Source organism: Pseudomonas sp. NPDC087804 (assembly GCF_044742965.1).
Taxonomy (GTDB): domain Bacteria; phylum Pseudomonadota; class Gammaproteobacteria; order Pseudomonadales; family Pseudomonadaceae; genus Aquipseudomonas; species Aquipseudomonas rustica.
In genome coordinates this window covers 1-81,658 of the sequence record NZ_JBIUVN010000022.1, presented here as the reverse complement: position 1 = coordinate 81,658, position 81,658 = coordinate 1, and the positions used below count along the sequence as shown (strand labels likewise).

The window sequence follows — 81,658 nt, the reverse complement described above, 5'->3', positions numbered from 1 at the left end:
AGACCGGTTACATTGTAACCGGTCTTGCCCAGAACGCAGACAAAACCACCGGTCATGTACTCACAGCAGTGATCGCCAGTGCCTTCCACAACCGTATGGGCACCGGAGTTACGCACGGCGAAACGCTCGCCTGCGGTGCCGGCGGCGAACAGCTTGCCGCCCGTCGCGCCGTACAGGCAGGTGTTGCCGATGATGGCGCTGTCCTGAGTCTTATAAACGCTGCCCTTCGGCGGCACGATGGTCAGTTTGCCACCGGTCATGCCTTTGCCGACGTAGTCGTTGGCATCGCCTTCGAGGTACATGTTCAGACCGCCGGCGTTCCACACACCGAAGCTCTGACCGGCAGTGCCTTTGAAGCGGAAGGTGATCGGCGCTTTCGCCATGCCCTGGTTGCCGTGCTTGCGGGCGATTTCGCCGGAGATCCGCGCGCCGATCGAACGGTCGCAGTTGCAGATATCCAGTTCGAACTCGGCGCCGCTCATGTCGTTGATCGCCGACGAGGCCATCTCGACCATTTTCTCGGCCAGCAAGCCTTTGTCGAACGGCGGGTTGCGCTCAACGCCGCAGAACTGAGGTTTGTCTGCCGGGATGTGATCGCTGCCCAACAGCGGCGTCAGATCGAGGTGGTTTTGCTTGGCGGTCTGGCCTTCGAGGATTTCCAGCAGATCGGTACGACCGATCAGCTCTTCGAGGGAGCGCACGCCGAGCTTGGCCAGCCACTCACGGGTTTCTTCGGCGACGTAGGTGAAGAAATTCACCACCATGTCGACGGTGCCGATGTAGTGATCCTTGCGTAGCTTCTCGTTCTGAGTCGCAACGCCGGTGGCGCAGTTGTTCAGGTGGCAGATACGCAGGTATTTGCAGCCCAGCGCGATCATTGGCGCAGTACCGAAGCCGAAGCTTTCAGCGCCGAGGATTGCAGCCTTGATCACGTCGAGGCCGGTTTTCAGGCCACCGTCGGTCTGCACCCGGACTTTGCCGCGCAGGTCGTTGCCGCGCAGAGTCTGGTGGGTTTCGGCGAGGCCGAGTTCCCACGGTGCGCCGGCGTATTTGATCGAGGTCAGCGGCGAAGCACCGGTGCCGCCGTCGTAGCCGGAGATGGTGATCAAGTCCGCATAGGCCTTGGCCACACCGGCGGCGATGGTGCCGACGCCTGCTTCCGCTACCAATTTGACCGAAACCAGTGCCTTCGGGTTGACCTGTTTAAGGTCGAAAATCAGCTGCGACAAGTCTTCGATCGAGTAGATGTCGTGGTGCGGCGGCGGCGAAATCAGGGTTACGCCCGGCACTGCATAACGCAGCTTGGCGATCAGACCGTTGACCTTGCCGCCCGGCAGTTGCCCGCCCTCGCCCGGCTTGGCGCCTTGCGCGACCTTGATCTGCAGTACTTCAGCGTTGACCAGGTATTCGGGGGTCACCCCGAAGCGGCCAGTCGCAACCTGCTTGATTTTCGAGCTCTTGATGGTGCCGTAACGCGCCGGATCTTCACCACCTTCGCCGGAGTTGGAACGCGCACCGAGGCGGTTCATGGCTTCGGCCAAGGCTTCGTGAGCTTCCGGCGACAAGGCGCCCAGCGAGATACCGGCGGAGTCGAAGCGCTTGAGCACCGATTCCAGCGGTTCGATTTCACTGATGTCCAGCGGCTTGTCGAGAGTCTTGACCTTGAACAGGTCGCGAATCATCGACACCGGACGGTTGTCCACCAGCGAGGTGTATTCCTTGAACTTGGCGTAGTCGCCCTGCTGCACAGCGGCTTGCAGAGTGTTGACCACGTCCGGGTTGTAGGCGTGATATTCGCCACCGTGGACGAACTTCAGCAGACCGCCCTGCTGGATCGGCTTGCGCGGACTCCAGGCTTCAGTAGCGAGTGCTTTCTGCTCGGCTTCGATGTCGACGAAACGCGCACCCTTAATGCGGCTCGGCACGCCACGGAAGCTCAGGTCGCAAACTTCTTCGGACAGGCCGATCGCTTCGAACAATTGTGCTCCGCGGTAGGAGGCGATGGTCGAGATACCCATCTTCGAGAGGATCTTCAGCAGACCTTTGGTGATGCCTTTGCGGTAGTTCTTGAACACCTCATAGAGGTCGCCCAGCACTTCACCGGTACGGATCAGGTCGCCCAGCACTTCGTACGCGAGGAACGGATAGACCGCCGAGGCGCCGAAACCGATCAGCACCGCAAAGTGATGCGGGTCACGGGCGGTCGCGGTTTCAACGAGGATGTTCGAATCGCAACGCAGGCCTTTTTCGGTCAGGCGGTGGTGCACGGCACCGGTCGCCAGCGAAGCGTGGATCGGCAGCTTGCCCGGGGCGATATGGCGGTCGCTCAGGACGATCTGGGTACGACCGGCGCGCACGGCTTCTTCAGCCTGATCGGCAACGTTGCGGATCGCCGCTTCGAGGCCAACGCTTTCGTCGTAGTTGAGGTCGATGATCGCCCGTTCGAAACCCGGACGGTCGAGGTTCATCAACGAGCGCCACTTGGCCGGCGAGATCACTGGCGAGCTGAGGATCACGCGCGAGGCGTGTTCCGGCGACTCCTGGAAAATGTTGCGCTCGGCACCGAGGCAGATTTCCAGCGACATCACGATCGCTTCACGCAGCGGGTCGATCGGCGGGTTGGTGACCTGCGCGAACTGCTGACGGAAATAGTCGTACGGCGTGCGCACGCGCTGCGACAGCACGGCCATCGGCGTGTCGTCGCCCATCGAGCCCACGGCTTCGTAGCCTTGCTCGCCGAGCGGACGCAGGACCTGATCGCGCTCTTCGAACGTGACCTGATACATCTTCATGTATTGCTTGAGCTGATCGACGTCGTAAAACGCCGAACCGTGATCGTTGTCTTCCATGGTCGCCTGGATGCGCAGAGCGTTCTTGCGCAGCCATTGCTTGTACGGATGACGGGACTTCAGACGGTTATCGATCGCGTCGGTGTCGAGGATCTGCCCGGTTTCGGTGTCCACGGCGAAGATCTGGCCAGGGCCGACACGACCTTTGGCAATCACGTCTTCCGGCTTGTAGTCCCACACGCCGATTTCCGACGCGAGGGTGATGAAACCGTTGGTAGTGGTGACCCAACGCGCCGGGCGCAGACCGTTACGGTCGAGCAGGCACACCGCGTAACGACCGTCGGTCATTACCACGCCGGCCGGGCCGTCCCACGGCTCCATGTGCATCGAGTTGTACTCGTAGAACGCACGCAGATCCGGATCCATGGTTTCAACGTTCTGCCACGCCGGCGGAATAATCATTCGCACGCCACGGAACAGGTCGATGCCACCGGTGACCATCAGTTCGAGCATGTTGTCCATGCTGGAAGAGTCGGAACCGACACGGTTAACCAGCGGGCCGAGTTCTTCCAGATCCATCAGATCGTTGGTGAACTTGGTGCGACGGGCCTGCGCCCAGTTGCGGTTACCGGTGATGGTGTTGATCTCGCCGTTGTGGGCGAGGAAGCGGAATGGCTGAGCCAGCGGCCATTTCGGCAGGGTGTTGGTGGAGAAGCGCTGGTGGAACACGCAGATCGCGGTTTGCAGGCGCTCGTCACTCAGGTCTGGATAAAACGCGGCCAGATCGGCCGGCATCATCAGGCCTTTATAGATGATGGTTTTGTGCGAAAAGCTGCAGATGTAGTGGTCGGAGTCGACGGCGTTGGACACCGACGAACGACGACGCGCACTGAACAGCTTCACGGCCATGTCCTGATCGCTCAGGCCTTCGCCGCCGATGTACACCTGCTCAATTTGCGGCAGGCGCTCAAGGGCCAGGCGGCCGAGGACGCTAGTGTCGATGGGCACTTTGCGCCAGCCGATCAACTGCAGGCCTTCAGCGAGGATCTCGCGGTTCATGTTTTCGCGAGCGGCTTCGGCCTTGGCCGGATCCTGGTTGAAGAAGACCATGCCCACCGCATATTGCTTGGGCAGCTCGACGCTGAAGGTTTCTTGGGCAATGGCTCGCAGGAACGCGTCAGGCTTCTGAATCAGCAGACCGCAACCGTCACCGGTCTTGCCGTCGGCATTAATCCCACCGCGGTGGGTCATGCAGGTCTGGGCCTCAATGGCCGTTTGCAAAAGGGTATGACTGGGCTCGCCCTGCATATGGGCTATCAGGCCGAAACCGCAGTTATCCTTGAATTCATCTGGTTGGTACAGACCTGCTTTCATAGACACTTTCTCACCAGGCTGCCTCTTGTCGAGGCAAATTTCTTTTCAATTCAACCACTTGCGATCCGCGCCGAACGTACGTCGGCTTGGCGGGGGCAAAAGGGTGGTCATTGTACACAGCGACACAGAGGCTCACAAATTTGACGACGAAATGTCGCAAATTCATGTCGCATTTGTGAAAGGTTTAAAGCGATCTGCTGTGCTAGTCAAAACTTTTTTAATTCTGACTGCAACGACTCAAAGACTACTATGACGCAGACACCACAAGGCACGCGACCTGGAAGGAAGCGCGCACTTGCAGAAATTTTGAGGTGCTTGGAGAGGCGGCCTGGGTAAGGCCGCCGAATCTTCAGCGAGTTGTTGCCAGTTCTTGTTGGACGCTGGCGACAGTGCGAGGCCAAGGTTTACCAGCCTGAACCTTCGCTGGCAAGGCCTTGATGGCAGAAACGGCCGCATCACGATTGGCGAAGTTGCCATAAGTGATCACGTAAAGCGGCTTGCCATTGAGGACTTTCTTGAAATAACGGTACTCGCCGCCCTGCTCCTTGACGAAGTTTTGCGCGGCAGTTTCCGAGCTGGTGCCGAGGATCTGCACCACGTAGTTACCGGTCGGCTGACCGGCGTACCAGCTGCCACCGGCGGCTTTGGCCACGGTAACCGGCTTCTCGGCAGGCTTGGCAGCAGCGGCTGGCTTGGCCGGCGCTGGAGCCGGTTTCGCTGCAGGCGCTGCCGGAGCAGGCTTGGCGGTAGCAATTTGGGTTGGCGCTGGCGTCGGCTTCGCGGCCGGGGCTGGAGCCGGTGTTGGCGCAGGGCCAGCCGGAACGCCTGCCGGAGGTGCGGAAGTGGTGACGGTCGGCGGTGTGGCGCTGGAGCCTTCGACCGGCACGCCGTCGTCGCCTTCGGTGATGCCACCGGCCGCTTCAGCCAACGGGCCACGCATGACCGGTTGCGAGTTGCCGACCAGCGGCAGCGGCATCGGTTGGGTGTTGCCGGCGAATTCTACGGATGGATTAGCCCCGTTCGCCCCGCCCTGACCCAAAGGCAACTGCGCCTGTTCATTGGCAGGAGCGCCGGTAGTTGGTGTCTTGTTGCGACCCGGCATCAGCCAGGCGGCGGCGACCGCAACCACAACGACGGCAGAAATCGCCAATACGTGTTTCTTCGGCATGTTGAACCCCATACTTGGACGCTTGACCGCAGAGCGGCTGGCAATCATGACTTCGATCAGTGCATCGCGAGCGACCTGGTTGATGTTGCCCGGCCAACCCTCGGCGCTTTCGTGAATATCAGAGATCTGATCCGCGGTGAAAAGTTCGACACCACGGCCTGCACCTTCGAGCCGTTGGTCGAGATACTCGCGGGTCTCTTCTTCGGTGTACGGCTGCAGTTCGATGACGTGGAAACGCTCTTCCTCAAGGTGCAAAGCCTCGAGTTGCGCGATCAGCGACGACTCACCAAACAGGAATACGTGCGGGCGACCTTCCGGTGCGCCGGCACCCAGCGCCATCAGCGCTTCGACGGCGGATTCGTCGAGCTGCTCGGCGTCATCCACCAGCAGATAGACTTCCTGACCGGTCAGCGCGAGTTGCACCACCTGATCCAGAATCGCGCCCACTTCGGCCTGAGCGACGTTCAGCGCCTGGGCAACCTGACGCAGCACACCGGCCGCATCACCGGCGCCACGGGCGGAAACCACCACGCTCTGCACCGATTGTTTGTTGGTGCTGGCGACCAGTGCCTGACGCAGCAAGGTCTTGCCGCTGCCTTGCGGGCCAGTGACGACCAGCAGCAGCTGGCTGTAACGCGCCAGATGATGCAACTGACCCAGCACCGGTTTGCGCTGGGCCGGGAAGAATTTAAAACCCGGCACTCGTGGCGCGAAGGGGTCGTGGCTTAACTGGAAATGGCCGAGGAACGCCTCGTCGGCATGCAAACTAGTCATTGGAATCTTTTCAACCTTTAAGCTGAGCCAGGGCGCGGTAATCCGCTCCCAGCGTGGCCTGTAGAACCTCTTTCGGATAATCGGCGGTCACTACCGCTTCGCCCATCCGGCGCAGCAGCACCAGGCGCAGACGACCGTCGATCACTTTTTTGTCGATTGCCATGTGTTCAAGAAAATCGGCTTCAGTCATTTCTGTCGGCGGCACCACCGGCAGACCGGCGCGCTGGAACAGACGAATGCCGCGATCACGTTCCGCTTCGCTGATCCAGCCCAGACGCGCGGACATTTCCAGCGCCATCACCGTGCCAGCCGCGACGGCCTCACCATGCAACCAGACACCATAGCCCATGTGGGTCTCGATGGCGTGACCGAAGGTGTGGCCGAGATTGAGGGTGGCGCGCACGCCGGTTTCTTTCTCGTCGGCGCCGACCACCGCAGCCTTGGCCGCACAGGAGCGCTCGATGGCGTAAGTCAGGGCTTTTTGATCCAGCGCACGCAGGGCGTCGACGTTGTCTTCGAGCCAGCCGAGGAACGGCTCGTCGCAGATCAGACCGTACTTGATGACCTCTGCCAGACCGGCGGACAGTTCACGCTCGGGCAGGGTTTTCAGCGAGGCGGTATCGATCAGCACCACGTTCGGCTGATAGAACGCGCCGACCATGTTCTTGCCCAGCGGATGGTTGATACCGGTTTTGCCGCCCACCGACGAATCGACCTGGGACAGCAACGTCGTCGGGATCTGAATGAAGTCGACGCCGCGCTGATAGCAGGCGGCGGCGAAACCGGCCATGTCGCCGATCACACCGCCGCCGAGGGCGATCACGGTGGTGCGGCGGTCATGACGCGCGGTCAGCAGACCGTCGAAGATCAGTTGCAGGGTTTCCCAGTTCTTGAAGGCTTCGCCGTCCGGCAGCACCACGGAGATCACCGAGAACTGCGCGAGGCTGCGGGTCAGACGTTCGAGATAGAGCGGCGCAACGGTCTCGTTGGAGATGATTGCCACCTGCCGCCCATGGATATGCGGCGCCAGCAACTCGGGCTGATCCAACAAACCTTCGCCAATATGAATCGGGTAGCTGCGCTCGCCTAGATCGACCTTGAGTGTCTGCATGTGTCCCCACAGTGAAGATGGAAGCAGGCATCCTGCCCTGAATTATTGGTTATCTGCGGCCTATAGCGGGTATGACGCCGCTCGCCCGCCAGCCGCCACAACCGCGACGGGTTGTGACAGGACGCCGAGGATAGCGCATTTCGAGCGATGCTTTAACGGGGAGGAAGCTGCGCCAGACGCTCGAGAATGTCGAGCACTACCATGCGCGGCGGCCGTTCGTCGGTTTCCACCACCAGATCGGCGATTTCCCGATACAGCGGATCACGGATCGCCAGCAAATCGCGCAGGGTTTTCTCGGGATTGGCGGTGCGCAGCAACGGCCGATTGCGATCGCGCGAGGTGCGGCCGACCTGCTGTTCAACGGAGGCGTGCAAATAGACCACGCGCCCGCCCTCATGCAGAGCCTTGCGATTGGCATCACGCATCACCGCGCCGCCGCCGGTCGCCAGCACCACACCATCGAACTCGCACAGCTCGGCGATCATCGCCTGCTCACGGTCACGAAAGCCGGGCTCGCCTTCCTTATCGAAGATCCACGGGATATTGGCGCCCGTGCGCAGTTCAATTTCCTTGTCGGAATCTTTGAACGGCAGGCGCAGCTCTTTGGCCAGCAACCGGCCGATGGTGCTTTTACCAGCGCCCATCGGTCCTACAAGAATCAAATTTCGCACAGAATCAACGACTCACAGCAATCGCCTGGTTATTCATGATACGCGGAGTGAGAAATACCAGCAGCTCGGATTTTTTCTCCGAAACCACATCACGCCGGAAAAGGCGGCCAAGATACGGCACATCGCCAAGAAATGGCACCTTATCTACGACCTTGCTTTGAGTATTTGAGAAAACACCACCAATCACGATGGTTTCGCCGTCATTGACCAGCACCTTGGCGTTGACCTCGTTTTTCTTGATCGGCGGCACATCCTGCACTTTGTTCAGGTAGTCCGGCTCATCCTTGGTGACCTTGACCTCCATGATGATGCGGTTATCCGGGGTGATCTGCGGCGTCACTTCCAGCGACAAAGACGCCTCTTTGAACGACACCGAAGTCGCGCCGCTGGAGCTGGCTTCCTGATACGGAATCTCGGTGCCCTTGAGGATCTTCGCGGTTTCCTTGTCGGAAGTAACAACCTTTGGTTGCGAAACGATTTCACCGTTGCCGGTCTTTTCCATCGCCGTCAGTTCGAGATCGAGCAAGACGTTGTCAGTAATAAAGGCGATGCCAATCCCAGAGGTGTTGCCGACCGTGCCCATATCGACGAACGGCGAGTTGGTGCTGGTGCTGCCCGGCGTGCCGATGGTGGTCGATGAACCGTTAACCCCGGAGGCGTTCCAGTTGCCCTTGTTCTGGATTGAACCGCCCCAGCGCACGCCGAGGCTTTTGTCGTAATCGACGTTGGCCTCAACGATTCGGGCTTCGATCATCACCTGACGCACCGGAATATCCAGTTGCGCCACGATCCGTCGCAGCTCGTCGAGGCGATCCTGGGTCTGGTAGGCAATGATGTTGTTGGTGCGCTCATCGACGGTGATCGAACCGCGCTCATCGATTTTCGCCTCGGCGCTGGTCACCGACTGGAACAGCTTGGCGATGTCTGCTGCCTTGGCGTAATTCACTTGCAGCAACTCACGACGCAGCGGCGCCAGTTCGGCGATCTGCTTCTGCGACTCCAGTTCCTGGCGTTCCCGGGCGGCGATTTCATCGGCGGGCGCGACCAGCAGAACGTTGCCGATTTTGCGTTTATCCAGCCCTTTGGTTTTCAGCACCAGATCCAGCGCCTGATCCCAAGGCACGTTTTGCAGGCGCAAGGTAATGCCGCCCTGCACCGTGTCACTGGCGACCAGATTGAGGTTGGTGAAATCGGCAATCAGTTGCAGCACCGAGCGCACGTCGATGTCCTGGAAATTCAGCGAGAGCTTTTCACCGACGTACGCCTGGCGATCAGCATTGCGATTTTGCAGGTCGTCGACGGTCATCGGCCGGACGCTGACGGTCAGTTTGTTGTCGGTCTGGAAAGTTGAATAGTCGTAAGTGCCGCCGGGCTCGACGGTGATGATCGCGCGATCGCCGCTGACGCTGGAATTGACGAACTGCACCGGGGTGGCGAAATCCTTGACGTCGAGGCGTACGCGCAGCTTTTCCGGCAGTTGCGTGCGGGCGAAGCTGAGGATGATTTTGCCGTCATGCTCCTGAATATCCGGGGCGATGGTCGGGTCGGACAGATCGATGACCACATTGCCTTCGCCCGCCGTACCACGTTGAAAGTCGACGCCGCGAATGGCTTTGGTTTTTGCGACATAAGGTTTTATCGGTACAGCAACAGGCGTAATGCGCGGCGCGGCAACGGGACGCGGTGCTGCGGCCGGGACACCTTGCCCCACCACCACGAACAAATTATTGCCCTCGACCCGCGTGTCATACGGCGCCAGTTGCGTCAGGCTGACGATCAGTCGCGTGCGATCCTTGGCCTCAACCACCGTCGCCGTGCGCGCATTACCGCTGCCTAGATCGAGATTCTTGCTGGCCAACTGGCTGGCAACCCCGGGCAAGTCCAGAGCAATCCGCGCCGGCGACTCAGTGGTATAGCCCTTGGGCTGTGGGGGCGGGCCGTCGAACGACAGCTTCAGCTCGACGCGATCACCCGGCAAGGCCGCCACGTCCAGCGTCTTCAGATTGGCCGCAATAACCATCGGTGACAACAACGCTATCCATAGCGAAAAACCGAGGGTGGAGAAAATCCTGTTCATTGTTCGACTTCCACTATGAGTGCTCTTTCAAAGGAATGGTGCGCGGACGTTCCAGCCAGGCCCCTTCGCCATCGGGAACGATCTCGACCACATCGACCTGGGTCGCGCTGATCGAGACGATGCGTCCGTCATTGCGCCCCAGGTAGTCGCCGACCTTCATCCGGTGCACGCCGCCGGCTCCGCGCAACAGCGCGAAAGAGCCGCCGGCATTGGAGATGGTGCCGACCATTTCAAACTGCTCGATGTTGAAACCTTCGAGGTATTGCTTGACCCGATTGGGGTCGGGTTTGACGTTGCGCGAACCCTGTTTTTGCCCGGCCAGATCGATGCGCACCTGACGCGAGAACGGGCTGCGCAGGTTGGCGGCGCTGTAAGTGAATGTGGGGTAAGACCGGAATGTCGGGGTTGGTTCAATTTTGCCCGGCGGGCGCAGCCGCACTTCATTCATGTAGGCATCAAGGTCGCTGAAGTCATTGCCGCCACCACAACCATTGAGCGCGAGCAGTGCCATCGACAGGGCCAAATAGCGTGGCGGGCTCATTTTTGCAGCCCCTTGTCGTTATAGCGGTACGTCTTGGCGAGGATGTTCATGCGCAGCTTTGTCCCGCCTTCGGGATTGGCTGGCGCCAGTTCGAAATCATGCAGGGTGACGATGCGCGGCAACCCGGCGACGCCGCTGACGAAAGTCGCGAGATCGTGATAGGCGCCAGTTACGGTGATCTGGATCGGCAGTTCGATGTAGAACTGCTGGGTGACCTCCGGCAGCAATTTGATCTCTTCAAATTCCAGACCACTGCCCAGGCCGGTGCGGGTGATGTCTTCAAGCAGGCCCGGCACTTCGGTGTCGCTGGGCAACTGCCGCAACAGCACGCCGAAGGAGTTTTCCATCTCCTTCATCTGTTGGGTGTACAGCTCGAGATTGGCCGAGACATGCGCCTTGCTGGCGAACTGCTCCTTGAGCGTGGCTTCTTCTTCGCGCTTGAGTTCGAGTTGGTCTTGCATGTCGCTGATGAAAAAGTTGTAGCCCAGCGCGAGCACCAGAATCATCAGCAATGCGCCGGCCATGGCTTTTACCGCTGCCGGCCATGAACCAATGTTGCTGGTGTCGAGATCGTTGAAGTCGATGTTGCGCAGGCTCTCCAGCCATTCGGACGGCTTCATGGCTCGTCCTCCGCCGTCTTCGGCTGCGTCTGACGAACGGTCAACTGGAAAACGTTGGCCTGTTCCACCTGATCGGCGGAGGTGGCTTTGACTTCATTGAGGCTCGGCGCATCGAACCAGTCGGAGGCGTCAAGATTGCGCATCAACTCGGAGACACGGTTGTTCGACTCCGCCGCGCCACTGATCGACAGGGTTTTGCCGAGCATTTTCACTTGGGTGAAATACACGCCGTCGGGCAGCGTCCGCGCCAGTTGATCAAAGATCCGCCCGCTGACCTGCCGGTTGCCCTGCAAGTCCTGGATGATGCGCATGCGTTCGACCAGTTGCTGGCGATGGGCCTTGAGTTCACTGATCTGTTTGATCCGTTCGTCGACCACGGCAATTTGTTTGCCGATGTAATCGTTGCGCGCCACTTGTCGATCGATCGCCGCGCTGATCACCTGATCGGCGATGAACACCGCGCCCACCGAACCGACGATGACGCCGGTCAGCGCCAGCAGGAAGCGTTTGCGCCGCTCTTCACGGCGCTCCTCGCGCCACGGTAAAAGGTTGATCCGCGCCATCAGTCGAAACTCCTGAGCGCGAGCCCGCAGGCAATCATCAGGGCCGGCGCATCACTGGCCAGGGCGCCAGCGTTGACCTTGCTGCTCAGGGACATATCGGAAAACGGATTGGCCACTTGCGTCGGCGTATTCAAGCGCTGTTCGATCAGGCGATCGAGCCCCGGCACCGACGCCGTGCCGCCGGCCAGCAGAATGTGATCGACGGCGTTGTACTGCCCGGAGGCGAAGAAGAACTGCAGCGAGCGCGAGACCTGCTGCACCAGCGCTTCGCGAAACGGTTGCAGGACTTCGCTGACATAGTCGTCGGGCAAGCCGCCCTGCTTTTTCGCCAGCCCCGCCTGTTCGACGGTCAGGCCGTAACGGCGCTGGATTTCCTCAGTCAGCTGACGCCCGCCGAACAGTTGCTCGCGGGTATAAATGATTTTGCCGTTGTGCAAAACGCTGAGGGTGGTCATGGTCGCGCCGATGTCGACCACTGCCACGGTGAGGCGCTCTTGCGAGGCGGCGAGTTGCGTGGATAGCAGGCCAAACGAGCGCTCCAGCGCATAGGCTTCGACGTCCACCACCCGCGCGGTGAGCCCGGCGAGGGCCAGCGCCGCTTCGCGGACTTCGACGTTTTCCTTGCGACAGGCGGCCAGCAACACGTTGACCCGTTCTGGATTGCGCGGCGAAACGCCCTGGACTTCGAAATCGATGGCGACTTCATCCAAGGGATAGGGAATGTATTGGTCGGCTTCGATTTTGAGCTGGTTTTCCAGTTCGTCGTCGGAAAGTCCGGCGTCCATTTCGATGACTTTAGTGATCACCGCTGATCCGGCCACCGCCACCGCCACGCTCTTGAGCCCGGTGCGCGCCTTGACCAAGACCCGGCTGAGGGCTTGGCCCACGCCTTCGAGTTCGGCGATGTTTTTTTCGACCACGGCATTCGCCGGCAATGGCTCTACCGCGTACGCCTCGACCCGGTAGCGATCGCCCTGACGGCTCAGCTCCAGCAGTTTTACCGAGGTGGAGCTGATGTCGATCCCCAGTAACGTATTGGTCTTTTTATTGAAGAGTCCTAGCACTACCAATTCCCTATGACTTTCCGTGAGTTACGGACTCTGTAATACGCATTGCGTTCCCTGACCCCACCTTGACAGACGCGCCAATGACGCCTCCGGCGGAAAAGTGCTTATAATGCCCAGCGATTTTTTCCGCTTTTTACTGCCTGCGCGGGCGTTCTGTGTGTAGCCGGAACCCCGTCGCCAAATTCATTCTTTGCCCTGGATGTCCAAACGCCTTGATTCGTCTGCTGAAATTTTTCGGTTGGTCCATCGTCGCCGTTTTCTGCGGACTGCTTTTAGGTCTCAGCGGCGCCTATCTTTACCTTAGTCCGGGTTTGCCTTCTGTGGAGGCCCTGAGAAGCATTCAGTTGCAGATTCCATTGCGGGTCTACAGCAGCGATAACAAGTTGATCGCAGAATTTGGCGAAATGCGCCGGACTCCGATCCGTTTCGCCGACATTCCGCCCAATTTCATTAATGCGTTACTAAGTGCTGAAGACGACAACTTCGCCAATCACTACGGCGTCGATCCGAGCAGCCTGATGCGCGCCGCGACGCAATTGGTCAAAAGCGGCCACATTCAGTCCGGCGGCAGCACCATCACCATGCAGGTGGCGAAGAACTTCTTCCTGACCAGCGAACGCAGCTTCTCGCGCAAAACCACTGAAATCCTCCTGGCCCTGCAGATCGAGCGACAGCTGACCAAGGACGAAATCCTTGAGCTGTACGTGAACAAGATCTATCTGGGTAACCGCGCCTACGGCATCGAGGCGGCGGCGCAGGTGTATTACGGCAAGTCGATCCGCGACATCAGCCTGGCGCAGATGGCGATGATCGCCGGCCTGCCGAAAGCCCCGTCGCGCTTCAATCCGCTGGCCAACCCGACGCGCAGTAAAGAACGCCGCGACTGGATCCTCGGGCGCATGTACAAGCTCGGCAAGATCACCGAAGCGGATTACACCGCTGCGATCAACGAACCGCTGAACGCCAGTTATCACGTGCCGACCCCGGAAGTGAACGCACCGTACATCGCCGAAATGGCCCGTGCCGAAATGGTCGGCCGTTATGGCAGCGACGCCTATACCGAAGGTTTCCGCGTCACTACCACGGTACCGAGCAATCTGCAGGAAATGGCCAACACTGCGCTGCACGAAGGTTTGATGACCTACGACCAGCGTCACGGCTACCGTGGCCCCGAGTCGCGCCTGCCGGGCAAGACCCGCGAAGCCTGGGCCAGCGAGCTGACCAAACAACGCACCATCAGCAGCCTCGAACCGGCGATCGTCACGCAAGTCGACAAGAACGGCCTGCAAGTGCTGACCCGCACCGGTGAAGAACACGTGGCCTGGGACACCATGAAATGGGCGCGCCCGTTCCTCAATACCAACAGCATGGGCCCGAATCCGCGTCAGCCGTCGGATGTTGCGCAGGTTGGCGATCTGGTTCGTGTGCAGCGTCAGAAAGACAATTCGCTGAAATTCAGCCAGATCCCGCAGGCGCAAGGCGCGCTGGTCTCGCTGGACCCGCAGAACGGCGCAATCCGTTCGCTGGTCGGTGGTTTCGCTTTCGAGCAGAGCAACTACAACCGCGCCATGCAGGCCAAGCGTCAGCCGGGTTCGAGCTTCAAGCCATTCGTTTATAGCGCCGCGCTGGACAGCGGCTACACCGCCGCGACGCTGGTCAACGACGCGCCGATCGTGTTTGTCGACGAGTACCTGGACAAGGTCTGGCGTCCGAAGAACGACACCAATACCTTCCTCGGCCCGATCCGCTTGCGTGAAGGTTTGTACAAATCGCGCAACCTGGTGTCGATCCGTTTGCTGCAAGCGATGGGCGTGAGCAAGACCATCGACTACATCAGCCGCTTCGGCTTCAACAAACAGGATCTGCCGCCGAACCTTTCGCTGGCACTGGGTACCGCAACGCTGACGCCAATGGAGATCGCGACCGGCTGGAGCACGTTCGCCAACGGTGGCTACAAGATCACGCCATATGTGATCGACAAGATCGAAAGCCGTAACGGCGACACGCTGTTCGTCGCCAACCCGCCGACCGTGCCGCAGGGCGCTGCGGCAACGGACGGCATTGCCGCGCCGCACACTGACGCGATCACGGTCAACGCTACGCCGGGTGAAGCACCGGGCACTGCGGCGGCACCGCAAACGCCTGCCGTCGCCGAGCGCATCGTTGATGGCCGCACCACTTACATCCTCAACAGCATGTTGCAGGACGTGATCAAGCTCGGCACCGGTCGTCGCGCACTGGCCATGGGCCGCAGCGACATCGCCGGCAAAACCGGTACCACCAACGAATCGAAGGATGCCTGGTTCTCCGGTTACAACGCCGATTACGTGACCACGGTCTGGACCGGTTTCGACCAACCGGAAAGCCTTGGTCGTCGCGAGTTCGGTGGCACGGTGGCGCTGCCAATCTGGATGAATTACATGTCGGCGGCGCTGAAGGACAAGCCACCGCACGTGCAGCCTGAGCCGGAAGGTTTGTTGAGCCTGCGTGTGGATCCGGTGAGTGGCCGTGCGGCGACGCCGAGCACGCCGGGGGCGTACTTCGAGCTGTTCAAGGCTGAGGATACCCCGCCATCGGTGAATGAGCTGGGTAACGGCGCTGTACCAGGCAGCCCGCTGCCGGCGGATGAACAGGCGCCGATCGACTTGTTCTGATCCAGCGGCATTGAAAAGCCCCGCCTTCGGTTGAAGTGCGGGGCTTTTTATTGCCTGAAGATCAAGAGCCCCTCACCCTAGCCCTCTCCCAGAGGGAGAGGGGACTGATTGGGGAATGCTGGTGAGTGATGCCCACCTGAACGTGCTGTGTTGAATCCATAGGCGCTAACTCACTTTCAGGTCGGTGTATCTCGTGAGTCTTCCACGGTCAGTCCCCTCTCCCTCCGGGAGAGGGCTAGGGTGAGGGAGCCCTTGATCTCCAGACAATAAAAAGCCCCGACTCTCACGAGCCAGGGCTTTTGGTTGAAGCGTTACAACGGCTTAGCCGTTGAACACGTCATCCACGCTTTTCAGCGGGTAGTTCTTCGGATACGGCAGGGTCGCCACACCAGTCTCGATAGCAGCCTTGGCCACAGCGTCGGAGATCAGGGTGATCAGGCGCTTGTCCATTGGCTTCGGAATGATGTACTCACGACCGAATTCCAGCGGAGCACCGCCGTAGGCATCGCACACGTCCTGTGGAACAGGCAGTTTGGCCAGTTCACGCAGGGCGTTGGCGGCAGCCACTTTCATTTCTTCGTTGATGCGCTTGGCGCGAACGTCCAGGGCACCACGGAAGATGAACGGGAAGCCCAGTACGTTGTTGACCTGGTTCGGGTAGTCCGAACGGCCGGTGGCCATGATCACGTCGTTACGGGTGGCGTGTGCCAGTTCCGGGGAGATTTCCGGATCCGGGTTCGAGCACGCGAACACGATCGGGTTGGCCGCCATCGACAGCAGGCCTTCAGGGCTCAGCAGGTTCGGGCCGGACAGACCGACGAACACGTCAGCGCCTTGCAGAGCGTCAGCCAGGCTGCGCTTCTCGGTGGCGTGAGCGAATACCGCTTTGTACTGGTTCAGGTCGTCACGGCCGGAGTGGATCACGCCGGTACGGTCAACCATGAAGATGTTTTCGATGCGAGCGCCCATGCTCACCAGCAACTTCATGCAGGAGATGGCGGCAGCGCCGGCGCCCAGGCAAACGATCTTGGCATCAGCCAGGGTTTTGCCTGCGATTTCCAGGGCGTTGATCATGCCGGCAGCGGTCACGATCGCGGTACCGTGCTGGTCATCGTGGAATACCGGAATGTCGCACTGCTCGATCAGAGCACGTTCGATCTCAAAGCACTCTGGTGCCTTGATGTCTTCCAGGTTGATGCCACCGAAAGTGATGGAGATGCGTTTTACGGTGTCGATGAAGGCTTGCGGGCTTTCGGAGTCGACTTCGATGTCGAAAACGTCGATGCCGGCGAAGCGCTTGAACAGTACGCCTTTACCTTCCATCACTGGCTTGGACGCCAATGGGCCGAGGTTACCCAGGCCGAGAATCGCGGTGCCATCGGAAATGACTGCAACCAGGTTGCCCTTGCCGGTGTATTTGTAGGCCAGTTCAGGATCGCGAGCGATCTCACGCACTGGTTCAGCTACGCCGGGGCTGTAGGCGAGCGACAAGTCGCGAGCGGTAGCAGTGGCCTTGGTGAGCTCGACACTCAGCTTCCCTGGACGAGGATTGGCATGATATTCGAGAGCGGCAGTTTTCAGATGAGTCATTTTGGCATTCCGCTTTTTACTGTTGGACAGACTGGTCAGCGAGGATACGCGCCTCGCAAAGTCCCCACAAGACTGAGCGGTCACCCCTGTCAAGCGCCCTGCCCTAAGACTTTGGGCCAAGAGCCACGGCGCACAAGGGCTGGACTGTTCACAATCGACAGAAAAAATGTCTACAATTTTATTTCAGCGAGCGCTTTGCAACATTGCAGGATCTGTCAGCGGAAGTAGCCAACGTGGCTGATCTTGTTTCAAGCCGCCGCGCCGTGATCGATCGACAATCCAGCCGCGCACCTCGATCTGCCTGCCCTTCAACGCCTGCAATCGGGCATTGTCGAATTGTCCGACCAGATTGGGTGCAACGCGCAATACAAGCGCACCCTGCAACTCGATCCAGGTTCCGCCACGATTGCGCTGAACCTTGCTCACACGGCCACTGACCACGGCGAAACCGGAACGCTGGATCTGCGCCGCTTTCAGCACCGGCGACTGCCGCCAGAGACCCCGGCCAGCCTGTCGCGCAGTGCGCTCGGCGGCTTGCTGACACGTAACCAAATCGATATTCGGCGCGACCGCGACCTGAAAGCCGAGGCCATCGGCGAGCATCTGCGCTTCAAGATTGGCGCCGCTGGCGCTGTAGAGGTGCGCGAGCGTGCGGCCGTAGTGATCTTTCGTCTGCTTGCCGAGGCGCAAACCGAGCTGTCCATTGCTGTCGGCCACTAATGATTCCAGACGTTTGCGCGCCGCCACCGCGAACGGCTCGTCACTGCGGCCCTGCTTGCCCAGCTCAGATGTGTTGAGGCCGATCATCCGCACACTGCGCCCGTCGCTCAGGCGCACGGTGTCGCCATCGACCACGCGTTGCACCGTGACGCGGCTCAGCCCTACGGGCGTGGGGCAGAACGCCTGCGCGGCGGACAGCCAAATCGCAGACACAAAAAAGGCGCCCACAAGGGACGCCTTTTTCAGCAATGAGGAAAAGCCCATCGGGCCTTTCAACTTTACTCTGCAGCAGCAGGCTTCTTGCCGAAAGCACCGAAACGGTCTGCGAAGCGCTGAACGCGGCCGCCAGTGTCCAGAGTCTTTTGCTTACCGGTGTAGAACGGGTGGCATTCGTTGCAAACGTCGATCGCCAGAGGCTTGGCCAGGTTCGAACGAGTTTCGAACTTGTTGCCACAGCTGCAGGTAACTGCGGTGACTTCGTATGTTGGATGAATATCAGCTTTCATGATGTCTTCCTCAGGCTGCGTGCCGCCATCCAACACTATTGTTGAATACCGCACGTAATTAGGCCGCGGATTCTACCAGACCTTTTAAATCACGCAAGCTGTCACCGAGACCGACCGTCTGCTAGGCTCCCGACCCTGTGGGAGCGAGCCTGCTCGCGAAGACGATCCATCAGCCAGCATTTTTGTCGCCTGACACTCCGCCCTCGCGAGCAGGCTCGCTCCCACAGGTTATGCAGCCAGTCCTTTAATCGTCTGTTGATAGAGATCCCCCCGCGTGCCCGACGCCATTCTGCGCCTCGCTTTGCCTTCGCCCCTGCGCCGCCTGTTCGATTATCGAGCGCCGGCCGGCGTGCTGCGCGAGCAATTGCAGCCGGGCATGCGTTTGCGCGTGCCGTTCGGTCGACGCGAAATGATCGGCATTCTGGTCGAAGTCACCGACACCAGCGAAGTGCCGGTGGAGAAACTCAAACCGGCGCTGGCCCTGCTCGACACGACGCCGCCACTGCCGCCAGCGCTGTTCAAGCTATGCCTGTGGACGTCGCAGTATTATCAGCACAGCCTCGGCGACACCTTGAGCTGGGCGCTGCCGGTGCTGTTGCGTCAGGGCGAACTGGCCGAGGCGCGTCAGGAACGTTTCTGGTCAGCCGCCCCCGGTGCCAGCCTTGATGATCCGCGTATCGCCCGCGCGCCTCGTCAGCGTGAAGCGCTCGCCACATTGGCCCAGCACCCGCACGGCGTCGCCCATCAGTTGCTGAGCAAACTGATGCTGAGCAAAGACAGCCTCGACCTGCTGCTGGCCAAAGGTCTGGTGCAAGTCGAGATCCGCCGTCACGCACCGGGCTTGCGCCATGAACATTGGCTGGCGCAACCGGAGCTGCCGCTGAACAGCGAGCAACGCGCCGCGTACGAAGCGATTCGCGCCGGTTTCGACAGTTATCACGCCTTCCTGCTGGCCGGCGTCACCGGCAGCGGCAAGACCGAAGTCTATTTGCAGTTGATCCGCGAAACCCTCGAAGCCGGCAAGCAGGCACTGGTGCTGATCCCGGAGATCAACCTCGGCCCGCAGACCCTCGCGCGTTTCGAGCAACGTTTCAACGCGCGCATCGCCCTGTTGCACTCGGCGGTCAATGATCGCGAGCGCCTCGAAGCCTGGCTCGCCGCCCGTGATGGCGAGGCCGACATTATTATCGGCACCCGTTCGGCGCTGTTCACGCCGATGAAAAATCCCGGCCTGATCATCATCGACGAGGAGCACGACGGTTCTTATAAACAGCAGGAAGGTTTGCGCTACCACGCCCGCGATCTGGCGCTGGTGCGTGCGCGGCAGGAAAACATCCCGATCGTGCTCGGCTCCGCCACGCCTTCGCTGGAAAGTCTGCACAACGCCTACACCGGACGTTACGGCCTCCTACGCCTGAATGAGCGTGCCGGTGGCGCCAAGCAGCCACGTTTCCTACGCCTGGATGTAAAAAGCCGTCCACTCGACAGCGGGATTTCCGGGCCGATGCAACAAGCCATCGGCCAGACCCTCGCCAACGGCCAGCAGGTGCTGGTGTTCCTCAACCGTCGCGGGTTTGCCCCAACATTGCTGTGCCACGATTGCGGCTGGATGTCCGAGTGTTCGCGTTGCGATGCGCGGATGACCGTGCATCAGCGTTATGGCGAGTTGCGCTGCCACCATTGCGGCTACGTCGAGCGCACGCCGCGCCAGTGCCCCAAGTGCAACAAGGTCGACTTGCGTCCGGTGGGCGCCGGCACCGAGCGCGCCGAGGAACGGCTGGCGATTCTGTTTCCCGACTATCCGGTGCTGCGCGTCGACCGCGACAGCACCTCGCGCAAGGACGCGATGAATCAGCTGTTCGCGACGATTCAGAAGGGCCAGCCTTGCATTCTGGTCGGCACACAGATGCTCGCCAAGGGTCACCACTTTCCACGGGTGACGCTGGTGTCGATTCTGGATGCCGACGGCGGGCTGTTCTCCGGCGACTTCCGCGCCAGCGAGCGCATGGCGCAGTTGATTGTGCAGGTGGCCGGGCGCGCGGGCCGGGCAGAGGAGCCGGGCAAGGTGATTATTCAAACGCATCTGGCCGACCATCCTTTATTGGTGCAACTCACCGAGCAGGGTTACTTCGCCTTTGCCGAACAGGCTTTGAGCGAACGGCGTGCGGCCGGGCTGCCGCCGTTTGCGCATTTGGCACTGTTGCGCGCTGAGGCGCACAAGCCGGGGCAGGCGGAAGGGTTTCTCGATGAGGCGTGCAGCGAGGCGGAGCGCTTGCTGGCGGAGCAGAATCTGAGCGGGATTGAACTGCTCGGGCCGGTGCCGGCGCCGATGGAGCGACGGGCCGGGCGTTATCGTGCGCAGCTGTTGTTGCAGGCGAACGCGCGGGCGCCGCTGCATCGGTTGCTGACCAGTTGGCTGTTGGCGCTGGAGCAGATGCCGAGCGGGCGGGCGGTGCGTTGGTCCTTGGATGTCGATCCTGTCGATTTGTATTGAAGATCTAAAGATCGCAGCCTTCGGCAGCTCCTACAGGAAAACCCAGATCCCCGTGTAGGAGCTGCCGCAGGCTGCGATCTTTTGCTTTTAATGTCACCACATATCCACATCCTGCCTGCTAAGGTTGGCAAGCCCGTCTTCGCAACGGATAATGCCCAGTTTTTCCACCCGCGCATCGATGCGCCGCCGCGCTTGCGGTCGAAAGAGAAGACCATGAAAGACACCATTCGCCAGCTGATCCAACAAGCCCTCACCCAACTCGTCAACGAAGGTGTGTTGCCTGAAGGCCTGTCGCCGGCGATTCAGGTGGAGAACGCCCGTGACAAGACCCACGGCGATTTCGCCAGCAACATCGCGATGATGCTGGCCAAGCCTGCGGGCATGAAGCCGCGCGATCTGGCGGAAAAAATCATCGCCGCGCTGCCGGCTGACGAGAACGTCACCAAAGCCGAAATCGCTGGCCCGGGCTTCATCAACTTCTTCCAGAACACCCAGGCTTTGGCCTCGCGCCTCGACGCCGCGCTGGCCGATGCCCACGTTGGCGTGCGCAAGGCCGGCCCGGCGCAGCGCACCGTGGTCGACCTGTCGGCACCGAATCTGGCCAAAGAGATGCACGTCGGCCACTTGCGTTCGACCATCATTGGCGACGGCGTGGCCCGCGTCCTCGAATTCCTCGGCGATGAAGTGATCCGTCAGAACCACGTCGGCGACTGGGGCACCCAGTTCGGCATGCTGATGGCGTATCTGCAGGAAAACCCGATCACCAGCGACGAGCTGTCGGATCTGGAAAACTTCTACCGCGCCGCCAAACAACGTTTCGATGAATCCGAAGAATTCGCCGACCGCGCCCGTGGCCTGGTGGTCAAGCTGCAGGCCGGCGATGCTGATTGCCTGGCGCTGTGGACGAAGTTCAAGGACATCTCGCTGTCGCACTGCCAGAAGATCTACGAACTGCTCAACGTCAAACTGACCATGGCCGACGTGATGGGCGAAAGCGCCTACAACGACGACCTGATCAACGTGGTCAACGACTTGAAAGCCGCTGGCATGCTGGTCGAGAGCAACGGCGCCCAGTGCGTGTTCCTCGACGAATTCAAAAATGCCGATGGCGACCCGCTGCCGGTGATCATCGTCAAGGCTGACGGCGGTTACCTGTACGCCACCACTGACCTGGCGGCCGTGCGCTATCGCAGCGGCAAACTGAAAGCCGATCGCGCGCTGTACTTCGTCGATCAGCGTCAGGCCCTGCACTTCCAGCAAGTGTTCGCCGTGGCGCGCAAGGCCGGTTTTGTGACCCATCCGATGGAGATGGAACACATGGGCTTCGGCACCATGAACGGCGCCGATGGCCGTCCGTTCAAGACCCGTGACGGCGGCACCGTGAAGCTGATCGACCTCCTGACCGAAGCGCAGGAACGTGCCTACAACCTGGTTAAAGAGAAGAACCCGACACTGGCCGAAGACGAACTGCGCAACATCGCCAAAGTCGTCGGCATCGGCGCGGTGAAATACGCCGACTTGTCGAAGCACCGCACCAGCGACTACAGCTTCAACTTCGACCTGATGCTGAACTTCGAAGGCAACACCGCGCCATACCTGCTTTACGCTTACACCCGCGTCGCCGGTGTGTTCCGCAAGCTAGGCAAGGACTTCAGCGAAGTCGACGGCCAGATCGTTCTCGAAGCCGAGCACGAACTCGAGCTGGCGGCGAAACTGGCGCAGTTCGGCGAAGTGCTGAACAACGTGTCCGACAAAGGCACGCCGCACATTCTCTGCACTTATCTGTATGACGTTGCCGGTCTGTTCTCCAGCTTCTACGAGAACTGCCCGATCCTCGCCGCCGAAACGCCGGCCCAGATGCAGAGCCGTCTGCGTCTGGCCGCGCTGACCGGTCGCACCCTCAAGCAAGGCCTGGAGCTGTTGGGTCTGGAAACTCTGGAGCGTATGTAAGTTGGCTGCCAAGAAAAAACCTGCACCCAAGCGTGGCGCCAGCCGTTACCAAGCTCCTGCGAAGCAACCGATTCCGGGTTGGCTGTGGATGGCCATCGGCCTGACGGTCGGCGCGTTCATCGTGTTTCTGATGAAGCTGGAGCCGGGCAAGGGCAGCGACACGGTCAAGCGTGAGAAAGTCGAGCAAGCGCAACAGCAGAAAGCGTCGAAGATCGCCGAGGCCAACAAGACCCCGCCGAGCCCGACCCAGCCTGTGAAACCGAAGTACGACTTCTACACCCTGCTGCCGGAATCGGAAGTGATCGTGCCGCCCGACGCCGTGCCGGAGAAAACCCTGCCGACGCCACAAGTGCCGACCACTCCGGTGACCCCGGCGGAAGCGGCGAAAATCGACACTGCGCGTGCTCAGGCGGCGCTGGCCGGGATCACCCCGCCACCGGCACCACCGGTGAAAGCGGCGCCCGTGACCAAGTTCTTCCTCCAGGCCGGTTCGTTCCGCAAAGAGGCGGACGCGGACAAAGTGCGTGCGCAGATCATCCTGCTCGGCCAGGCGGTCGCGGTTGAATCGGGCACGGTGAAAGATGAAACCTGGTACCGCGTGCTAGTCGGCCCGTTCAGCAACCGCGAACAACTGACCACAGCGCAGAAACAACTGGCGGGCAGCGGTTTTAGCAATCTGTTGTTACAACAACGCCAGAGCCGCTGACCCTCCGTAGAAAACCGCTCCCACAGGCGAGGCAAACCTCCTGTAGGAGCTGCCGCAGGCTGCGATCTTTTGATTTTGCTTTCAGATCAGGATCAAAAGATCGCAGTCTTCGGCAGCTCCTACAGTTGGTCACCGCTCGTCCCTTCTCCGGCACTAAGGTTGAAATCCTCTCCAGCACCCCCATATGAATGGGCATAAGGCACTTTCGCCCCGCTGTGTGGAGACTCTTCCCTTGACCACCATCGTTTCAGTCCGCCGTCACGGCAAAGTCGTCATGGGCGGCGACGGCCAGGTTTCTCTCGGCAATACCGTGATGAAAGGCAACGCGAAAAAAGTTCGTCGCCTGTACCACGGCCAGGTCATCGCCGGTTTTGCCGGTGCCACCGCCGACGCCTTTACCCTCTTCGAACGTTTCGAAGGCCAGCTTGAAAAACATCAGGGCCACCTGGTGCGCGCCGCGGTCGAACTCGCCAAAGAATGGCGCACCGACCGCTCCCTGAGCCGCCTCGAAGCGATGCTCGCGGTTGCCAACAAAGACGCTTCCCTGATCATCACCGGCAACGGTGACGTGGTCGAACCCGAAGACGGCCTGATCGCCATGGGTTCCGGCGGCGGCTACGCGCAGGCTGCGGCCAGCGCCCTGCTGAAAAAGACCGACCTGTCGGCTCGCGAAATCGTCGAAACCGCCCTCGGTATCGCCGGCGACATCTGTGTATTCACCAACCACACTCAGACCATTGAGGAGCAGGATCTCGCTGAATAAGCCTGACGCGGCCCTGTGCCACGGCTTGTTTTTGCTTGAGGACCGTCAACTACTATGTCCATGACTCCCCGCGAAATCGTCCACGAACTCAACCGCCACATCATCGGCCAGGACGATGCCAAGCGCGCCGTCGCGATTGCCCTGCGCAACCGCTGGCGCCGCATGCAGCTGCCTGAAGAGCTGCGCGTTGAAGTGACCCCGAAGAACATCCTGATGATCGGCCCGACCGGTGTCGGTAAAACCGAGATCGCCCGTCGTCTGGCGAAACTCGCCAACGCGCCGTTCATCAAAGTCGAAGCGACCAAGTTCACCGAAGTCGGCTACGTCGGCCGTGACGTCGAATCGATCATCCGTGATCTGGCCGACGCGGCGCTCAAGTTGCTCCGCGAGCAGGAAATGACCCGCGTTCGCCACCGCGCCGAAGACGCTGCCGAGGATCGTATCCTCGACGCGCTGCTGCCGCCGGCACGCATGGGCTTCAGCAATGAAGAAGCGCCAAGTTCCGATTCCAACACCCGTCAGCTGTTCCGCAAGCGCCTGCGCGAAGGTCAGCTGGATGACAAGGAGATCGAAATCGAAGTCGCCGAAGTGGCCGGCGTCGATATCTCCGCGCCACCGGGCATGGAAGAAATGACCAACCAGTTGCAGTCGTTGTTCGCCAACATGGGCAAGGGCAAGAAGAAGTCGCGCAAGCTCAAGGTCAAAGAAGCGCTGAAGCTGGTGCGTGACGAAGAAGCCGGGCGTCTGGTCAACGAGGAAGAGCTGAAAGCCAAAGCGCTGGAAGCGGTTGAACAACACGGCATCGTGTTCATCGACGAAATCGACAAAGTCGCCAAGCGTGGCAATGTCGGCGGCGCCGATGTCTCCCGTGAAGGCGTACAGCGCGACTTGCTGCCGCTGATCGAAGGCTGCACCGTCAACACCAAACTGGGCATGGTCAAAACCGACCACATCCTGTTCATCGCGTCCGGTGCGTTCCACCTGAGCAAGCCGAGCGATCTGGTGCCTGAGCTGCAAGGTCGTCTGCCGATCCGCGTTGAACTGAAAGCGCTGAGCCCGTCGGACTTCGAACGCATCCTCAGCGAACCTCACGCTTCGCTCACCGAGCAATACTGCGCGCTGCTGAAAACCGAAGGCCTGAACATCCAGTTCCAGCCGGAAGGCATCAAGCGCATCGCCGAGATCGCCTGGCAGGTCAACGAGAAAACCGAGAACATCGGTGCCCGTCGCCTGCACACCCTGCTTGAGCGTCTGCTCGAAGAGGTGTCGTTCAGCGCCGGCGATATGGCCAGCACCCACGATGAGAAGCCGATTCTGATCGACGCCGAATACGTCAACAGCCACCTCGGCGAATTGGCGGAGAACGAAGACCTGTCCCGTTATATCCTGTAGGTCACCTTCCCTGTAGGAGCTGCCGCAGGCTGCGATCTTTTGATTTTGATTTTTAACAGACAAGATCAAAAGATCGCAGCCTTCGGCAGCTCCTACAGGGTGCTCCCCTAGTCGGATGACCTGCAATGACTACTATCCCTACCGACATCAAACTGCACAAAGCCTCGAAAACCCTGACGCTCAAATACGCGTCCGGCGAGGAATACACCCTGCCCGCCGAATTTCTGCGCGTGCATTCTCCCTCCGCCGAGGTTCAAGGCCACGGCAATCCGATTTTGCAATTCGGCAAGATTCACGTCGGTCTGAGCAAAGTAGAACCGGCCGGTCAGTACGCACTGAAACTGACCTTCGACGACGGTCACGACAGTGGTCTGTTCACCTGGGAATACCTCTACGAGCTGGGGCGACGATTTGACGCACTCTGGGCCGATTATCTCGCCGAGCTCAAAGCTGCCGGAAAAACCCGCGATCCCGACGAGTCGATCGTCAAGCTGATGCTCTAGTCCGAGCCTCGCGCTCTTTAGAGGGCATTTTCTAACTTCATCTGTTTGAATGCTCCGCTGTGAGGCCGAGGATCGGCCCGCTTGCGAAAAAAATTAAACTCGGGTAACCAATGGAGCTGGCAAGTTCCCTGCAGTGCACTACGACTGTAAAACAGCTATGCAGAATTAACGGTCACCCGAGCAGTAGTACCTGGCATTGGCTGTGGAACTGCACAGCAGAAAACCGGGTACTCGTCTCAGGACAATGGAGCGTCGTAGATGAGTAACAAGAATAACGATGACTTGAAGTACCAAGCCTCGGAAAACACCTTGGGGCTTAATCCTGTCGTTGGGCTACGTGGAAAGGATCTGCTCGCCTCTGCTCGTATGGTGCTGAAACAGGCCATCAAACAACCGATCCATAGCGTCAAGCACGTCACCCATTTCGGCCTTGAGCTGAAGAACGTGTTGTTCGGCAAATCCGAACTGCAACCGGCCGGCGATGACCGTCGCTTCGCCGATCCTGCGTGGAGCCAGAACCCGCTCTACAAACGTTATCTGCAAACCTACCTGGCGTGGCGCAAGGAACTCCACTCCTGGATTGATGACAGCAACCTCTCACCCAAAGACATCGCGCGCGGCCACTTCGTCATCAACCTGATGACCGAAGCCATGGCCCCGACCAACTCGGCGGCCAACCCCGCAGCGGTCAAACGTTTCTTCGAAACCGGTGGCAAGAGCCTGCTCGACGGCCTCTCGCATCTGGCCAAGGATCTGGTACACAACGGCGGCATGCCGAGCCAGGTCAACATGGGCGCATTCGAGGTCGGCAAGAGCCTCGGCGTCACCGAAGGCGCGGTGGTGTTTCGCAACGACGTACTGGAGCTGATCCAGTACAAGCCGATCACCGAGCAAGTCCACGAGCGTCCATTGCTGGTGGTGCCGCCACAGATCAACAAGTTCTACGTTTTCGACCTCAGCCCGGACAAGAGTCTGGCGCGGTTCTGCCTGCGCAATAACGTGCAGACGTTTATCGTCAGCTGGCGCAACCCGACCAAGGCGCAGCGCGAGTGGGGCCTGTCGACGTACATCGATGCACTGAAAGAAGCGGTCGACGTGGTCACCGCGATCACCGGCAGCAAAGACATCAACATGCTCGGCGCCTGCTCCGGCGGGATCACCTGCACCGCCCTGCTCGGCCACTACGCGGCGATCGGCGAGAAGAAGGTCAACTCCCTTACGCTACTGGTGAGCGTGCTCGACACGACGCTGGACAGCGACGTCGCCCTGTTTGTCGACGAGCAGACCCTGGAGACCGCCAAGCGTCATTCGTATCAGGCCGGCGTGCTCGAAGGTAAAGACATGGCCAAGGTCTTTGCGTGGATGCGCCCGAACGATCTGATCTGGAACTACTGGGTCAACAACTACCTGCTCGGCAACGAGCCGCCGGTGTTCGACATCCTGTTCTGGAACAACGACACCACCCGGTTGCCGGCGGCGTTCCACGGCGACCTGATCGAGATGTTCAAAAACAACCCACTGATCCGCCCGAATGCACTGGAAGTGTGCGGTACGCCGATCGACCTCAAGCAGGTCACCGCCGATATCTTCTCGCTGGCCGGCACCAACGACCACATCACACCGTGGAAGTCTTGCTACAAGTCGGCGCAGTTGTTCGGTGGCAAGGTGGAGTTCGTGTTGTCGAGCAGCGGGCATATCCAGAGCATTCTGAACCCGCCGGGTAACCCGAAATCGCGCTACATGACCGGCGAAGAAATGGCCGCGAATGCCGATGACTGGCAAGAGAACTCGACCAAGCACACCGATTCCTGGTGGCTGCACTGGCAGGCCTGGCAGGCCGAGCGCTCGGGCAACCTGAAAAAGGCCCCGCTGAAACTGGGCAACAAGGCACATCCGGCGGGCGAAGCTTCGCCGGGCACATACGTACACGAGCGGTAACTGACACCACCCCTCCCCTGTAGGAGCTGCCGAAGGCTGCGATCTTTTGTTTTTTGATTTTTAAAAAACAAAGATCAAAAGATCGCAGCCTTCGGCAGCTCCTACATGGGGGGTGGTGAATTTAAATCCACAGGGCCTGACGCATGCCGCAACCGTTCATATTCCGTACCGTCGATCTGGATGGCCAGACCCTCCGCACGGCGGTACGCCCCGGCAAGCCTCACTTGACGCCCTTGCTGATTTTCAACGGCATCGGCGCCAACCTGGAGCTGGTGTTTCCGTTTGTCGCGGCGCTGGATCCGGATCTGGAAGTGATCGCCTTCGACGTCCCCGGTGTCGGCGGCTCCTCGACGCCTAATCGGCCGTACCGTTTTCCCGGTCTGGCCAAGCTGACAGCGCGGATGCTCGATTACCTCGACTACGGGCAGGTCAACGTCATCGGCGTGTCGTGGGGCGGTGCGCTCGCGCAGCAATTCGCCTACGACTACCCCGAGCGCTGCAAGAAACTGGTGCTGGCGGCGACAGCTGCCGGTGCGGTGATGGTGCCGGGCAAACCGAAAGTGTTGTGGATGATGGCCAGCCCACGGCGCTACATTCAGCCCTCGCACGTGATTCGCATCGCACCGCTGATCTATGGCGGCTCGTTCCGTCGCGACCCGACCCTGGCCGCCAGCCACGCAGCGAAAGTGCGTTCGGCGGGCAAGCTCGGTTATTACTGGCAACTGTTCGCCGGCCTCGGCTGGACGAGCATTCACTGGTTGCACAAGATCCATCAGCCGACGCTGGTGCTGGCCGGCGACGACGATCCGCTGATCCCGCTGATCAACATGCGCATGCTCGCCTGGCGCATTCCCAACGCGCAGTTGCACATCATCGATGACGGCCATCTGTTCCTGATCACCCGCGCTGAAGCCGTGGCGCCGATCATCATGAAATTCCTCCAGGAGGAGCGTCAGCGCGCCGTGATGCACCCGCACCCGACACCGCTCGGCGGCTAAGGTCAGCGGCAGGCTTTATGCAGGGCTTTACCCGCAATTCGTGGCAGGACGCCACGCAAGCAGCAACCCGTAACAGCGTCTATGGTGTTCTGGTTCGGTGAGTGTGTTTTTGGCCTGAAGACGAAGGAGTGTTGAGTCATGCGCGACAAACCAGCGACGGGCGTGGTGCCCAGTCCCGCCGTGTTCATTAACGCACAGAGTGCGATCACCGGATTGCGCGGTCGCGACTTGCTCTCGACCCTGCGCAGCGTGGCCGCCCACGGTTTGCGTAACCCGGTGCACAGCGCGAAACACGCCTTGAAGCTCGGCGGCCAGTTGGGCCGCGTCCTGCTCGGTGAAACCCTGCACCCGACCAATCCGAACGACAGCCGTTTCGCTGACCCGGCGTGGAGCCTCAACCCGTTTTACCGCCGTAGCCTGCAGGCGTATCTGGCCTGGCAGAAACAGGTCAAAAGCTGGATCGACGAAAGCGACATGAACCCGGAAGACCGCGCCCGCGCGCACTTCGCCTTCACCCTGCTCAACGACGCCGTGGCGCCATCGAACACCTTGCTCAATCCGCTGGCGGTCAAAGAGCTGTTCAACTCCGGCGGCCACAGTCTGGTGCGCGGTCTCAGTCATTTGTTCGATGACTTATTGCACAACGACGGCTTGCCACGGCAAGTGACCAAGCAAGCTTTTGAAGTCGGCAAAACCGTCGCGACCACTACCGGCTCGGTGGTGTTTCGCAACGAGATGCTTGAGCTGATCCAGTACAAACCGATGAGCGAAAAGCAGTACGCCAAGCCGCTATTGGTGGTGCCGCCGCAGATTAACAAGTACTACATTTTCGACCTCAGCCCGCAGAACAGTTTCGTCCAGTACGCGCTGAAAAACGGTTTGCAGACGTTCATGATCAGTTGGCGCAACCCTGATGTGCGCCACCGCGAGTGGGGCCTGTCGACCTACGTCGAAGCCGTGGAAGAAGCGATGAACATCTGCCGGGCGATCACCGGCGCCCGCGAGGTCAACCTGATGGGCGCTTGCGCTGGCGGGCTGACCATCGCCGCCCTGCAAGGACATTTGCAGGCCAAGCGGCAGCTGCGCCGGGTCTCCAGCGCAACCTATCTGGTCAGCCTGCTCGACAGTGAAATCGAAACCTCGGCCACGCTGTTTGCCGATGAACAAACCCTCGAAGCGGCCAAGCGTCGCTCGTATCAGAAAGGCGTGCTAGACGGTCGCGACATGGCCAAAGTCTTCGCGTGGATGCGGCCCAACGATTTGATCTGGAGCTACTTCGTCAACAACTACCTGTTGGGCAAAGAGCCGCCGGCCTTCGACATTCTCTACTGGAACAACGACAACACGCGCCTGCCCGCCGCGTTTCACGGTGACTTGCTGGACTTCTTCAAACACAACCCGTTGACCCACCCGGGTGGACTTGAGGTGTGCGGCACGCCGATCGACCTGCAGAAAGTCACCGTCGACAGCTTCAGCGTCGCCGGCATGAACGACCACATCACGCCGTGGGATGCGGTGTATCGCTCGACCTTGCTGCTCGGTGGTGAGCGACGCTTTGTGCTGTCCAACAGCGGCCATGTGCAGAGCATTCTCAACCCGCCGAGCAACCCGAAAGCCGCGTACGTCGAGAACGCCAAGATGAGCAGCGACCCGCGCGCCTGGTACTACGACGCCAAACACGTCGACGGCAGCTGGTGGCCGCAATGGCTGGAGTGGATACAGCAACGCTCCGGCGCGCAGCACGAAACCTCGTTCACCCTCGGCAACCCGAACTATCCACCGATGGAGGCAGCGCCCGGTACCTACGTGCGCGTGCGCTGACGCTTAACCGAACTTTTCTAAGAAGACTGGATGAAAACCCGCGACCGGATTCTCGAATGTGCTTTGCAACTGTTCAACGAAAAGGGCGAGCCGAACGTCTCCACCATGGAAGTTGCCAACGAAATGGGCATCAGCCCGGGCAACCTCTACTACCACTTCCACGGCAAGGAACCGCTGATTCTCGGGCTGTTCGAACGCTTCCAGAATGAACTGGCGCCGCTGCTTGATCCGCCGTCGGATGTGGAACTGGCACCGGAGGATTACTGGCTGTTTTTGCATTTGATTGTGGAGCGGTTGGCGCAGTATCGGTTCCTGTTTCAGGATTTGTCGAACCTGGCCGGCCGGTTGCCGAAACTGGCCAAGGGGATTCGTCATCTGCTCAACGCGCTGAAGCGTACGCTGGCGTCGTTGCTCGCGCGGTTGAAGGCGGCGGAGCAGTTAGTCAGCGATACCCAGGCGTTGGGGCAGTTGGTGGAGCAGATCACCATGACGTTGCTGTTTTCGCTCGATTATCAGCGGATTCTGGATCGTGAGGGTGAGGTGCGGTTGGTCGTGTATCAGATCATGATGTTGGTGGCACCGCACCTGCTGCCGCCGGTGAAGGTCGCCACCGAACGCATGGCCCTGCAATACCTTGAAGACCACGAGTAACCCGGAATCAAAAGATCGCAGCCTTCGGCAGCTCCTACAGGGGAATGTGTACCTCTGTAGGAGCTGCCGAAGGCTGCGATCTTTTGATCTTCAAACAAAAAACGCCCGACCTTCACAGGCCGGGCGTTTTGTTTTGCCCTGAAAAATCAGGACTGACTGGTTGGCGTCGACGGGGTCGATGCAGCAGTCGGGGTTGCCACTGGAGTCGGTGCGGCGGCGGAGTTCGACGCGCTTACCGGAGCTGCCGGGGTGGCAGGTTTGGCTGCAGCAGGTGCTGCTGGCTTCGGCGCTGCGGCTTTCGGCGCGGCCGGTTTTTTCACTGCGGTTTTTTTCGCTGCTGCCGGTTTGGCCGCAGGCTTGGCAGCCGGTTTAGCGGCAGCGGTTTTCGCTGCTGGCTTGGCGGCCGGTTTGGCTGCTGCTTTTGTCGCAGGTTTAGCGGCTGGTTTCGCAGCGGCCTTAGCGGCAACCGGTTTGGCAGCTGCTTTAGCGGCAGGCTTGGCGGCGGCAGTTTTTGCAGCCGGTTTAGCGGCGGCCTTAGCTTTCGCTGCCGGCTTGGCCGCTGCTTTTGCTGCAGGTTTAGCCGCGGCTTTTACCAGTGGCTTGGCCGCGGTTTTAGCAGCAGGTTTGGCCGCTGCCGTTTTAGCAGCAGGTTTTGCCGCAGCCGTTTTTGCCGCCACAGGCTGAGCTTTCAGACCGGTGAGTTTTTCGATCTGCTTGGTCAGTGTGTCGACCTTGCTGTTGAGCGCTTTGACTTCATTGCGGCTCGGTACGCCCAGGCGCGAAATCGCGCTGTTCAGGCGCTTGTCGAAAGCCCCTTCCAGCTCGTCCCACTTGCCCAGTGCGCGATCTTTCACGCCGCTGATGCGCGACTTGGCCGACGAAGCGGAATCCTTGGCGGCATCGACTTTTTTGCCGACTGCAGACTTGGTGAGCTTCTCGGCTTTCTCGCCGTCTTTGACCAATGTATCGAAGAGCTTGCTGCCGTCAGTGTCGATCTTCGAGTACACGCCTAAACCAGCCAGCCAGATTTTGCGGGAGTAGTCTTCGACTTTCCCGATCCACGAGCTGCCTTCTTTATCGGTGTTCTTTTTACCAGCCATCCCGTTCTCCTTAAGATTTACGCGCGACGCGTTCGAGCAATGCCGTCAGCTCATCGAGCTTAGCAGAGAGTGTCTCAACGTCATGTTTAGACGGAATGCCGATACGATTCAAGGCGCTTGCTACACGGGAGTCGAACGCCTTCTCGACCTTGTCGAGCTGAACTTCGACGCGACCTTTGAAAGAACTCACTTCACCCTTGGCTTCATCGATCTCGGCGTTGGCCGCTTCGAGCTTTTCGGTGACGGCTTTTTTGCCTTTCTTTTCAACAGTTTGACCAGCTTTGATCAACTCTTGAAAGTAGTCGCTGCCCTCTTGGCCGACCTTGGCGTAGGCACCCAGGCCTGCCAGCCAGATCTTGCGGGCATAGGATTTAACGTCGCTCAGAGCGGTTGTCGAAGCGTCGATTTTTTTCTTCAAAATTACTTTGGCCATGGTGCACCTCACGCGCAGAAGGTTTGAGGAACTGCCCGCGAAAGTGTCGGGCTCAGGCACAAAGTAGGTAGAAAAATTAGAAACGGCACCCTAACAACTGACATAAATCGGTGTTGCCTGAACGAAAAGATCGCAGCCTTCGGCAGCTCCTACAGGGGTACACATTCCCCTGTAGGAGCTGCCGAAGGCTGCGATCTTTTGATTTTCAGACCAGGGCTTTGTCGAGGGCTTTTTCGATTTCGGCTTTGATCATGCCGCTCATGGCCGACATCATCAGGCCCAGCTCAACGTCGACCTTGATCGAATCGTCCGCCACATGCACCGCGCCTTTCACGCCTGAGCGTTTGAGGTTCAGGGTGTCGCCCGACCATTGCGGCTCCAGGCCATATTGATCGGAGAGTTTTTGCGCCAGCTTGTCGGCCTTCTCGCGGGCGGCTTCCTTACCCAGGTTGTGGGCACGCTCAACAGTGATTTTGGCCATTGATTGACTCCTGCTTTTTGAATGGGGCGAAAAAGATGTGTCGGTAAATCTTGACCGCCGCTGCGGCAAATCGTCCCGAAGGTTGCCCATCTTACCTTTAGCCATTCCAAGACAAAGCATGGCTTGGGGATTAGAATGTCGCGCATTCTCTTTTGGTGACAGCGATATGACTGATCAGCGCAAAGGCAGCGATGCCGAACCCACCACTCACTTCGGCTTCAAAAACGTTCCGGAAAGCCAGAAAGCGGAAAAAGTCGCTGAGGTTTTCCACTCGGTAGCCGCCAAGTACGACCTGATGAACGACCTTCTGTCGGGCGGCATGCACCGTTTGTGGAAGCGTTTCGCGATCGAACTGTCGGGCGTGCGCAGCGGTAACCGCGTGCTGGACATCGCCGGCGGTACTGGCGACCTGACCAAAAAATTCTCGCATCTGGTCGGCCCGACCGGTCAGGTCGTTTTGGCTGACATCAACGAATCCATGCTCAAGGTCGGTCGTGACCGCTTGCTGGATCTGGGTGTCGCCGGCAACGTCGAATTCGTTCAGGCGGACGCGGAAAAGCTGCCGTTCCCGGACAACCATTTCGACTGCGTGACCATCGCCTTCGGCCTGCGCAACGTGACGCACAAAGAAGACGCGCTGCGTTCGATGCTGCGTGTGCTCAAGCCCGGCGGTCGTTTGCTGGTGCTGGAATTCTCCAAGCCGACCAACGCGCTGATGTCGAAAGCCTACGATGCCTACTCGTTCGCCTTCATGCCGCTGATGGGCAAGCTGATCACCAACGACTCGGAAAGCTATCGTTACCTGGCCGAATCGATCCGCATGCACCCGAATCAGGAAACGTTGAAGTCGATGATGGTCGACGCCGGTTTCGACCGCGTGACCTATCACAACATGACTGCAGGCATCGTCGCCCTGCACCGTGGCATCAAGCCCTGATGTTACTCACCGGGCTGCTCGCCAGCGTTGAACTCGGCCTCAACCGGGTGCTGCGTCTCGACAGCACGGCGCTGCCGCGGCTGGCGCATTTGACCGGTAAAGTGATTGCCGTCGACTGCCGCACCCCGGCGCTGCAACTGTTCATTTTGCCGAGCGACGAAGGCCTGATGCTGGCCTCGCACTGGGAAACCGGTGTCGACTGCACCCTGCGTGCGCCGGCTTCGAGCCTGATCAAACTGGCCGTGAGCAAAGACAAAACCGCGGTGCTGCACGCCCCGGAAGTCGAGCTCGATGGCGACAGCGGCGTGCTGCTGGAGCTGGCCGGCGTGCTGCAAGACCTTGAGCTGGACTGGGAGTACGAACTCTCGCGCTGGCTCGGCCCGGTCGCCACGCAACTGATTGGCGGTCACTTGCGCAGCCGCGCGCGCTGGTATCAACAAGGATTTGCCAGCCTCAACCAGAACCTCGCCGAATACCTCGCTGAAGAATCGCGCACCCTCGTCGGGCAGCGTGAAGCCGAAGCGCGGTTCAGTGAACTGGACCGGATCAAACTTGATCTGGAACGTCTCGAGGCGCGTTTCGAGCGCCTTTCCCGATCCCTCGACCCAAGCGATAACGCATGAAGCTGCTTGCCGTCCGCCGTCTGTTGCGCATCCAGCGCGTCGTGATCCGCTACCGTCTCGATGACCTGCTGTTCGATCTGCCGCTGCCCTGGTTACTCCTGGCGCTGCGCTATGTGCTGCCGTGGCGCTGGTTCCCGCGCAAGCCGCTGGATCTGAGCCGGGGCGCGCGTTTACGTCTGGCGTTGCAGGATCTCGGGCCGATTTTCATCAAGTTCGGGCAGATTCTCTCGACCCGCCGCGACCTGCTGCCGGAAGACATCGCCGATGAACTGATGCGCTTGCAGGATCGCGTGCCGCCGTTCGATTCGCAGCTGTCGATCAAGTTGATCGAAGAACAGCTCGGCAAGAAGATCAGCGACGTGTTCAGCCGTTTCGACGTCGAACCGCTGGCCTCGGCCTCGGTGGCGCAGGTGCATGCCGCGCAGTTGAAAACCGGCGAAGAAGTGGTGGTTAAAGTGATCCGCCCGGGCCTGAGACCGATCATTGCGCAGGATCTGGCGTGGCTGTTCATCCTCGCCCGCGCCGCTGAAAAGCTCTCGGCCGACGCGCGTCTGCTGCACCCGGTCGACGTGGTGCAGGACTACGAAAAAACCATTTATGACGAACTCGATCTGCTGCGCGAGGCGGCCAACGCCAGCCAGTTGAAGCGCAACTTCGAAGGTTCGCCGCTGTTGTATGTGCCGCAAGTCTATTGGGACTGGTGCCGGCCGAAAGTGCTGGTGATGGAGCGTATCTACGGCATTCAGGTGACCGATCTGGCGACCCTCGCCGATCAGCGCACCGACATGAAAATGCTCGCCGAACGCGGCGTGGAGATCTTCTTCACCCAAGTATTCCGCGACAGTTTCTTCCACGCCGACATGCACCCGGGCAACATTTTTGTCAGCACCGTCAATCCGTGGAGCCCGCAGTACATCGCGATCGACTGCGGCATCGTCGGCAGCCTGACCCCGGAAGACCAGGATTATCTGGCGCGCAACCTGTTCGCCTTCTTCAAGCGTGACTACCGGCGTGTGGCGCAATTGCACATCGATTCGGGCTGGGTGCCGGCGGAGACCAAACTCAACGAATTCGAAGCGGCAATCCGTACCGTGTGCGAACCGATCTTCGAAAAACCGTTAAAAGATATTTCATTTGGCCAGGTGCTGATGCGCCTGTTCCAGACCGCGCGGCGCTTCAACATGGAAGTGCAGCCGCAGCTCGTTCTATTGCAAAAGACCCTGCTGAACATCGAAGGTCTCGGCCGTCAGCTGTATCCGGATCTGGATCTGTGGAACACCGCGCAGCCGTTCCTGGAGCGTTGGATGCGCGAGCGCGTCAGCCCGAAAGCCTTGCTCGGCAACGTGCAGAGCCAGTTTGAACAGTTGCCGCATCTGGCGAATATGGCCCGCGATCTGCTCGAACGCATGTCCCAGCCGCACGCCTACGACCCGCCGCCGCCGTGGCATAAACGCAAGGACGACTGGTTCCTGCGCCTGCTCGGTTGCGCACATCTGGCCGGCGGGGTGATTCTCGCCATCGGTGGCCCGCTAAACGAATTGGGGCATTGGCCGGCGGGAATCATGGTGGCAGTCGGCTTGTATCTGGTCGTTCGCCGATAGCACGAATCAGCTGCAAGTTATAAGCTGCGAGCTGCAAGCTTGAAGCTACAAGCACACCGCAACTGCTTTTACTTGCAGCGTGAAGCTCGCAACTCGAAGCTGCTTCTGTCAGGAATTGAAGATGAACAACTGGCTGGACGAGATCAAATGGGACGCTGATGGCCTGGTGCCGGCGATTGCCCAGGATCACAAGACCGGACGTGTATTGATGATGGCCTGGATGAACCGCGAAGCGCTCGAACTGACCGCTGCGGAAAACCGTGCCATCTACTGGTCACGCTCCCGTGGCAAGCTGTGGCGCAAGGGCGAAGAGTCCGGTCATGTGCAGACCCTGCATGAAATGCGTCTGGACTGTGACGCCGACGTGATCATCCTGATGGTTGAACAGATCGGCGACATCGCTTGCCATACCGGCCGTCAAAGCTGCTTTTATCGCGTCTTCGAAAACGGCGACTGGAAAACCGTCGATCCGGTTCTCAAAGACCCGCACGCCATCTATTCCGCAGGACACAAACATGAGTGACACCCTGACCCGCCTGGCCGAAGTGCTCGAAGAGCGCAAAGGCGCAGCTGCCGACAGCTCATATGTAGCTAGTCTGTATCACAAGGGTTTGAACAAAATTCTGGAGAAAGTCGGCGAAGAGTCGGTCGAAACCATTATTGCCGCCAAAGACGCCGCCATCAGCGGCGACTGCAGCGATGTGATCTACGAGACCGCCGACCTGTGGTTCCACAGCATGGTCATGCTCGCCCAACTGGGGCAGCATCCGCAGGCTGTGCTCGATGAACTGGATCGTCGCTTCGGTCTGTCCGGACACGTCGAGAAAGCCTCGCGTCCGTCCGCCTGAACAATTTTTTGAGAGGAACAGCAACATGGGCATTTTTGACTGGAAACACTGGATCGTCATTCTGGTAGTCGTGGTGTTGGTGTTCGGCACCAAGAAACTGAAAAACCTCGGCACTGACGTTGGCGAGTCGATCAAGGGCTTCCGCAAAGCCATGAACGACGACGAAAAACCTGCCGCTGATCCAACCGTGACGCCTGCACAGCCGGTGCCACCGGTGCAGCCGCAAGCCACCGCTCAGGCCAACCCGCCGCACACCATCGACGTGCAGGCGCAGAAAGTCGAAGAGCCGATCCGCAAAGACGTGTGAGCACTGACTAATGTTTGGTATCAGCTTCTCTGAACTGCTGCTCGTCGGCCTCGTCGCCCTGCTGGTGTTGGGCCCCGAGCGTCTGCCGGGCGCTGCGCGCACCGCTGGCCTGTGGGTCGGACGGCTGAAGCGCAGCTTCAACGCGATCAAACAGGAAGTTGAACGTGAAATCGGTGCCGACGAGATCCGTCGACAACTGCACAACGAGCATATTCTGTCGCTGGAGCAAGAGGCGCGGAAGATTTTCAACCCGGTTCAGCAAGAGCCGACGTCGGTTGAGCATGTGGGTCAGCAGACGATTCATGCGCCGACGGCATCCGCTGCTGCTGCATCTGCTCCGACACCTGCACCTGCTGCCGTCGTAGCGCCGACAGAACCGCTGCCCGCGCCTGCAGAAACCTCGGTTGAACATGTATCCCCAACCGCCGCGCCGATCACACCAGCGCCTCACGACCCTACTCTGCCGCCGCGAGCCCCATGAGCGATCTCCCCGAAAACGACCAGCACATGCCGCTGGTTTCGCACCTCACCGAGTTGCGCACCCGCCTGCTGCGTTGTGTGGCGGCGATCTTCATCATCTTCGCCGGGCTGTTCGCCTTCACCCAGCAGATCTACACCTTCGTCTCGACGCCGCTGCGCCAGTACCTGCCAGTCGGCGCGACGATGATCGCCACCGACGTGTCGTCGCCGTTCCTGACGCCGCTGAAGCTGACGATGATGGTCTCGCTGTTCCTCGCGATCCCGGTGATCCTGCATCAGATCTGGGGCTTTATCGCGCCGGGCCTGTACAAGCACGAGAAGCGCATCGCGGTGCCGCTGCTGGTCTCCAGCATCCTGCTGTTCTACACCGGCATGGCGTTTGCCTATTACTTCGTGTTCCCGCTGATCTTCAAGTTCTTCGCTGCCGCCACCCCGGCCGGCGTGGAAATGATGACCGACATCGCCAGTTACCTCGATTTCGTCATGACGCTGTTCTTCGCCTTCGGCGTGGCGTTCGAGATTCCAGTGGCCGTGGTGCTGCTGGTGTGGATCGGCGTGGTCGACGTCAAATACCTGAAGAAAATCCGCCCGTACGTGATCATCGGCTGCTTCGTGGTCGGCATGATCCTGACACCGCCGGACATCTTCTCGCAGACCCTGCTGGCCGTGCCGATGTGGATGCTGTTTGAAATCGGCATTCTGTTCGGTGGTTTGATCAGCAAGCGCGAACGCCCGGAAGAAACCCCGGCCGACGACCACAACGACCAGCCGCCAGCGACCCAGGCATGAACCTGCTGTTGCTCGAAGAAGCCGATTTCATTGCGGCCGACCGTGTGGTGCTGCGTGATCGACGCCTTACGCACATGCAGGAAGTTCACCGTTCGGAAGTCGGTGACAACCTGCGCGTCGGGCGCATTGACGGGTTGATGGGCTCGGCTGAATTGTTGCGGCTTGAAGCGGATGAAGCTGAGTTGCGCGTTACCCTCGATCAGCCGCCACCGGCGAAATTGCCGCTGACCCTCGTGCTGGCGCTGCCGCGTCCGAAAATGCTCCGCCGGGTGTTTCAGACCGTGGCGACCATGGGCGTGGCGAAGGTGATTCTGGTCAACAGCTATAGGGTCGAGAAGAGCTTCTGGCAGACGCCGTTTCTTGAGCCGGCGGCTATCCGTGAACAACTGATCCTCGGCCTCGAACAAGCGCGCGATACGGTATTGCCGGAGATCGTCATCGAGAAACGCTTCAAGCCGTTCGTTGAAGATCGCCTGCCTGCGATTACCGAAGGTACGCTCGGTCTGGTCGGTCATCCCGGCAACTATCCGCCGTGCCCGCGCGCCCTCAGCGAGCCAGTCACCCTCGCCATCGGCCCTGAAGGCGGCTGGATTCCCTACGAGATCGACCTGCTGGCCAAGTCCGGCCTGCAACCGGTGCAACTCGGCGAGCGCATCCTGCGCGTAGAAACCGCCGTCACCGCCCTCCTCGCCCGCCTCTTTTAAACCCAACACCGATCCCCTGTAGGAGCTGCCGAAGGCTGCGATCTTTTGATGTTGTTTTTTAGAAGCAAGATCAAAAGATCGCAGCCTCGTTTCACTCGACAGCTCCTACAGATCAGCGGGATCAGCGGATCAGCGGATCAGCAGGTCGGCTATCGGCAGGTCAGCAGATCCAGAGCACAGGGCCTTCCCGGACAAATGGTGTTACAGATTGCCATCACCCGGCCGATACGCTCCCCATAAGTCCAATTTGTGGTCGGGGAGTTGTCGCATGTACCGTTGGTTAGCCGAGAATCTTGGGAATGTCAGCGTCAAACGCAAGCTGGGTATCGGCTTCGGTCTGGTGCTTTTGCTGACGCTGTTGATCACCTTCACCGGCTGGTCCGGCATGAGCGGCATCATCAGCCGGGGCGACAAGCTCGGGTTTATTTCCAGCCTCAATGAGTACAGCAAAGACTTGCGTCTGGCCCGCGTCGACTACGATGCACGCCGTGGCGAACAAGGCCCGGGCGCGGTCAACGACATGCTCAGCAAACTCGACAGCGGCCTGCAAACCGCGCGCACGCTGATCGAACAACCGGCCGACATCGCCATGGTCGACCAGCAACTGGCTGCCGTCGCCGAGTACAAACGTGCTTTCGCCGACATGATCCAGGCGACCACGCACCGCGAAGACGCGCGCAGCAAACTCGGCGCGAATGCCGACAACGCCGTGGCCAAAGTCTCGGAAGTTGAAAAGGGCCTGCTGCAAGGTGACAGCGTCGCGCAATTCAACAGCGTGGTTGATCTGAGCAAGCTGCTGCAACAGGCGCGCTATCAAGTGCGCGGTTACACCTACAGCGGCAAGGCCGATGCCGAGCAACCCGCGCTCGACGCCATCGAAAATGCTTTGAAATCCCTTGAGAGCCTGCCGTCGAAACTGCCGGAACAGTTCACTGCCAACCTGCAGCAAGCCGCCGAGTCGATGAAAGCCTATCGCGCCGCCGTCGGCCAGTTCCGCGACGCGCAAACCGCCAGCGGAAACGCCGTTGCTCGCATGGCAGCCCAGGGCGATATCCTCCTCGATGCCAGTAAAAAACTGACCATTTCCCAGACCGTGGTGCGTGACACCGACGCCGCACACGCGAAAAACATGCTGATCATCGCCACCCTGCTCGCCATCGCTTTCGGCTTGCTGGCCGCGTGGGCGATCACCCGCCAGATCATCATCCCGCTGAACCAGACCCTGAAAGTCGCCGAGCGCGTGGCAGCTGGCGACCTGACCCACAATCTGGTTTCGCAGCGTCGCGACGAACTCGGCCAACTGCAACGCTCGATGCAGAGCATGACCCAAGGCCTGCGCGAGCTGATCGGCGGGATCAGCGACGGCGTCACCCAGATCGCCAGCGCTGCTGAAGAACTCTCGGCGGTGACCGAGCAGACCAGCGCCGGGGTCAACAATCAGAAGATCGAGACCGATCAGGTCGCCACCGCCATGAACGAAATGGCCGCCACCGTGCAGGAAGTCGCGCGCAACGCCGAGGAAGCCTCCGAAGCCGCTGTCGCCGCTGACCAACAGGCCCGCGAAGGTGACAAAGTGGTCGGCGAAGCCATCGCACAAATCGAGCGTCTGGCGGTTGAAGTCGGTCACTCCACCACCGCCATGGGCGAGCTCAAGCGCGAAAGCGACAAGATTGGCAGCGTCCTCGACGTGATCAAATCCGTGGCCCAGCAAACCAACCTGCTGGCCCTTAACGCGGCCATCGAAGCAGCGCGTGCCGGTGAAGCCGGACGTGGTTTTGCCGTGGTTGCCGATGAAGTGCGCAGCCTGGCGCAGCGCACGCAGAAGTCCACCGAAGAGATCGAAGAGCTGATCGTCGGCCTGCAAAACGGCACTCAGCAAGTGGCGACGATCATGGACAACAGCCGCACCCTGACCGACAGCAGCGTCGAGCTGACCCGTCGTGCCGGTGGTTCGCTGGAGAGCATTACCCGCACCGTGTCGGCGATTCAGGCGATGAACCAGCAGATTGCGGCGGCGGCCGAGCAGCAGAGCGCGGTGGCGGAGGAGATCAACCGTAGCGTGCTGAATGTGCGGGACGTGTCGGATCAGACGTCGGCGGCGAGTGAAGAAACCGCGGCGTCCAGCGTTGAGCTGGCGCGGTTGGGGACGCATCTGCAGATGCTGGTCGGGCGCTTCAAGGTATAAGCCCCACAGATCGTTCCCACGCTCTGCGTGGGAATGCATCCTGTGACGCTCCGCGTCATGCATGAAAGGGACGCGGAGCGTCCCGGGCGGCATTCCCACGCGGAGCGTGGGAACGATCAGTTACTACAAGACCTGACGCAGAAACGCCTGAGCCCGCGGATCCTTCGGCGCATCAAAGAACTCCGCTGGCGCGGCATCTTCCAGCAGTTTGCCGTGATCGAAGAACAACACGCGATCCGCCACTTCCCGAGCAAAACCCATCTCGTGGGTCACGCAGACCATGGTCATGCCTTCCACGGCCAGGTTCTTCATCACATCCAGCACTTCGCCAACCATTTCCGGATCAAGCGCCGAAGTCGGTTCATCGAACAACATCACCTTCGGCTCCATCGCCAGCGCCCGGGCAATTGCCACGCGCTGTTGCTGACCGCCGGACAGGCGTGACGGAAACTCGTTGGCCTTCTGTGCAATACCGACTTTCTGCAGTAACTCCATCGCCTTCGCCTCGCGCTCTTTCTTGCCGCGCTTGCGCACGACTTTCTGCGCCAGACAAAGGTTTTCCAGCACGGTCATGTGCGGGAACAGGTTGAAATGCTGAAAGACCATGCCGACTTCGCGGCGGTAGGCGTTGACGTCGGTTTTCGGGTCGGCCAGTTGCAGGCCGTCGATGCTCACCGAGCCCGAGTCAAATTCCTCCAGGCCATTGAGGCAACGCAGGAAGGTCGACTTGCCGGAACCCGACGGGCCGATCACCACCAGCACTTCGCCCTTGGCGACCGTGGTGCTGACGTTATCCACCGCGCGCACCACTTGCCCACGGGTGTCGAAGACTTTTACCAGTTCGCGGACTTCAATCACTTTGCGCGAGCCTCCGCTCAAGCCGGCTGGCGATCTTCGACAGCGGCAGGTTGATCAACAGGTACAGACCGGCGACGCAGAACAGAATTTCGAACGGCGAAAACGAGGTGGTGATGACTTCACGGCCGCTTTTCAGCAGCTCGGTGATGGCGATCACCGACACCAGCGAGGTGTCCTTGACCAGACTGATGAACTGCCCGGCCAGCGGCGGCAGCACGCGTTTCAGCGCTTGCGGCAGCACCACGTGGCGCATCGACTGACCGGCACTCAGACCGAGCGAACGTGCCGCTTCGTTCTGGCCACGGGCGATCGATTGCACACCGGAACGAATGATCTCGGCCACGTAGGCGCCGGTGAACAGCGACAGCGCGGCGATCCCGGCGAACTCGCGGGACAGGTTCATCACCGTGCCGATGAAGAAGTAGAAAATGAAGATCTGCACCAACAGCGGCGTGCCGCGTACCAGTTCGACGTAGATGGTCGAGAGGTCGCGCAAGGTCGGGTTGTTCGACAGCCGGCACAGGCCGGTGACCAGACCAATGAGCAACCCTAGAATCCCGGACACTACCGACAGCCAAAGCGTCGTCCACAGCCCCCACAACAGCGGCCCTGCCGCCCAATGGCGAGTCACACCCACGACGTCGCCTTCAGCCACATCGTCGCCCTGAGCGAATTGCAGGCTGTTCTCGTCGACAGTCAGGTGTTGCTCGTCACCAGCGTCGTTGCGCAGGGTGACCTGCGCGCTGCTGCCCTTGCGCACGAGTTCGGTGACCGTGGAAATGTCAGCGGCGCGCTGGGTTTCTTCAGCCTGATAGGCGAAGTACTGCGGCACACGGTTCCAGCGCCATTCGTAGGACATCAGCGACGTCGCGTAATACAACGCGCCGGCCAGGCCGACCAGCACCAGCACGGTGAGGACGTGCCAGGGCCATTGGGCTTTTTTCTGTTTCATTGCAGGTTCCGGATTTTGTGTTGCTCTGGAGGGCCCCTTCGCGAGCAAGCTCGCTCCCACATTGGAATGCATTCCTCTGTGGGAGCGAGCTTGCTCGCGAATGGGGCGACGCGGTCTGGCAGACCGGCGTTATTCCATGTCCTTGAGCCACTCGGTGCTCTTGAACCACTTGTCATGGATGCGATCGTAGGTGCCGTCTTCGTGGATCTGGTGCAGGAAGTTATTGATGAAGTTGAGGCTGTCGTGATCGCCCTTCTTCAGACCAAACGCCAAAGGCTCGTAGGTGAACGGCTTGTCGAGGAACACCAGTTTGCCGGCGCCGACCTTGGTCACCGCGACCACGTTGTACGGGGCGTCGTAGATGAAGGCGTCAGCCTTGCCGTTAACCACGTCGAGCACGGCTTCTTGCTCGTTGTCGTAGCCGTGGTACTTGGCTTTGGAGATCAGCTTCTTGGCAACCATCTCGCCGGTGGTGCCGAGCTTGGAGGTGATGCGGTAGTCAGCGGTGTTCAGGTCTTTGTAGGACTTGATAGTGCCTTCCAGCTCTTTGCGGATCAGCAGGGTCTGGCCGACGACGATGAACGGTTCGCTGAAGTTCAGGCGCAGGTTGCGTTCCTGGGTCAGGGTCATGCCGCTGCCGATCATGTCGAACTTGTCGGTCATCAGCGCCGGGATGATGCCGTCGTAGCCGGTGGAAACCAGCTCCAGCTTGACGCCCATGGCTTTGGACATGGCTTTGAGAATGTCGACTTCGAAGCCGATGATTTCGCCGCGCTTGTTGGTCATTTCGAACGGCATGTAGGTCGGATCCATACCGACTTTCAACGTGCCGCGCTTGACCGCGTCATCGATTGCGCCAGCCTGCGCCGCATTGACTGCAACCAGTGCCGTGACGCCGACCAGCAGCATCGACAGATACTTCTTCATCTTCAAGTCCCCAAAACCATTGCGTGTGCGGCGCGAAAAACCGACAGAGATGGGCCAAAAAGCCCGGGCGCGCCAATTCGGGGACGGATGCTAACGCACTCGTCCGTTTGCACAAGGCTTTTTGCCGGGAATTGTTGTTACGGGGAGGGATTAAAAAGCAAAAGATCGCAGCCTCCGGCAGCTCCTACAGGTGTTCACATAATCCTGTAGGAGCTGCCGAAGGCTGCGATCTTTTTATCAGGCCGGCTGAGCCTGCAGGCTCACCGGTTGCAACGGCAGCAACGGCGCATGCGGATCGGCTTTCACCGACGCCCGCCATGCATCCAGCCACTCGGCGTGACCTTCCGCCCAGACCTGCTCATGCAAACGCGCCAGGGCAACAGGATCGCTCAGCAGTTGCAGACGATCATGGTTGTTCAACCCCGCAGGGCCGACCTTCAGCGCGTGACGCACACGTTCCTGACGCAGCCATTCGATCGGCTCGGCCTGACCGTGACGGGAAGTCGCCAGCGAGCACGCCAAAGCGTTCTGCTGAGGATCGACCACCGCACGGACGAAGCCGTCGTTGAGCGCGTGGTAACGGTTTTCGTGGGTGTACTGATCGGTCGCCAGCAGCGCCTGTGGCGGATTGTATTCCTCAGGGATGAGGAACAGGCTCTCGTCACGGGACTTCAGGCCCAGACCGACACGGCTGGAAATCACCGACACCGGGATAGACAGCATCAGCGAACCGACGATTGGCACCAGCCACCAGAGGAAGCTCGGGTTCAGCCAGATCACCAGCAGCGCCCAGCAGAAACCCAGCAGGGTTTGCGGGCCGTGGCGTTTGACCGCCTCGCTCCAAGGTGTCGAGTCGTCGTCACGTTGCGGCGAATTCCACGTCGCGGCCCAGCCGAGGAACGCGGCCAGAACGAAACGCGTGTGGAAAATCATCCGCACCGGCGCCAGCAGCATGGAGAACAACATCTCCAGCAGCATCGACAGGGTCACCTTGAACTTGCCGCCGAACTCTTTCGCGCCCTTGGCCCATATCAGGATGATGCTCAACAGTTTCGGCAGGAACAGCAGCTCGATGGTCGTCGAGAACAGCGCAATCGCCTTGTCCGGGTGCCATTGTGGCCATAGCGGATAGAGCTGACGCGGTTCGAGGAAGTACTGCGGTTCCATCAGCGTGTTCACCGCCAACAGCGCGGTCGACAACACCAGGAAGAAGAACCACAACGGCGCCGACAGGTACGACATCACGCCAGTCAGGAACACCGCGCGGTGCACCGGGTGCATGCCTTTAACCAGGAACAGACGGAAGTTCATCAGGTTGCCGTGGCACCAGCGACGGTCACGCTTGAGTTCGTCGAGCAGGTTCGGCGGCAGTTCTTCGTAGCTGCCCGGCAAGTCGTAGGCAATCCACACGCCCCAACCGGCACGGCGCATCAGCGCCGCTTCAACGAAGTCGTGGGACAGGATCGCACCAGAGAAGGCACCTTTACCCGGCAACGGCGCCAGGGCGCAATGGTCGATAAACGGCTTCATGCGGATGATCGCGTTGTGACCCCAGTAGTGGGATTCACCCAACTGCCAAAAGTGCAGGCCAGCGGTAAACAGCGGGCCGTACACACGGGTCGCGAACTGCTGCATGCGCGCATACAGGGTGTCCATGCCCGACGCACGCGGCGCGGTCTGGATGATCCCGGCATCCGGCGTGGCTTCCATCAAGCGCACCAGACTGGTCAGGCACTCGCCGCTCATCACCGAGTCGGCGTCGAGCACAACCATATACTTGTAGTCACCGCCCCAACGACGGCAGAAGTCGTCGAGGTTGCCGCTCTTGCGTTTCACCCGACGGCGACGACGACGGTAGAAGATCTTGCCGAAGCCTTTGGCCTCGCGGCAGACGTCCAGCCAGGCCTGTTGCTCGGCGACACAGATATCGGTGTCGTTACTGTCGCTGAGGACGAAGAAGTCGAAGCGATCCAGATCACCGGTAGCCGCGACCGATTCGAACGTAGCACGCAGACCGGCGAATACGCGCGGTACGTCTTCGTTGCAGATCGGCATTACCAACGCGGTACGCGCGTCTTTGGCAATCGGCTCGTTGCCGGCGCTTTTGCCGGAGATACGGTATTTATCGTGACCGGTGAGCAACTCGAGGAAGCCCATCAGCGCCGTCCAGAAACCGGCCGACACCCAGCAGAACAGAATCCCGAAGAGAATCAGGATGCTGGTTTGCAGCGCATACGGCAGCACTTGCGTGGCGGTTTGCAGCAGCGGCTGGTGCAGGACTTCGTCGAGATCGACGAACGACCAGCCCTGGTACGGCATGATGCCTTTCATGTACCAGCCAGCAACGATGGTCTGGCCGAGCATCAGCACCAGCAGAATATAGCGACGGATCGAACCGACAGTGCGCCAGCGCGCCGCCGGCAGAACGTTTTCGTCCTTCGGCGGCTGTGGCGGGTTGGTGCGACCGGTCAGACGGCGCCAGCCACGCACCAGAATATTGGTGCGCCACGGCTCCGGAACCACCTTGGTACGGCGGATCGGCGGGGTCGCCTTGAGGCTGACCCGACCGCTGGCGTCGAGCACCAGCATTTCCGCTTCTTCCAGCTCTTCAGCCGTGCTCAGCGTCAGGCGCTTGCCCACCGAAGCCTGGGCGGCTTCGGCAGGGGCGTCGAACGTCGAAGACGACAGGCGTTCATGCAACTCGCTGAACGACTGGCAGCCCGCGAGTTCCGCGCGCTGCTCGTCGGTCATCGGCAGATGCGCCAGATACTCGGAAAGAGTCTCTGGCTGTACTTGAGAGTTACTCATCGGCAGGCAACTGATAGCTCCAGGTCTCGGTGATGACTTCTTCAGTCGGCGCCGATTCCGGTGTGGCTGGGGCCGCGTCCGCAGCTACAGGCTGCTTGGCGTCTTTGTTGGCCTTGTCCTTGGCATCTGCAGCGGGCTTGGCATCGGCCTGTTGAGCCTGTTTGGCCTCGGCTGCCTTGGCTTCCTTGTCTTCTTTCTCTTGTTGCTTGGCGGCAACCTTGTCGGCCTTGGCCACGGACGAGTTGGACGCCGGTACCGACGACTTGGCCAGATCAGCCGTTACCACCGGCTGAACCAGCGCGGCACGCATCTCGGTCGACTTGCCTGCGTCTTTGATTTTCATCCGCAGGGTCAAGCGCCAGCCCTTGGTTTCCGGGTTGTAGCGCACACTGTTCTCGACCAGTTCGGCGTTGTCGCCGACGCTGACCTGACTGCGAACGTCAGCGTCCGGGGCCAGGGCCGCCAGCGATGGACCTTCGAAATCGACCAGATAGGCAACGCTGCCATCCGGCTGACGGATCAGGTTCGATTGCTTGACGTCACCGGTCGAACGCAGAGTCTGCGAAACCCAAGCGCTGTCCGGCGCGTGAATCGCCGCTTCGTCCATCGTCCAGTGCATGCGGTAAGCGAAGTCCAGCGGCTGGCCCGGCTCCGGCATTTTTTCCGGGCTCCAGAACGCAACGATGTTGTCGTTGGTTTCGTCGGCGGTCGGAATCTCTACCAGATCAACGGTGCCTTTGCCCCAGTCACCCTTCGGCTCGATCCAGGCGCTTGGACGCTTGTCGTAGCGATCGTCGAGGTCTTCGTAGTGGCTGAAGTCGCGACCACGCTGCAGCAGACCGAAACCACGCAGGTTTTCGACGCTGAAGTTGCTCACGGCCAGGTGTTTCGGGTTGTTCAGCGGACGCCAGATCCACTCGCCGTTGCCGGCATGGATCGACAGACCGCTGGAGTCGTGCAGTTCACGACGGTAGTTGAGGACTTTCGACGGCTGGTTGGCGCCAAACAGGAACATGCTGGTCAGCGGTGCGATGCCCAGTTTGCCGACCTTGTCACGCAGGAACATCTGCGCTTTGACGTCGACAATGGTGTCACTGCCCGGACGCAGGATCAGACGATAGGCACCGGTGGCGCGCGGCGAGTCGAGCAAGGCGAAGATCACCAGATGCTTGTCGCCCGGCTTCGGCTGCTGAATCCAGAACTCGCGGAAACGCGGGAATTCTTCACCAGACGGCAATGCGGTATCGATCGCCAGACCACGGGCCGACAGACCGTAGGTATGACCCTTGCCGACGACGCGAAAGTAGCTCGCGCCAAGCATGGTCATGATTTCGTCTTGCTTGTCAGCCTTGTTGATCGGGTACAGCACACGGAAACCGGCATAACCCAGTTGTTCAGTGGCCTTAGGATCGAATTTCAGGTCGCCGAAATCGAAGCGGGTCGGATCGTATTTGATCTCTTCGACGGTGTTCGCCGTGATTTCGTTGATTTTGACCGGCGTGTCGAAGTGCATGCCCTGGTGATAGAAGGACAACTTGAACGGGGTCTTCTGATCAGCCCACTCAGCCTTTTCGGTGAGGAAGCGAATTTTTTGATAGTCCGCGAACTTCATGTCGCGGAACTCGTTCGGCAGGTTGCTGCGCGGGGCTTCGAACTTCTGCCCGGCCAGCTCTTTTGCCTTGGCCGATACATCGTCAAGATTGAACGCCCAAAGCTGACCGGCGCTGAGCAGGCACAGGAGCGCCGAGCCCGCTACCAGAGCACTTCGCATGCGTTTGGCAGACAATTTTGCTGCATTACAGGGACTAACAATCACGAGCAACCCTCGCCGAAAACAGATCAATAAACCAACGGCCAGATGAAGTGCCTGTAGGGTTTTCGGCAGTGAAAAACCGACCTTCCAGAACACTCTTGCCAAGTTGGCGAGCATTGTTCCGACTCCGCTGGGGCAAAATGATTCCCCAATCGGCTCCGGACAAGTCTCTACCTAAGTCAAAACGGACCAACGAACGCTGATCCCCGTAGCGCGCGATTATCTAGTAGCCCGCATGACAAAGCATCGGGGGTAACCAAGTATTTATCGCGAAAAATGCCTGTTTTCAGTCGAAACGCCCTTAAAAAGATGTTTCAAGCGCTTTCAGGTCTGTAACAGGAAGGTTACCGGGCCATCATTGACCAGGTGCACCTGCATATCCGCGCCGAATCTACCTGATGCCACAGTGCCATGCATCTGTTTCGCTTTGCCTAATAGATAGTCGAACAATTCCTCGCCCAGGGCCGGAGGTGCTGCGCTGGAAAAACCCGGGCGCAACCCGCTCCTGGTGTCGGCTGCGAGGGTGAACTGAGAGACCAGCAGCAACCCGCCGCCAACATCCGCCAGGGACAAGTTCATCTTGCCCTCGGCGTCGCTGAATACCCGATAGTTAAGCAGCTTATGCAGAAGTTTGTCGGCGCTGGCACGCGTGTCGTCGGGTTCGACCGCCACCAGCACCAGCAAACCTTGATCGACCGCGCCTACCACCTCGCCCGCCACTTCGACCCGTGCGTTACTGACGCGCTGCAAAAGGCCCTTCATGCTTCTTCGGGCGGCAGGTCGAGCAGGCGTCGCGCCATGTTGCCGGCCGCGCGCACCAGTGCATCGGTGATGCCCGGTTCGGAGGCGGCGTGGCCGGCGTCGCGGATCACCTGCAATTCGCTGTTCGGCCAGGCTTGATGCAGTTCCCAGGCATTGTCGAGCGGGCAGATCACGTCATAACGACCGTGAATGATCACGCCCGGCAAATGCGCGATCTTGCCCATGTCGCGAATCAACTGGTTCGGTTCAAGGAACGCGTTGTTGGTGAAATAGTGGCATTCGATCCGTGCAATCGACAGCGCGCGCTGCGGTTCGGAGAAACGATCGACCACCAGCGGGTTCGGCCGCAGGGTCGCGGTACGCCCTTCCCATGTCGACCAGGCTTTGGCCGCGTGCATCTGCGCAATCTGGTCGTTGCCGATCAGACGTTTGTGGAAAGCGCTGAGCAGATCGTCGCGTTCGTCCAGCGGGATCGGCGCGATGTAGTCCTGCCAGTAATCAGGGAACAGACGGCTGGCACCGGCTTGATAGAACCACTCGATTTCCTGCGGACGGCAGAGAAAGATCCCACGCAGGATCAGACCATGAACACGTTCCGGGTGAGTTTGCGCGTAGGCCAGCGCCAGCGTCGAACCCCACGAGCCACCGAACAGCACCCATTTTTCGATGCCCAGGTGTTTACGGATGCGCTCAAGGTCGGCGACCAGATCCCAGGTGGTGTTGTTTTCCAGGCTGGCGTGCGGCGTGGAGCGACCGCAACCGCGCTGGTCGAAAGTGACAATGCGATACAGATTCGGATCGAAATAGCGCCGGCTCTGCGCGTCGCAACCGGCGCCGGGGCCGCCGTGGATGAACACAACCGGCAAACCCTCGGGTGAACCGCTTTCGTCGACGTACAGCGTGTGGGTGTCATCGACAGCCAGATCGTGCCGGGCGTGAGGTTTGATCTGCGGAAACAAAGTCTGCATTGCGCGCTCCGTAAGGGGTCGAGGTCATCCCTGGGGGGACTTCTATTATTCTGCCGTTGGGCATCATAAACCCGATTTACGTCAATGAGCATGCTCCGGAGCCTGATCGTTGATCGTTCCCACGCTCTGCGTGGGAATGCAGCCCGTGACGCTCCGCGTCACTGGACGCGGAGCGTCCCAAGAGGCATTCCCACGCGCAGCGTGGGAACGATCAAAAGATCGCAGCCTTCGGCAGCTCCTACAGGGGTGGATCAGCCGGTGTAGTGAGCCTTTGCCCAGGCCAGATAGCCTTGTAGCAGTTCCTTGAGCACGACTTGCGTCGGCTCGGCCAGGTCGGCGCGATAGCGGAACGGTTCGAACTCTTCCATGTAGGTGCTCTGGCACAACTCCAGTTGCACGGCGTGGATGTTCTCGGCCGGGTTGCCGTAATGCCGGGTGATGTGACCACCCTTGAAGCGGCCGTTGAGCACATGGCTGTAGTAGCTGTGGCCGGCGCAGATTGCTTCGAGCTGACTGGCCAGTTGCGGATCACAACTGGCGCCGTTGAAGGTGCCGAGGTTGAGGTCCGGCAGCTTGCCGTCGAACAGGTGCGGGATGATCGAACGGATCGAGTGCGCATCGAACAGCAACGCGTAACCGAACTCGGCCTTCAATCGCGCCAGCTCTTCTTGCAGGGTGCGGTGATACGGCGTCCAGATCTGCTCAAGATACGTCGCGCGTTCTTCCTTCGACGGCTCATGCCCTTCGCGGAACAACGGAATGCCATCGAACAACGTCGCCGGATACAGCCCGGTGGTCGCCCCGGCGTATAGCGGCTTATCGTCGGACGGTCGATTCAGATCGATGACGAATCGTGAATACTCAGCCGCCAACGTGCTCGCGCCCAGCTCTTCGGCAAAGTCGTACAGCTGCGGAATGTGCCAGTCAGTGTCCGGCAGGCTTTTCGCGTCAGGAATCAACCCGGCTTCCACCGCAGGCGTCAGGCGTACGCCAGCGTGGGGCATGCTGATCAGCAGCGGCACGCGACCTTGTTTGAAGTTCAGAACCTTATCCACAACCGCTCTCCTACAGACTTGATTCGACGCCGTGACGGACGACGCGTTTGTCCAGATCACCACCGAGCCAATAGGCCAGATCCGCCGGACGATCGATGTGCCAGGCGACGAAATCCGCAACCTTGCCGACTTCCAGCGAACCGTGAGTGTCGGCCATGCCCAGTGCTTGTGCGGCATGAATCGTCGCGCCGGCCAGGGCTTCTTCCGGGGTCATGCGGAAACAGGTGCACGCCATGTTCAGCATCAGCCGCAACGACAGCGCCGGCGAAGTGCCGGGGTTGAGGTCGCTGGCAATGGCGATTTTCACCTTGTGCTTGCGCAGGGCGTCCATTGGCGGCAACTGGGTTTCGCGCAGAAAGTAGAACGCGCCCGGCAGCAGCACGGCGACGGTATCGGCTTCGGCCATGGCGATGGCGTCGGCCTCGTCCATGAACTCCAGATGATCGGCAGACAACGCCTTGTAGCGCGCGGCGAGGCTGGAGCCGTGCAGCGAGGACAATTGTTCGGCGTGCAGCTTCACCGGCAGACCGAGTTGTTGCGCGGCGATAAACACGCGCTCGACCTGCTCCGGCGAGAAGGCCAGGTATTCGCAGAACGCATCCACGGCATCGACCAGACCTTCGGCGGCGAGCGCGGGGAGCATTTCGTTGCAGACCAGATCGATGTAATCGTCGGCGCGATCCTTGTACTCCGGCGGCAGTGCGTGGGCGGCCAGACAAGTGCTGCGCACGCTGATCGGCAGCTGTTTTTCGAGGCGACGGATGACCCGGAGGATTTTGCGTTCGTTGACCGGATCGAGGCCGTAGCCGGATTTCATTTCGACCGTGGTCACGCCGTCGCGCATCAGGCTTTTCAGGCGTTTGGCGGCGCTGGCGAACAGCTCGTCTTCCGTCGCTTCACGCGTAGCGCGCACGGTGCTGGCGATGCCGCCGCCGGACGCCGCGATCTCGGCATAGCTGACGCCTTGCAGACGCTTTTCAAATTCGCCGCTGCGGTTGCCGCCGAACACCGTGTGGGTGTGGCAGTCGATCAGGCCGGGGGTGACCCACGCGCCTTGCAGATCATTGACCGCCGGGTATTCGCCGGACGGCAGTTGATTGCGCGGGCCGATCCACTCGATGAGCGCACCGGACGTCACGATGGCCGCATCCTCGATGATCGAGTAGACGCCTTGCGCCATGGTTGCGACGTGGCAGTGTTGCCAGAGGGTTTTCACTGTTGGCCTCCGTTGGGGTTGGTGATCGTTCCCACGCTCTGCGTGGGAATGCCTCAAGGGACGCTCTGCGTCCAGTGACGCGGAGCGTCACGGGCTGCATTCCCACGCGGAGCATGGGAACGATCAGTGGGTGGGTTACAAACTAGGCAGCAGCTTCGCCGGAACCAGCTCGGTCAGGCAGCGCGAAGCCAACAACTCAGTCGCCGCATTGATATCTGGCGCGAAGAACCGGTCTTTCTCATAAAACGGCACTTCCTTACGCAGAATCGCCCGCGCCTGTTCCAGCTTCGCCGAGGTCTTCAGACCGTTACGCAGATCCAGCCCCTGCACCGCCGCCAGCCATTCCACCGCGAGAATCCCGCGCGTGTTTTCGGCCATTTCCCACAGACGCTTGCCCGCCGCAGGCGCCATGGAAACGTGGTCTTCCTGGTTAGCCGAAGTCGGCAGACTGTCCACCGAATGCGGATGCGACAACGCTTTGTTCTCGCTGGCCAACGCCGCAGCGGTCACCTGCGCAATCATGAATCCGGAATTCACGCCGCCATTGGCCACCAGGAACGGCGGCAGTTGCGACATGTGCTTGTCCATCATCAGCGAGATGCGGCGTTCGCTCAGCGAGCCGATTTCGGCAATGGCCAACGCCATGTTGTCAGCGGCCATGGCCACCGGTTCAGCGTGGAAGTTGCCGCCGGAAATCACGTCGCCTTCAGCGGCAAACACCAACGGGTTATCGGAAACCGCGTTGGCTTCAACCGCCAGCACTTCAGCGGCCTGACGGAACTGGGTCAGGCAGGCGCCCATGACTTGCGGCTGGCAGCGCAGCGAGTACGGATCCTGAACCTTCTCGCAATTCTGATGCGAGTCGGAGACTTCACTGCGCTCACCGAGCAGATCACGATAAGCCGCAGCCGCATCGATCTGACCTTTCTGGCCACGCGCCGCATGAATGCGGGCATCGAATGGCGAACGCGAACCCAAAACCGCTTCAACCGTCAGACCGCCCAGCGCCAACGCGCCGGCAAACAAATCTTCACCTTCAAACAAGCCACGCAGCGCGAACGCGGTGGAAACCTGAGTACCGTTGAGCAGTGCCAGACCTTCTTTCGCCGCCAGCGTCAGCGGCGTCAGACCCGCGACTTTCAGCGCTTCAACCGCTTCCATCCACTCGCCTTTGTAGCGCGCCTTGCCCTCGCCCAGCAGCACCAGCGACATGTGCGCCAACGGCGCCAGATCGCCCGACGCACCCACCGAACCTTTCAATGGAATGTGCGGATAAACCTCGGCGTTGATCAACGCGATCAGCGCATCGATCACCACGCGGCGAATGCCGGAGAAACCACGGCTGAGGCTGTTGACCTTGAGCACCATGACCAGACGCACCAACTCATCGCTGATCGGCACGCCAACACCGGCGGCGTGGGACAACACCAGCGAGCGCTGCAGGTTTTCCAGGTCTTCGCTGGCGATGCGCGTCGAGGCCAGCAGGCCGAAACCGGTGTTGATGCCGTAGGCAGTGCGGTTCTCGGCGAGGATCTGCTCGACGCAAGCGACGCTGGCTTCGATCTGCGCCGAGGCGCTGTTGTCGAGCGTCAGCTTGACCGGGTTCTGGTAGACGTCACGCAGTTGGGCCAGGCTCAGTTGGCCGGGAATCAGGTTCAGCGCAGTCATTTAAATGCTCCTTTTGAGAGTTTGTTATTAACTTGCCATTCGCTCCGGAGCATTCCGTTATCCGTCGCTTTCAGCCTTGTGAGCATCCGGCGCCTTGGCACGCTGGCAGGGTAGTTTTTCAATGCAAATTCGATAGAACGTTGTGCAGCAGATTCGGGTTTTTCAACACGCTCGCGGCGGCGGCAATATCCGGCGCCAGCCAGCGATCCTGATCGTAGGCCGGAACCGTTTCGCGCAGCAGTCGCCAGGCGACATCGGTGCCAGTGCCGAAGCGTTGTTCCTTGAGGAATTCAAACGCCTGCGCCGCCAGTAGATATTCGATGGCGAGGATCTGCGTGCAGTTTTCCAGCGCGCGATGCAGCTTCAGCGCGGCATTGGTGCCCATGCTCAGATGGTCTTCCTGCAAACCGGAAGTGATGTAGTTGTCGAGCACCGCCGGTTGCGCCAATTGACGGTTTTCCGCGCATAACGACGCAGCGACGTACTGGACGATCATCATCCCGGAGTTCACCCCCGGATTGGCCACCAGAAATGCCGGCAGGCCACTGACGTGCGGGTTGACCAAACGATCGAGGCGACGCTCGGCGATCGAGCCGATTTCAGCCATGGCAATCGCCAGCAAATCCGCCGCCATCGCCACCGATTGGCCGTGCGGATTGGCTTGCGACATCACCCGGAAATTATCCGGCGTGCCGAGCAGCAACGGGTTGTCGGTGCAGCCGTTGAGTTCGGCTTCGACCTGTTTGATCGCATGGTCGAGTTGATCACGCGCCGCGCCGTGTACTTGCGGGATAGAACGAATGCTCAGCGCATCCTGCGTACGAATGCCTTTGCTCGACGCAATCACTTCACTGCCGTCGAGCAACGCGCGCAAATTGATGCCGACCTGCTGCATGCCCGGGTGCGGTTTCAGCGCGATGATCTCGGCATCGAAGGCGTCGATCTGACCGCGCTGCGCTTCGAAACTCATCGCACCGATGACATCGGCCCATTGCACCAGACGCGTGGCATCGGCAATCGCCAGACAGCTGAGGCCGGTCATGCATGGCGTGCCATTGACCAGACACAAACCGTCCTTCGCCCCGAGTTGCACCGGTTGCAGACCCTCTTCGGCCAATGCTTGTTGTGCGGAGATAATCTGCCCGCGATAGCTGACGTTGCCGACGCCGAGCAGCGTGATGCCGATGTGCGCCATGTGCGTCAGGTAGCCGACTGAACCTTGCGACGGCACTTGCGGGGTGATGCCACGATTGAGCAGCGCCAGCAGCCCTTCGACGACCCGGCGATGCAGCCCGGATTTGCCGTGGCTGTAGTTGTGAATGGCGGCGCAGATGATCGCGCGGGTCTGCTCGTCGACGAGTACCGGGCCGACGCCGCAGGCATGGCTGAGCAAAGAGTTGCGCGAGAGCTGGCTGAGTTGTTCGTCTTTTAGGGAAACGTTGGACAAACCGCCCAGGCCGGTGTTGACGCCATAGGCACGTTCGCCGCTGGCGACGATGCGCTGGACGATGGCCTGCGCATTTTCGATGCGCGCCCAGGTGTCGCTCGACAGCTCCAGTTGAGCGCCGTGACGGGCGACAGCAACCACGTCCTGCCAACGCAGAGGAGCGCCGGTGATAACGATTTTTTCAGCCTGGGACATCTAAAACCTCAACCGTAATATTGATGCAGCTTCACTGACGCCTTCGCGAGCAAGCCCGCTCCCACAGGGAGACGCATTCCAAATGTGGGAGCGGGCTTGCTCGCGAAGAGGCCAGCCCAGCCAACACAAAACTGCTTAAACCACCGCCGCACGCCGCTGAACGAACCGGTCAACGTACTCATCCGCCGGCGAATGCAGAATCTCGCGTGGCGTGCCGACCTGAATCAACCGCCCATCCTTGAGAATCGCAATCCGGTTACCAATGCGCACCGCCTCATCAAGGTCGTGGGTGATAAACACGATGGTCTTGTGCAACGTCTTCTGCAGCTCGAGCAACTGATCCTGCATCTCGGCGCGGATCAGCGGATCCAGCGCACTGAACGCTTCGTCCATCAGGATGATGTCGGTGTCTGCCGCCAAGGCCCGAGCCAGACCAACACGCTGGCGCATGCCGCCGGAGAGCTGATGCGGGTATTTGTTTTCGTAGCCTTTGAGGCCCACGGTGTTGATCCAGTGCAGCGCGCGTTCCGCGCACATTTGCTTGCTCTCGCCGCGCACTTTCAGGCCGTAGGCGACGTTGTCGAGTACGGTTTTGTGCGGCAGCAGGCCGAAGCTCTGGAACACCATGCTGATCTTGTGCCGGCGAAATTCGCGCAGGGCTTCCATGTCGTATTGCAGGATGTCGACGCCGTCGACAAGGATCGCGCCGCTGGTGGGGTCGATCAGGCGATTGAAGTGGCGCACCAGTGTCGACTTGCCGGAACCGGAGAGGCCCATGATCACGAAGATCTCGCCAGTACCGATGCTCAACGACAGATCGTTTACCCCGACCACGCAACCGGTTTCGCTCAACACCTGATCCTTGGTCTTGCCCTGACCGACCATGGCCAGCGCATCCTTGGCGCGGTTGCCGAAAATCTTGAAGACGTTTTTGACTTCGATCTTGCTCACGGTTGCGTTGCTCATTTGCTCACCTCATGCCGTGGCCGACCGTACGCCTGAGTAATGCGGTCGATGACCACTGCGAGAATCACGATCGCCAGACCGGCCTCAAGCCCGCGCCCGACGTTTAGGGTCTGAATCCCCACCAGCACATCTTCACCCAGACCACGGGCGCCGATCATCGAGGCGATCACCACCATCGACAGGGCCATCATGGTGGTCTGGTTGATCCCGGCCATGATGCTCGGCAAGGCCAGCGGCAGTTGCACACCGAACAGTTGCTGCCAGCGGTTGGCGCCGAATGCGTTGATCGCTTCCATCACTTCGCCGTCAACCTGGCGGATGCCCAGATCGGTGAGGCGAATCAGCGGTGGCGCAGCATAGATAACGGTAGCGAAAATCGCCGGCACCTTGCCCAGACCGAACAGCATCAGCACCGGAATCAGGTACACAAAACTTGGCATGGTTTGCATGATGTCGAGCAGCGGCATCAGCACCGAACGCAGGCGATTGCTGCGCGCCGAGAGAATCCCCAGCGGGATGCCGATCAGCACCGAAATGATCGTCGCGACCATCATCAGCGCCAGCGTTTGCATGAGTTTGTCCCACAGGCCGACCGCGCCAACGAGGAACAACAAACCGACGATGACCGCAGTGGTCACCACTTTGCGCGTGGCGTGCCAGGCGATCACACCGACGATCGCCAGCATCAACCACCACGGCGCCGCACGCAGCATGCCTTCAAGGTTGACGATGGCCCACAGCAGCGTGTCGGAGATATGGCGGAACACATCGCCGTAGTTGGTGACCAGCGAATCGACCCAACCGTTGACCCAGTCGGCGATGGAAAAGGTAAAGCTCTCGGGAAACATAAGCGGCTCTCAATCAGAAATCTCAATCAAGCGTTTACGGCATATCTCCCGGCCTGCCTCGCGGTTAGCCGGGAGGTATCGACCTACAGCGCCGCGTCGATTTTCTTGGCTGCGTCGTCACTGACCCACGCATGCCAGACTTCAGGATGTTCCTTGAGGAAGATTTTCGCCAGTTTTGGCGACTCGATGCGTTCCTTCGCCATGCGACCCAGGTTCTGGTTCAGCAGGTCGATCGGCAGGTTGACCTTTTCCAGCACGGCCACCAGCTCCGGGGCTTCGTCGTGGAAGGTCTTGGACAGGCCGACCTTGATGCTCACGGACTTGTCGACACCCGGTTTTTCTTCGAGTTTGACCAAGTCAACCTGGCCCATCAGCGGGGTTGGCGACCAGTAGTAGAACAGGATCGGCTCGCCACGCTTGTAGCTCGACAGCACTGCCGCATCCAGCGCCGGGCCGGTGCCTGGGCGGAAGTTGGTGTAGCTGTTTTCCAGACCGTAGCTTTTCAGCATTTCGCTGTTGTCGAGTTCACAAGTCCAGCCGGCCGGGCAGTTGTAGAAACGGCCCTTGGACGGCTCTTCCTGATCCTTGAACACGGCGGCGTACTTGCTCAGATCGGCGATGTTTTTCAGATCCGGTGCTTTCGCTTCCAGCTTGCGTTTGGCGTCGCCTTCGATCACGTAGCGCGGCACGTACCAGCCTTCCACAGCGCCCACCACAGGTGCGCCGACACCGACGACCTTGCCGGCCTTCTCGGCCTTGTTCCAGACCTCGCTGCGGCCGACCCACTCTTCGGCGAACACTTGAATATCGTTGCTGCTCAGGGCGTTTTCCATGGTGATGGAGTTGCCCGGCAAACTGTCGGTCTTGCAGTCGTAGCCTTTCTCCAGCACCACTTGCAGGACGTCGGTCAGGAGCATGCCGCTTTCCCAGTTCAGCCCGGCGAATTTCACCGGTTTGCCCGATTCGCACCAGCCGGCGGCTTGCGTCGCGCCGGCACTGGCCAGCAGGCCCATGGACAGCAATGTGGTCAGCAGGGTCTTGTTCGATTTCATTGTTGTGACGCTCCTAATCATGAATTGGCTTACGGCAGTCAAGAGGCATCCAGCCCTGTCCACGTCCAATCAGGCCTGCGCCGCAGCGCGACCGGCCCCGCTTGTTTTAGGTTGTACAACGCTGTTCTGCTCGACCGGCAGAATCAGTTGATCGGGTACCGCGCTGTGCCATTTTTTCGCGCACACGTAGTAGACGACGGCCGGCAGCACCAGACCGATGATCCAGGAAATATCCACATCACCGAGGGCCGCCACCAGCGGGCCGGTGTAGAACTTGGTGGAGATGAACGGCAGTTGCACCAGCACACCGAACACATAAACGCTGATACCGAGCATGTTCCAGCGACCGTAGCGACCGTTCGGATCGGCCAGCGCCGGCACGTCATAACGCTCACGGGTGATGCAGTAGTAGTCGACCAGGTTGATCGCACTCCACGGAGTGAAGAACGCGAGCAGGAACAGGATGAACGACTTGAACGCACCGAGGAACGAATGCTGACCGAGCAGCGCGATCAGGGTCGCCGCGCCAACGATCACCAGCACGAACACCAGACGCTGCATCCGCGTAACGGTCAGGTGGCCTTTGAAACCACTGATGATGGTCGCGATGCACATGAAGCTGCCGTAGGAGTTCAGCGTCGAGATGGTCACCTTGCCGAATGCGATGCTGAAGTACAGCAGCGCAGCGGTGGCTCCGGTGCCGCCCAGGCCGACGATGTAGGCAACTTCGTGACCGGCGAACTGGCCGTTGGCCGAAGCCGCCGCGAACACGCCGAGGATCATCGCCACTTGCGCGCCGACCACTGAACCGGCACCGGCGGCGAAGAAGGTTTTCACCGCCGAGGTCTTGCTCGGCAGGTAACGGGAATAGTCAGCCACGTAAGGGCCGAACGCGATCTGCCAGGAGGCCGCGAGCGACACCGCGAGCAGGAAGCTGCTCCAGCTGAAATGACGGATTTGCAGGAGTGCGCCGACGTCGGTCTGGCTCATCAGACGCCAGAACAGGAAGACGAAAGCGATCACGCCAATGACGCTGGCGACACGGCCGATCCAGTGGATCACTCGGTAACCGAGCACCGTGACCACCACGATCACGCTGGCGAAAATCAGGATGCCGACGCTGTCGCTGACATTAAACAACTGGCCCAGCGCCTGACCGGAAAGCACGGTGCCGGTCGCGGTGAAACCCAGGTACATCAGGCACACCAGCACGATCGGGATCGCCGCACCATACACGCCAAACTGCACGCGGCTGGAGATCATCTGCGGCAAACCGAGTTTCGGCCCTTGCGCGGCATGCAGCGCCATCACGCCACCGCCGAGCAATTGACCGATCAACAGACCGATCAACGACCAGAACACATCACCGCCCAACACCACGGCCAAAGCCCCGGTGACGATCGCGGTGATTTGCAGGTTGGCACCCATCCACAGGGTGAATTGGCTGAACAGACGACCGTGTCTTTCCGCTTCCGGGATGTAGTCGATCGAACGCCTTTCGATCAACGGTTTGTTGCTTGCACGATCGGTGGTGACAGCCATGATTCAACCTCTGTGGATTGTTCCGGGTTTTGTTCTTTTTTGGCTTTTGCTTTTGTAGGAGTGAGCCTGCTCGCGATGGCGGTGTGTCAGTCAGCACATTTGCTGAATGTGCCGGCCTCATCGCGAGCAGGCTCACTCCTACAGGGGAAAGCATTACTTTCCGGTAATCATCGGCAAGTTCAGACCCTGTTCCTTGGCGCAGTCGATGGCGATCTGGTAACCGGCATCGGCGTGGCGCATAACACCAGTGGCCGGGTCGTTGTGCAGCACGCGCGCAATGCGCTCGGCCGCCTCGTCCGTACCGTCGCAGACAATCACCATGCCCGAGTGCTGCGAGAAGCCCATGCCGACGCCGCCGCCGTGGTGCAGGGAAACCCAGGTCGCGCCGCTCGCGGTATTCAGCAGAGCGTTGAGCAGTGGCCAGTCGGACACGGCGTCGGAGCCGTCCTGCATCGATTCGGTTTCACGGTTCGGGCTAGCCACCGAGCCAGAGTCGAGGTGGTCGCGACCGATCACGATCGGCGCCGACAGCTCACCGCTGCGCACCATCTCGTTGAAGGCCAGACCGAGCTTGGCGCGCAGGCCCAGGCCGACCCAGCAGATACGTGCCGGCAGACCCTGGAAGCTGATGCGCTCGCGGGCCATGTCCAGCCAGTTGTGCAGGTGCGCGTCGTCGGGGATCAGCTCTTTGACCTTGGCGTCGGTTTTGTAGATGTCTTGCGGATCGCCGGACAGTGCCGCCCAACGGAACGGGCCGATGCCACGGCAGAACAGCGGACGGATGTAAGCCGGTACGAAGCCCGGGAAGTCGAATGCGTTTTCGACGCCCTCTTCCTGTGCCATCTGACGGATGTTGTTGCCGTAGTCGAAGGTCGGAATGCCTTGTTTCTGGAATTCCAGCATCGCTTTAACGTGCACGGCCATCGACTGCTTGGCGGCTTTGATTACAGCGGCGGGCTCGGTCTTGGCGCGGGCGCGGTATTCGTCCCAAGTCCAGCCGGCAGGCAGGTAACCGTTGAGCGGGTCGTGGGCACTGGTCTGGTCGGTGACCATGTCCGGGCGCACGCCGCGCTTGACCAGTTCCGGCAGAATTTCTGCGGCGTTACCCAGCAGCGCGATGGAGATCGCCTTGCCTTCTTTGGTGTATTTGTCGATGCGCGCGAGGGCGTCGTCGAGGTCTTTGGCTTGCTCGTCGACGTAGCGGCTTTTCAGGCGGAAATCGATGCTCACTTGTTGGCATTCGATGTTCAGCGAGCAAGCGCCGGCCAGGGTTGCCGCCAGCGGTTGTGCGCCGCCCATGCCACCCAAACCGGCGGTCAACACCCACTTGCCGGTGAGGTTGTCGTTGTAGTGCTGGCGACCGGCTTCAACGAAGGTTTCGTAGGTGCCTTGAACGATGCCCTGGCTGCCGATGTAGATCCAGCTGCCGGCGGTCATCTGGCCATACATGGCCAAGCCTTTGGCGTCGAGTTCGTTGAAGTGCTCCCAGCTCGCCCAGTGCGGGACGAGGTTGGAGTTGGCGATCAGTACGCGCGGGGCGTTGCTGTGGGTCTTGAACACGCCGACCGGCTTGCCGGATTGCACCAGCAGGGTCTCGTCGTCATTCAGGTTGGTCAGGCTCTCGACGATTTTGTCGTAGCACTCCCAGTTACGCGCAGCGCGACCGATACCACCGTAAACCACCAGCTCTTTCGGGTTCTCGGCGACTTCCGGGTCGAGGTTGTTCATCAGCATGCGCAGCGGCGCTTCGGTCAGCCAGCTCTTGGCGGTGAGCTTGTTGCCGCGGGCGGCACGGATTTCGACATCGCGAAACTTAGTCATTTTGTTATCAGTCACGAAAGAGACTCCTCAGCGATCAATTCAAACCAACCCTGGCAGTGGGCAAGCAGCCTGTGCGCTTCGCTGCGCGACAAGCGAATCAGTGGACGCTGCGGAGAGTCTCGAACGACTCATACGCATACGTCTTTACTTGTACATACAAGCATATGCAATCAAGCGGCCAACTTGTTGGAGGGCTGTTCAAGAAAAAACGCGGGCAGGGCTGGAGAGCGCCTGAATCAAGGGTTCTGGCGTGGATGAAATATTTCGAGGGTATTGATGGAGGGGGTTGGGGATTGTTACGAAAGCGAGGTTTTGCGCCACGCTGGGGCGTTCGGTAACAAGTTGGTGCGTGGGTTGGGAACATCCCAAAAGCAAAAGATCGCAGCCTTCGGCAGCTCCTACAGTGGGATTGATGTACACCCTGTAGGAGCTGCCGAAGGCTGCGATCTTTTAAGATTTTTGACTCAGCGCGCCGTCAGCTCAATGACACAGCAAGCGGCATTGGTGGTGACTTCAACCAGTCCGGCGTTACCGTCCAGTTGCAGACAATCATGGCGACCGAGTAGCGATGCGGAATGACCAACCTGCACTTCCAGCAACTCACTGACACTGAACACCAGCACCGTCCCCGCCGAACTGAACAACCGCTGTTCACCGTCCAGCCACTGCAACCGCGCGCTGTACCGCTGCGGCGCGTAGATCAGGTTGAAGTCGCGAATCGCACCGCCGAGCAGCGTGCAGGAAACCTGGCTTTCACCGCTGAAGGCAAACGGGTCGAGCGATAACAGCGGCCGCGTATCGTCGCCATCGACGCACAGAACCATGCCGTCACCTTGCAACACGGTGATCACTCGTTGGTAACCGGCGAAGGTGGAAAAACCGCCGGACTCGGCGATGTCGGCAATCGACAGGCGCCAGCCGAAACCATCCAGCCCGGCACCGGCATCACGGGTTATTTCCTCAGTGCTGCCGCCGCCGTTTTTCCACGGCATGCGCGGGTAGCCTTCCGCGCGTAAAACCTTCACTTCACTCATTTATGCTCTCTATTTATGAAACCGACCTTCCAGACGATGACGAGAACCCGGGTGAATCAATCGCGCCGCCGTCACCGGCTGACGCCCCGACCACGTGCGGCGACGGATCAGCAAGCAAGGCTCACCCTTTTCAATCTGCAGCAATTTGCATTCGGACGGCTCGGCCAGAATCGCTTCAACCACATGCTCGCCCTCGGTCAGCGGAGCCACTTGGTTCAGGTAGGCGTAAGGCGTTTGCAGGGTGAAGTCCTGCTTGAGGTATTCCGGCGCGACCAGCGCGTTGACGAAACGGTCTTCGATTTGCACCGGAATGTCGTTTTCGTAATGCACGATCAGCGAGTGAAAGACCTTCTGCCCTTCACGCATATCCAGCGCCAGCGCACGCTCTGAACCGGCGGCCTCTTCTTCGAGGGTGATCACCTGGCAGGTGTGGCGATGGCCACGGGAAGCGATTTCGTCGGCGATGTTGTGCACTTCGAACAGCGCGGACTGGCTCTTCGGTTCGGCGACAAACGTGCCGACGCCTTGCATGCGCACCAACAGACCGTCGGCGGTCATCTCGCGCAGGGCGCGGTTGATGGTCATGCGGCTGAAACCGAGTTGATTGACCAGCTCGCTTTCGGACGGCACGCGGTAGTGCGGCGGCCAGTTTCCGCTGTCGATCTGCTGGGTGATCATCTGTTTGACGCGGGCGTACAAGGGCGCCGGACTGTCGCCCATGTTCGCGGCCAACGGGGAGACTGGAGGCGGAGTCGGCACGGTTGATCCCTGTTCATTGGATGAGAGTGGCTAGCTGGCCGGAGTTTACCGGGCAGGCAAACGTCTGTATATGTATATACAAATAACACACGATGGGGTGCTGAACCATGTCCGCCTTCTTTGCCGAACGCGCGCTGCTGCCTAACGGATGGGCCAACAATGTACGTCTTGAGGTCAGCGCCGAGGGCTCGCTGACCCAAATCCAGGCCGATTCCACCGCAGATGGCGCCGAACGACTGAGCGGGCCGTTGCTGCCGGGGATGCCCAATCTGCACTCCCACGCCTTCCAGCGTGCGATGGCCGGACTGGCCGAAGTGGCCGGCAACCCGAACGACAGTTTCTGGACGTGGCGCGATTTGATGTATCGCCTCGTCGGAAAAATCAGCCCGGATCAGCTCGGTGTGATCGCCCGTCAGCTGTACATCGAAATGCTCAAGGCCGGTTACACCTCGGTGGCCGAATTCCACTATGTGCACCACGACAGCAATGGTCAGCCGTACGCCGATCCGGCTGAACTGGCGTTGCGTATCAGTCAGGCGGCGAGTGAAAGCGGCATCGGTCTGACCTTGCTGCCGGTGCTCTACAGCCACTCCGGTTTCGGCGGGCAAACGCCTAACGATGGCCAGCGCCGTTTTATCAACAGCACCGAAAATTACCTGAATCTGCAGTCGCGTTTGCAGCCGTTACTGGCGCAGCAAAAATCGCAATCGCTGGGGCTGTGCTTCCACTCGTTGCGCGCGGTGACGCCGCAGCAGATGAGCGAAGTGTTGGCGGCCAGCGACAAGCAATGCCCGATTCACATTCACATCGCCGAACAGCAGAAAGAAGTCGACGACTGCCTGAGCTGGAGCGGTCGGCGTCCGCTGCAATGGCTGTACGAAAATGCCGAAGTTGATCAGCGCTGGTGTCTGGTGCATGCCACTCACGCCAATCCGGAAGAGGTCACGCTGATGGCCAAGAGTCGCGCCATCGCCGGGCTGTGCCTGACCACTGAAGCCAACCTGGGCGACGGAATTTTCCCGGCGGTGGATTTCCTCGCGCAGGGTGGGCGCATGGGCATCGGTTCCGACAGCCATGTCTCGCTCAGTGTGGTGGAAGAATTGCGTTGGCTGGAATACGGCCAGCGTCTGCGTGATCAGCGCCGTAACCGTTTGTATGGCGCGGATCAGCCGATGGTCGGGCGCACGCTGTATGACGCGGCGCTGGATGGCGGCGCGCAAGCGCTGGGGCAGCCGATTGGTGCGCTGGAGGTTGGCAAACGGGCGGACTGGATTGTGCTCGATGGCAACGATCCGTATCTGGCGACGGCGAACGGAGACGGGATTTTGAATCGCTGGTTGTTTGCCGGAGGGGATCGGCAGGTGCGTGATGTGTTGGTCAATGGCCAGTGGGTTGTGCGTGATGGCCGGCATGCCGGGGAAGAGGACAGTGCGCGCGCCTTCACCCAGGTCTTGCGCGACCTTCTCGGCTAGAAAAGCAAAAGATCGCAGCCTTCGGCAGCTCCTACAGGGTGAACACTTTCCCATGTAGGAGCTGCCGAAGGCTGCGATCTTTTCGCTCTTAATTAGAAGTCTTGGCCATCTGCCGTTCCGACGCTCGCCAGATCAATCGCGTGGTGTCATAGCCCTGCTGACGCGCCTTGCTCAGCAGTTCTTCTCGCACTACACCATTGACGGTCGGCGTGCGCGACAGCAGCCACATGTACTTGCGACTCGGGTCGCCGACGATGGCGGTCTTGTAGTCATCGCTGACGTACAGCACCCAGTATTCGCCTTTCGCCACACCCGGAATCAGACGCGAGAACCAGGTATCGAACTCGACCCACAATTTGTCGGTCTTGCCCGGCACCTGTGGATAAGCCGTGCCCTTCACTTCTTCCCACTGCCATTGCGGGGTCAGGCAACGATTGAGCACCGCGACGTTGCCGTCAGGCTTGAGGGTGTAATGCGCTTCGGATTGCGCGCAGTCGCGCTGGAAGTACATCGGCAAACGCGCCAGCTCATACCAGGTCCCTTGGTAACGCTTGAGATTGACGCTGTTGACGGTCTTCGGCGCCAACGGATCTACGCCGGAAGTGGCGCAGCCGGCCAGTACCAGGCCGGCAAAAAGGACAAGCAATAACCGCTTCATTTTTCTTCTCCGTGGGCGCGAGGCCCCGGTTTACTTCAGGCCTTGGCCGGAAAACATCAGCACTTTGTCACCGGCGTACTGCACGCTGATAAAGCTGTTTTTGTCGCCCCAGGTGCAACTGGACATGCCGAGCGCGCCCGAGCAATCAGTCGGTTTGCCCAACAAGGTCTCCACTTCGGTCTTGGCCATGCCGGCCGAGAGCTTCGAGTAGTTTTCCTGATTGATCTTGCCGCAGGCGGCCAACAGCACGCAGAACGACAAAAGGGCGATAGATCGCAGCGACATGGTGTAACTCCTGGAACGGAAGGGGGATGGCATGGGGCCAACCAGAAGCTTAGAAGAGAAAAGTGGTGTCTGGTTCCCTCCCGGGACGCCTATTTATTGCTCCGCTCGTCTGGCTTTTGCCGATAAATCAGACACTTTGTCGCGCTTTTGAGCATTTCGTCGCAATTCGCAAAAAAGGCCTAATCTTTGGCGCGCCCCGGTCGAAACAAGAGCAGCGCAAAGCCTCCCTGTGTGGCAAATTGCCGCCCTTTCTTGATCAGCCCCTTCGCGGTAGCTCATTCGATGACCAGAAACATGAAATTCAGCCACAAGATTTTGTTGGCTGCCGCCCTCGTGGTGGCCGTTGCGTTCGCCTGTTTCATTTTCTTCAACGACTATCGACAGCGCGAAGCGCTGAGCACCAGCACCGAAGCGTCGATGCAGGAACTGGGCAGCCTGACCACCAGCAACATCCAGACCTGGCTGGAAAGCCGCATTCAATTGCTGCAATCGATGTCCCAGCAAGTGGTTGTCGACGGCAATGCCCCGGCCAGTCTGAAACGCATCATCGACCTGCCCGCCTACACCGGTAATTTCCAGCTCAGCTACTTCGGTGGTGCCGACGGCGTGATGTTCTCCGTGCCGGCCGGCAACCGCGCGCCGGATTACGACCCGCGCGCACGCGGCTGGTATAAAGCGGCGAACAGCGCGCAGCAGACTATCGTCACCGAACCGTACATCGCCGCCTCCTCGGGCAAACTGGTGATCACCGTCGCCACCCCGGTGCAGCGCCAGGGGCAGATGCTCGGCGTCGCCGGTGCCGACATTGATCTGACCAGCGTCAGCGCGATCATCAACTCGCTGAACTTCGGCGGTCACGGTCACGCATTCATCGTCAGCGCCGACGGCAAGATCCTGATTCACCCGGACAGCAAACTGGTGCTCAAGACCCTCGCCGAGGCCTACCCGAACGGTGCGCCGAAAGTCACTCAGGGTCTGAAGGAAGTCGAGTTCGACGGCAAGACGCAGTTGATCTCCTTCACCCACGTCAACGGTGTGCCATCTGCCGACTGGTACGTGGCGCTGGTGTTCGATAAAGACACCGCGTTCGCCATGCTCAGCGAATTCCGCACCTCGGCACTGATCGCTATGGTCATCGCCGTAGTGATCATCATCGCCCTGCTCGGCATGCTCATCCGCGTGTTGATGCAGCCGCTGCTGACCATGGGTCGCGCCATGCACGACATCGCCGAAGGTGAAGGCGATCTGACCAAACGTCTGGTGATCCACGGCAACGATGAATTCGGCGCGCTGGGCACTTCGTTCAACCGTTTTGTTGAGCGCATCCACACCTCGATCCGCGAAGTGTCCTCGGCCACCGGCCAGGTCAACGAAGTCGCCCTGCGCGTGGTCGCGGCGTCGAACTCGTCGATGTACAACTCGGATCAGCAAGCCACCCGCACCAACAGCGTCGCCGCCGCGATCAATCAGCTCGGCGCCGCCGCGCAAGAAATCGCCCAGAACGCCGCCCTCGCCTCGCAGCATTCCAGCGATGCGCGCAGCCTCGCGGTGGACGGTCAGCAGGTGGTGGATAAAACCATTTCGGCCATGCAACAGCTGTCGGCGAAGATCAGCGACTCCTGCGGCAACATCGAAACGCTGAACGCCAACACGGTGAACATCGGCCAGATTCTCGAAGTGATCACCAGCATTTCCCAACAGACCAACCTGCTCGCGCTCAACGCCGCGATCGAAGCGGCGCGTGCCGGTGAAGCCGGTCGTGGTTTTGCCGTGGTTGCCGATGAAGTACGCAACCTCGCGCACCGCACTCAGGACTCGGCGCAGCAAGTACAGAAGATGATCGAAGAACTGCAGGTCGGCGCACGTCAGGCGGTCAGCATCATGACCGAGAGCCAGCGCGAGAGCGAAAGCAGCGTCGGCATCGCCAATCAGGCTGGTGAGCGTCTGGGCAGCGTGACTCAGCGTATCGGCGAGATTGACGGGATGAACCAGTCGGTGGCGACCGCGACTGAAGAGCAGACGGCGGTGGTTGAGTCGATCAACGTGGATATCAACGAGATCAACACGCTGAATCAGGAAGGTGTGGAGAACTTGCAGGCGACGTTGCGGGCTTGCTCGGATCTGGAACAGCAGGCGGCGCGGTTGAAGCAGTTGGTGGGTAGTTTCCGCATTTAAGGATCAAAAGATCGCAGCCTGCGGCAGCTCCTACATAGATCGAGTTCACTGTAGGAGCTGCCGTAGGCTGCGATCTTTTTTGGGATCAGAACCGCGAACCCGGTTCGGAAAGAAACACCAACTCCTCCGCCGTAGACTCCCGCCCCAACACCGCATTGCGATGCGGAAACCGGCCAAACCGCGCGATCACTTTCTGATGCCGTTCGGCATAATCCAGGTTATCGGCAAACACCGCGCGCTGCGCTTCCGGCTGTTCAGCCACCAGTTCGATAAACCTGGAAACGGCTTCGTTCTGCACCGCGAGGTTTTCGCAGTGTTCGAACACCAGATAAATAAACACTCGCTGGATCGGTTTCAACTGCCGATCAAAATCCGCGGCAATGCCTTGGGCGACAAGTTTCTGCGCGCGCAGATCACCGGAAAATGCTTTGGGGGTGTCGCGAAAGATCATTCGCGGCAATTGATCGAGCAGTAACACCAGCGCCAGCCAACCTTCTGGACGTTGCGTCCACTCGGTCAATTCGCCGGCCAGGGCCTGATCGACAAAGACCCCGAAACGCGTCTGCGCTTCGAGGTCTTGGCTGTCTCGCTTACCGAACCACAACTTGCCCTTGTCAGCCGAAATGTCGTCCGGGGATTCGGCATGTCCGAACCACCAATCGAGCAACGGCTGCCAAGGCGCGGTCATGGTTTATTCCTTGTGGTAGGCCGTCGCGCGGGCGACTTCTTCTTTCGAGCCGAGGAACACCGCTACGCGCTGGTGCAGGCCTTCGGGCTGGATGTCGAGGATGCGCTGGTGACCGTCGGTGGACGCGCCGCCCGCTTGTTCGACGAGGAACGACATCGGGTTGGCTTCGTACATCAGACGCAGTTTGCCTGGCTTGGATGGCTCACGGCTGTCGCGCGGGTACATGAACAGACCGCCACGGGTCAGGATGCGGTGTACGTCGGCAACCATCGCCGCGACCCAACGCATGTTGTAGTTCTTTTTCAGCGGACCTTCTTCACCGGCCAGCAGCTCGCCAACGTAACGTTGTACTGGGGCTTCCCAGTGACGCTGGTTGGACATGTTGATGGCGAATTCCTGGGTCGATTCAGGAATGGTGATGTCTTCGTGGGTGAGCACGAAGCTGCCCATTTCGCGGTCCAGAGTGAAGCCTTTGACGCCGTCGCCCAGGGTCAGCACCAACATGGTTTGCGGGCCGTAGATTGCGTAACCGGCGGCAACTTGCTGAGTACCTGGCTGCAGGAACGCTTTCTCGTTCAGCGGCTCGTTCTGGCTCAGGTATTCGTTCGGGCAACGCAGTACCGAGAAGATGGTGCCGACCGGGGCGTTGATGTCGATGTTCGACGAGCCGTCCAGTGGGTCGAATACCAGCAGGTACGCGCCTTTCGGGTATTTACCCGGGATCTGATAGGCATTGTCCATTTCTTCGGACGCCATGCCGGCCAGGTGACCGCCCCATTCGTTGGCTTCGAGGAGGATCTCGTTGGAGATCACGTCGAGTTTCTTCTGCACTTCGCCTTGGACGTTTTCAGTGCCCATGCTGCCCAGAACACCACCCAGGGCGCCTTTGGACACGGCGTGGCTGATTTCTTTGCAAGCACGCGCGACCACTTCGATCAGGAAACGCAGATCGGCAGGAGTGTTATTGCTGCGGGTCTGCTCAATCAAATAGCGACTCAGGGTAACGCGGGACATGGACGGCTCCGGTGGAATGGGGGGCTAAAAACCCGCGCAGTTTACAGGGAGTCTGAAACCGTAGCGAGCGAAGACGCCCGGTAACGTGCGTTGGGGTGTAATTGCCTGCATGAGACGTGATTGTCGGTGGAGAGTTCAGGTAGCGGATTTAGCGTAGTCCGGTTCGGGACGGATGGTGCAGGGTGGGCGCGACAGTTTGTGGATTTTTGTTGTTTGGGAAAACGCTATCGCGAGCAGGCTCACTCCTACAGTTGATGGTATTCCAACTGAAGAAATGCGTTCCCCTGTAGGAGTGAGCCTGCTCGCGATCGGGTGCACAGCACCCGCTTTTTCAGGATTTAGCGGGAGGCTTGCGCAACAAGCTAAACGCCATAGCGCCAAGGAACACCACACTCAGCAACAACACCGCCCACAACCCGATCTTCTTCCAATTGGTCTCCGCCACAGCCGCCGTGGTCGCCGTCGAAGTCTGCGTCGCCACCACTTCCCCCTGCACCGCAGCCTTACCCAACCCCGCCAACTTCTCCGGTTTGAAATCCGGAATCAGCGTCGCCAACGGCAGATTCGCCGTTTTCACCGTCGCATTGCCCACCGCCAGACTGTACGGCCCCTCGCCGCGCGCAAGGAAAATAACCTGGGTCGCGCGCACTGCATATTTCAGGCTCGGCGCCTGCTCACTCAGACCACCGCCGCGCTCATCCACCGTCAACTTCAACTGCTGCACGGTTTGCCCGTAGAGCTGCAATTCGTTCTGCACCACGTCCTGGCCATTCTGCGTCAGGCGATACAGCAAACCGTTGCTCAGTTCCTGCCACGGCAAGCTGCTTTCGCGGCGCCCGGCCAGTGTCACCGGCGCCAGACTGTTCGGTTGTTTCAGCTCGACCTGCACGCGCTCGACGTTCAGCCCCATGGGCAACTGCCAGCTGTACTCGCCAGCCTTGGTGCTGCTGCCAGCCAACGCTTGCGACCAGACCAACGGCAGCGGAACGTTACGCGGATCGCTGCTTTTCAACTGTGCCGAGGTGATGGTCGGCGCCGAACTCGGCGAATCCCACAACAGGCGCAAATAGCGCGCGGATTGCCCCGGCAACGTCACTTCATGCTGCTCGATGCGCTCATCGGAAAACGTCAGGCGCGCGACCTGGCCTTCGCCCCACGGCTGCCAGTGCTGCAAGTCATCACTGGCTTCAATGCTGAAACGCTGAAAGCCATCGCGCTCGCTGGTCCAGTCGAGGATCAATTGCTGCAACGGCGCCTTGATCGCGCTGGCATCGAGCAGCCAACCGCGCAGCACTTCCTCGCCCGCTTCCAGCTGACTCGACGGCTGCACTTCGACCAGCGTGCCGTTGGTGGTCGACTGCACGCGCACGTTCGGCACGTGTTCATTCGAATCGGCGGCGTTGTACAGCGGGAACCACTTCACCTCGTGCAACTGACCGTCATCGCGGGTCTGTGCCGATTCGCGCGCCAAGGCGTACGCCTGCGCTTCGCCGGCGGCGTTGAACACGCGCAGGTCACTGAGATCGGTCTGGCGCGCCTGCAATTGCACACTCAGTGGCAGTTCGAGGCGATACCACGGCCCGTCGCCGCTGACCGACAGCGGCACTTGCGTGGCGAAGTCCGCCGGTTTTTCCTGAGCGCCGGCAGCCATCACCACACCCAACGCCAACCAACCCAGATTCAGCATGCGACTCAAGATGAAACTCCTTCGGTGTCCGGGGCCGGTTTGTCCGCCGCCGGGTCAGCGTCGACGCGTTTGGGCGGCAGCGGCGCGAAATAGCCGACCACCAGCAGCAACACGCCCACGCCGATAAACGAGACGATCCGGGCGAGGCCGCCACGGTTGCTCAATTCGACAAAAATCAGTTTGGCCACGACCAGCGCAATCAGCGCCGCGCCGATCAGCCACACTTCGCGACGATGACGCAGATGCCCGCCGATCATCAGCCCCAGCGCCATCAGCGTCCAGACGATGGACAAGCCCGCCTGCACCAGCATCGAAGCGAGCAGCGTATCCAGCTCAAACGGAATCCCCGCCCAATGGTGCGCGGCGCGGGTGACCAACGCCGTGCAGAAGGCGAACAGCGAAACCCCGGCGATCAATTGCGTCGCGTATTCGGCGTAGTCCTGACGAATCGACAGCTGCGAAACCGCACTGCGCGACCACACATAAACGCCGAACAGCGCGAACAGCAAACCCAACTCCAACGGGTTGAGCAGCGGCACGTACGGCAACGGTTCGGCATTGCCATCGCTGACGCCATTCGCCAGCCAGAACCACGCGAGCATCAGCACCGCCAACGGCGCAGCGGCGTACAAGCGGTACTCGCGGGCAAACGCTGCGACCGGCCACGGCCAATTGCGCGGTGCCGCCGCCATCAACAGATACAGGCTTGGCAGAATCGCCCAGCCCAACCAGCGCCAGGCGTTGTATTGCTCGGACAACAACAGCAGGCCGTAGCGCAATTCCAGCGCCAGAACACCGATCAGCAGCCAGCAGCCGAGCACATGCGCGGTGCTCAAAGCGCGCGCCGGCAACATCGGCGCCAAGCGGCGCAGACTGAAGAAATGCACGGCGAACACTGCCGCCCACGCCAGCCAACCGAAATCGGCCGCCGGGTGATAACGCGAATGCCAGGCAGCGAGCAACACCAGCCCCGCCGCCGGAATCAGCAAGGTGCAAAGCAAACCCAGCGCCGGCCATTTCAGGCGCAGCGACAACACCGTCCACAACGCCACGCTCACCGCTGCAACCAACAGCAGCAACGTGCCTTGCAGATTCGGCGTAGCAAAACGCAGCACTTCACTGACCCACGCCAGCGCCCACCAACCCGCGCCCCACACCAGCAAAACTTCGGACAAACGCTGCAAACTCAACGCATCGAATGCCGAAGCGTGATTGCCCAGTTGCAGGCGCCACGCACCGATCATCGCGGCCAGCCCCAGCACCAGCGGCGTCCAGAATCCGCCGTGGGCCAACGGTTTCAGTCCTTCGCTGGACAGCGGCCCGAGCAGCTCGGGACCTGCGAACAGAAACGCCGCGCCACCAATCAACTGCAATAAAAGACCGAAGACAAAACTCACACGCTGCTTGAGGTACAGGCTCAGCCAGATAATCAATAAACCACTCGCGGCCCACACCGCGCTCGCGGTTTGCCACGGCAGCACGAACAGCACCGCCAGATTGATCAGCACCAGACCGGCCAGCAACACCACCGACAAACCACGCAGCAGGCGCACATCGCTGCGCACCATTTCATCGCGAGCCGCCAACAGCATGCCGGCGATCAACGCCAGACCAATCAGCGAAGCACTGAGCAAACCGCTCCAACCGGCGCTGAACACCGCCGCTGAATCCTCGCCCGCGCCCTGCAGACGCAAGAGGAACAACGCGCCGCCGAGCAATTGCACGGCAAACGCGGTGAACAGGAACGTGCGCGACTGAATCCGCAGGCCGACGAACAACGTCACCAACCCGGCCAGCGCCCAACTGATCGCCGTGCCCTGCGTGAAGAAAAACAGCGGCGCCAGCAGGTAGAGAAAGGTCAGGCCCAGACAGGCCAACACTGGCAGGCCTTGGCGCTCCCATGGCGAAGTCTGCTCCGCCGAGGCCTTGCGCAGTTGATAAAAGCTGAACAGCAAAGCGCTGCCGAGCATCAACGCGCCGAGCGGTGCACCGTCGAGCAAGCTGCTTTCGCCAACCCGCAACTGACTGAGAAACGCCAACGCCGAGCCCAGTTGCAGCAGCAACGCGAACGCCCGCGCAAACGGTCGATGCTGACGCAGACCGAGCCAGAAAATCCCCGCACCTTCCACGGCCCACGCCGCCGAGGTCCAGCGAGCATCCAGCCCCAGCGGAATCGCCAGACTGGCGAAAATCACCCCGAGCGCCAGACAGGTTTCGCCCAGCAACGCCGCGCGGCCACCCATCAACACCTTGGCCAGCGCCATGTAAATCATGCCGAGTGCCAGCGCGCTGAACGCGGCGGCGAACTCCAGATGCTGCACCAACGCAAACTGCAATCCGAAACCAATGATCGGCGGGGCGAACAGCATCGTCCCGTCGACGTAATCGCCCTTGCGCGCCGACCAGTGCAGCAAGGCATCACGGTCACCGTCCGCAGTGGCATCGGGCATATCGAGCAATTTGCGTCGGGCAAACAACAGGCCGATGGCGAGGTACATCAGGAAGAACAGAATCAGAAACGGCTCGGTGCTCCACAACAACTCCGGCGCATACGAACGCAGGCCCCAGGCGAAACCGATGCCGAAGGTGCCGACGAAGCCGATCAGGTTGAGCAGACGCCAGGCCTTGAACCAGGCGATGGTGAGAATGCCGGCGTTGAGCAACGCGAAATAACTGAACAGCGCGACATGGTTACCGGCGCCGGTCGAGGTCAGGATCGGCGCGGCGAAACCGCCTAATGCGGCTGCGGCAGCCAGGCCCAGCGCATCCTGGGTGATCGCCAGAATCGCCGAGAACACCGTGACCGCGACCAGCAAGCCCAGCGCGGCAGAAGGATCGAGCAGCGGATGCAGACGCATCGCCGCAAACACCGTCAGGTACAACACCGCGATCCCGGTGCCTTGCAGCATCAATGCGTAATAGCTGTTGCGATTGCGTAGCCACCAGCCCAGCGCGAGCAAGCCCAGCGCGGCGGCTGCGACACCGGCGTAACGCATCTCGATCGGCACGACCATGCCTTCGGTGGCGTAGCGCAGCAGGAACGCCAGACCGAAAAACAACAACACCACGCCGACGCGCAGCACGGTGTTGCCGCCGAACAGCCAATTACGCGCAGCACTGATGCCGCGCTCGATGAGGTTCGGGCCACGGGGTTCGGCGGGTTTTTGTGGTTCCGGAGTAACGGCGTCGAGATTCCAGACATCGGCGGGCAGCGGTTGGCTGGTTTCGCTGGCGACGGCGGAAATCGGTTCGAGTTCGGGGGGCAACTCCCAGACCAGTTCCGGTGCGGGGGCTTCTTCGACGGTTTTGATGGGGTCTGCGACGGGTTCGGGAACTGGCGCGGTATTCGGTGGCGTCGCGGCACGAACCGGCGCGCCTTCCAGCAGAAACAGCCGCTGCTCAACGCCCTGTAACGCGACTTTCGCCTGTTCAAGTTGCTGCTGTTGCTCAGCCGCTTGCGAGCCAAGCCGCGCAATGCGCAGCGTCTGCCCGATCACCAGCCCCAGCAACGCGCCCAACAGCGCATCACTGAACGACTCGTCGAGCAGCCAGCCGAGCACCAGCCCGATCAACATGAACATCCATTGCATGGTCGATATCCCTAAGCGGCCCCGTGGCGGGGCGAGTCCGGCAATTGCCTCAGTCTAGGCACAAACCCCTTGTGGGAGCGGGCTTGCTCGCGAAGAGGTCGTGTCAGTCGAAATTAATGCTGACTGAACCACCGCTTTCGCGAGCAAGCCCGCTCCCACAGGGGAAGTGTGGTGACTGTAGCTTCCGGTAACCGGCGCTCAGTATATCGATGCGGCCCAACAAACGTTGGGACTTGCGTAGATTTGTTGCGGAAAGTTACTCCAGCGCTTTCCAGATCTCCGTGGCGTACTCACGAATCGTCCGGTCTGACGAGAACCAGCCCATCCGCGCCGTGTTGAGCACCGCCGAACGCCACCAGTTGTTGCTGTCGTGCCAATGCGCTTCAACGCGTTTCTGCGCTTCCCAGTACGAGTCGAAATCAGCGCAGACCAGAAAGCGGTCGTAATCCACCAGCGAGTCGATCAACCCGGTGTAGCGCGAAGTATCGTCCGGCGAGAACACCCCACTGCGGATCGCTTGCAGCACATCGTTCAGACGATGCGACGCGGCGATGTCCGGCAAAGCGCTGAACTCGTGGTTCTGTTTACGCGCCTCAACCTGCTGCGCGCTGAGACCAAAGATAAACATGTGCTCGGCGCCGATGCGCTCGCACATTTCCACGTTGGCGCCGTCCAGCGTGCCGATAGTCAGCGCGCCGTTGAGGCCGAACTTCATGTTGCTGGTGCCCGAGGCCTCGAAACCTGCAGTGGAGATCTGCTCGGACAAGTCCGCCGCCGGAATAATGCTCTCCGCCAGACTGACGTTGTAGTTGGGCAGGAACACCACTTTCAGCAGGCCACGCACCGTCGGATCGTTATTCACCACCCGCGCAATGTCGTTGGTCAGTTTGATGATCAGTTTGGCCTGGTGATAACTCGCCGCCGCTTTACCGGCGAAGATTTTCACCCGTGGCACCCAGTCGACTTCCGGCTCGGCGCGAATCGCCTGATACAACGCCACGGTGTGCAGCAGGTTGAGCAGCTGGCGTTTGTATTCGTGGATCCGTTTGACCTGCACGTCGAACATCGCCGCCGGATTGACGGCAATGCCCAAGCGTTCATGAATCAGATAAGCCAGCGCTTTTTTGCTGTGCAGGCGCTGTTCGGCGAAAGCTTTGCGGAACGCGGGCTTCTCGGCGAACGGTTCAAGATCGAGCAAGCGCTCCTCCGCGTTATCCAGCAGATCCGGGCCCAATGCGTCGACCAGCATCGAGGTCAGTTCCGAGTTGGCCTGATACAGCCAGCGGCGGAAAGTAATGCCGTTGGTTTTGTTGTTGATCCGCTCCGGGTAGAGCTTGTGCAGTTCGGCGAACACGGTTTTACGCATCAGCTGCGTGTGCAATCCGGATACACCGTTGACGCTGTGCGAACCGAGGAACGCGAGGTTGCCCATGCGCACGCGGCGACCGTTGTCTTCTTCGATCAGCGACACGGCGCGGAGCACGTCGAAATCGTGAATGCCTTTGGCCCGCAGCGAATCGATGTGCTGGGCGTTGATCAGGTAAATGATCTGCATGTGCCGGGGCAGCATGCGTTCCATCAGGCCCACCGGCCAGGTTTCCAGCGCTTCCGGCAGCAGCGTGTGGTTGGTGTACGACAGCGTATCGACCGTCACTTGCCACGCCGCGTCCCACGCCACGTCGTAGACGTCGACCAGTTGTCGCATCAGTTCGGCGACGGCGATTGAAGGGTGGGTGTCGTTGAGCTGGATCGCCGCGTGATCGCCCAGGGTCAGCACCGAGGTGTGCATGTTGCGATGGCGACGCAGCAGATCCTGCAACGAGGCGGCGACGAAGAAGTATTCCTGACGCAGGCGCAGCTCTTGCCCTGCTTCGGTGCTGTCTGCCGGGTAGAGCACGCGCGAGATACTTTCGGCGCGAGCAACCTCGGCGACGGCGCCCAAGTGGTCACCGGCGTTGAAGCGCTCAAGGTGCAAATCTTCCATGGCGCGGGCACGCCACAGACGCAGCGTATTAACGCTTGCCCCGCGCCAGCCGACCACCGGCGTGTCGTAAGCGATCGCGCGGACGGTTTCTGCCGGCGACCAGACTTGTTTGGATTTTCCAGAAGCATCGGTGACGGTTTCTACGCTGCCGCCGAAGCCGATGGAGTAGACGACCTCTGGCCGCTCAAACTCCCACGGGTTACCGAAATCCAGCCAGTGCTCGGTCTGCTCCTGTTGCCAGCCATCGACGATGGCCTGGCGGAACAAACCGTGTTCATAACGAATGCCGTAACCGTGGCCGGCGATGCCGAGGGTCGACATGCTTTCCATAAAGCACGCCGCCAGACGACCGAGGCCGCCGTTGCCGAGCGCCGCATCGGGCTCCAGCAAGCGAATGCGTTCCAGATCGACACCGAGTTCGGTCAACGCTTCACGGGCGACGTCGAGCAGACCAAGGTTGCTCAGGCTGTCGTAGAGCAAACGGCCGATGAGAAATTCCAGCGAGAGGTAATACACCCGCTTCTGGCCTTTGCGGTAGATCTGCCGGGTGTGATCCATCCAGTGCTCGACCATGTGATCACGCGCAGCCAAAGCGATGGCTTCGAACCAGTCATGGTCGAAGGCGTGATCAGGGTCTTTGCCCACCGCGTAGGTGAGTTTGGTCAGGACGGCATCGCGGAATGCGGCCACCTCTGCTTCGCGAACTAGTGGTTCTTGAGTCATCAATGGGACCTCGAGCGAGCGGGAATTGTCTGAGCCTAGACGGTCTGACCGACGGTGAGGGCTCTGGTTCGGCAGTATTTCCTGAGACGGTGAGATGCCCCGGCATAACCCTGGCGGCTGGGCTAATGAATGCAGGGGCCGTGCCGAATTGTCCGGCAATGTGCCTGTATCGAGAAAAAATCTGGCGAAAGGTTGTTCAAAAATCCACCAGTCCCGGTATGATCGCGCGCCCTGATGCACACACGCCTGGTAACTCCCGATGATGAAGCCCAACCTGATTGCCGCCGCCGAGATCGATCGTCTCGATACGTGGGCAAAATATTCAGCCCCGATGTGCGGTTCCTGCATATCTAGCTGCTGCACGCTGCCGGTTGAGGTGAAAATCAAGGATCTGGTGCGCATCGGTGTGGTCGACGAGTTCGAACTCGGTGACCCGCCGAAGAACATCGCCAAGCGTTTGCAGAAGGAAGGCCTGGTTGAACGCTTCAATCAGAAGTCCGGCATCTTCACCCTGCAGCGCATGAGCAACAACGATTGCTACTACCTGGATCGTAAGAGCCGCCTGTGCACCATTTATGACAAGCGCCCGGATACCTGCCGCAATCACCCGAAGATCGGGCCACGTCCGGGGTATTGCGCGTACAAGCCGAAGGAAGTGGTGCGCGAGCAGAATTTCCGCGCGATCGAGAAGTTTTAAAAGCTTACCCTCACCCCAGCCCTCTCCCGGAGGGAGAGGGAGCCGACCGAGGTGTCTGGCGCCATACATCGACCTGAAACACCCAGTCGATTATGGATTCGGTTGAGCCCCACCAAATCGATTTTGGATTCAGCAGAATTCTTTCAAGTCGACGTATCCCCTGAGCATCCCCCATTCAGTCCCCTCTCCCTCCGGGAGAGGGCTAGGGTGAGGGGCTCTTCAGAACTAACAAACTTTCCCCAGACAAACAAAAACGCCCCCGGTCTCTCGACCGGGGGCGTTTTCATTCAGCCTGAACTAATGACTCAGTTTTTGGCTTTCTTGGCAGCGCGGGTACGCTCGCTTTCGTCCAGGATCTTCTTGCGAAGACGGATGGACTTAGGAGTTACTTCGCACAGCTCGTCTTCCTGGATGTATTCCAGAGCCTGTTCCAGAGTGAACTTCACTGGTGGAACCAGAGCGATGGTTTCGTCTTTACCCGAAGCACGCATGTTGTCGAGCTTCTTGCCCTTGGTAGGGTTAACGCCCAGGTCGTTGTCACGGCTGTTCTGACCAACGATTTGACCGTTGTAGATCTCTTGACCGTGTTCTACGAACAGCTTGCCACGAGCCTGCAGGGTTTCCAGCGAGTAGGTCAGTGCCTTACCGGTTTCAACCGAAACCAGAACGCCGTTCTGACGGCCGGACATGTGGCCCGACTTGACGGTGTCGTAACGATCGAAGATCGAGGTCAGGATGCCAGCACCGTTGGTCAGGGTCAGGAACTGGTTACGGAAACCGATCAGACCGCGAGCAGGGATGTTGTATTCCAGACGAACACGGCCCTTACCATCCGGAACCATGTTGGTCAGGTCGCCTTTACGCAGACCCATCTCTTCCATGACCTTGCCCTGCGAATCTTCAGGGATGTCGATGGTCACGTTTTCGAACGGTTCTTGTTTAACGCCGTTCACTTCACGAATGATTACTTCCGGACGGCCCAGGGCCAGCTCGAAGCCTTCGCGACGCATGGTTTCGATCAGTACCGAGAGGTGCAGCTCACCACGGCCGGAAACCTTGAACTTGTCAGCCGAGTCGCCTTCTTCAACGCGCAGTGCAACGTTGTACAGCAGCTCTTTGTCCAGACGATCCTTGATGTTACGGGAGGTCACGAACTTGCCTTCTTTACCGCAGAATGGCGAGTCGTTTACCTGGAAGGTCATCGAAACGGTTGGCTCGTCAACGGTCAGAGGCTTCATCGCCTCAACAGTCAGCGGGTCGCACAGGGTGTCGGAGATGAACAGCGATTCCATACCGCTGATGCAAACGATGTCGCCTGCTGCAGCTTCTTCAACGTCGATACGGTGCAGACCGTGGTGACCCATCAGCTTCAGGATACGACCGTTGCGACGCTTGCCGTCGGCACCGATAGCCACAACCGGGGTGTTCGGCTTGACGCGACCACGAGCGATACGGCCAACGCCGATAACACCCAGGAAGCTGTTGTAGTCCAGTGCGGAGATCTGCATCTGGAACGCGCCTTCACGGTCGACTTTAGGGGCCGGAACGTGATCGACAACCGCTTGGTACAGCGGGGTCATGTCTTCAGCCATGTCGGTGTGATCCAGACCGGCAATGCCGTTCAGGGCCGAGGCGTAAACAACCTGGAAGTCCAGTTGTTCTTCGGAAGCACCGAGGTTGTCGAACAGGTCGAAGATCTGATCCAGAACCCAGTCCGGACGCGCGCCTGGACGGTCAACCTTGTTGATGACCACGATTGGACGCAGGCCGGCTTCGAAAGCCTTCTTGGTCACGAAACGGGTTTGCGGCATAGGGCCGTCTTGAGCGACAACCAGCAGCAGAACGGAGTCAACCATCGACATTACGCGTTCAACTTCGCCGCCGAAGTCGGCGTGGCCCGGGGTGTCCACGATGTTGATGTGGTAGCCGGTCCAGTTGATGGCGGTGTTTTTCGCCAGAATGGTAATACCGCGCTCTTTATCCTGGTCGTTGGATTCCATCACGCGCTCGTCGTTTAGCTCTTTGCGCTCCAGAGTGCCGCATTGTCGCAGGAGTTTTTAAACCA

Annotated in this window: 63 protein-coding genes and 4 pseudogenes; 26 read left to right on the top strand and 41 right to left on the bottom strand. The window is 60.1% G+C overall.

Annotated elements, in window-relative coordinates; genetic code table 11:
- The 9 genes from gltB to ACIOMO_RS21785 form a co-directional block, all read right to left on the bottom strand.
- Nucleotides 1–4,163, bottom strand: a 4,163-nt coding sequence (gene gltB / locus ACIOMO_RS21825) for a glutamate synthase large subunit (protein ID WP_401243531.1), incomplete at its 3' end; no start/stop codon positions are given.
- Between the two features lie 349 nt (nucleotides 4,164–4,512).
- Nucleotides 4,513–6,105, bottom strand: coding sequence for an AAA family ATPase (locus tag ACIOMO_RS21820; RefSeq protein ID WP_401243529.1), 1,593 nt, complete (start codon nucleotides 6,103–6,105; stop codon nucleotides 4,513–4,515).
- Nucleotides 6,106–6,115: 10 nt separating this feature from the next.
- Entirely contained in the window at nucleotides 6,116–7,216 is a 1,101-nt protein-coding gene (gene aroB, locus ACIOMO_RS21815; RefSeq protein ID WP_053116653.1) for a 3-dehydroquinate synthase, read from the bottom strand.
- Nucleotides 7,217–7,368: 152 nt separating this feature from the next.
- Nucleotides 7,369–7,887, bottom strand: a complete 519-nt coding sequence (gene aroK / locus ACIOMO_RS21810; protein WP_053116652.1) for a shikimate kinase AroK — start codon at nucleotides 7,885–7,887, stop codon at nucleotides 7,369–7,371.
- Between the two features lie 4 nt (nucleotides 7,888–7,891).
- Nucleotides 7,892–9,964 (bottom strand): type IV pilus secretin PilQ, encoded by a 2,073-nt coding sequence (gene pilQ / locus ACIOMO_RS21805; protein WP_401243526.1) that lies wholly within the window; start codon nucleotides 9,962–9,964, stop codon nucleotides 7,892–7,894.
- A gap of 13 nt (nucleotides 9,965–9,977) precedes the next feature.
- Nucleotides 9,978–10,505 carry a pilus assembly protein PilP gene (locus tag ACIOMO_RS21800; protein ID WP_282358101.1) on the bottom strand — a complete coding sequence of 176 codons (528 nt, stop codon included), beginning with the start codon at nucleotides 10,503–10,505 and terminating at the stop codon, nucleotides 9,978–9,980.
- The gene (pilO, locus tag ACIOMO_RS21795; RefSeq protein ID WP_212544823.1) at nucleotides 10,502–11,125 is read right to left on the bottom strand and encodes a type 4a pilus biogenesis protein PilO; all 624 of its coding nucleotides are present in this window, start codon (nucleotides 11,123–11,125) and stop codon (nucleotides 10,502–10,504) included. The genes ACIOMO_RS21800 and pilO overlap by 4 nt, the downstream gene beginning before the upstream one ends.
- The gene (locus tag ACIOMO_RS21790; RefSeq protein ID WP_159811623.1) at nucleotides 11,122–11,688 is read right to left on the bottom strand and encodes a PilN domain-containing protein; all 567 of its coding nucleotides are present in this window, start codon (nucleotides 11,686–11,688) and stop codon (nucleotides 11,122–11,124) included. Before ACIOMO_RS21790 ends, pilO begins: the two co-directional genes overlap by 4 nt.
- Nucleotides 11,688–12,752 (bottom strand): pilus assembly protein PilM, encoded by a 1,065-nt coding sequence (locus tag ACIOMO_RS21785; RefSeq protein ID WP_053116647.1) that lies wholly within the window; start codon nucleotides 12,750–12,752, stop codon nucleotides 11,688–11,690. Before ACIOMO_RS21785 ends, ACIOMO_RS21790 begins: the two co-directional genes overlap by 1 nt.
- A gap of 218 nt (nucleotides 12,753–12,970) precedes the next feature.
- Here ACIOMO_RS21785 and ACIOMO_RS21780 point away from each other — a divergent pair, with 218 nt between their 5' ends.
- The gene (locus ACIOMO_RS21780; protein ID WP_401243536.1) at nucleotides 12,971–15,409 is read left to right on the top strand and encodes a penicillin-binding protein 1A; all 2,439 of its coding nucleotides are present in this window, start codon (nucleotides 12,971–12,973) and stop codon (nucleotides 15,407–15,409) included.
- 321 nt (nucleotides 15,410–15,730) lie between these two features.
- Here the strand turns inward: ACIOMO_RS21780 and ACIOMO_RS21775 are convergent, their stop codons facing one another.
- From ACIOMO_RS21775 to rpmE, 3 genes are all read right to left on the bottom strand, one after another.
- Nucleotides 15,731–16,999, bottom strand: a complete 1,269-nt coding sequence (locus ACIOMO_RS21775; RefSeq protein WP_401243523.1) for a malic enzyme-like NAD(P)-binding protein — start codon at nucleotides 16,997–16,999, stop codon at nucleotides 15,731–15,733.
- A gap of 183 nt (nucleotides 17,000–17,182) precedes the next feature.
- A complete protein-coding gene (locus ACIOMO_RS21770; RefSeq protein ID WP_401243521.1) occupies nucleotides 17,183–17,983 on the bottom strand; it encodes a thermonuclease family protein in 801 nt (266 codons plus the stop codon).
- Between the two features lie 14 nt (nucleotides 17,984–17,997).
- Nucleotides 17,998–18,225, bottom strand: coding sequence for a 50S ribosomal protein L31 (gene rpmE, locus ACIOMO_RS21765; RefSeq protein WP_053116643.1), 228 nt, complete (start codon nucleotides 18,223–18,225; stop codon nucleotides 17,998–18,000).
- Nucleotides 18,226–18,499: 274 nt separating this feature from the next.
- Here rpmE and ACIOMO_RS21760 point away from each other — a divergent pair, with 274 nt between their 5' ends.
- From ACIOMO_RS21760 to ACIOMO_RS21715, 10 genes are all read left to right on the top strand, one after another.
- The gene (locus ACIOMO_RS21760; RefSeq protein WP_401243519.1) at nucleotides 18,500–20,719 is read left to right on the top strand and encodes a primosomal protein N'; all 2,220 of its coding nucleotides are present in this window, start codon (nucleotides 18,500–18,502) and stop codon (nucleotides 20,717–20,719) included.
- Nucleotides 20,720–20,932: 213 nt separating this feature from the next.
- Nucleotides 20,933–22,669, top strand: coding sequence for an arginine--tRNA ligase (gene argS / locus ACIOMO_RS21755; protein ID WP_053116641.1), 1,737 nt, complete (start codon nucleotides 20,933–20,935; stop codon nucleotides 22,667–22,669).
- Between the two features lies 1 nt (nucleotide 22,670).
- Nucleotides 22,671–23,375 (top strand): SPOR domain-containing protein, encoded by a 705-nt coding sequence (locus ACIOMO_RS21750; protein ID WP_159811618.1) that lies wholly within the window; start codon nucleotides 22,671–22,673, stop codon nucleotides 23,373–23,375.
- Nucleotides 23,376–23,607: 232 nt separating this feature from the next.
- A complete protein-coding gene (hslV, locus tag ACIOMO_RS21745) occupies nucleotides 23,608–24,138 on the top strand; it encodes an ATP-dependent protease subunit HslV (RefSeq protein ID WP_016984593.1) in 531 nt (176 codons plus the stop codon).
- A 54-nt stretch (nucleotides 24,139–24,192) separates the two neighbouring features.
- A complete protein-coding gene (gene hslU / locus ACIOMO_RS21740) occupies nucleotides 24,193–25,530 on the top strand; it encodes an HslU--HslV peptidase ATPase subunit (RefSeq protein ID WP_053116639.1) in 1,338 nt (445 codons plus the stop codon).
- A 125-nt stretch (nucleotides 25,531–25,655) separates the two neighbouring features.
- Nucleotides 25,656–26,033 carry a gamma-butyrobetaine hydroxylase-like domain-containing protein gene (locus ACIOMO_RS21735; RefSeq protein ID WP_053116638.1) on the top strand — a complete coding sequence of 126 codons (378 nt, stop codon included), beginning with the start codon at nucleotides 25,656–25,658 and terminating at the stop codon, nucleotides 26,031–26,033.
- A 258-nt stretch (nucleotides 26,034–26,291) separates the two neighbouring features.
- On the top strand, nucleotides 26,292–27,971 hold the full coding sequence (gene phaC, locus ACIOMO_RS21730) for a class II poly(R)-hydroxyalkanoic acid synthase (RefSeq protein WP_159811616.1): 1,680 nt from the start codon (nucleotides 26,292–26,294) through the stop codon (nucleotides 27,969–27,971).
- Nucleotides 27,972–28,114: 143 nt separating this feature from the next.
- Nucleotides 28,115–28,969 carry a poly(3-hydroxyalkanoate) depolymerase gene (gene phaZ, locus ACIOMO_RS21725; RefSeq protein ID WP_007909378.1) on the top strand — a complete coding sequence of 285 codons (855 nt, stop codon included), beginning with the start codon at nucleotides 28,115–28,117 and terminating at the stop codon, nucleotides 28,967–28,969.
- Nucleotides 28,970–29,107: 138 nt separating this feature from the next.
- Nucleotides 29,108–30,790 (top strand): class II poly(R)-hydroxyalkanoic acid synthase, encoded by a 1,683-nt coding sequence (gene phaC, locus ACIOMO_RS21720; RefSeq protein WP_401243515.1) that lies wholly within the window; start codon nucleotides 29,108–29,110, stop codon nucleotides 30,788–30,790.
- A gap of 30 nt (nucleotides 30,791–30,820) precedes the next feature.
- The gene (locus ACIOMO_RS21715; RefSeq protein ID WP_401243513.1) at nucleotides 30,821–31,441 is read left to right on the top strand and encodes a TetR/AcrR family transcriptional regulator; all 621 of its coding nucleotides are present in this window, start codon (nucleotides 30,821–30,823) and stop codon (nucleotides 31,439–31,441) included.
- 146 nt (nucleotides 31,442–31,587) lie between these two features.
- Here the strand turns inward: ACIOMO_RS21715 and ACIOMO_RS21710 are convergent, their stop codons facing one another.
- The 3 genes from ACIOMO_RS21710 to ACIOMO_RS21700 all read right to left on the bottom strand — a co-directional run bounded on the left by ACIOMO_RS21710 (nucleotide 31,588) and on the right by ACIOMO_RS21700 (nucleotide 33,455).
- Entirely contained in the window at nucleotides 31,588–32,541 is a 954-nt protein-coding gene (locus ACIOMO_RS21710; RefSeq protein ID WP_401243511.1) for a phasin family protein, read from the bottom strand.
- 10 nt (nucleotides 32,542–32,551) lie between these two features.
- Nucleotides 32,552–32,974 carry a phasin family protein gene (locus ACIOMO_RS21705; protein WP_008080629.1) on the bottom strand — a complete coding sequence of 141 codons (423 nt, stop codon included), beginning with the start codon at nucleotides 32,972–32,974 and terminating at the stop codon, nucleotides 32,552–32,554.
- A 205-nt stretch (nucleotides 32,975–33,179) separates the two neighbouring features.
- Nucleotides 33,180–33,455, bottom strand: a complete 276-nt coding sequence (locus ACIOMO_RS21700) for a polyhydroxyalkanoic acid system family protein (protein ID WP_038360037.1) — start codon at nucleotides 33,453–33,455, stop codon at nucleotides 33,180–33,182.
- A 166-nt stretch (nucleotides 33,456–33,621) separates the two neighbouring features.
- Here ACIOMO_RS21700 and ubiE point away from each other — a divergent pair, with 166 nt between their 5' ends.
- The 11 genes and pseudogenes from ubiE to ACIOMO_RS21645 all read left to right on the top strand — a co-directional run bounded on the left by ubiE (nucleotide 33,622) and on the right by ACIOMO_RS21645 (nucleotide 41,929).
- Nucleotides 33,622–34,392: a bifunctional demethylmenaquinone methyltransferase/2-methoxy-6-polyprenyl-1,4-benzoquinol methylase UbiE gene (ubiE, locus tag ACIOMO_RS21695; RefSeq protein ID WP_008080626.1), complete on the top strand. Its 771-nt coding sequence runs from the start codon at nucleotides 33,622–33,624 to the stop codon at nucleotides 34,390–34,392.
- Nucleotides 34,392–35,015, top strand: a complete 624-nt coding sequence (locus ACIOMO_RS21690; protein WP_053116632.1) for an SCP2 domain-containing protein — start codon at nucleotides 34,392–34,394, stop codon at nucleotides 35,013–35,015. The genes ubiE and ACIOMO_RS21690 overlap by 1 nt, the downstream gene beginning before the upstream one ends.
- A complete protein-coding gene (ubiB, locus tag ACIOMO_RS21685) occupies nucleotides 35,012–36,616 on the top strand; it encodes a ubiquinone biosynthesis regulatory protein kinase UbiB (RefSeq protein WP_401243508.1) in 1,605 nt (534 codons plus the stop codon). Before ACIOMO_RS21690 ends, ubiB begins: the two co-directional genes overlap by 4 nt.
- A gap of 121 nt (nucleotides 36,617–36,737) precedes the next feature.
- Nucleotides 36,738–37,139 carry a phosphoribosyl-AMP cyclohydrolase gene (hisI, locus tag ACIOMO_RS21680; RefSeq protein ID WP_064117075.1) on the top strand — a complete coding sequence of 134 codons (402 nt, stop codon included), beginning with the start codon at nucleotides 36,738–36,740 and terminating at the stop codon, nucleotides 37,137–37,139.
- Nucleotides 37,132–37,464, top strand: a complete 333-nt coding sequence (locus ACIOMO_RS21675; protein ID WP_007909355.1) for a phosphoribosyl-ATP diphosphatase — start codon at nucleotides 37,132–37,134, stop codon at nucleotides 37,462–37,464. Before hisI ends, ACIOMO_RS21675 begins: the two co-directional genes overlap by 8 nt.
- Nucleotides 37,465–37,489: 25 nt before the next feature.
- On the top strand, nucleotides 37,490–37,771 hold the full coding sequence (locus ACIOMO_RS21670; RefSeq protein ID WP_003220847.1) for a twin-arginine translocase TatA/TatE family subunit: 282 nt from the start codon (nucleotides 37,490–37,492) through the stop codon (nucleotides 37,769–37,771).
- A 10-nt stretch (nucleotides 37,772–37,781) separates the two neighbouring features.
- Nucleotides 37,782–38,252 (top strand): Sec-independent protein translocase protein TatB, encoded by a 471-nt coding sequence (tatB, locus tag ACIOMO_RS21665; RefSeq protein WP_401243505.1) that lies wholly within the window; start codon nucleotides 37,782–37,784, stop codon nucleotides 38,250–38,252.
- Nucleotides 38,249–39,040 carry a twin-arginine translocase subunit TatC gene (gene tatC / locus ACIOMO_RS21660; protein ID WP_008080622.1) on the top strand — a complete coding sequence of 264 codons (792 nt, stop codon included), beginning with the start codon at nucleotides 38,249–38,251 and terminating at the stop codon, nucleotides 39,038–39,040. Before tatB ends, tatC begins: the two co-directional genes overlap by 4 nt.
- Nucleotides 39,037–39,744 carry a 16S rRNA (uracil(1498)-N(3))-methyltransferase gene (locus ACIOMO_RS21655; RefSeq protein WP_401243503.1) on the top strand — a complete coding sequence of 236 codons (708 nt, stop codon included), beginning with the start codon at nucleotides 39,037–39,039 and terminating at the stop codon, nucleotides 39,742–39,744. The genes tatC and ACIOMO_RS21655 overlap by 4 nt, the downstream gene beginning before the upstream one ends.
- Nucleotides 39,745–40,012: 268 nt before the next feature.
- A pseudogene (locus ACIOMO_RS21650) lies at nucleotides 40,013–41,074 on the top strand (methyl-accepting chemotaxis protein); the annotation flags it as partial.
- Nucleotides 41,057–41,929: a methyl-accepting chemotaxis protein gene (locus ACIOMO_RS21645; protein WP_401243534.1), complete on the top strand. Its 873-nt coding sequence runs from the start codon at nucleotides 41,057–41,059 to the stop codon at nucleotides 41,927–41,929. The pseudogene ACIOMO_RS21650 and the gene ACIOMO_RS21645, both read left to right, overlap by 18 nt.
- Before the next feature lie 123 nt (nucleotides 41,930–42,052).
- Here ACIOMO_RS21645 and ACIOMO_RS21640 read toward each other — a convergent pair whose 3' ends face one another.
- From ACIOMO_RS21640 to hutC, 18 genes and pseudogenes are all read right to left on the bottom strand, one after another.
- Entirely contained in the window at nucleotides 42,053–42,787 is a 735-nt protein-coding gene (locus ACIOMO_RS21640) for an amino acid ABC transporter ATP-binding protein (RefSeq protein WP_064117071.1), read from the bottom strand.
- On the bottom strand, nucleotides 42,780–43,739 hold the full coding sequence (locus ACIOMO_RS21635) for an amino acid ABC transporter permease (protein ID WP_053116625.1): 960 nt from the start codon (nucleotides 43,737–43,739) through the stop codon (nucleotides 42,780–42,782). Before ACIOMO_RS21635 ends, ACIOMO_RS21640 begins: the two co-directional genes overlap by 8 nt.
- Before the next feature lie 129 nt (nucleotides 43,740–43,868).
- On the bottom strand, nucleotides 43,869–44,666 hold the full coding sequence (locus tag ACIOMO_RS21630) for a transporter substrate-binding domain-containing protein (RefSeq protein ID WP_400755731.1): 798 nt from the start codon (nucleotides 44,664–44,666) through the stop codon (nucleotides 43,869–43,871).
- A 184-nt stretch (nucleotides 44,667–44,850) separates the two neighbouring features.
- Nucleotides 44,851–47,474, bottom strand: a pseudogene (gene mdoH, locus ACIOMO_RS21625) (glucans biosynthesis glucosyltransferase MdoH).
- On the bottom strand, nucleotides 47,467–49,245 hold the full coding sequence (locus ACIOMO_RS21620) for a glucan biosynthesis protein G (protein ID WP_178124148.1): 1,779 nt from the start codon (nucleotides 49,243–49,245) through the stop codon (nucleotides 47,467–47,469). The pseudogene mdoH and the gene ACIOMO_RS21620 overlap by 8 nt, the downstream one beginning before the upstream one ends.
- 366 nt (nucleotides 49,246–49,611) lie before the next feature.
- Nucleotides 49,612–50,049, bottom strand: coding sequence for a D-aminoacyl-tRNA deacylase (gene dtd, locus ACIOMO_RS21615; RefSeq protein ID WP_212544808.1), 438 nt, complete (start codon nucleotides 50,047–50,049; stop codon nucleotides 49,612–49,614).
- Nucleotides 50,046–51,017: a prolyl aminopeptidase gene (gene pip, locus ACIOMO_RS21610; RefSeq protein WP_053116622.1), complete on the bottom strand. Its 972-nt coding sequence runs from the start codon at nucleotides 51,015–51,017 to the stop codon at nucleotides 50,046–50,048. Before pip ends, dtd begins: the two co-directional genes overlap by 4 nt.
- A 251-nt stretch (nucleotides 51,018–51,268) precedes the next feature.
- Nucleotides 51,269–52,072, bottom strand: coding sequence for an N-formylglutamate deformylase (hutG, locus tag ACIOMO_RS21605; protein WP_401243499.1), 804 nt, complete (start codon nucleotides 52,070–52,072; stop codon nucleotides 51,269–51,271).
- Between the two features lie 10 nt (nucleotides 52,073–52,082).
- Nucleotides 52,083–53,288: an imidazolonepropionase gene (gene hutI, locus ACIOMO_RS21600; protein WP_401243497.1), complete on the bottom strand. Its 1,206-nt coding sequence runs from the start codon at nucleotides 53,286–53,288 to the stop codon at nucleotides 52,083–52,085.
- A 135-nt stretch (nucleotides 53,289–53,423) separates the two neighbouring features.
- Nucleotides 53,424–54,956 (bottom strand): histidine ammonia-lyase, encoded by a 1,533-nt coding sequence (gene hutH, locus ACIOMO_RS21595; RefSeq protein WP_053116619.1) that lies wholly within the window; start codon nucleotides 54,954–54,956, stop codon nucleotides 53,424–53,426.
- 118 nt (nucleotides 54,957–55,074) lie between these two features.
- The gene (gene hutH / locus ACIOMO_RS21590; protein WP_401243495.1) at nucleotides 55,075–56,598 is read right to left on the bottom strand and encodes a histidine ammonia-lyase; all 1,524 of its coding nucleotides are present in this window, start codon (nucleotides 56,596–56,598) and stop codon (nucleotides 55,075–55,077) included.
- Between the two features lie 135 nt (nucleotides 56,599–56,733).
- Entirely contained in the window at nucleotides 56,734–57,564 is an 831-nt protein-coding gene (locus ACIOMO_RS21585) for a glycine betaine/L-proline ABC transporter ATP-binding protein (protein WP_053116617.1), read from the bottom strand.
- Nucleotides 57,561–58,412 (bottom strand): proline/glycine betaine ABC transporter permease, encoded by an 852-nt coding sequence (locus ACIOMO_RS21580; RefSeq protein WP_008080600.1) that lies wholly within the window; start codon nucleotides 58,410–58,412, stop codon nucleotides 57,561–57,563. The genes ACIOMO_RS21585 and ACIOMO_RS21580 overlap by 4 nt, the downstream gene beginning before the upstream one ends.
- A gap of 83 nt (nucleotides 58,413–58,495) precedes the next feature.
- Nucleotides 58,496–59,464 carry an ABC transporter substrate-binding protein gene (locus ACIOMO_RS21575; protein WP_401243492.1) on the bottom strand — a complete coding sequence of 323 codons (969 nt, stop codon included), beginning with the start codon at nucleotides 59,462–59,464 and terminating at the stop codon, nucleotides 58,496–58,498.
- A 69-nt stretch (nucleotides 59,465–59,533) separates the two neighbouring features.
- A complete protein-coding gene (locus ACIOMO_RS21570) occupies nucleotides 59,534–61,006 on the bottom strand; it encodes a purine-cytosine permease family protein (RefSeq protein WP_401243490.1) in 1,473 nt (490 codons plus the stop codon).
- Nucleotides 61,007–61,159: 153 nt separating this feature from the next.
- Nucleotides 61,160–62,827: a urocanate hydratase gene (gene hutU / locus ACIOMO_RS21565; protein WP_162130775.1), complete on the bottom strand. Its 1,668-nt coding sequence runs from the start codon at nucleotides 62,825–62,827 to the stop codon at nucleotides 61,160–61,162.
- Between the two features lie 464 nt (nucleotides 62,828–63,291).
- Entirely contained in the window at nucleotides 63,292–63,861 is a 570-nt protein-coding gene (locus tag ACIOMO_RS21560) for a HutD family protein (protein WP_401243488.1), read from the bottom strand.
- A gap of 9 nt (nucleotides 63,862–63,870) precedes the next feature.
- Nucleotides 63,871–64,581: a histidine utilization repressor gene (hutC, locus tag ACIOMO_RS21555; protein ID WP_163013658.1), complete on the bottom strand. Its 711-nt coding sequence runs from the start codon at nucleotides 64,579–64,581 to the stop codon at nucleotides 63,871–63,873.
- 146 nt (nucleotides 64,582–64,727) lie between these two features.
- Here hutC and ACIOMO_RS21550 point away from each other — a divergent pair, with 146 nt between their 5' ends.
- A complete protein-coding gene (locus ACIOMO_RS21550; protein ID WP_401243486.1) occupies nucleotides 64,728–66,092 on the top strand; it encodes a formimidoylglutamate deiminase in 1,365 nt (454 codons plus the stop codon).
- Between the two features lie 88 nt (nucleotides 66,093–66,180).
- On the opposite strand, the gene ACIOMO_RS21545 is transcribed toward ACIOMO_RS21550, so the two are convergent.
- Nucleotides 66,181–66,750 (bottom strand): lipocalin family protein, encoded by a 570-nt coding sequence (locus tag ACIOMO_RS21545; RefSeq protein WP_053116611.1) that lies wholly within the window; start codon nucleotides 66,748–66,750, stop codon nucleotides 66,181–66,183.
- A gap of 30 nt (nucleotides 66,751–66,780) precedes the next feature.
- A complete protein-coding gene (locus ACIOMO_RS21540) occupies nucleotides 66,781–67,035 on the bottom strand; it encodes a hypothetical protein (protein ID WP_053116610.1) in 255 nt (84 codons plus the stop codon).
- A 282-nt stretch (nucleotides 67,036–67,317) separates the two neighbouring features.
- On the opposite strand from ACIOMO_RS21540, the pseudogene ACIOMO_RS21535 reads away from it, so the two are divergent.
- A pseudogene (locus tag ACIOMO_RS21535) lies at nucleotides 67,318–68,352 on the top strand (cache domain-containing protein); the annotation flags it as partial.
- 93 nt (nucleotides 68,353–68,445) lie between these two features.
- The gene (locus ACIOMO_RS21530; protein ID WP_371262350.1) at nucleotides 68,446–69,210 is read left to right on the top strand and encodes a methyl-accepting chemotaxis protein; all 765 of its coding nucleotides are present in this window, start codon (nucleotides 68,446–68,448) and stop codon (nucleotides 69,208–69,210) included.
- An 85-nt stretch (nucleotides 69,211–69,295) separates the two neighbouring features.
- On the opposite strand, the gene ACIOMO_RS21525 is transcribed toward ACIOMO_RS21530, so the two are convergent.
- The 5 genes from ACIOMO_RS21525 to ACIOMO_RS21505 all read right to left on the bottom strand — a co-directional run bounded on the left by ACIOMO_RS21525 (nucleotide 69,296) and on the right by ACIOMO_RS21505 (nucleotide 78,896).
- Nucleotides 69,296–69,898 carry a DUF924 family protein gene (locus tag ACIOMO_RS21525; protein ID WP_401243483.1) on the bottom strand — a complete coding sequence of 201 codons (603 nt, stop codon included), beginning with the start codon at nucleotides 69,896–69,898 and terminating at the stop codon, nucleotides 69,296–69,298.
- Between the two features lie 3 nt (nucleotides 69,899–69,901).
- Entirely contained in the window at nucleotides 69,902–70,912 is a 1,011-nt protein-coding gene (locus ACIOMO_RS21520; RefSeq protein WP_007909265.1) for a class 1 fructose-bisphosphatase, read from the bottom strand.
- Nucleotides 70,913–71,243: 331 nt separating this feature from the next.
- Nucleotides 71,244–72,608 carry a DUF3999 domain-containing protein gene (locus tag ACIOMO_RS21515; RefSeq protein WP_401243481.1) on the bottom strand — a complete coding sequence of 455 codons (1,365 nt, stop codon included), beginning with the start codon at nucleotides 72,606–72,608 and terminating at the stop codon, nucleotides 71,244–71,246.
- Complete coding sequence (locus ACIOMO_RS21510; protein ID WP_401243479.1) at nucleotides 72,605–76,189, bottom strand: DUF2339 domain-containing protein; 3,585 nt, start codon at nucleotides 76,187–76,189, stop codon at nucleotides 72,605–72,607. Before ACIOMO_RS21510 ends, ACIOMO_RS21515 begins: the two co-directional genes overlap by 4 nt.
- A 256-nt stretch (nucleotides 76,190–76,445) precedes the next feature.
- Nucleotides 76,446–78,896 carry a glycogen/starch/alpha-glucan phosphorylase gene (locus ACIOMO_RS21505; RefSeq protein WP_212544798.1) on the bottom strand — a complete coding sequence of 817 codons (2,451 nt, stop codon included), beginning with the start codon at nucleotides 78,894–78,896 and terminating at the stop codon, nucleotides 76,446–76,448.
- A gap of 259 nt (nucleotides 78,897–79,155) precedes the next feature.
- Here ACIOMO_RS21505 and ACIOMO_RS21500 point away from each other — a divergent pair, with 259 nt between their 5' ends.
- Entirely contained in the window at nucleotides 79,156–79,593 is a 438-nt protein-coding gene (locus ACIOMO_RS21500; protein WP_008080573.1) for a YkgJ family cysteine cluster protein, read from the top strand.
- Nucleotides 79,594–79,898: 305 nt separating this feature from the next.
- Here ACIOMO_RS21500 and typA read toward each other — a convergent pair.
- Nucleotides 79,899–81,650, bottom strand: a pseudogene (gene typA / locus ACIOMO_RS21495) (translational GTPase TypA); the annotation flags it as partial.
- Between the last annotated feature and the right edge of the window lie 8 nt (nucleotides 81,651–81,658).

Excerpts from the sequence above, each read along its gene's own strand:
- ACIOMO_RS21690 (WP_053116632.1), top strand. The coding sequence starts at position 34,392 with ATGTTACTCACCGGGCTGCTCGCCAGCGTTGAACTCGGCCTCAACCGG.
- ubiB (WP_401243508.1), top strand. The coding sequence starts at position 35,012 with ATGAAGCTGCTTGCCGTCCGCCGTCTGTTGCGCATCCAGCGCGTCGTG.
- ACIOMO_RS21560 (WP_401243488.1), bottom strand. The coding sequence starts at position 63,861 with ATGAGTGAAGTGAAGGTTTTACGCGCGGAAGGCTACCCGCGCATGCCG.
- hutU (WP_162130775.1), bottom strand. The coding sequence starts at position 62,827 with ATGACTAAGTTTCGCGATGTCGAAATCCGTGCCGCCCGCGGCAACAAG.
- ACIOMO_RS21505 (WP_212544798.1), bottom strand. The coding sequence starts at position 78,896 with ATGACTCAAGAACCACTAGTTCGCGAAGCAGAGGTGGCCGCATTCCGC.
- ACIOMO_RS21570 (WP_401243490.1), bottom strand. The coding sequence starts at position 61,006 with ATGGCTGTCACCACCGATCGTGCAAGCAACAAACCGTTGATCGAAAGG.
- ACIOMO_RS21620 (WP_178124148.1), bottom strand. The coding sequence starts at position 49,245 with ATGCGAAGTGCTCTGGTAGCGGGCTCGGCGCTCCTGTGCCTGCTCAGC.
- ACIOMO_RS21530 (WP_371262350.1), top strand. The coding sequence starts at position 68,446 with ATGTACAACTCGGATCAGCAAGCCACCCGCACCAACAGCGTCGCCGCC.
- ACIOMO_RS21800 (WP_282358101.1), bottom strand. The coding sequence starts at position 10,505 with ATGAGCCCGCCACGCTATTTGGCCCTGTCGATGGCACTGCTCGCGCTC.
- ACIOMO_RS21715 (WP_401243513.1), top strand. The coding sequence starts at position 30,821 with ATGAAAACCCGCGACCGGATTCTCGAATGTGCTTTGCAACTGTTCAAC.
- ACIOMO_RS21545 (WP_053116611.1), bottom strand. The coding sequence starts at position 66,750 with ATGAAGCGGTTATTGCTTGTCCTTTTTGCCGGCCTGGTACTGGCCGGC.
- ACIOMO_RS21585 (WP_053116617.1), bottom strand. The coding sequence starts at position 57,564 with ATGAGCAACGCAACCGTGAGCAAGATCGAAGTCAAAAACGTCTTCAAG.
- phaZ (WP_007909378.1), top strand. The coding sequence starts at position 28,115 with ATGCCGCAACCGTTCATATTCCGTACCGTCGATCTGGATGGCCAGACC.
- ACIOMO_RS21770 (WP_401243521.1), bottom strand. The coding sequence starts at position 17,983 with ATGGGCTTTTCCTCATTGCTGAAAAAGGCGTCCCTTGTGGGCGCCTTT.
- phaC (WP_401243515.1), top strand. The coding sequence starts at position 29,108 with ATGCGCGACAAACCAGCGACGGGCGTGGTGCCCAGTCCCGCCGTGTTC.
- ACIOMO_RS21630 (WP_400755731.1), bottom strand. The coding sequence starts at position 44,666 with ATGAAGAAGTATCTGTCGATGCTGCTGGTCGGCGTCACGGCACTGGTT.
- ACIOMO_RS21500 (WP_008080573.1), top strand. The coding sequence starts at position 79,156 with ATGATGAAGCCCAACCTGATTGCCGCCGCCGAGATCGATCGTCTCGAT.
- phaC (WP_159811616.1), top strand. The coding sequence starts at position 26,292 with ATGAGTAACAAGAATAACGATGACTTGAAGTACCAAGCCTCGGAAAAC.
- rpmE (WP_053116643.1), bottom strand. The coding sequence starts at position 18,225 with ATGAAAGCTGATATTCATCCAACATACGAAGTCACCGCAGTTACCTGC.
- hisI (WP_064117075.1), top strand. The coding sequence starts at position 36,738 with ATGAACAACTGGCTGGACGAGATCAAATGGGACGCTGATGGCCTGGTG.
- ACIOMO_RS21700 (WP_038360037.1), bottom strand. The coding sequence starts at position 33,455 with ATGGCCAAAATCACTGTTGAGCGTGCCCACAACCTGGGTAAGGAAGCC.
- tatB (WP_401243505.1), top strand. The coding sequence starts at position 37,782 with ATGTTTGGTATCAGCTTCTCTGAACTGCTGCTCGTCGGCCTCGTCGCC.
- tatC (WP_008080622.1), top strand. The coding sequence starts at position 38,249 with ATGAGCGATCTCCCCGAAAACGACCAGCACATGCCGCTGGTTTCGCAC.
- pilQ (WP_401243526.1), bottom strand. The coding sequence starts at position 9,964 with ATGAACAGGATTTTCTCCACCCTCGGTTTTTCGCTATGGATAGCGTTG.
- ACIOMO_RS21775 (WP_401243523.1), bottom strand. The coding sequence starts at position 16,999 with ATGACTCATCTGAAAACTGCCGCTCTCGAATATCATGCCAATCCTCGT.
- ACIOMO_RS21635 (WP_053116625.1), bottom strand. The coding sequence starts at position 43,739 with ATGAAACAGAAAAAAGCCCAATGGCCCTGGCACGTCCTCACCGTGCTG.
- ACIOMO_RS21670 (WP_003220847.1), top strand. The coding sequence starts at position 37,490 with ATGGGCATTTTTGACTGGAAACACTGGATCGTCATTCTGGTAGTCGTG.
- ACIOMO_RS21705 (WP_008080629.1), bottom strand. The coding sequence starts at position 32,974 with ATGGCCAAAGTAATTTTGAAGAAAAAAATCGACGCTTCGACAACCGCT.
- pip (WP_053116622.1), bottom strand. The coding sequence starts at position 51,017 with ATGCAGACTTTGTTTCCGCAGATCAAACCTCACGCCCGGCACGATCTG.
- aroB (WP_053116653.1), bottom strand. The coding sequence starts at position 7,216 with ATGCAGACACTCAAGGTCGATCTAGGCGAGCGCAGCTACCCGATTCAT.
- argS (WP_053116641.1), top strand. The coding sequence starts at position 20,933 with ATGAAAGACACCATTCGCCAGCTGATCCAACAAGCCCTCACCCAACTC.
- ACIOMO_RS21675 (WP_007909355.1), top strand. The coding sequence starts at position 37,132 with ATGAGTGACACCCTGACCCGCCTGGCCGAAGTGCTCGAAGAGCGCAAA.
- pilO (WP_212544823.1), bottom strand. The coding sequence starts at position 11,125 with ATGAAGCCGTCCGAATGGCTGGAGAGCCTGCGCAACATCGACTTCAAC.
- ACIOMO_RS21710 (WP_401243511.1), bottom strand. The coding sequence starts at position 32,541 with ATGGCTGGTAAAAAGAACACCGATAAAGAAGGCAGCTCGTGGATCGGG.
- ACIOMO_RS21820 (WP_401243529.1), bottom strand. The coding sequence starts at position 6,105 with ATGACTAGTTTGCATGCCGACGAGGCGTTCCTCGGCCATTTCCAGTTA.
- ACIOMO_RS21540 (WP_053116610.1), bottom strand. The coding sequence starts at position 67,035 with ATGTCGCTGCGATCTATCGCCCTTTTGTCGTTCTGCGTGCTGTTGGCC.
- ACIOMO_RS21525 (WP_401243483.1), bottom strand. The coding sequence starts at position 69,898 with ATGACCGCGCCTTGGCAGCCGTTGCTCGATTGGTGGTTCGGACATGCC.
- ACIOMO_RS21655 (WP_401243503.1), top strand. The coding sequence starts at position 39,037 with ATGAACCTGCTGTTGCTCGAAGAAGCCGATTTCATTGCGGCCGACCGT.
- ACIOMO_RS21645 (WP_401243534.1), top strand. The coding sequence starts at position 41,057 with ATGCAGAGCATGACCCAAGGCCTGCGCGAGCTGATCGGCGGGATCAGC.
- ACIOMO_RS21580 (WP_008080600.1), bottom strand. The coding sequence starts at position 58,412 with ATGTTTCCCGAGAGCTTTACCTTTTCCATCGCCGACTGGGTCAACGGT.
- dtd (WP_212544808.1), bottom strand. The coding sequence starts at position 50,049 with ATGAAGGGCCTTTTGCAGCGCGTCAGTAACGCACGGGTCGAAGTGGCG.
- ACIOMO_RS21790 (WP_159811623.1), bottom strand. The coding sequence starts at position 11,688 with ATGGCGCGGATCAACCTTTTACCGTGGCGCGAGGAGCGCCGTGAAGAG.
- ubiE (WP_008080626.1), top strand. The coding sequence starts at position 33,622 with ATGACTGATCAGCGCAAAGGCAGCGATGCCGAACCCACCACTCACTTC.
- hutH (WP_053116619.1), bottom strand. The coding sequence starts at position 54,956 with ATGACTGCGCTGAACCTGATTCCCGGCCAACTGAGCCTGGCCCAACTG.
- hutH (WP_401243495.1), bottom strand. The coding sequence starts at position 56,598 with ATGTCCCAGGCTGAAAAAATCGTTATCACCGGCGCTCCTCTGCGTTGG.
- ACIOMO_RS21550 (WP_401243486.1), top strand. The coding sequence starts at position 64,728 with ATGTCCGCCTTCTTTGCCGAACGCGCGCTGCTGCCTAACGGATGGGCC.
- hslU (WP_053116639.1), top strand. The coding sequence starts at position 24,193 with ATGTCCATGACTCCCCGCGAAATCGTCCACGAACTCAACCGCCACATC.
- ACIOMO_RS21735 (WP_053116638.1), top strand. The coding sequence starts at position 25,656 with ATGACTACTATCCCTACCGACATCAAACTGCACAAAGCCTCGAAAACC.
- ACIOMO_RS21520 (WP_007909265.1), bottom strand. The coding sequence starts at position 70,912 with ATGTCCCGCGTTACCCTGAGTCGCTATTTGATTGAGCAGACCCGCAGC.
- hutC (WP_163013658.1), bottom strand. The coding sequence starts at position 64,581 with ATGGGCGACAGTCCGGCGCCCTTGTACGCCCGCGTCAAACAGATGATC.
- ACIOMO_RS21575 (WP_401243492.1), bottom strand. The coding sequence starts at position 59,464 with ATGAAATCGAACAAGACCCTGCTGACCACATTGCTGTCCATGGGCCTG.
- ACIOMO_RS21510 (WP_401243479.1), bottom strand. The coding sequence starts at position 76,189 with ATGCAATGGATGTTCATGTTGATCGGGCTGGTGCTCGGCTGGCTGCTC.